General features: G+C 68.0%; 83 protein-coding genes and 3 pseudogenes (2 of these 86 running past the window's edge). 47 read left to right on the top strand and 39 right to left on the bottom strand.

The features are described from left to right. The 9 genes in view from QSK17_RS14630 to QSK17_RS14590 are tightly spaced (each overlapping or abutting the next) and all read left to right on the top strand, a layout consistent with a single transcriptional unit that may run on beyond the window. A protein-coding gene (locus QSK17_RS14630) for a thioesterase domain-containing protein (RefSeq protein WP_285705245.1) crosses the window boundary here: on the top strand, positions 1 to 127 show its 3' end. The gene continues 1,331 nt to the left of window position 1, outside the view; 127 of the gene's 1,458 nt are visible here — the last part of the coding sequence; its start codon lies off the left edge, out of view; the stop codon is at positions 125 to 127. Beyond that, positions 124 to 4,731, top strand: coding sequence for a non-ribosomal peptide synthetase (locus QSK17_RS14625; protein WP_285705244.1), 4,608 nt, complete (start codon positions 124 to 126; stop codon positions 4,729 to 4,731). The genes QSK17_RS14630 and QSK17_RS14625 overlap by 4 nt, the downstream gene beginning before the upstream one ends. After that, positions 4,728 to 10,094, top strand: coding sequence for a type I polyketide synthase (locus QSK17_RS14620; RefSeq protein WP_285705243.1), 5,367 nt, complete (start codon positions 4,728 to 4,730; stop codon positions 10,092 to 10,094). The genes QSK17_RS14625 and QSK17_RS14620 overlap by 4 nt, the downstream gene beginning before the upstream one ends. Further along, positions 10,091 to 10,276, top strand: coding sequence for an MbtH family protein (locus tag QSK17_RS14615; protein ID WP_285705242.1), 186 nt, complete (start codon positions 10,091 to 10,093; stop codon positions 10,274 to 10,276). The genes QSK17_RS14620 and QSK17_RS14615 overlap by 4 nt, the downstream gene beginning before the upstream one ends. Next, positions 10,269 to 13,397, top strand: a complete 3,129-nt coding sequence (locus QSK17_RS14610; protein WP_285705241.1) for a non-ribosomal peptide synthetase — start codon at positions 10,269 to 10,271, stop codon at positions 13,395 to 13,397. Before QSK17_RS14615 ends, QSK17_RS14610 begins: the two co-directional genes overlap by 8 nt. Continuing rightward, a complete protein-coding gene (locus QSK17_RS14605) occupies positions 13,394 to 16,495 on the top strand; it encodes a condensation domain-containing protein (protein WP_285705240.1) in 3,102 nt (1,033 codons plus the stop codon). Before QSK17_RS14610 ends, QSK17_RS14605 begins: the two co-directional genes overlap by 4 nt. After that, positions 16,488 to 19,460, top strand: coding sequence for a condensation domain-containing protein (locus QSK17_RS14600; RefSeq protein ID WP_285705239.1), 2,973 nt, complete (start codon positions 16,488 to 16,490; stop codon positions 19,458 to 19,460). The genes QSK17_RS14605 and QSK17_RS14600 overlap by 8 nt, the downstream gene beginning before the upstream one ends. Continuing rightward, positions 19,457 to 23,020 carry an AMP-binding protein gene (locus QSK17_RS14595; RefSeq protein WP_285705238.1) on the top strand — a complete coding sequence of 1,188 codons (3,564 nt, stop codon included), beginning with the start codon at positions 19,457 to 19,459 and terminating at the stop codon, positions 23,018 to 23,020. Before QSK17_RS14600 ends, QSK17_RS14595 begins: the two co-directional genes overlap by 4 nt. Further along, positions 23,001 to 24,272, top strand: a complete 1,272-nt coding sequence (locus QSK17_RS14590) for an MFS transporter (RefSeq protein ID WP_285705237.1) — start codon at positions 23,001 to 23,003, stop codon at positions 24,270 to 24,272. The genes QSK17_RS14595 and QSK17_RS14590 overlap by 20 nt, the downstream gene beginning before the upstream one ends. Here QSK17_RS14590 and QSK17_RS14585 read toward each other — a convergent pair. The 9 genes from QSK17_RS14585 to QSK17_RS14545 all read right to left on the bottom strand — a co-directional run bounded on the left by QSK17_RS14585 (position 24,241) and on the right by QSK17_RS14545 (position 38,046). After that, positions 24,241 to 25,260, bottom strand: coding sequence for an LLM class F420-dependent oxidoreductase (locus QSK17_RS14585; RefSeq protein WP_285705236.1), 1,020 nt, complete (start codon positions 25,258 to 25,260; stop codon positions 24,241 to 24,243). The two genes, QSK17_RS14590 and QSK17_RS14585, sit on opposite strands and share 32 nt — an antisense overlap. Further along, positions 25,239 to 25,970: a thioesterase II family protein gene (locus QSK17_RS14580; protein ID WP_285705235.1), complete on the bottom strand. Its 732-nt coding sequence runs from the start codon at positions 25,968 to 25,970 to the stop codon at positions 25,239 to 25,241. The genes QSK17_RS14585 and QSK17_RS14580 overlap by 22 nt, the downstream gene beginning before the upstream one ends. After that, the gene (locus tag QSK17_RS14575) at positions 25,967 to 29,914 is read right to left on the bottom strand and encodes a non-ribosomal peptide synthetase (RefSeq protein ID WP_285705234.1); all 3,948 of its coding nucleotides are present in this window, start codon (positions 29,912 to 29,914) and stop codon (positions 25,967 to 25,969) included. The genes QSK17_RS14580 and QSK17_RS14575 overlap by 4 nt, the downstream gene beginning before the upstream one ends. Continuing rightward, positions 29,911 to 30,216 (bottom strand): acyl carrier protein, encoded by a 306-nt coding sequence (locus QSK17_RS14570; protein ID WP_285705233.1) that lies wholly within the window; start codon positions 30,214 to 30,216, stop codon positions 29,911 to 29,913. Before QSK17_RS14570 ends, QSK17_RS14575 begins: the two co-directional genes overlap by 4 nt. Positions 30,217 to 30,695: 479 nt before the next feature. After that, entirely contained in the window at positions 30,696 to 33,263 is a 2,568-nt protein-coding gene (locus QSK17_RS14565) for an outer membrane protein assembly factor BamB family protein (protein ID WP_285705232.1), read from the bottom strand. A gap of 568 nt (positions 33,264 to 33,831) precedes the next feature. Beyond that, a complete protein-coding gene (locus QSK17_RS14560) occupies positions 33,832 to 34,416 on the bottom strand; it encodes a hypothetical protein (RefSeq protein WP_285705231.1) in 585 nt (194 codons plus the stop codon). Positions 34,417 to 34,984: 568 nt separating this feature from the next. After that, positions 34,985 to 35,923 carry a CPBP family intramembrane glutamic endopeptidase gene (locus QSK17_RS14555; RefSeq protein WP_285705230.1) on the bottom strand — a complete coding sequence of 313 codons (939 nt, stop codon included), beginning with the start codon at positions 35,921 to 35,923 and terminating at the stop codon, positions 34,985 to 34,987. A 204-nt stretch (positions 35,924 to 36,127) separates the two neighbouring features. After that, positions 36,128 to 36,787 (bottom strand): response regulator transcription factor, encoded by a 660-nt coding sequence (locus tag QSK17_RS14550; protein WP_285705229.1) that lies wholly within the window; start codon positions 36,785 to 36,787, stop codon positions 36,128 to 36,130. Further along, positions 36,775 to 38,046: a sensor histidine kinase gene (locus QSK17_RS14545; protein ID WP_285705228.1), complete on the bottom strand. Its 1,272-nt coding sequence runs from the start codon at positions 38,044 to 38,046 to the stop codon at positions 36,775 to 36,777. Before QSK17_RS14545 ends, QSK17_RS14550 begins: the two co-directional genes overlap by 13 nt. Before the next feature lie 118 nt (positions 38,047 to 38,164). Here QSK17_RS14545 and QSK17_RS14540 point away from each other — a divergent pair, with 118 nt between their 5' ends. Then, complete coding sequence (locus QSK17_RS14540; protein WP_285705227.1) at positions 38,165 to 38,314, top strand: hypothetical protein; 150 nt, start codon at positions 38,165 to 38,167, stop codon at positions 38,312 to 38,314. A gap of 201 nt (positions 38,315 to 38,515) precedes the next feature. Here the strand turns inward: QSK17_RS14540 and QSK17_RS14535 are convergent, their stop codons facing one another. After that, positions 38,516 to 39,133 (bottom strand): TetR/AcrR family transcriptional regulator, encoded by a 618-nt coding sequence (locus QSK17_RS14535; protein ID WP_285705226.1) that lies wholly within the window; start codon positions 39,131 to 39,133, stop codon positions 38,516 to 38,518. Positions 39,134 to 39,282: 149 nt separating this feature from the next. Between QSK17_RS14535 and QSK17_RS14530 the strand changes: the two genes are divergently transcribed. From QSK17_RS14530 to QSK17_RS14520, 3 genes are all read left to right on the top strand, one after another. Further along, positions 39,283 to 40,224, top strand: coding sequence for an alpha/beta hydrolase family protein (locus QSK17_RS14530; RefSeq protein ID WP_285705225.1), 942 nt, complete (start codon positions 39,283 to 39,285; stop codon positions 40,222 to 40,224). Between the two features lie 1,476 nt (positions 40,225 to 41,700). Beyond that, the gene (locus QSK17_RS14525) at positions 41,701 to 42,228 is read left to right on the top strand and encodes a GNAT family N-acetyltransferase (protein ID WP_285705224.1); all 528 of its coding nucleotides are present in this window, start codon (positions 41,701 to 41,703) and stop codon (positions 42,226 to 42,228) included. Between the two features lie 129 nt (positions 42,229 to 42,357). Next, positions 42,358 to 42,597 carry a site-specific integrase gene (locus QSK17_RS14520; protein ID WP_352231799.1) on the top strand — a complete coding sequence of 80 codons (240 nt, stop codon included), beginning with the start codon at positions 42,358 to 42,360 and terminating at the stop codon, positions 42,595 to 42,597. 191 nt (positions 42,598 to 42,788) lie between these two features. On the opposite strand, the gene ltrA is transcribed toward QSK17_RS14520, so the two are convergent. The 3 genes from ltrA to QSK17_RS14505 form a co-directional block, all read right to left on the bottom strand. Next, complete coding sequence (gene ltrA, locus QSK17_RS14515) at positions 42,789 to 44,030, bottom strand: group II intron reverse transcriptase/maturase (RefSeq protein WP_285705223.1); 1,242 nt, start codon at positions 44,028 to 44,030, stop codon at positions 42,789 to 42,791. Positions 44,031 to 44,808: 778 nt separating this feature from the next. After that, positions 44,809 to 46,353: an ISL3 family transposase gene (locus tag QSK17_RS14510; protein WP_285705222.1), complete on the bottom strand. Its 1,545-nt coding sequence runs from the start codon at positions 46,351 to 46,353 to the stop codon at positions 44,809 to 44,811. A gap of 797 nt (positions 46,354 to 47,150) precedes the next feature. Beyond that, positions 47,151 to 47,996 (bottom strand): helix-turn-helix domain-containing protein, encoded by an 846-nt coding sequence (locus tag QSK17_RS14505; protein ID WP_285705221.1) that lies wholly within the window; start codon positions 47,994 to 47,996, stop codon positions 47,151 to 47,153. Between the two features lie 118 nt (positions 47,997 to 48,114). Between QSK17_RS14505 and QSK17_RS14500 the strand changes: the two genes are divergently transcribed. The 3 genes from QSK17_RS14500 (at position 48,115) to QSK17_RS14490 (ending at position 50,714) form a co-directional block, all read left to right on the top strand. Continuing rightward, on the top strand, positions 48,115 to 48,528 hold the full coding sequence (locus QSK17_RS14500; RefSeq protein ID WP_285705220.1) for a hypothetical protein: 414 nt from the start codon (positions 48,115 to 48,117) through the stop codon (positions 48,526 to 48,528). Further along, positions 48,525 to 49,601 (top strand): zinc-dependent alcohol dehydrogenase family protein, encoded by a 1,077-nt coding sequence (locus tag QSK17_RS14495; RefSeq protein WP_285705219.1) that lies wholly within the window; start codon positions 48,525 to 48,527, stop codon positions 49,599 to 49,601. Before QSK17_RS14500 ends, QSK17_RS14495 begins: the two co-directional genes overlap by 4 nt. Before the next feature lie 237 nt (positions 49,602 to 49,838). Further along, entirely contained in the window at positions 49,839 to 50,714 is an 876-nt protein-coding gene (locus tag QSK17_RS14490) for a tyrosine-type recombinase/integrase (protein WP_285705218.1), read from the top strand. Positions 50,715 to 50,845: 131 nt separating this feature from the next. On the opposite strand, the gene QSK17_RS14485 is transcribed toward QSK17_RS14490, so the two are convergent. Together QSK17_RS14485 and QSK17_RS14480 are read right to left on the bottom strand one after the other, a co-directional pair. After that, positions 50,846 to 51,904 (bottom strand): hypothetical protein, encoded by a 1,059-nt coding sequence (locus QSK17_RS14485; protein ID WP_285705217.1) that lies wholly within the window; start codon positions 51,902 to 51,904, stop codon positions 50,846 to 50,848. A gap of 1,496 nt (positions 51,905 to 53,400) precedes the next feature. Further along, a complete protein-coding gene (locus tag QSK17_RS14480) occupies positions 53,401 to 53,712 on the bottom strand; it encodes a hypothetical protein (RefSeq protein WP_285705216.1) in 312 nt (103 codons plus the stop codon). A gap of 22 nt (positions 53,713 to 53,734) precedes the next feature. Between QSK17_RS14480 and QSK17_RS14475 the strand changes: the two genes are divergently transcribed. Further along, complete coding sequence (locus QSK17_RS14475; protein WP_285705215.1) at positions 53,735 to 54,058, top strand: DUF5994 family protein; 324 nt, start codon at positions 53,735 to 53,737, stop codon at positions 54,056 to 54,058. Between the two features lie 83 nt (positions 54,059 to 54,141). Continuing rightward, positions 54,142 to 54,549, top strand: coding sequence for an STAS domain-containing protein (locus QSK17_RS14470; RefSeq protein WP_285705214.1), 408 nt, complete (start codon positions 54,142 to 54,144; stop codon positions 54,547 to 54,549). Here QSK17_RS14470 and QSK17_RS14465 read toward each other — a convergent pair. The 3 genes from QSK17_RS14465 to QSK17_RS14455 all read right to left on the bottom strand — a co-directional run bounded on the left by QSK17_RS14465 (position 54,541) and on the right by QSK17_RS14455 (position 58,371). Further along, positions 54,541 to 55,710: a fatty acid desaturase family protein gene (locus QSK17_RS14465; protein WP_285705213.1), complete on the bottom strand. Its 1,170-nt coding sequence runs from the start codon at positions 55,708 to 55,710 to the stop codon at positions 54,541 to 54,543. The genes QSK17_RS14470 and QSK17_RS14465 overlap by 9 nt on opposite strands. Positions 55,711 to 55,716: 6 nt before the next feature. Continuing rightward, the gene (locus tag QSK17_RS14460; RefSeq protein WP_285705212.1) at positions 55,717 to 56,808 is read right to left on the bottom strand and encodes a ferredoxin reductase; all 1,092 of its coding nucleotides are present in this window, start codon (positions 56,806 to 56,808) and stop codon (positions 55,717 to 55,719) included. 852 nt (positions 56,809 to 57,660) lie between these two features. Next, entirely contained in the window at positions 57,661 to 58,371 is a 711-nt protein-coding gene (locus QSK17_RS14455; protein WP_285705211.1) for a GAF and ANTAR domain-containing protein, read from the bottom strand. Between the two features lie 392 nt (positions 58,372 to 58,763). Here QSK17_RS14455 and QSK17_RS14450 point away from each other — a divergent pair, with 392 nt between their 5' ends. The 6 genes and pseudogenes from QSK17_RS14450 (at position 58,764) to QSK17_RS14420 (ending at position 64,969) form a co-directional block, all read left to right on the top strand. Then, complete coding sequence (locus tag QSK17_RS14450; RefSeq protein WP_285705210.1) at positions 58,764 to 59,024, top strand: hypothetical protein; 261 nt, start codon at positions 58,764 to 58,766, stop codon at positions 59,022 to 59,024. Positions 59,025 to 59,229: 205 nt separating this feature from the next. Continuing rightward, positions 59,230 to 59,397, top strand: coding sequence for a hypothetical protein (locus QSK17_RS14445; RefSeq protein WP_285705209.1), 168 nt, complete (start codon positions 59,230 to 59,232; stop codon positions 59,395 to 59,397). Between the two features lie 309 nt (positions 59,398 to 59,706). After that, positions 59,707 to 60,264 carry a DUF5994 family protein gene (locus tag QSK17_RS14440; RefSeq protein ID WP_285705208.1) on the top strand — a complete coding sequence of 186 codons (558 nt, stop codon included), beginning with the start codon at positions 59,707 to 59,709 and terminating at the stop codon, positions 60,262 to 60,264. Between the two features lie 1,237 nt (positions 60,265 to 61,501). After that, positions 61,502 to 62,929 (top strand): hypothetical protein, encoded by a 1,428-nt coding sequence (locus QSK17_RS14435; RefSeq protein ID WP_285705207.1) that lies wholly within the window; start codon positions 61,502 to 61,504, stop codon positions 62,927 to 62,929. Positions 62,930 to 63,102: 173 nt separating this feature from the next. Continuing rightward, positions 63,103 to 64,587: pseudogene (locus QSK17_RS36150) on the top strand (CHAT domain-containing protein). A gap of 19 nt (positions 64,588 to 64,606) precedes the next feature. Further along, positions 64,607 to 64,969 carry a hypothetical protein gene (locus QSK17_RS14420; RefSeq protein ID WP_285705204.1) on the top strand — a complete coding sequence of 121 codons (363 nt, stop codon included), beginning with the start codon at positions 64,607 to 64,609 and terminating at the stop codon, positions 64,967 to 64,969. Positions 64,970 to 66,076: 1,107 nt separating this feature from the next. On the opposite strand, the gene QSK17_RS14415 is transcribed toward QSK17_RS14420, so the two are convergent. The 3 genes from QSK17_RS14415 to QSK17_RS14405 form a co-directional block, all read right to left on the bottom strand. Next, a complete protein-coding gene (locus QSK17_RS14415) occupies positions 66,077 to 67,603 on the bottom strand; it encodes a hypothetical protein (protein WP_285705203.1) in 1,527 nt (508 codons plus the stop codon). A 338-nt stretch (positions 67,604 to 67,941) separates the two neighbouring features. Next, positions 67,942 to 68,085, bottom strand: a complete 144-nt coding sequence (locus QSK17_RS14410; RefSeq protein ID WP_285705202.1) for a hypothetical protein — start codon at positions 68,083 to 68,085, stop codon at positions 67,942 to 67,944. 43 nt (positions 68,086 to 68,128) lie between these two features. Then, the gene (locus QSK17_RS14405; protein WP_285705201.1) at positions 68,129 to 68,422 is read right to left on the bottom strand and encodes an integrase core domain-containing protein; all 294 of its coding nucleotides are present in this window, start codon (positions 68,420 to 68,422) and stop codon (positions 68,129 to 68,131) included. 25 nt (positions 68,423 to 68,447) lie between these two features. Here QSK17_RS14405 and QSK17_RS14400 point away from each other — a divergent pair, with 25 nt between their 5' ends. Then, positions 68,448 to 69,884, top strand: coding sequence for an IS30 family transposase (locus tag QSK17_RS14400; RefSeq protein WP_502889209.1), 1,437 nt, complete (start codon positions 68,448 to 68,450; stop codon positions 69,882 to 69,884). Between the two features lie 7 nt (positions 69,885 to 69,891). On the opposite strand, the pseudogene QSK17_RS14395 reads toward QSK17_RS14400, so the two are convergent. Then, positions 69,892 to 70,314 (bottom strand): annotated as a pseudogene (locus tag QSK17_RS14395) (DDE-type integrase/transposase/recombinase); the annotation flags it as partial. A 135-nt stretch (positions 70,315 to 70,449) separates the two neighbouring features. Between QSK17_RS14395 and QSK17_RS14390 the strand changes: the two are divergent. The 3 genes from QSK17_RS14390 to QSK17_RS14380 all read left to right on the top strand — a co-directional run bounded on the left by QSK17_RS14390 (position 70,450) and on the right by QSK17_RS14380 (position 74,417). After that, positions 70,450 to 71,820: a hypothetical protein gene (locus QSK17_RS14390; RefSeq protein ID WP_285705200.1), complete on the top strand. Its 1,371-nt coding sequence runs from the start codon at positions 70,450 to 70,452 to the stop codon at positions 71,818 to 71,820. Positions 71,821 to 72,232: 412 nt separating this feature from the next. After that, entirely contained in the window at positions 72,233 to 73,120 is an 888-nt protein-coding gene (locus tag QSK17_RS14385; protein ID WP_285705199.1) for a phosphotransferase enzyme family protein, read from the top strand. Next, positions 73,101 to 74,417 carry a hypothetical protein gene (locus tag QSK17_RS14380; protein WP_285705198.1) on the top strand — a complete coding sequence of 439 codons (1,317 nt, stop codon included), beginning with the start codon at positions 73,101 to 73,103 and terminating at the stop codon, positions 74,415 to 74,417. Before QSK17_RS14385 ends, QSK17_RS14380 begins: the two co-directional genes overlap by 20 nt. A gap of 275 nt (positions 74,418 to 74,692) precedes the next feature. Here the strand turns inward: QSK17_RS14380 and QSK17_RS14375 are convergent, their stop codons facing one another. The 5 genes from QSK17_RS14375 to QSK17_RS14355 all read right to left on the bottom strand — a co-directional run bounded on the left by QSK17_RS14375 (position 74,693) and on the right by QSK17_RS14355 (position 79,612). Beyond that, the gene (locus QSK17_RS14375) at positions 74,693 to 75,889 is read right to left on the bottom strand and encodes a hypothetical protein (protein ID WP_285705197.1); all 1,197 of its coding nucleotides are present in this window, start codon (positions 75,887 to 75,889) and stop codon (positions 74,693 to 74,695) included. A 143-nt stretch (positions 75,890 to 76,032) separates the two neighbouring features. Next, a complete protein-coding gene (locus QSK17_RS14370) occupies positions 76,033 to 77,601 on the bottom strand; it encodes a tyrosine-type recombinase/integrase (RefSeq protein WP_285705196.1) in 1,569 nt (522 codons plus the stop codon). Continuing rightward, the gene (locus QSK17_RS14365; protein ID WP_285705195.1) at positions 77,594 to 77,824 is read right to left on the bottom strand and encodes a helix-turn-helix domain-containing protein; all 231 of its coding nucleotides are present in this window, start codon (positions 77,822 to 77,824) and stop codon (positions 77,594 to 77,596) included. The genes QSK17_RS14370 and QSK17_RS14365 overlap by 8 nt, the downstream gene beginning before the upstream one ends. A gap of 148 nt (positions 77,825 to 77,972) precedes the next feature. Then, entirely contained in the window at positions 77,973 to 78,818 is an 846-nt protein-coding gene (locus QSK17_RS14360; protein WP_285705194.1) for a TRM11 family SAM-dependent methyltransferase, read from the bottom strand. Further along, complete coding sequence (locus tag QSK17_RS14355) at positions 78,815 to 79,612, bottom strand: hypothetical protein (protein WP_285705193.1); 798 nt, start codon at positions 79,610 to 79,612, stop codon at positions 78,815 to 78,817. The genes QSK17_RS14360 and QSK17_RS14355 overlap by 4 nt, the downstream gene beginning before the upstream one ends. A 206-nt stretch (positions 79,613 to 79,818) precedes the next feature. On the opposite strand from QSK17_RS14355, the gene QSK17_RS14350 reads away from it, so the two are divergent. From QSK17_RS14350 to QSK17_RS14305, 10 genes are all read left to right on the top strand, one after another. Beyond that, positions 79,819 to 80,358, top strand: a complete 540-nt coding sequence (locus QSK17_RS14350) for a DUF4262 domain-containing protein (RefSeq protein WP_285705191.1) — start codon at positions 79,819 to 79,821, stop codon at positions 80,356 to 80,358. A 334-nt stretch (positions 80,359 to 80,692) separates the two neighbouring features. Further along, positions 80,693 to 81,496, top strand: coding sequence for a sigma-70 RNA polymerase sigma factor region 4 domain-containing protein (locus QSK17_RS14345; RefSeq protein ID WP_285705190.1), 804 nt, complete (start codon positions 80,693 to 80,695; stop codon positions 81,494 to 81,496). A gap of 172 nt (positions 81,497 to 81,668) precedes the next feature. Beyond that, positions 81,669 to 82,034, top strand: a complete 366-nt coding sequence (locus QSK17_RS14340; RefSeq protein ID WP_285705189.1) for a pilin — start codon at positions 81,669 to 81,671, stop codon at positions 82,032 to 82,034. Between the two features lie 212 nt (positions 82,035 to 82,246). Next, the gene (locus tag QSK17_RS14335; RefSeq protein ID WP_285705188.1) at positions 82,247 to 83,620 is read left to right on the top strand and encodes a TrbL/VirB6 family protein; all 1,374 of its coding nucleotides are present in this window, start codon (positions 82,247 to 82,249) and stop codon (positions 83,618 to 83,620) included. Beyond that, positions 83,617 to 84,558, top strand: coding sequence for a PrgI family protein (locus QSK17_RS14330; RefSeq protein ID WP_285705187.1), 942 nt, complete (start codon positions 83,617 to 83,619; stop codon positions 84,556 to 84,558). Before QSK17_RS14335 ends, QSK17_RS14330 begins: the two co-directional genes overlap by 4 nt. After that, positions 84,555 to 86,306 (top strand): VirB4 family type IV secretion system protein, encoded by a 1,752-nt coding sequence (locus QSK17_RS14325; RefSeq protein WP_285705186.1) that lies wholly within the window; start codon positions 84,555 to 84,557, stop codon positions 86,304 to 86,306. The genes QSK17_RS14330 and QSK17_RS14325 overlap by 4 nt, the downstream gene beginning before the upstream one ends. Next, positions 86,303 to 88,711 (top strand): type IV secretory system conjugative DNA transfer family protein, encoded by a 2,409-nt coding sequence (locus tag QSK17_RS14320; protein ID WP_285705185.1) that lies wholly within the window; start codon positions 86,303 to 86,305, stop codon positions 88,709 to 88,711. Before QSK17_RS14325 ends, QSK17_RS14320 begins: the two co-directional genes overlap by 4 nt. Beyond that, positions 88,708 to 89,571: a replication-relaxation family protein gene (locus QSK17_RS14315; protein WP_285705184.1), complete on the top strand. Its 864-nt coding sequence runs from the start codon at positions 88,708 to 88,710 to the stop codon at positions 89,569 to 89,571. The genes QSK17_RS14320 and QSK17_RS14315 overlap by 4 nt, the downstream gene beginning before the upstream one ends. After that, positions 89,568 to 90,497: a C40 family peptidase gene (locus QSK17_RS14310; protein ID WP_285705183.1), complete on the top strand. Its 930-nt coding sequence runs from the start codon at positions 89,568 to 89,570 to the stop codon at positions 90,495 to 90,497. The genes QSK17_RS14315 and QSK17_RS14310 overlap by 4 nt, the downstream gene beginning before the upstream one ends. 92 nt (positions 90,498 to 90,589) lie before the next feature. Next, positions 90,590 to 91,432 carry a restriction system modified-DNA reader domain-containing protein gene (locus tag QSK17_RS14305; protein WP_285705182.1) on the top strand — a complete coding sequence of 281 codons (843 nt, stop codon included), beginning with the start codon at positions 90,590 to 90,592 and terminating at the stop codon, positions 91,430 to 91,432. Between the two features lie 47 nt (positions 91,433 to 91,479). Here the strand turns inward: QSK17_RS14305 and QSK17_RS14300 are convergent, their stop codons facing one another. The 4 genes from QSK17_RS14300 to QSK17_RS14285 form a co-directional block, all read right to left on the bottom strand. After that, positions 91,480 to 91,833: a hypothetical protein gene (locus QSK17_RS14300; protein WP_285705181.1), complete on the bottom strand. Its 354-nt coding sequence runs from the start codon at positions 91,831 to 91,833 to the stop codon at positions 91,480 to 91,482. Then, entirely contained in the window at positions 91,830 to 92,210 is a 381-nt protein-coding gene (locus QSK17_RS14295) for a hypothetical protein (protein WP_285705180.1), read from the bottom strand. Before QSK17_RS14295 ends, QSK17_RS14300 begins: the two co-directional genes overlap by 4 nt. Before the next feature lie 73 nt (positions 92,211 to 92,283). Continuing rightward, positions 92,284 to 93,288 (bottom strand): DUF932 domain-containing protein, encoded by a 1,005-nt coding sequence (locus tag QSK17_RS14290; RefSeq protein WP_285705179.1) that lies wholly within the window; start codon positions 93,286 to 93,288, stop codon positions 92,284 to 92,286. A 104-nt stretch (positions 93,289 to 93,392) separates the two neighbouring features. Next, positions 93,393 to 94,451, bottom strand: coding sequence for a MarR family transcriptional regulator (locus QSK17_RS14285; protein ID WP_285705177.1), 1,059 nt, complete (start codon positions 94,449 to 94,451; stop codon positions 93,393 to 93,395). A gap of 370 nt (positions 94,452 to 94,821) precedes the next feature. Between QSK17_RS14285 and QSK17_RS14280 the strand changes: the two genes are divergently transcribed. The 5 genes from QSK17_RS14280 to QSK17_RS14260 all read left to right on the top strand — a co-directional run bounded on the left by QSK17_RS14280 (position 94,822) and on the right by QSK17_RS14260 (position 99,815). Continuing rightward, positions 94,822 to 95,010 carry a hypothetical protein gene (locus QSK17_RS14280; RefSeq protein WP_285705176.1) on the top strand — a complete coding sequence of 63 codons (189 nt, stop codon included), beginning with the start codon at positions 94,822 to 94,824 and terminating at the stop codon, positions 95,008 to 95,010. A gap of 21 nt (positions 95,011 to 95,031) precedes the next feature. Further along, positions 95,032 to 95,403, top strand: coding sequence for a hypothetical protein (locus QSK17_RS14275; protein WP_285705175.1), 372 nt, complete (start codon positions 95,032 to 95,034; stop codon positions 95,401 to 95,403). 1,025 nt (positions 95,404 to 96,428) lie between these two features. Then, positions 96,429 to 96,923: a hypothetical protein gene (locus QSK17_RS14270; RefSeq protein WP_285705173.1), complete on the top strand. Its 495-nt coding sequence runs from the start codon at positions 96,429 to 96,431 to the stop codon at positions 96,921 to 96,923. 157 nt (positions 96,924 to 97,080) lie between these two features. Continuing rightward, positions 97,081 to 98,130, top strand: coding sequence for a hypothetical protein (locus QSK17_RS14265; protein WP_285705172.1), 1,050 nt, complete (start codon positions 97,081 to 97,083; stop codon positions 98,128 to 98,130). 344 nt (positions 98,131 to 98,474) lie between these two features. Further along, positions 98,475 to 99,815, top strand: a complete 1,341-nt coding sequence (locus tag QSK17_RS14260; RefSeq protein ID WP_285705171.1) for an IS701 family transposase — start codon at positions 98,475 to 98,477, stop codon at positions 99,813 to 99,815. A gap of 3 nt (positions 99,816 to 99,818) precedes the next feature. Here the strand turns inward: QSK17_RS14260 and QSK17_RS14255 are convergent, their stop codons facing one another. Together QSK17_RS14255 and QSK17_RS14250 are read right to left on the bottom strand one after the other, a co-directional pair. Then, complete coding sequence (locus QSK17_RS14255; RefSeq protein WP_285705170.1) at positions 99,819 to 100,094, bottom strand: hypothetical protein; 276 nt, start codon at positions 100,092 to 100,094, stop codon at positions 99,819 to 99,821. Positions 100,095 to 100,377: 283 nt separating this feature from the next. Beyond that, a complete protein-coding gene (locus tag QSK17_RS14250; protein WP_285705169.1) occupies positions 100,378 to 100,872 on the bottom strand; it encodes an ATP-binding protein in 495 nt (164 codons plus the stop codon). Positions 100,873 to 101,123: 251 nt separating this feature from the next. Between QSK17_RS14250 and QSK17_RS14245 the strand changes: the two genes are divergently transcribed. Continuing rightward, the gene (locus QSK17_RS14245; RefSeq protein ID WP_285705168.1) at positions 101,124 to 101,459 is read left to right on the top strand and encodes a hypothetical protein; all 336 of its coding nucleotides are present in this window, start codon (positions 101,124 to 101,126) and stop codon (positions 101,457 to 101,459) included. Between the two features lie 4 nt (positions 101,460 to 101,463). On the opposite strand, the gene QSK17_RS14240 is transcribed toward QSK17_RS14245, so the two are convergent. From QSK17_RS14240 to QSK17_RS14215, 6 genes are all read right to left on the bottom strand, one after another. After that, positions 101,464 to 103,107, bottom strand: coding sequence for an AfsR/SARP family transcriptional regulator (locus QSK17_RS14240; RefSeq protein WP_285705167.1), 1,644 nt, complete (start codon positions 103,105 to 103,107; stop codon positions 101,464 to 101,466). Between the two features lie 158 nt (positions 103,108 to 103,265). Beyond that, a complete protein-coding gene (locus QSK17_RS14235) occupies positions 103,266 to 104,813 on the bottom strand; it encodes a serine/threonine-protein kinase (protein WP_285705166.1) in 1,548 nt (515 codons plus the stop codon). A gap of 65 nt (positions 104,814 to 104,878) precedes the next feature. Next, positions 104,879 to 107,989 carry a type I restriction endonuclease subunit R gene (locus QSK17_RS14230; RefSeq protein ID WP_285705165.1) on the bottom strand — a complete coding sequence of 1,037 codons (3,111 nt, stop codon included), beginning with the start codon at positions 107,987 to 107,989 and terminating at the stop codon, positions 104,879 to 104,881. 420 nt (positions 107,990 to 108,409) lie between these two features. Further along, on the bottom strand, positions 108,410 to 109,690 hold the full coding sequence (locus QSK17_RS14225; protein WP_285705164.1) for a restriction endonuclease subunit S: 1,281 nt from the start codon (positions 109,688 to 109,690) through the stop codon (positions 108,410 to 108,412). After that, entirely contained in the window at positions 109,687 to 111,705 is a 2,019-nt protein-coding gene (locus tag QSK17_RS14220) for a type I restriction-modification system subunit M (protein WP_285705163.1), read from the bottom strand. The genes QSK17_RS14225 and QSK17_RS14220 overlap by 4 nt, the downstream gene beginning before the upstream one ends. Continuing rightward, positions 111,702 to 113,696 (bottom strand): N-6 DNA methylase, encoded by a 1,995-nt coding sequence (locus tag QSK17_RS14215; RefSeq protein WP_285705162.1) that lies wholly within the window; start codon positions 113,694 to 113,696, stop codon positions 111,702 to 111,704. The genes QSK17_RS14220 and QSK17_RS14215 overlap by 4 nt, the downstream gene beginning before the upstream one ends. 197 nt (positions 113,697 to 113,893) lie before the next feature. Here QSK17_RS14215 and QSK17_RS14210 point away from each other — a divergent pair, with 197 nt between their 5' ends. The 3 genes and pseudogenes from QSK17_RS14210 to QSK17_RS14200 form a co-directional block, all read left to right on the top strand. After that, positions 113,894 to 114,379: an NYN domain-containing protein gene (locus QSK17_RS14210; protein WP_285705161.1), complete on the top strand. Its 486-nt coding sequence runs from the start codon at positions 113,894 to 113,896 to the stop codon at positions 114,377 to 114,379. A 133-nt stretch (positions 114,380 to 114,512) separates the two neighbouring features. Further along, positions 114,513 to 114,887 (top strand): annotated as a pseudogene (locus QSK17_RS36410) (hypothetical protein); the annotation flags it as partial. Between the two features lie 225 nt (positions 114,888 to 115,112). After that, positions 115,113 to 115,343, top strand: the start of a protein-coding gene (locus QSK17_RS14200; protein ID WP_285705159.1) for a HelD family protein. 1,764 nt of this gene lie beyond the right edge of the window; only the first 231 of its 1,995 coding nucleotides appear in the window; the start codon lies at positions 115,113 to 115,115; its stop codon lies beyond the right edge, outside the window.

Below are 115,343 nucleotides of genomic sequence, written 5' to 3'. Positions count from 1 at the left end.
GGTGACGCACCTGCCGCTGGGGCGCGCGATCGCCGCGATCGCCGTCCGCGAGCCGCGCTTCCTGCTGCGTTTCGAGACGGTACGGCAAGGCCGGCTGGTACGGCCCGGCGTGGAGGCCGCAGGATGACACTCCTCAGCACTCTGATCACGGCTCAGGCCGCGAGGACCCCGGATGCCCCGGCGGTCCGGCAATGGGAGAACGTGCTCACCTATGCCCAGCTGGTCGAGCGGGCCGAGGCGCTGGCGGCGCGGCTCCAGGAGCTCGGCGTCGGACCGGAAAGCCGGGTGGCCCTGTGCACCCGCCGTACCCCGCTGATGCCGGCGGCCGTGCTCGGCATCCACCTCGCGGGCGGGGCGTACCTGCCGCTGGATCCGGGGCATCCCCGCCTGCGGCTGGAAGAGGTGCTCGACGACGCCGGGGTCGAGGTGGTCGTCGTCGACGAGCGCGGCGCGGAGCTGCTGGAGGGCTGCGGGCGCGCGCTCGTGAACGCGGACCAGCCCCGTCGGGCCGCTCCGCCGAACCGCGCCGTTCCGGGAAACGCCGCGCACGTCATCTACACCTCCGGTTCCACCGGGAGGCCCAAGGGCGTGGTCGTGAGCCACGCCAACGTGGTCGCCTTCGTCACCTCCACGGTCGCGCACTTCGCGCTGGACGCGAGCTGCCGCTCGTTCGCCTTCTCCGCGCTGGGCTTCGACGCCTCGGTGTTCGACATGCTGACCCCGCTGACCGCCGGCGGCTGCGTGCAACTGGTGCCCGACGAGGACCGGGTGGATCCGGCCCGGTTGCAGCGCTTCCTGGAGGAGCACGACGTCACCTACGGGTTCCTCCCGCCCGCGGTGCTCCCGCTGATCGACCCCAGCCGCCTGCCGTACCTGCAGGACGTGATGACGGCGGGCGAGCCGCCCCCGCCCGAGCAGGTGGCGCGGTGGTCGGCGCACGGGAACTTCCACAACTGGTACGGCCCGACCGAGTCGACCGTCACGGTGGTGGGCGGCCGGTTCGAGGGCGTGTGGGAGCGGCCGCTGCCGATCGGGCGGCCGCTGCGCGGCTGCCGGGCGCACATCCTGGACGAGGACCTGAACGAGTGCCCGACCGGCGTACCGGGCGAGCTGTGCATCGGCGGCCCGCAGATCAGCCGCGGATACGTGGGCCGGCCCGGGCTGACGGCCGAGCGGTTCATCCCCGACCCGTTCTCGACCGAGCCGGGCGCGCGGCTGTACCGGACAGGCGATCGCGTGGCGTGGCAGGAGGACGGCCAGATCGCGTTCATGGGCCGGCTGGACCGCCAGGTGAAGGTCCAGGGGCAGCGCGTGGAGATCGGAGAGGTGGAGACGACACTGCGCGCCCACCCCAAGGTGCTGCAGGCGGTGGTGGACTTCACGGGCGAGCTGGTCGCCTACGTGACGCCCGAGGACGCGCCCGACCTGGCCGCGCTGCGCGAGGACCTGGCGGTACGGCTGCCGCCGTACATGCTGCCGACCAGGCTGGTACGGCTGGCCATCCTCCCGCTGAACGCCTCGGGCAAGGTCGACCTCGCCGCCCTCAGGGCGCAGTCCCAGCGGGAGCAGGGAACGGGGACCGGGTTGGCCGGGATCTGGGCGCGGGTGCTCGAGGCGCCCGCCCCGGACGACGAGGACGACTTCTTCCAGCGCGGCGGGCACTCGCTGCGGGCGATGCGGCTGGTGACCGCGGTACGCGCGGAGCTGGGCCGGGTGGTGTCGGTCCAGGACGTGTACGCGGGCAGGACCTACGGCGCGCTGCGCGCGCTGGTGGAGCGCGCGCAGCGGACGACCACCGCCGCCCCGCCCACGGGGAGCCCGGCCGCGTTAACCCCCGCCCAGCGCCGGATGTGGTTCGTCGAACAGCTGGCGCCCGAGTCGACCGCGCACAACATCGCGATGGCCGAGCGGATCCGCGGCCCGCTCGACGTCGCCGCGCTCCAGCGCGCGCTCACCACCGTGGTGGCGGTCCACGAGGCGTTGCGCTGGCGGGTGGGCTCGCGCGACGGGATCCCCGACGTGACGGTCGCGCCGCCGGGCGAGGTGCCGCTGCCGGTCGACGACCTCTCCCCCGCGGAGCTGGCCGGAGCCCTGCAGAAGGAGGCGCGGGAACGGTTCGACCTGACCGCCGGGCCGCTGTTCCGGGCACGGCTGATCCGGCTGGCCCCCGACGAGCACGTGCTCTGCCTGACCGCGCACCACCTGGTGTTCGACGGCTGGTCGCAGGATGTGCTCTACCGGGGCCTGTCCGCCGCCTACCGCGGCGAGCCGGTCGAGGTGACCGAGCACACGTTCGCCGACTACGTGCGCTGGCTGCGCGGGAACGGCGACGGCCGGGCGCTGGGCTGGTGGCGGGAGCACCTGCGCGACGCTCCGCTGGTGCTGGACCTGCCCAGGGACGCGGCCAGGCCGCCCGCGCAGACCTTCCACGGCGCTGCCTGCCGGGGCGAGCTGGACGCGGCACTGGCCGGGCGGGTGGCGGAGCTGGCGGCGCGGCTGGGGGCCACGCCGTACGCGGTGCTGCTGGCGGCCTTCGGACGGCAGCTGGCCGGGCTGTCGGGACGCGACGATCTGGTGGTGGGGGCGGCGTACGCGGACCGGCCGCACGTGGCGTTCGAGTCGCTGGTGGGGATGTGCGTGCAGGTCCTGCCGCTGCGGCTGCGGCCGCGGGGCGACTTCGCCGAGCAGGTGCGGGCGTGCGCGGCCGAGCTGGACGCGGCGATCAGGCACCGGGACGTGCCGCTGGGGCAGCTGCTGGAGTCGCTGCGGCTGCCGCGCGACCTGAGCCGCAACCCGATCACGCAGGTCATGTTCAACATGTACAACTTCGCGCAGGCGCGGCTGGACCTGGCCGGGTGCGCGAGCGAGCCGTTACGGCCCGGCCTGCCGGGGGCTCTGTTCGACCTGACGATGTACGTGAGCGAGCAGGCCGACGGGTACACGCTGGAGCTGATCTACAACCCCGACCTCTACACGGCCGAGCGCATGGCGGCGCTGGTCGAGGGCTACGTCGACCAGCTAGCGGAACTGCTGACCGGACGCGTGGACCAGGACCTCCCCGAGGCGGAGCTGCCGGGCTGGACGGGGCCGGGGCTGCTGGAGCTGGCGGGCGACGCCCACGAGCGGACGCGGCGGCGGACGGAGGCGGCGCTGCGTGACAAGGGCGTCGAGCCGGGCGACGTGGTGGCCGTGGTCGCCTCGCGGGTGCCCGAGCTGCCGGGGATCCTGCTCGGTGTGCTGGCGGCGGGTGCGCGGTGGGTGGTGATCGACTCGGCCTACCCGCCGGCCGTGCAGGACAGGCAGATCGCCGCCTCGGGAGCCCGGGCGGTCTTCAGGGACCACGAGGTCGTACGGCGCGACGGCAGCACGAACCTGCCGGGGTCCGGATACCTGTCGATGACCTCCGGCACCACCGGCGACCCCAAACCGGTCGTCACCGGCGAGAAGCCGTTGGCCCACTTCATCTCCTGGTACATCCGCACCTTCGACCTGAAGCCGCACGACCGGTTCGCGCTGCTGTCCGGGCTGGCCCACGATCCGGCCTTGCGCGACATGTTCGTCCCCGCCGCCCTGGGCGCCGAGCTGTTCGTGCCCGAGCAGGAACTGACCCGCGACCCCGCCAAGCTCGTCGCCTGGCTGCGCGAGCACGCGATCACCGTCCTGCACCTGACGCCGCAGCTCGCGGCCATGCTGGCGGGCACCGGCACGCCCCTGCCCGACGTACGGCTGGCCGCCATCGGCGGCGACCGCCTCACCGGCGCGGAAGCGGGAAGGTTACGGAAGCTCATGCCGCGGGCCAGGCTCGTGGCCTGCTACGGCACGACCGAGACCCCGCAGGTGCACGCCTGGCACGAGCTCGCCGAGCCGTACCCGGAGGTCGTGCCGATCGGGACGCCCGTCGAGGGCAGCGAGATCATCGTGGTGACCCCGGGCGGCAGGCGCGCCGGGGTCGGCGAACTCGGCGAGGTGGTTGTCCGCAGCCGCCACCTGGCCACCGGCTACCTGGATCCGGCGCTGACCGGCGAGCGGTTCGACGGCGACCGCTTCCGCACCGGCGACCTCGGGCGGCGCAACCCCGACGGCACGATCACCCCAGCGGGGCGGGCCGACGACCAGGTGAAGGTGCGCGGGTTCCGGGTCGAGCTCGGCGAGGTGGAGGCGGCTCTGGCCGGCTGCAGGGACGTGCGCGCCGCCGTCGCCAGGGTCGAGGGCGGCACGCTGACCGGCTATGTGGTGCCCGCGCGGCCCGGGCTGGCGGCGAACCGGGTCCTGGAGGAGCTGCGCCGCGTGCTGCCCGAGCATGCCGTACCGACCGAGGTGGTGTCGCTGCCCGCGCTGCCACTGACGCTCAACGGGAAGGTGGATCGGGCCGCGCTGCGCGGGCGGCCGGTCGACCAGCAGCAGGCCGAAGGCCGCCTCGACGGCCCCACGCAGCGGGCGGTCGCCCAGGTGTGGCACGCCGTGCTGGGCGTGCCACGGATCGGGCCCGACGACAACTTCTTCGAGATCGGCGGCCACTCGCTCGCCATGGCCGCCGTGCAGGCACGGCTGAAGGCGGCGATCGGCCGCGAGGTGCCGATCGTGGAGCTGTTCCGGCATCCCACGATCCGGGCGCTGGCCGCCCATCTGGACGGCGCGGGGGGCAGTCCCGGGCTGGACCGGGCCGCGCGCCGGCTGGCCGTACAGCGAGACAGGTTGAGGAAACGCAACGGGAAGGGGACTGCCCCATGACGGACGAGCCCACGGCTGAGCCCACGGCTGAGCCGATCGCGATCATCGGCTTGTCGTGCCGGGTCCCGGGAGCGGGTGACGCGCGGCAGTTCTGGCGCAACCTCGCCGACGGCGTCGAGTCGCTGACCACCTACACCCTGGAAGAGCAACGGGCGATGGGCACGGCCGAGAGCCTGCTGGCCGACCCGAACTTCGTGCCGGCCGCCATGGTGCTGGACGACTACGAGGGCTTCGACGCGGCGTTCTTCGGCATGTCGATCAGGGAGGCCGAGGTACGCGACCCGCAGCACCGGATGTTCCTGGAGCTGTCGCACACGGCGCTGGAGGACGCGGGCTACGACCCGTTCCGCTATCCGGGCGAGATCGGCGTCTACGCCGGGACCGGGTCTGACAACTACCAGTGGCGGAACATCCGCAGCAACGCCCAGGCGCACAAGAACGCCGGCTGGCTGGCGATCATGGTGGGCAATCACGTCGACTACTGCGCGACCCTCACCTCCTACAAGCTCGACCTGCGCGGCCCCAGCTACACCGTGCACACCGCGTGCTCGACCGCGCTGGTGGCGCTGCACATCGCGTGCGAGGCGCTGCGGACAGGCGAGTGCGACATGGCGCTGGCCGGCGCGGCCATGCTGGACCTGCCGCAGGGCGAGGGGTACGTCTACGACGAGGACGGCATCGTCTCGCCCGACGGTCGCACCCGCTCCTTCGACGCCAACGCGGGCGGCACGGTCTGGGGCAGCGGCGGCGGCGTGCTGGTGCTGAAGCGGCTGTCCGAGGCGATCGAGGACCGCGACAACATCCGCGCGGTCATCCTGGGCAACGCGATCAACAACGACGGCGCGGGCAAGGTGGGCTTCTCCGCGCCGAGCATGGACGGGCAGTCCGCGGTGATCGCGCAGGCGCTGGGCGTGGGCGGCGTGGATCCGCGCACGGTCACCTACGTCGAGGCGCACGGCACCGGTACGGCGCTCGGCGACCCGATCGAGGTGGCGGCGCTGTCCAGCGTGTTCTCGCAGTACACCGCCGACACGCAGTGGTGCGGCATCGGCTCGGTGAAGAGCAACATCGGCCACCTCGGCCAGTCGGCGGGCATCCCCAGCGTGATCAAGACGGTGCTGGCGCTGGAGAACGAGCTGATCCCGGCGACACTGCACTACACGAGCCCCAACCCGAAGATCGACTTTCCGGCGAGCCCGTTCTACGTCGTCTCCTCGCCGACCAAGTGGGAGCGCGACGGGTTCCCGCGGCGGGCGGGCGTGAGCTCGTTCGGGATCGGCGGGACGAACGCGCATGCCGTACTGGAGGAGGCGCCGCCGCGACCGCCGCTGCCCCGCGAGCGGCCCGCGCACCTGCTGAAGCTGTCGGCCAGGACGGAGTCCGCGCTGACCGCCGCGCGCGAACGGCTGGCGGCGCACCTGGCCGAGCACCCCGACACGGACCTGGCCGACGTGGCCTTCACGCTGCGCGTGGGCCGCCGCGAGCTCAAGCACCGGGCCGCGGTGGCGGCGACCTCGACCGCCGACGCGGTGGCGGCGCTGGCCGACCAGAAGCGCGTCGTCGCCGGGGCCAAGCCGAAGCGCGCGCCGCAGGTGGCCTTCCTGTTCTCCGGCCAGGGCGCGCAGTACGGCGGCATGGCGGCGCAGCTCTACGAGAGCGAGCCCGTCTTCCGCGAGGCAGTCGACGAGTGCGCCGAGATCCTCGACCTGCGCGAGCAGATCTTCGCCACCGGCGAGGAGGCCGACGAGGCGCTGCGGCAGACCTCGCTCACCCAGCCCGCGCTGTTCACCGTCGAGTACGCGCTGGCCAGGCTGTGGCTGTCGCTGGGCGTCGAGCCGGCGGCGATGATCGGCCACAGCATCGGCGAGTACGCCGCCGCGACCGTCGCCGGCGTGTTCGCGCTGCCCGACGCGTTGCGGCTGGTCGCGGCGCGCGGGCGGCTGATCCAGGCGCTGCCGCCGGGGTCGATGCTGGCCGTACAGCTGATGCCGGACGAGGTCGCGCCGATGCTGCCCGACGGCGTGTCCGTGGCCACGATCAACGGCCCGGGCACGTGCGTGGTGTCGGGCCCGTCGGACTCGGTCAGGGAGCTGGCGGAGATGCTGGAGGAGGAGGGCATCGGCTGCACCCCGCTGCGGACGTCGCACGCCTTCCACTCGGCGATGATGGAGCCGATGCTCGGCGAGTTCCGCGAGCTGGTCGCGGCCACCGAGCTGTCGGCGCCGAGCCTGCCGTTCCTGTCGAACGTGACCGGCACCTGGATCACCGCGGCCGAGGCCACCGACCCGTCCTACTGGGCCAGGCACGTGCGCGAACCCGTCCGCTTCGGCGACTGCGTCTCGACGCTGCTGGCCGACGGCGAGTGGGTCATGATCGAGTGCGGTCCTGGACGGCAGCTGGCCGGCCTGGCCGCCACGCAGCTGCCCGCCGCCGCGATCGCCCCGCTGCCGTCGCTGCCCGGACCGCGCGACCGGGCCGGTGACGTCACGGTCTTCTCGCAGGCCGCCGGCGCGCTCTGGGTCCATGGCATCGAGCTGAACGACTTCGGCGCCCCCGGCTACCGCGTCTCGCTGCCCAGCTACCCGTGGGAGCGGCAGCGCGCCTGGATCGACCCGGACCCGCAGGGCGCGTTCACCGGCGGCGTCGCCCGCCCGCAGCAGGCCGAGGGTCCGCTGCCGCCCGAGCGGTGGTACGGCGTGCCCGTCTGGCACCAGGCACCCGCCCGCCCGTCGACCCCGATCACGCGCTGCCTGGCCTTCGTGGACGAGGGCTCGGCCGCACTGGTGGGCCCCGAGGCCATCGCAGTACGGCCAGGCCCCGCGTTCGGCAGTTTTGACGGATATTTCACCGTACGGCCGGCCGAACGCGAGGACTACGACGCCCTCCTCCAAGCGCTCGGCGAGATCCCCGAGCGGATCGTCCACGCCTGGTCCCTCACCGGCGACGAGGACACCTGGTCGGCCCAGGACCGCGGCTTCTTCGGCGTCCTGTCCCTCGTCCAGGCCCTCTCGGCAGCGCAACCCCCGGGCGGCGTGCAGCTCGACCTGGTCACCGCGGGCACGATGGACGTCGTCGGCGACGACCTGACCAGCCCGGAGCACGCCACGCTGGCCGCCTTCGCCCGCGTCGTCCCGCTGGAGACGCCGTGGCTGCGCGTCCGCCACATCGACGCCCAGGACCGTGACGCGGTACGCGCGGTCGCCGCCGAGCTGGGCCGCGAGCCGGAACCCGGTCCGGCCGGGCTGCTGGCCCCTGTCGCGCTGCGCGGCGGCAAGCGGTGGCTGCTCGGGTACGAGCAGGTGGAGGTGACGGCCGAGCCGGCCGAGCCGCGCGACGGCCAGGTGTACGTGATCACCGGCGGGCTGGGCGGCATCGGCGTCTCGCTCGCCGAGGACCTGGCCGCGCGCGCCCGCGTCAACCTGGTGCTGCTGTCCAGGAGCGGGCTGCCCGACGGGCCGCCGCGCTCGGCCCGCGAGGCGCGCGCCACCGAGGCGATCGGCCGGATGGAGGCCGCCGGGGCGCGGGTGCTGACGCTCGCCGCCGACGTGACGGATCCGGTGGACATGCGCCGGGTCAGGGACGAGACGCTGGCCGCGTTCGGCCGGGTGGACGTGCTCGTGCACGCGGCCGGGCTGCCCGGCGGCGGCATGGCGCAGATCAAGGAGCGGGAGGCGGCCGAGGCCGTGCTCCGCCCCAAGGTGCTCGGCACGCTGGCCCTCCAGGAGGCGTTCGGCGACCTGGAGCTGGAGGCCGTGGTGCTCTGCTCGTCGATCACCGCGGTGGCCGGCGGGTTCGGGCAGATCGACTACTGTGCGGCCAACAACTTCCTCGACGCGTACGCCGGCGCCGGGCGGGGCTGGAACGCGGCTCAGCTCGTCAGCGTCAACTGGGGCAGGTGGCTGGAGGTCGGCATGGCCGCGGAGACCGCGGCGCCGGCCGGATTCGCCGCGCTGCGGCGCGGCGACCGGATCAAGGCAATCGACCATCCGGTCCTGACCGCCAGGCACGCCGGTGACGGACTCGACTGGTGCAGCGGCACGATCTCGCCCGGCACGCACTGGGTGCTGGACGAGCACCGCATCGCCGACGTCCCGGTGCTGCCCGGCACCGGGCACCTGGAGCTGGCCAGGACGGCCGCCGAGGCGGTGCTGCCCGGCGGCGGCCCCGGCGGCGACATCGTGGAGCTGCGTGACGTGGTGTTCGTCGAGCCGCTGTCGGTGGCCGACGGGGCGACCGCCGAGGTGCGGGTGGTGTTCAGACCGGAGGCCGACGGGGCCGAGTTCCAGGTGCAGAGCATCATCGGGGGGTCGCACCGTACGCACGCGACAGGGACGGCGGCCAAGGTGAGCCCGCCGCCCGCCGGCCGCGTGGACCTGCGCGCGATCATGGATCGCTGCGTGCCGACGGCGGACGGGCAGGGCAGCGTGCCGCTGTCCGGCCTGCTCACGCTGGGCGGGCACTGGAGCAGGACGCTGACCGCCACACACACCGGCCAGCAGGAGGCGCTGGGCCTGTTCGAGGCCAACGACGCGCTGCTGTCCGACCTCGACCAGTGGGGGCTGCACCCGGCGCTGCTCGACGCCGCCACCACCTTCAGCTGGATCCAGGTCGAGGGCCACTACCTGCCGCTCGGCTACGGCCGCATCTCCGTGTACGAGAGCCTGCCGGAGGCGTTCTGGAGCCACCTGCGCGTCACCAGCACCGACACCGACGAGGTGCTGGTCGTCGACGTCACGCTGATCGGGCCCGACGGCACGGTGCTGGTGCAGGTGTCGGACTACGTGATGCGGCGGATCGACGCCGACGCCGTGGTGACCGGAGTGGTCGCCAGCGCCGACGCCCAGCGTGCCGCCCCGGCCGCGACCGACGACGACACGGCCGGGATCAGGCCCGCCGACGGTGTGCTCTCCCTGCGCCGGCTGCTGGCCGCGCCGCTCGGCCCCCAGGTCGTGGTGGCGGCCAGTACGGTGGCCGACCTCGTGGCCGGAGTCGGTTCGCTGACCCAGGACACCGTCGAGACGGAACTCGATCCGGCGGCGGTCGCGGCCCGGCGGGACAAGGCGCCCGCCGAGGGCTATGTCGCGCCGCGCAACGACGCCGAGGCGATGGTCGCCCGGCTGTGGGGCGAGGTGCTCGGCGGCGACCACATCAGCGTCGATGACGACTTCTTCGAGCTGGGCGGCAACTCGCTCATCGCGGTCCAGCTCATCGCCCTCATCCGCAAGGAGCTGGGGGTGCGGCTGCCGATGCGCAGCCTGTTCGAGGAGCCGACCGTGGCCGGTGTCGCCGCCCTGGTCTCCGCCGCCACCACCGCAGAACCCGCCGCCCAGACCATCCCCCGCCTCCCCCGGAGTTCCGCATGAGCACCAAGGTCGTTCGCAACGACGAAGAGCAGTACTCCATCTGGCCCGCCGACCGGGAGAACCCGTCGGGCTGGTACGACGCCGGCTTCTCCGGCACCAAGGACAAGTGCCTGGAACACATCGAGCGGGTGTGGACCGACATGCGGCCCAAGAGCCTGCGAGAGGCGATGCACAGTGAGTGATGCCTTCCCCGCTTCCTCCGGCCAGGAGCGGATGTGGTTCCTTTCCCGCTTCGAGCCTGACCTGGCCGTCTACAACATCGGCATGCTCATGCCGATGGCGGCCAGGCAGCCGGTGGACCCGCGCCGGCTGGAGCGGGCGATCGACCTGGTGGTGCGGCGGCACGAGGCGCTGCGCAGCACGTTCGAGTTCAGGGACGGGCAGGTGGTGCAGCTCGTCAGCCCGGACGCGGAGCCCACGGCGCTGACGGAGACGGACCTGACCCACCTGCCGCGGGCGGCGGCGGAAGCGGAGCTGGCCCGGCTGGCCAGGGCGGACGCGGTCGCGCCGTTCGACATGGAGCGGGCGCCGCTGTACCGCGCCAGGCACGTCAAGCTGGCCGAGGACGACCTGCGGCTGATCATCGTCTTCGATCACACGGTCTTCGACGGCGTCTCCGGCATGATCTTCATGAACGAGGTGGAGGAGTGCTACGACGCGCTCGGCGAGGACCGCGTGCCGAAGCTGCCCGAGCTGCCGATCCAGTTCGCCGACTTCGCCGTGTGGCAGCGCGGCAGGCTGTCCGGCGAGTTCCTGGAGACCGAGCTGACCCACTGGCGTGAACGGCTGGCCGGGGTGCCCGCCGATCTCGCGCTGCCGGGCGACCGGCCGCGGCCTGCCCGCCGTACCTACCGGGGGGAGATGCGGCTGGGCGCCTACTCCCCCGAGCTGTCGGCGGGAGTGGAGCGGCTGGCCAGGGAGCTCAACACGACGCTGTTCACGGTGATGCTCACCGCGTACGCGGCCGTGCTGTCGCGCTGGTCCGGGATCGACGACATCGTGGTGGGCACGCCGATCGCGGGGCGGCTGCTGCCCGAGACCGAGCCGGTCATCGGCATGTTCGTCAACGCGGTGCCGCTGCGGGTGGACCTGTCGGGCACGCCCAGCTTCCGCGAGGCGGCGGCGCGGGTGCGGGCGACGGTGGCCGAGGCGCTGGACCACCAGGAGCTGCCGTTCGAGCGGCTCGTGGAGGACCTGCAGCCGGCCAGGGACCTGAGCGTGCCGCCCCTCTACCAGGTGATGTTCAACCTGGCCTCCGGCACCAACGAGGGGCAGATCGCCAACGGCACCGCGAAGGTGGACCTCCAGCTCGACCTCAACGTGCGCGAGGGGCGGCTGCACACGCGGCTCGAGTACGCCACCGACCTGTTCGACCCCGGGACGATCGAGCGCTTCGAGGCGAACCTGCGGACGCTGGTCGAGGCCGCCGTCGCCGACCCTGACCGGGCGGTTCCCGCGCTGCCGGTGCTCGCGGAGGAGGAGCGCGAGCGGGTGCTCGCCCTCGGGGCGGGCGGTCCCGAAGCCGCTCCCGGAACCCTGCACGCGCTGGTCGAGGCCCAGGCCGCCGCGACGCCCGGCGCCCCGGCGGTGGTGTCCGGCGACGTCACCCTGACGTACGGCGAGCTCAACGCCCGCGCCAACCGGCTGGCCCGGCGGCTGCGGCACACCGGCGTCGAGCGCGGCCAGCCGGTCGCGGTCTGCGCGGAACGCTCGGCCGAGCTGGTCGTCGGGCTGCTGGCCGTACTGAAGGCGGGCGGGGCTTACGTGCCGCTGGACCCCGAGTACCCGCGCGACCGGCTGGAGTTCATGCTGTCCGACTGCGGCGCGCGGGTGCTGCTCACCCAGCGCCACCTGGAGCCGGGCGGTCCGCTCCGGACGGTGCTGCTGGAGGACGACGACGAGCTGCCCTCCGACGATCTGGAGCCGGTGGCCGGACCGGACGACGCCGCGTACCTGATCTACACCTCGGGCTCGACCGGCCGGCCCAAGGCCGTGGTCAACACCCACCGCGCGATCGTCAACCGCCTGGCCTGGATGCAGGAGACGTTCGGCCTGACGGTCGACGACGTGGTGATGCAGAAGACGCCGACCAGCTTCGACGTGTCGGTGTGGGAGCTGTTCTGGCCGCTGCTGCACGGCGCCGCCCTGGTCCCCGTACGGCCCGGCGGCCACCGGGACCCCGCCCACCAGCGCGACCTGATCAAACGGCACGCGGTCACCACCATGCACTTCGTGCCGTCGATGCTCGCCCTCTTCCTGGAGGAGGCCAACATCGAGTCGTGCACGTCGCTGCGCCGCGTGGTGTGCAGCGGCGAGGAGCTGCCCCCCAGGATGGCGGCCCGCTTCTTCGACCGCCTGCCGCACGCCGAGCTGCACAACCTGTACGGCCCCACCGAGGCGGCCGTCGACGTCTCCTGGCACGCCTGCCGTCCTGGCGAGACGGTGATCCCCATCGGCCGCCCGATGCCGGGCTGCCGCCTGCACGTCCTGGACGAGCACCTGGAGCCGATGCCCGTCGGCGTGCCCGGTCACCTGCACATCGGCGGCGTCCAGGTGGCGCGCGGCTACGCGGGACGCCCCGGGCTGACGGCCGAGCGCTTCGTCCCCGACCCGTACGGCCCGCCCGGCGCCCGCCTGTACGCCACCGGCGACCTGGCCAGGCTGCGCGCGGACGGGGAGCTGGAGTTCCTCGGCCGGCTCGACGACCAGGTGAAGGTGCACGGCTGGCGGGTCGAACTGGGCGAGATCGAGGCGGCGCTGGCCGAGGACCCGCGGGTGCGCAGGGCGGTCGTGGCCCTGCGTGACGACGCGCCGGGCGGTCGCGGGCTGGTGGCGTACGTGGACGGGACGGGCGAGGCGCACGAGCTGCGGACCGGGCTGGCGCGCAGGCTGCCGCCGGCGCTGGTGCCGCAGGCGTTCGTGCACGTCACCGAGTTCCCGTTGAGCCCGAGCGGGAAGCTCGACCGCGCCGCGCTGCCGCCGCCGACCGGGCCCGGCCGCGGCGACCTGGGGACCGGCTATGTCGCGCCGGAGACGCCGCTGGAGGAGGAGCTGTGCGCGCTCTGGGGTGAGCTGCTCGGGCGTGACCGGGTGGGTGTCGAGGACGACTTCTTCGCGCTCGGCGGGCATTCGCTGTTGGCCGTACAGCTGATCACCAGGTATCGGGAGGCGTACGGGATCGAGCTGGATCTGCGGGTCTGCTTCGAGCTGACCACGGTGGGCGAGCATGCGCTGGCCGTACTGGAACTTCAGCTCGGGGACGTCGAGCTGGACGAGCTCCTGGCAGAGGGCGCGGACGGATGAGTGACCTGAGAGGGCGGCTGGCCAGGCTCAGCCCGGAGCAGCGGGCGGCGCTGGAGCGCAAGCTGCGGGGGCAGCCGAAGGCGCGGCCCGCCGGCATTCCCGCGCGCAGCGACCCGGACGCGCCCGCGCCGCTCTCCTACGGGCAGGAACGGCTGTGGTTCCTGCAGCAGCTCGACCCCGCGGACACCTCCTACAACATGTACCTGGTGCAGCGGCTGCGCGGCGAGCTGTCCGTCCAGGACCTGGCGGGGGCGCTGACCGCGGTGGCGGCGCGGCATCCGATGCTGCGGGCCCGCTTCCCCGCGGTGGAGGGCAGCCCGGTCCAGGTCGTCGAGCCGTCGCTGCGGCTCGAACCGGTCCTCGTGGACCTCGGGGACCTGCCCGCGTCCGAGCGGGAGGCGCGCGCGACGGAGCTGGTGGCGGAGCTGACCAACGCGCCGTTCGACCTGGCCACGGGGCCGCTGGTGCGGGTTCACCTGATCACGCTGTCGGCGACCGATCACGTGCTCTGCCTGGTGCTGCACCACCTCGTGGCCGACGGGTGGTCGCTGAAGCTCGTCTTCTCCGAGCTGGTCGCCTGCTACTCGGGGGACGCGGCCGGGCTGGGCGTTCCGTCGGTCGACTACCGGGACTTCGCGGCCTGGCAGCGGGGGCGCGAACCGTCTCAGGAGTCGCTGGACTACTGGCGGTCCCAGCTGGCCGGGGTGGAGCCGCTCGACCTGCCGGTGGATCGGCCACGGCCGGCCGTACGGAAACCCAGCGGCGACTACTGCGCGCGCAGGATCGGGCCGGAGCTGACGGCACGGCTGGAGCAGCTGGCCAGGGACGAGCGCGGGACGCTGTTCATGGTCCTGCTGGCCGCCTACCAGCTGCTGCTGGGCGCGCACTGCGGCACCGACGACCTCGCGGTCGGCTCGGTCATCGCCGGGCGCGACCGTCCGGAGCTGCAGGACGTCGTCGGGTTCTTCCCCGAGACGCTGGTGCTGCGCGGCGACCTGTCGGGCGATCCGTCGTTCCGCGCGCTGCTCGCGCGGACCAGGGCGACGGTCCTGGACGCCTTCGCGCACCAGGACATCCCGTTCGAGCGCCTGCTCAACGACCTCGGGATCCGCCGCGACCTGAGCACGACGCCGCTGTTCCAGGCGATGTTCGTGATCCAGGACAAGGAGGCGGCCGCGCTGCCGCTGCCCGGCATCGAGGCGGAGATGTTCGACCCGGGCGCGACGCAGGCGAAGTTCGACCTGATGCTGGACATCACCCAGTTCGACGGCTCCCTGTGGGCGATGCTCTCCTACGCCAGCGACCTGTTCGAGGAGGAGACCGCGACGCGGCTGCTGCGCCGGTGGGAGCGGATCCTGGAGGCGGTCGCCGCCGACCCGGGCGCGCCGCTGTCCGCGCTGCGCGCCGCGATGCTGCTGCCCGAGGACCGGCCACCGGCCGCCGACCCGGCTCCGGTGGTCGCGCGCGACGTGCTCGACCTCTTCCAGGACCGCGTACGACAGGCCCCCCACGCGATCGCGGTCAGCCACGGAGCCCGCCGGGTGACCTACGCCGAGCTGGACGCCATGGCATCCGCGCTGGCAGGACGTCTGCGAGGACTCGGCAGGGACGCGGTCGTGGGCCTGCGCGCCGAGCGCTCGGTGGAGCTGATCGCGGCGATGCTCGCCGTGGGGAAGGCGGGCTGCGCCTACCTGCCGCTCGACCCGGCCTACCCGCCGGAGCGGCTGCGCTGGATGGCGTCGGACGCGGCGCTGGTGCTGGACGATCTGCATGTTCCCGAAGAATCCACGTATGTCGCAGCCCGCGGATCCCTGGCGTACGTGATCTACACCTCGGGTTCGACCGGCCGTCCCAAGGGCGTGGAGGTGCCACGCGAGGCACTCGCGGCGCGGGTGAGCTGGATGCGGGAGCACTACGGGCTCGGGCCTGGCGACCGCGTGCTGCAGTTCGCCTCGCCGAGCTTCGACACGCACGCCGAGGAGATCTACCCGGCGCTGGCCGCCGGAGCCGAGCTCGTCCTGTGCCCGGACGAGCCGCTGCCCGACTTCCTGAAGACCCCGGAGGGTTCCGCGCTCACCGTGCTCGACCTGCCGACGTCGTACTGGCAGGAGCTGGTGGGCATGGGCGTCGCCTGGCCGCCCGGCCTGCGGCTGCTCATCCTGGGCGCGGACCCGCTGCCGGGTCCCGCGCTGGCCGCCTGGTACGAGTCAGGTCCCCCTGGCGTACGGCTGGTCAACAGCTACGGCCCCACCGAGACCACGATCATCGCCACCACCGCCGAGATGGACCCCACCGAGGCGTCACGCCGACCGGCCGTCGGGTTCCCGCTGCCGGGCACCACGGTCGAGGTGGTCGCTCCGGACGGGCTTCCGGTCCCGCCCGGCGTGGCGGGTGAGCTCCTCATCGGGGGCAGCGGCGTGGCGCGTGGCTACCGGGGTGCGCCCGCCCTCACGGCGGAGCGGTTCGTGCCCGGTCCCGGCGGTTCGCGCCGGTACCGTACCGGCGACCGGGCCCGCTTCCGCCTGGACGGGACGCTGGAGATCCTGGGCCGCCTCGACCGGCAGGTGAAGGTGCGCGGCTACCGCGTCGAGCCGGGCGAGGTGGAGTCGGTGCTGCTCACCCACCCGTCGGTACGGCAGGCCACCGTGACGGTCCGCGACGACCGGCTGGTCGCCTACGTCGTCCAGGACCCGGCTCCCCTGCACGATCACCTCGCCGCCGAGCTGCCCCCGCACCTGATGCCCAGCGCGATCGTCTCGCTGGACCGCATCCCGCTGACCCCGGGCGGCAAGGTCGACCTGGCCGCCCTGCCCGCCCCCGGCCAGCAGGTCGGCACGGCGTACGAGCCGCCGGAGAGCGCGGCGGAAGAACTGGTCTGCCTGGTCTGGTCCGAGGTGCTGGGCCTGGAACGGGTGGGCGTGCTGGACGACTTCTTCCAGCTCGGCGGCCACTCGCTGTTGGCCACCAGGACCACGGCCCGCATCGCCGCGGCCACCGACCTGGAGGTGCCGCTCAAGCTGGCCTTCACCCACCCGACGCCGCGCCTGCTGGCCGCGGCGCTGGAGCACCTGGCCGAGGAGGCCGACGAGCGTGGATGAACGGCGTGCGCGCGTCGAGGCCCGCTTCCGCAGGGCGGTGGCGGGCCTGGGCGCGGCGGAGGAGATCCCGCGGCGGGCCGAGGGCAGCCGACCGCCGCTGTCGTTCGCGCAGGAGCGGCTGTGGTTCATGGAGCAGTTCGCCCCCGGGACGAGCGCCTACGTGCTGCCCGCCTCGGCCCGGCTCCGCGGCCCGCTCTCCGTGGAGCGGCTGCGGCGGGCGCTCGACGCCGTGGTCGCCCGGCACGAGAGCCTGCGCATGACCTTCCCCGCCGGGACCTCCGGCCGGCCCGAGGTCTGCGTGGCCGACCACGTGGCGGTCCCGCTGCGCGTCGTGGACGCGGCGACCGAAGAGGCCGCCAGGCACGTGCTCAGCACCGACGCCGCGCTCCCCTTCGACCTGGCGGCGGGCCCGCTGCTCCGCGCCACCCTCGTACGGCTGGCTCCCGACGACCACGCCCTGCTCATCGCCGTCCACCACATCGTCGCCGACGGCTGGTCCGCCGAGCTCATCCTGCGCGAACTCCTGACCCCGCCCGAGCGCGAACCGCGGCTCGGCTTCGGCGACTACGCGCTGTGGCAGCGGGAACGGCTGAGCGGCGAGCGGCTGGCCGGCGACCTGGCGTTCTGGCGCGCGGAACTGGCCGGGCTGCAGGTACTCGACCTGCCGCTGGACCGGCCGCGCCCGCCCCGGCAGGGATTCCGCGGCGGCTGGCACGACCTCGAACTGGACGTCGCGGAGTTCCGCGCGCTGTGCGCGGCCGAGGGGGCGACGCTCTACATGGGGCTGCTCGCCGCCTTCCAGGTGCTGCTGTCGCGCTGGTCCGGCCTGACCGAGTTCGCGGTGGGGTCGCCGGTGGCCGGGCGGACCAGGCCGGAGTTCGAGGACATGGTGGGGCTGTTCGTCAACCTGCTGCCGATGCGGGCGCGGCTGGCGGGGGATCCCGGGTTCGCCGAGGTGCTGCGCCGTACGCGGGACGGGGCGCTGGAGGTCTACGGCCACCAGGAGCTGCCGTTCGAGAAGCTGGTCGCCGAGCTGGACCCCGAACGCGACGTCAGCCGGCCGCCGGTGGCGCAGGTGCTGTTCGCGCTGCAGAGCTACCGCGACGGCGGCGAAGGTTTCGAGCCGGACAGCACGACCACCCGGTTCGACCTGGAGCTGTACGCCGCCGAGCGGGGTGACCGGGTGGAGGGGCGTTTCGTCTACAACGCCGACCTCTTCCTGCCTTCGACGGTCGAACGGCTGGCGGGGCGGTTCGCCGCCCTCCTGCGCGCGGTGGTGGCGGAGCCCGACGTGCCGGTGGGACGCCTGGACCTGCTGCCCGCCGGGGAGCGGGACCAACTCGCGCGCTGGAACGCCACCACACGCGACCACCCCGGCGGGCTCCTGCACGAGCTGGTCTTCGAGCAAGCGGCCCGCACCCCGGACGCGACAGCCGTGATCTTCGAGGGCGAACGACTGACCTACCGCGAGCTGGCCTCCCGCGCCCGCCAGGTCGCGGCCGCACTGGACGTACAGGTCGACCAGCCCGTCGGCGTCTGCATGGAACGCGGCCTCGACCTACCCGTCCAACTCCTCGCAGTGCTGGCCGCCGGTGGCGCGTTCCTCCCCCTCGACCCCAACGACCCCGAGGAACGGCGCAACGGCATGCTCGCCGACGCCCACACCACCCCCGGCGGCCACCCCCACGCAGACAACCTCGCCTACGTCCTCTACACCTCAGGATCCACCGGACGCCCCAAAGGCGTCGGCATCTCCCACCGCGCGATCGTCAACCGACTCCGCTGGATGCAGCACACCTTCCAGCTCACTTCCCAAGACCGGGTCCTGCACAAAACCCCGATCACCTTCGACGTCTCAGTGTGGGAACTGTTCTGGCCACTCATCACCGGCGCGACCATGGTCATCGCCCGCCCCGGAGGCCACCGCGACACCGCCTACCTACGCGACCTCATCAAAACCGAGGCCATCACCACCGTCCACTTCGTCCCCTCGATGCTCCACGCCTTCCTGGAAGAAGAGGACATCCAACTGCCGGAGCGGATCATCTGCTCCGGCGAAGCCCTCCCACCCGGCCTGGACATCCCCGGCCTGCACAACCTCTACGGCCCCACCGAGGCAGCCGTCGACGTCTCCTGGCACCCCTGCCAGCCGGGCGAAACCGTCGTCCCGATCGGGCGGCCGGTGGACAACACCACCCTGCACGTCCTCGACTCGAACCTGCGCGACGTCCCCATCGGCACACCCGGCGAGCTCTACATCGGCGGCATCCAACTCGCCCGCGGCTACCTCGGCAAACCCGCACTCACCGCCGAACGCTTCCTCCCCGCACCGGGCGGCCAACGCCTCTACAAAACCGGCGACCTCGCCCGATGGCTCCCCACCGGCGAACTCGAATACCTCGGCCGCACCGACCACCAGATCAAAATCCGCGGCATGCGCGTCGAACTCGGCGAAATCGAAGCCGTCTCCGGCGCCGCCGTCAAACTCGTCGACGGCCACCTCGTCGGCTACCACGTCGGCGACATCCCCGACCTGACAGACCTGCTGCCGGACCACATGATCCCCCGCCGCTGGGTAAAGCTGGACGCCTTCCCCCTCACCCGCAGCGGCAAACTCGACCGCGCCGCCCTCCCCGCCCCCGACCGCCCGGCCGACCTGCCCTGGGAGCCCCCGCGAGACGCGGCGGAGCGAGCCGTCGCGCAGGTTTGGCAGGAGATTCTCGGCCTCGACCGGGTCGCCAGGAACGACACCTTCTTCGCCGTGGGCGGCGACTCGATCAGCAGCCTCAGGGTCGTGGCCCGGCTGCGGGGCCTGGACTACGACGTGGAACTGCAGCAGCTGTTCACCCACCAGGCGGTCTCCGAGCTGGCCACCGTACTGCGGCCGCGGCGGGCCGTACGTGAGTCCGCGGCGGCGGCCTTCGACCTGCTCAGCCCGGCGGACAGAGAGAGGCTCACGCGATGATCATCGACGCCTACCCGCTCAGCGCCCTCCAGGCCGGGATGCTGTACCACAGCGAGTTGGACGGGGTGACCTTCCACGACCACACCACGCTCATGGTGCGCGGGACGTTCGACGAGGCGGCGCTGGTCAGGGCGCTGGGAGAGCTGTCGGCGCGGCACGAGGTGCTGCGGACGTCGTTCGACCTGACCGGGTTCAGCGAGCCCGTCCAGCTGGTGCACGACAGCGCGGACATCCCGCTGACGGTGTCGGGCGACGCGCCGGAGTACGGGCCGTTCGACTGGACGCAGGCTCCGCTGCTCCGCGTGCACGTGCTGCCGCAGGCGGACCGGTTCGCGCTGACCGTGTACTTCCACCACGCGATCCTCGACGGGTGGAGCGTCGCGACTCTGGTCAGCGAGCTGCTGGCGCGCTACGCGACACCGGGACTGCCGCTGGATCCGCCCGGGGCGCGCTTCCGCGACCTGGTGGCGGCCGAGAAGGCGGTGCTCGCTCAGCCGGAGGCGGCGGAGTTCTGGCGGGAGGCGATCGCCGAGGCGCCCGAGGGACGGCTGCCCCGCAGGCCCGGCTACCCCACCGGCGGGCCGCGCCACGTCGAGGTCCTGGCCACGACGCTCCCCGGCGACCTGACGCGGGCGCTGGCCGAGGAGGCGGCAGACGCGCGGGTGCCGCTGCGCTCGGTGCTGCTCGCGGCGCACGTGCGCGTCATGGGACTGCTGACCGGCGAACCGGACGTCCTCACCGGGATGCTCACGCACAGCCGCCCGGAGAGCGAGGCGGGCGGCGAGGTGCTCGGCCTGTTCCTCAACACCATCCCGTTGCGCGTGCGGGCCGACGCTCCCGACCTGGTGCAGCGGGTGTTCCAGGCGGAGGTGGCGGCGCTGCCGTACCGGCATTTCCCGCTTTTCGAGATCCAGCGGGCCAGCGATCGCGCGCGCCTGCTGGACACGCACGTCGACTTCCGCGACTTCCAGGTGTACGGCGGCGCCGCCACCCCCATCGAGGGCCAGGACTTCTTCGAGCAGACCGACTTCGCGTTCAGCGCGGCCTTCGTCCGGACTCCGGGGCAGGGGCTGACGCTGACGATCTCCTACGACACCACGCAGTTCCCCGCCGACCAGATCGCGGCGATCCGGGACCACTACCTCCGCGCCTTGTCCGGAAATATCACCATCTCGCCGGAGGATACGGCGCTACTCGCGCGCTGGAACGCCACCACACGCGACCACCCCGGCGGACTCCTCCACGAGCTGGTCTTCGAGCAAGCGGCCCGCACCCCGGACGCGACAGCCGTGATCTTCGAAGGCCAGCGACTGACCTACCACGAACTGGCTGAACGTGCCCGCCAGATCGCGGCCGGGCTCGACGTGCAAGTCGACCAGCCCGTCGGCGTCTGCATGGAACGCGGCCTCGACCTGCCCATCCAACTCCTCGCAGTACTGGCCGCCGGCGGCGCATTCCTCCCCCTCGACCCCAACGACCCCGAAGAACGACGCAACGGCATGCTCGCCGACGCCCACACCACCCCCGGCGGCCACCCCCACGCAGACAACCTCGCCTACGTCCTCTACACCTCAGGATCCACCGGACGCCCCAAAGGCGTCGGCATCTCCCACCGCGCGATCGTCAACCGACTCCGCTGGATGCAAGACACCTTCCACCTCACTCCGCACGACCGGGTCCTGCACAAAACCCCGATCACCTTCGACGTCTCAGTGTGGGAACTGTTCTGGCCACTCATCACCGGCGCGACCATGGTCATCGCCCGCCCCGGAGGCCACCGCGACACCGCCTACCTACGCGACCTCATCAAAACCGAGGCCATCACCACCGTCCACTTCGTCCCCTCGATGCTCCACGCCTTCCTGGAAGAAGAGGACATCCAACTGCCGGAGCGGATCATCTGCTCCGGCGAAGCCCTCCCACCCGGCCTGAACATCCCCGGGCTGCACAACCTCTACGGCCCCACCGAGGCAGCCGTCGACGTCTCCTGGCACCCCTGCCAGCCGGGCGAAACCGTCGTCCCGATCGGGCGGCCGGTGGACAACACCACCCTGCACGTCCTCGACGCGAACCTGCGCGACGTCCCCATCGGCACACCCGGCGAGCTCTACATCGGCGGCATCCAACTCGCCCGCGGCTACCTCGGCAAACCCGCACTCACCGCCGAACGCTTCCTCCCCGCACCGGATGGCCAACGCCTCTACAAAACCGGCGACCTCGCCCGATGGCTCCCCACCGGCGAACTCGAATACCTCGGCCGCACCGACCACCAAATCAAAATCCGCGGCATGCGCGTCGAACTCGGCGAAATCGAAGCCGTCTCCGGCGCCGCCGTCAAACTCGTCGACGGCCACCTCATCGGCTACCACGTCGGCGACATCCCCGACCTGACAGACCTGCTCCCGGACCACATGATCCCGCGCCGCTGGGTCCGGCTGGACGCCTTCCCCCTCACCCGCAGCGGCAAGCTCGACCGCGCCGCCCTCCCCGCGCCGGAGACCACCGGCGGCAAGCCGTACGTGCCGCCGCGCGACGAGGTGGAGGCGCGGCTGGCCAGGCTGTACGAGGAGGTGCTGAAGGTGCCCGCGGCCGGGATCCTGGACGACTTCTTCGAGCTCGGCGGCCACTCCATCAGCGCGCTGCGGCTGGCCGCCCGCATCCGCCAGGAGCTGGGGCGGAACCTGCCGGTCGCCACCGTGCTCGCCGCGCCGACGATCAGCGCGCTCGGCCGGGTGCTGCGTCAGCCCGAGGACCTGGCGCCGCCGAGCCACGTCGTGCCGCTCAACCCGGACGGCGACCGTACGCCGATCTTCTTCATCCACGCGCTCGGCGGCCAGGTCTTCCGCTACCACCCGCTGGCCCGGCGGCTCGGACCCGACCAGCCGGTGTACGCCATCGCCGCGCGCGGGCTCGTGCCCGGCGAGGAGCCGCACGCCACGCTCGCCGAGATGGCCGACGCCTACGTGACCGACCTGCTGGCAGTACGGCCGGCCGGGCCGTACGTGCTGGGCGGGTTCTGCATCGGCGGGAACATCGCGCTGGAGGTGGCCAGGCGGCTGCGCGAGCGCGGCGAGCAGGTGCCGCTCGTCGTGCTGTTCTACGCCAACGCCGAGGAGCCGGTGGCGGACGCGTCGCTGAAGGACGACACGGTGCTGCTGTTCCACGCGCTGGCCGGCGGGCCCGAGGAGACCCTCGGGCTGGACGCGGCGGAGCTGGCCGCCCGGTCGCCGGAGGAGCGGCTGCTGGCGGTGATGGGCGCGGCCGAGGCAGCCGACCGGCTGGCCCCGGACACCGCCGAGGTCGAGCAGGCGCGCCGCTACCTGGCGGTGTTCCGGGCCAACGCGCACGCGGTCGGCGGCTACCGGCACGAGCCGTACGACGGCGACGTCGCGCTCTTCGCGCCCAGGCGCGAGGACGGCGGCTGGCCCTCCGTCGCCAAGGGACGGCTGGCGCACGTGGAGATCCCCGAGGAACGCGTGCCGATCCTTTACGAACCCCTGGTCGCCGGAGCGGCCACCGAAATCAGAAAGTGGATGGATCATGGCATCCCCGACCATTGAGCAGCGGTCGAGCCTGTGGAAGTACCCCGACTTCCTGCGGCTGTGGGCGGGCCAGAGCCTGTCGCAGTTCGGCTCGGCGATCAGCCTCTTCGCGTTCCCCGTCATCGCGGTCACCGTCCTGAACGCCTCCGAGGCGGAGATGGGCGTCGTCGGCTTCCTGCTGCGGCTCCCGATGGTGTTCTTCCTGGTCTTCGGCGTGCTGGCCGACCGGGTGCGCAAGCGGCCCATCCTGATCTGGACGGACGTGGCGCGCTTCGTGCTGCTGATGCTGATCCCCATCGCGTGGTTCGCCGACATGCTCACGCTGACCTGGATCTACGGCGTCATCTTCGCTCTCGGGCTGCTCAGCACGCTCTTCCAGACGGCCTACCGCAGCTACTTCCCGTTCCTGGTGCCGCGGGAGAACTTCCTGGAGGGCAACTCCAAGCTGCAACTGACCGAGTCGACCGCCCAGACGTTCGGACCCGGCCTCGCCGCGGCGCTGCTGAAGGTGCTCGCCGCGCCCGCGCTGCTGATCATCGACGCGGTGTCGTACCTGGCCTCCGCGATCGCGGTGTCGCTGATCAAGCGGCCGGAGGCGCGGCCCGAGCCGGACGACACCACCGCCGGGCAGGTGCACAAGGCGATCTGGCAGGGAGTGCTCTGGGTGATGCGGCACGAGCTGATCCGGCCGCTGGCCATCTCCTCGGCCGTGTACTCGCTGTTCATCCTGGGCTCGATGAACTCCATCTACGCCCTGTACGTGATCCGCGACCTGGGCGTGCCCGCGGCGTGGTTCGGCAGCATCCTGGCCGGCGGCGGCGTGGGCGCGATCATCGGCGCGCTGATCGCCGTCAAGGTGATGCGCCGCTACGCGATCGGCAAGGTGCTGGTGTGGTCGATGGTGTACGGCAACCTGGCGCTCTTCCTCATCCCGCTGGCCACCGGCGACGTCTGGGTGTCGGTGGCGATGCTCGTCCTCGCGCAGCTGGTCAGCGGCGTCAGCTCGCAGATCTTCTTCGTCACCAACACCTCGCTGGTGCAGACGATCACCCCGCCGCAGCTGCAGGGCCGCGTGGTGGCCTCGATCTACTCGCTGGGCCTGATCCCGGCCCCGCTGGGCGCGCTGGGCGCCGGCCTGCTGGCCGGCGCCGTGGGGACGCGCGTGGCGCTGTGGGTGGTCGTGGCCATCGGCGCTCTGGTGCCGATCGCGGCGATGGCCTGGTCTCCGCTGGCCAAGCTCAAGGAGATGCCGGCGCCAGGCTCGCAATGAGCCGTAGCTGGCGGCTGCGGAGCCGCCGGGTGGGCGTGACCAGGCCGACGATCAGCGTGGTCGCGCCCGCCTCCTGGTAGGCCGCCATCCGCTCGCGCACCTTGCCGGCCGGGCCGCACATGGTCATCGCGTCGACGAGTGCGTCGGGCAGCATCGCCATGGCCTCGCCCTGCCGCCCGTCCAGGAAGGCTTCCTGCATGCGGGCGGCCTCCTGCTCGAAGCCGAGCGTGGCGGCCAGCCGGTTGTAGAAATTCGTCCGGCGTGAGCCCATGCCGCCCAGGTAGAGGGCGAGCATGGGCCGCATCATGTCGTAGGCCAGCTCCTGGTCCTCCTCGACGAGCGTCAGCACCATGGGCGCCACGTCGAGGTCGCCGCGGTTCAGGTGCTTGGCCATCCTGGCCAGGTGGTCGGGCGGGAAGTGGATGGCCAGCCAGCCGTCGGCGAGCTCGCCGGCCAGCGCGACAGTCCCGGGCCCCATCGCGGCCAGGTAGACCGGCAGCCGTTCCTGCACCGGCGACACGGCCAGCGCCAGCTCCTTGCCCTCGCTGCCGGGCAGGGGCAGCGTCATCGTGGGCCCGTCGTGCCGCACCGGCTCCTGGTGGAGCGCCTTGCGCACCACCTGGAGGTAGTCCCGGGCGCGGGCCAGCGGCCGTTCGAAGCGCTCGCCGTGCCAGCCCTCGACCACCTGCGGTCCTGACAGCCCCACGCCGAGCCTGGCCCGCCCGCCGGAGACCTGGTCGAGGGTGGCCGCGGTCATGGCGGCGACGACGGGCTTGCGCCCGGTCATCTGCAGCACGCCGGTGCCCAGCGCGATGCGTTCTGTCTGCCCGGCGATCCAGGCCAGCAGGCTCGCCGGGTCGGTGCCGTAGGTCTCGGCCGCCCACACCGAGTCGTAGCCCAGCGCCTCGGCCTCTCGTACCAGCGCCAGGTGGTCGGCCGGGCCGAGGCCCGCGCCGCCCCAGTAGCTCATGCTGTAACCGAGGCGCATCCCATCTCCTCAGCGATCGCGGCTGCCAGGACGTCCGGGGTGTCCTCGGCCAGCCAGTGGGTGGAGTCGAGCTCCCTGAGCACGGGCCTGTGCACGCTCTGCCTGCGCCAGCCGAGCAGGCCGCCCCTGGTCAGCGAGGCGTCCCGGATGCCGTACAGGACAGAGATGGGCACCGGCAGCGGTGGCCCGGGCCGGTGGTGATAGCCGGCCAGCAGCCCGAAGTCGGCGCGGAGCGCCGGCTCCAGCACCGGCCAGAGCACCTCCCGATCGGCCAGTTCCGGCGGGACACCGCCGAGCGCGATCAGCTGCTCCCAGAACAGCCACGACGGCAGCGACGGCAGCCTGCGCAGGAGCAACGTCACGTCCGGCGCGGCGAACGACGCGACGATCAGCCGTTCCGGTCGTCCGCCCAGCTCGACCGCGCGGCGGCAGACGAGGAAGGCCAGCAGCGCGCCGCTGCAGTAGCCGAACAGCGTGTGCGGGCCCCTTTCCACGAGGTCGTGGGCGAGCTCGTCGACGAGCCCGTCGAGGTCGGTGCGCGGCTCCTCGGCGAGCCTGGCCTGCCGTCCCGGCAGGTTGACCGACCACAGCCCCACCTCGGGCGGCAGGTGGCCGGCGAGCTCGCCGAGCGACGCGGGGCCGCCGCCCGCGTGCGGGAACGCGACCAGCGCCCGCTCGCCCTCCTTGACCTGGACGAACCACGGCGTCATCGGGCTTCCCCCAGGTGTCGGGCCAGCTCGGCCGGGGTCGGATGGTCGAACACGGCCCGCATCGAGACCGGCCGTCCCGCCAGCTCCTCCAGCGGTCCGACCAGCCGTACGGCCAGCACCGAATGCCCGCCGTTGAGGAAGAAGTTGTCGTGCGCCCCCAGCCCAGGACGGTCCAGCGCGTCGCGCCACAGCGCCACCACCTGCTGGACCAGCCCGTCACCCGCTTCCTGCTGTTGTGTGCGGCCTTCCGCCGGAACGACGAGGTCGCGGTAGGCGATCTTCCCGTTGCCGGTGGTGGGGAGCCGGTCGACGACGACGTAACGGGTGGGGACGGCGTAGTCGGGCAGTCGCGACCTGGCGAACCGCCACAGCTCTCCCTCGTCGGCCGGGCCGGTGACCTCGAGGAAGGCGACGAGCCGCCCGTCGGCCTGCGGGTCGCCGTCCAGGATCACCGCGGCGGTCCTGATGGCGTCGTGCTCGTGCAGGGCGGCCTCGACTTCGCCGAGCTCGATGCGGTGGCCGCGGAGCTTGATCTGCCGGTCGTCGCGGCCGAGGAGTTCGAGGGTGCCGTCGTGGCGGATCCGGGCGCGGTCGCCGGTCCGGTAGAACCTGCCGTACCGGTCGTGGTGGCCGAAGCGTTCCGCGGTCAGCTCGGGGCGGTTGAGGTAGCCCGCGCTCACCCCGTCACCGGCCACGCACAGCTCGCCCGGCACGCCGGGCGGCACCTCGCGGCCTCCCCCGTCGGTGACGAAGATCCGCGTGTTGGCCAGGGGCGCGCCGGCGGTCACCGGATCGGCCTCGCGCAGCTCGGCGGCCGTGGACCAGATCGTCGTCTCCGTCGGGCCGTACACGTTGAACAGGCGGCACCCCAGCCCCAGCAGGTCCCTGGCCAGCGCCGCCGGCATCGGCTCGCCGCCGCACAGCACGGTCCGTCCGGCCAGCTCCCGTACGGCCTCCGGCGCGATCAGCCGCCAGGCGGTCGGCGTGGCCTGGACGACCTCGACGCCGGTCATCAGCTGGAGGAACCTGGCCGGGTTCAGCTGGTCCTCGTCCGAGGCCACCACCACGATGCCGCCGGAGGCCAGCGGCAGCAGCAGCTCCAGCCAGGAGATGTCGAAGGAGGTGGTGGTGGACCACAGCACGCTGGTCGGTGCGCCGAGCCGGTCGGCGAAGTCCAGCACCAGGTTCGTCAGGTTGCCGTGGGTGACCCGCACGCCCTTGGGGCGTCCGGTGGAGCCGGAGGTGTAGATGACGTAGGCGATGTCGCCCGGCTCGGGGGGTTCTGGTTCCTTCCGGGTGTCTGGCATCCTGACGACCGGGGTCGCGCCCGCCCAACCGGGGGTGCCCTCCGCGATCACCAGCCGGGCGCCCGAGTCGGACACCTGGTAGGCGAGGCGGGATTCCGGCTGCCGCGTGTCCAGCGGCAGGAACGCCGCGCCCGCCTGCCACACCCCCAGCACCGCCGCCACCAGTTCCGCCGAGCGGTCCAGCGCCAGCGCGACGAGGTCTCCGGGCCGTACGCCCTGCTCGCGCAGCAGGTGGCGGACCGCGGCCGCGCGGCCGAGCAACTCGTCGTAGCCGGTCTCGCGGGAGCCCTCGCGGACCGCCACCGCGCTGCCGGGGACGATGCGGTCGAGCAGCGTGTCCGGCCAGGTTCGGTGCGTGTCGTTGATCCGGTCGAGCAACGCCCGGTCCTGCGGTGAGAGCACGTCCTCGACGGGGCCGCGGGCGGCCTGCCGTACGACCGAGCACATCCTCGCGGCGAACGCGGCGATCTCGTCCTCGTCGTGCACCTCGGTGCTGTGCACCATCCGGATCGTGAGGCGGTCCGGCTCCTGGATGACGTTGCACTGCAGGTCCAGGCGGCTGCGGTCGATGAGGTTGTCCACGTAGCCGGGCACCTCGCCCTGGACGCTGACCTTCTCGTCGCTCCAGGGCCGGTAGTTGAACATGTGCCGGAACAGCGGGACGCGCCAGTCGTCCGTACCGTGCCCGCGGCGGGTCAGCACCGCCTCCACCGAGGCGCCGGCGTGCTCGATCCCCTCCGCGAAAGCCTCCTCCACGCGCCTGGCGACCTGCTCGAAGTCGTCGTCCAGCTCGACGTGGACGCGCAGCGGCAGCGTGCTCACGGCGTAGCCGACGTGCTTGCGCTCCTCGCCCGTCTTGGTGCTGACCGGCATGCCGATCACCAGGTCCGGGCCGGCACCGTGCCCGCGCAGCGTCAGCAGGAAGGCGGCGGCCAGCACGATGTTGCCGGTGGTGCGCAGCCGGGCCCGCACGCCGTCCAGGGCCGCCACGGTCTCGGCGTCGACCTGCCACGAGCAGGTGTGGCCGGCGAACGTCGGACGGCCCGGCGAGTGCCTACTCCCCGGCAGCACCATGGCGGCGGGGTCGACGCCGTCGAGCCGGTCCAGCCAGTAGCCGATCGACTCCTCTGACGGCTCCCCCGGCTCCAGCATCGGCGCGGGCCCCGCCAACTCGGGGGGCAGCGTGCCGTGCCCGGTCTGGCTGTCGTAGAAGCGGCCCAGTTCCTCCACCAGGAGCTGTAGGGAGGTGCCGTCGATAATGATGTGGTGGCCGACCAGGCACACCACGGTCCCGGCGCCGTCGGGCAGGGTGAAGTGTCCCACCCTGATGAGCAGGTCGCGGCCCAAGTCGAAGGGCTCGTCCAGGAAGGACTGCAGGTCCGCGACCAGCGTCTCCTCCGTCGTGGCCCGCGTCTCGACCTTCAGCTGGGCATCCTGGGGCGCCACCAGGTGCCTGACGGGCGCCCCGCCCACCACGGGGAACCGCAGGCGCAACGCCGGATGCCGCTTGACCAGCCGGTTCACCGCGATCTGCAGCGGCAGCCTGCGCAGCGGTGTCTCGAACCTGAGCGCCACCGCCAGGTTCGAGACACCGCTGTCCGGCGCGAGCTGCTCCAGAACCCAGAAGGAGTACGGCACCGCCGACAGCGGACGCGGCTCCTCCACGGAGGCGGGCAGCTCCGGCTGCGGCCGCGGGATGGGGATGCGTTGCAGCGGATGATCGGGATCGAGCGCGGCCCAGTCCACCCGGCCGCCGCCCGTCCAGAACCTGGCCACGGCGGCCAGCAACCCCGCGAGGTCACTACCCACCTGGACCTCGGCTCCGACCGTCTCTTGCGCGAGGCCGGCGAGCGCCTCCTCCAGCGGAAGGTCACTCGCGAGGAGTGCCGGGTCCGGGGCTTCCGCGCGGATGCCCCAGGCGGCGAGGGTGGCGGCCAGCCCGTAGGCGGTGGCGAAGGCGGGTGGCGCCTCGACGCCGCGTGCTTCGAAGGCCTCTTCGCACACGTCCACGGCCTCGGTGAACACGCGCTCCACGCCGTACAGACCGGCCGCCTCATCGGAGAGGGACAGGAAGACCGGCCCCTGCTCGTAGGTGTGCTCGCGGCCCAGCGCGAGAGCGGCTTCCGCGGCGCTCCGGCAGACCACCGCACCTCGCACGGGGTGGTGGACGCGTCCCTGCCGCAGGGTGCCCGCCGCGTCGGCGTAGCGATCCTCCGATAGTCCGGCGAAGAAGCCGGCCAGGCTCCGCCGTACTGACTCGGCCTCTTCGTGGGTGCGGCCGGACCACACCACCACCTGCGGGCGGCCGTCGCCCGGAGCGTGCACTGGCGGATAGCCCTCCTCGACCTCGAGGTCGTCGGGCCAGATCACCCGGTGCACCAGGTCGCCGTCGAGCAACGCCCGGTCGAGGAGCCGCAGGACCAGGGTGCCGCGCAGCGTACCCGGCGGCAGCTCGCCGGCGTCGGTCACGGCCAGCTCGCACTCCCCGGCCAGCAGCGCCACGCAGGCCTTGCCCACCCCGCCGTACAGCCGGACGACCTGCGCTCCAGGATCGTGTCCGGCCTCCTCGGCCGCCCCCACCTCCTGCAGGAAGCGCCCCATCGCGATCACGGCGATGGGCTGTTCGTGTGGGGTCACCGACCGTCCTCACGGATCCTGGCACGCACGTCGCGGCGGCTGCCGCCCAGCGGACGGCGACGGGCGCCGTCCTGCCTGGCGGGCGCCTGGCCCTGCGTGATCAGGTCCGAGAGGGCACGCAGGTTCGGGTGGGTGAACATCGCGGTAACCGGCAGGCTCAGGCCCAGTGTGCTGGTGATCTCCTCGTGCAGCTCGACCAGGGCGAGCGAATCGAGACCGGCTTCGAAGAAGTTGAGATCGGGATCGAGAACGCGGCCTAACCTTCGCTCCACGAGAGATGCAACCGCGTCGGCCTGGGTCATCCGGCGTCCTTTGTCTCGCCTGCGATTGGACGGGATCACCGTCCGCCTCCCAGCATCCTTGCCGAGCGCCATCATTCACCACAAGCCCGTATTTTTCGGGATTTCGGAGCCACACGCATGGCTCCGGAATCCCGGTGGGCTACCGCCCGGTGATCTTGACGTCGTTGTCGACGCCCGCCTCCACCAGGCTCGCTCCGGAGGCGTCGGCCCGCCCTGAGGGATTCGAACCCCGACCGTCGGATTAGAAGTGGATCGCCGTTCCTTGACCCGATGACGGGCTGACCTGCGGCTGATCTATCGTTCCCTCTCGGCTGAGGCCAAGCATGTTCCGGATCTTGCCGCAGGCCGGTCCTTGATACTGGGAGCCTCCGGACCGACCCGTGAACGGGCGGGTCCAGAGGCCAGATGTGAACCGTGCCTACGACAGCGCGGTGATCGTCAGCGTGGCGGTGCGACCGGAGGCACCTTCTCGTTGACGGTCATTCCGCCTCGCCCGGCTTCGCGGCGTCGTCGGCGGTGAAGGCGTAGACGTTGCCGTCCCAGGCGCCGACGACCAGCGTGTTGCCGGTGACCGCCGGGCTGGAGGCGACCCACGTGCCGATCTCGAACTTCCAGGTCGGGGCGCCGGTGGCACGGTCGAGACCGTAGACGAAGCCGTCGTTCGACCCGAAGTAAAGCGTGTCGCCGCTCACCACCGGAGCGGACGTGATGCCGCCACCGGTCCGCCGGGTCCACATGAACTCACCGGTCTTGGCGTCGAGCGCAGTCATGTTGCCATTGGAGAAGCCCTGGTAGGCCACCCCGTCGATGATCGCCGGCGACGAACCGGTCGGGGTGCCGCGCAGGAAGCTCGGGTCCGTGCTGGTGTAGCGCCAGACCTCCTTGCCCGTGGCGGCGTCGAGGACGATGAGCACGTCGCCCTGGCAACCCATGTAGAGAAGCTCGTCCGAGTACGTCGGCGTGGTGTTGGTGCACCGCATGCGCGACACGCGCCACTCCTCGGCACCGGTCTTCGCGTTCAGCGCGACCAGCCAGTCGTTGTCGCCGTCGACATAGAGCCGGCCGCCGCCGAGGGCAGGCGGCGTCTCGGAGATCCAGCCGCCGTTGAGCCGGGAGTCCCACAGCTGGGCGCCGGTCTTGGCGTCCAGGGCCATGAGGCGCCGCTCCCCGTTGCTGTAGACCTGGTAGATCACTCCATCGGCGTAGTTCGGCGGCTCGTACATCCAGCCACGGTGGACGCCGTCGCCGACTTGGTCACCCTTGGTGATCGACCAGATCTTCGTGCCGGTCTTGGCGTCGAGGGCGAAGAGCGTTCCGCGCACGGATGCGGCATACACGATGCCGTCGGCGACCACGGGCGTCGCCTCGGCCTGGCCATCGGTCGGGAAGCGCCACAGCTGCTTGCCCGTGGCCAGGTCGATGGCGTGGATAGCGTGGTTCACCTCGCCGTCCTCGTCGCGGGTGCCGGCATACACGACACCGTCCACGACCACAGGGGACGAGGTGAGGATGGTGCCGGGGGTGCGGTAGGTCCAGGCGAGCTCGAGGTTGTCGCCGAGGACGTCCTGGGCGACGCCGGTGTAGGCGGAGTTGCCCTTGAACATCGACCAGTCGCTACCCATACGCGGCGCGTTGAGCTCGTCGCCGGGCACGACCCGGAAGCTCGACGTCTCCTTCCACGTCCGGCCGGTGTCGTCGGTGGCCCGGACCTCGATCGTGTGCTCACCGATCGGGAGGCGGAACCCGCGGGTCTCCACGGCCCAGGTGAAGGCGCTGCTCTGCTTCAGGGCCTTCCACTTGCCACCGTCGATGCGGTAGTGGACGGCAGTCACGTTGGACGTCGTGTTGTAGGCGTTGACCTGGACGGTTCCGTCGTCCGCACCGATCCGGCTGCCCGGGGCAGGGTTGGTGACCGTGAGGGTGTGATCGACCCCGTACATCTTGAACGGGTACGTGATCTTGTCACCCTTGAAGGTGACGACGCGGAAGCCGTTGGGCGTCTGGTCGAGCGTGCTCGACGTCGCGTTGGTGACCACGTGTGCGGCACCCTCGATCGCGTGCAGGTCGACGTCGTTCTTGTGCGTGTGGCCGGTGAGCACCAGCTTGGTGTTGTACTGCTCCATCAGCTCGATGTACGGAGCGGGCGAGTCGCCGCCACCGCCGGTGGGGGGAGCCTGCATCGGCCGATGGGCGACGACCGTGACGACCTTGTCGTCCTTGGCGTTCATGGCCAGGTCGTTGCGCATCCACTCGAGTTGCGCAGGGTCCTTGAACCCGGACGTGTTCTCAAGGACGACGAAGTGCCGGTTGCCGTAGTCGAACGAGTACCACTCCGGGCCCAGGAACTTGCGGTAGTTGGTGTAGAGCGGCTGGTTGCTGAAATCGTGGTTGCCCACCGCCGGCCAGACCGGCACCCGAGAGGTGGCAGTGGTGGTGGTGTAACGCACGAACTCCTGCTCCGTGGAGTTCTGCGTGAGGTCGCCGGACACGATCATGAACTCGGGCTGGTCGCTGAGCTGGTTGAGCTCGGCGACAGCACCTTCAAAGATCTTGCGGACGTCCTCGCTTAACGTCAGCGTCTGCGTGTCCGTGAACGTGCCGAAGGTGAAGTTCGGGTTCCTGGTCTTCGGCGCGGGGATGAGGCCGAAGGAGGCGCTGGCTTCCTGACCGACGGTCAGCTCACCGAGGTGCTTGTAGAACTGCGGGGTCTGGAACTCGTCGACCGGCACGAGATAGCCGGTCGGCTGCGAGACGAACACGATCTCGTCGGTGCGGCGCGCCGGGTCGGTAAGGAGTTCGTAGTTGCCCTGGGCGTCAGTCTGGACGGTGGTCACGCCGTCCGAGACGCTGACATTCGCCAGGCCCCGCTCGCCGCGGTCCTGCGTACCGTTCCCGTTCGCGTCGGCGAACACGACGCCGTTGACGGTCGCGTACGATTCCGGCGCCGGGGTGGTGGCGGCCGACGCGCCGGGACTGACGGCGATCAGCGCAAGCAGTGCGCCGCTCACCGCCCCGATCGTCAGCCGAGCCTTGATTGTGGTGCTCATTCGGAGATCCTTCGTCATGCAGGTAGGTGACACGAGGTGGCCCACCGTGAGGTCGGGCCAGCCGCCGAAGCACCGTAGGAAGCGGAGGTGACCGTCTCGTGTCGCCGTAGAAGCGGCCGGAAAACTGAAGGTGGAACTTAAGATCCACAGGCCAGATCCACTAGTAATCTTCGGCCGATATGCGCCCGGCGATAAGGGAGTCGTGACCACTGGTTCATTGCGGTCGCCTGTCACCTACCACCGGAGACCGGCAATACGACAGCATCCCGTCGTCTGGGAGGACGCTGCGGCCGGCCTCGGCGGCACTCCGGTACTACATTCGTAGATCGATTGGTGGTGGGTCTCCGCGTCGGCGGTAGTGACTGAGAAGCGCCCGGGTCTGGTGGCGTCGTCGGAAGTCCGACCAGGCCAGGACATGGTCGACCATGCGGGCGGCGGGCAGGAACAGCCGGGCCAGCACACGGCGGATCTCGGCGAGGGATAGCTGGATCAGGCCGGGTGGGCTCAGTTCGGAGGCACCTGAGAAAGCTGCGCTTTTCTACCGAAGCCGGAGCGTTCAGCGCGCTGGTCATGGCGTGTTCCCTGGGACGATCAGGAGCCGTTTGGGTGCGTGGAACAGCCAGTCCTCGTCGATGTCGACGCCGGTGAGCAGAGTGCCGAGGGCCAGGCCTCGGGTCAACGTACTCGCGGAGCCTTCGGAGCGGTCGTAGAAGCGGCAGAGCCACTCTTCGGCCAGCGTGTCATTGTCGGGATCGGACACACTCTGGAAATCCCGGATGCAGGTTCCATCGCGCCACACCTCTACCGTGGTGGGAGCGACCATGTTGGTACTGATGCAGACGGCGCTGCCAGGTGAGCTGAGCGGGCACCACAGGTGGTCACTGCCCGGATAGAAGCTGATCATGGTGAACAGCGCGACTCCGGTACCACCCGGCGGCTGCCCCAGCCAGAGTGCGTCTCCGTCGGCCTCCGACCAGATCTCGTACTCGTCCTCGTCGAGGAGCGGGCAAGAGGCAGGATCAAGACCAAGGCGGCCGATGGCCTCGTCCTCGTCGACATCAGCGACGAACGCGAACCCCTCGCCCTCACCACAGTAGGTATCCCAGTTGTCATAGCGGGCGACGAGCGCGTCGACCTCCGCCTGCCGCCGCACACTGCCGGAATCGAGGACGGGAACTGCAGGCAGGCCGGTGAACAGGTCGGCGAGCGGGCCGGTCAGCGCGAGCGCTGCCTGCGCCGGATGGCGTCGGGGTCAAGGCCTCGCGCCGCCAGATATTCCGCGTCCCTGCTCACCTGGTCTCCCTGTGCGTCCAGCCCGAAACGAGTAAGAGGATCCAATCACCCCGCGATGACATTTCCAGGGGACGGCCGGGCGGGACAGGCGAACCGCACCTGTCCGGAGAACGCGGGGCACCTCAGATCCTCCTGACGGATCGTGACGGACGTTGACGGCCCCTTCCAGGGCGTGCGAGCACACGACGAGCACAGCTCGCCGATGCGAACACGCGGCCGGGAAGATACGCGGGCCAACTTGTACGGCCCAGGACGGTCTATGACCACCGGTGACCAGCCGCCACGGACGCAACCCGGTACGAAGGCAGGACGCCACTGGCCACCGTGCGCGGGTGAGGTAGACGACGTCAGGCAACCGGAGTTGGCCAGCAAGTCAACTCCGATTGCCTGTGCGCGGGCAGACGCCGCTCGGCGCGCGCCTTCGGGGGTCAGTCGCGGGGGCCGCGGTAGCCGAGGCGGCCACGGGTGACGCCGAGGAGCACGACCGAGACGAGTCCGTAGCCGAGAGCGCCCGCGGCGAGCATCGTCACGCCGTCGGCGTCAGGGAAGATCTCCGGCAGGACGATGCTGGCGACGGTGTTGTTGCTCGCGTGCAGCAGCAGGGCGACGGGCAGGCTCTCCTTGGTGTGGTTGAACACCCAGGTGATGGGGTAGCTGATCGCCACGCACATGATCGTGAAGACGCCGATCGTGATCCACCAGTGCGCCGTGTCGTACTCCTTGCCGCCGAGGGACCAGTCGGTGAAGAACAGCGGCAGGTGCCAGAAGGCCCAGACGACGCCGAGGACGGCGGTGCCGACGGCCGGGCCCATGCGGCGCTGCATCAGCGGGAGGGCGAAGTCGCGCCAGCCGGGCTCCTCGGCGAGGCCGGTGGTCACCACCTGGATGAGGAGAGCGGGCAGGTAGACGGCGAGGACCATGACGGGGGGCGACTTGATGCTCTCGGCGAGGCCGGGGATCCCGAAGGCGCCGCTCACCATCGTGATCGGGACGCCGATCAGCACGATCGCGTACCAGTGCCAGCCGACCCGCAGCCGGAACAGCCGGCGCCGCCAAGCGCGCAGCCCCTCCCGGCCGCCGGTGACCGCGGTGACCAGCAGCGCCGCGCCGAGCGGTCCGATGTACGCGCCGGGCAGGACGCCAAGGAGCTGGGACCCTTCCGGGCCCCCGGGGAAGTTGAAGTCCAGGATGCCCTGTCCCTGGGCGGATAGCACGTACGGCAGCCAGCCCAGCCAGCTCGCCGCGCACGCCACGACGTAGAACGAGATCAGGGGGAAGCGTTGGACGGCTCCGAGCGGGCCGCGTCGGCGCGGCACGGGAACCGACCGCGCCTCGATCGCGCTGTCGGGCCGCGTGGGCATGCTCATCGGGCGGATCCTCCGTGAGTGGGGGGTTGCGGAAACAAGATGAATTCCAGCAGCCCGCCCCCTCCCGGGTCCCTCCCGCCAACTGCTCGAAATCCCGTCCAGCGTCCTGCCGTCCCGAGGTACAGCAGGCTGGAACGCGAGAGGCCCATGCCCCTGTCGACGGCAGGGGAACGGGCCTCGGCGACGGCTCAAGGCGCGGCGAGCTCAGCCGTGGCGCCTGCTCTCCTCCAGGTAGCGCAGGACGGCGGTGACTCTCCGGTCCGCCCGGTCGGTGGGGGCCAGGCCGAGCTTGGCGAAGATGTTGCGGATGTGCTTGTGCACGGCGCCTTCGGTGACGAAGAGCCGTTCGGCGATGGCCGCGTTGCCCAGGCCCTCCGACATCAGGGCGAGTACGTCGCGTTCCCGGGCGGTGAGCTGTTGCAGCCCGCTGTCGGGACGGGTGCGCGTGAGCAGTTGCGTGACGACGTCCGGGTCGATGGCCGTGCCGCCCCCTGCGACGCGGTGCAGGGCGTCGAGGAACTGCTCGACGCGGCCGACCCGTTCCTTGAGCAGGTAGCCGAGCCCGTCGCCGCCGGCGGCGAGCAGTTCGGTGGCGAACGCCTGCTCGACATAGGCGGACAGGACGAGCACGGCCAGGCCGGGCAGGCGGCGCCGGGCCTCTACCGCCGCCTTGATGCCCTCGTCGGTGTGGGTCGGCGGCATCCGGACGTCGACGATCGCGACGTCGGGCCTGTGGTGGTCCACGGCCTCCAGGAAGGCATCCGGGGAATCGGTGGTGGCCACCACGTCCAGGGCCTCCGCGCGCAGCAGCAACGCGACTCCCTCGCGCAGCAGGGGGTCGTCCTCGGCGATCACGATCCGCACGGCAGCTCCACCTGGATGGTCGTCGGCCCGCCGGGCGGGCTGGTCACGGTGAGACGGCCGTCGTGGGCCGAGATCCGGCTCCGGATTCCGGTGAGCCCGGTGCCGTCGCGTACGTCCGCGCCACCGACGCCGTCGTCCTCGATCCGCAGTAGTAGCCGGTCGCCCTCGCGGCGGGCGACCACGGTGGCGTTCCGGGCCCGGCTGTGCTTGACGATGTTGGTGAGCGCCTCGGAGGTGACGAAATAGGCGGTGGCCTCGACGGAGACGGCGCACCGGCCAGGCACGTCGACGTCGACCTTGCAGGGTACGACGGAGGCCGCGGCCAGCCCGTCGAGCGCGCCGGCGAGCCCCCGGTCGGCCAGGACCGGCGGCAGGATGCCACGCACGACGGCGCGGAGCTCCGCGAGGGCCTGCTCGGCGGCGTACTGGGCGCGATCGAGGATGGCCTCGGCGCTGGACGGGTCGCGGGCGAGCGCGCGGCGGCTCGCGCCGAGCAGGACGGTGACGGCGACGAGCCGATTCTGCGCACCGTCATGCAGCGAGCGTTCGATGCGCCGCAGCTCGGTCGCGTGGGCGTCCAGTGCGGCGGCACGGGTGGCGGTCAGCTGGGCGATCCGCAGCGACAGGTCGATGTCGGCAGGGGGCACCAGGAGCCGCTGGCCCGGCAGCGCCTGCAGACGGGCCATTCCCGGTCCGAGGGTCAGGAAGATGACCGCCAGGAACACGCCGACGAGCGCGACCCCCCACGCGTCGGCGCTGTCCTGCACGGTCCAGAACACGAAGGTGGGTGCGGCGTCGTCCCTGGGCAGGATCCGCCACCACAGCGGGTACGTGAGGTCCTGCACGGAGTTCAGCGCCGCCGTCACTCCGGCCAGGCCGAGGAACAGGCCGAGCGTGCCGTGGATGAGAAGCCAGCGCAGCTCCCGCCGTACGACGGAGTCCGCGAGGGCGGCGCGGAGGCCGCCGGACGGTGCGGGCCCGAGCTTGATGATCTCGGGACCCGAGCGGGACAGCCGGGAGCGCTCCCGATCGGCGACGGACCGTACGACGCGGGGCAGGCCGGGCGCCAGCAGGAAGCCGATGCCGACGGCGCACGCGAGCCCGACCAGGACGATCCACAGCAGGGCGACGAAGGCGAGCAGGGCTGTGCCGAGTCCACCGACGAGATGTTCGAACGCGTCGAGGATGACACGAACGCGCAGCAGGACGCCCTCTCGCCTGGTCCGCCGGCCAGCGCCCGATCCGGCCCTTTTCTCCACCTCTGTACCTCCCGAGGCAGGAACTTAGGGCAGCGAAACGGCCACTGTCAGGGGGGTCGGCGGGGAAGTACAGCCTGCTGTACCGAATACGACGCGTTGGCTGGATCGTGCGCGGCCGGTGCTGTGGGGGCTGCTTGCGCTCGGCCTGGCCGGCAACATGGCGGCGTCGAGCAACGGCCTCCTCATCGGCAACGCCGTCTTCGGGCCGATCAGCCTCGCCTCCGCCATCGCGCTGATCGTCCACCACTACCGCAACCGACATCGGTGAGGCCCGCCTGTACCGCTTCAAAAGTCATCACAGGGCGCTTGACCTGTGTATCGATCTGAGACGGCGGCTCAGGCCAGTGCGCTCACCTGACCAGACCAGTCCTGGCGACTGTGCCGGATGAACCGGCATACGCCGTGCTTGTTGACCTTCTCTCAAAATCGACCGTTTACGAGAGGACTCTGTCGTTCGCGAGCACCACGGTCAGCACGGTTGGCGCAGTCCTGCGAGCAGGAGCGCGACCAGTCGGCGCGCGTCGTAGCCGGGGTCGCTGTCCGCGCCGATGCAGAGATTCCCGATGCCGCGCATGAGCTCGTAGGCCTCCAGGTCGGCGTGGATCTCGCCGGCGGCGGCTGCGGCCTGGATCAGTTGGGCGCATACGGGCACGAGGCGGTCCACGAAGTAGGTGTGCAGGGCGTCGAACTGGCCGTTGTCCGACCTCAGCACGGCGGCGAGCCCGTGCTTGGTGACCAGGAAGTCCACGAAGAGGCCGGTCCATCGCTCCAGTGCTGCGTGTGGGGTCGCGCTGGTCGCCAGCAGGGCCGGACCGGCCTCGACACAGGCTTCGACCTGGTGCCGGTACACGGCGATGATGAGATCCGCTCGCGTCGGAAAGTGACGATAGATCGTGGCGGTCCCCACGCCGGCCTTGGCCGCGATGTCGCGTATCGGTGCTTCCACGCCCGATGTGACGAAGATTGCGGCGGCCGCGTCGAGCAGGGTCTCCTCGTTGCGCCGGGCGTCGGCTCGCCTGGGCTTCCCCGCGCGCCCGGCGCCCGGTTCGCTGTCATTCACCGCGACGTTCACCTTCACCCTCGACATTGATAAACGGGACAGTGTCCCGTATCGTCAAACGGGACAGGGTCCCGCTTGTCCATGGTGTCAGATCAACTGCCCGACCACCAGGCCGCGCCCTGTCACCATGCCGTTCCACCACTCAGCGGCCCACGGAACCGAACGAAGGTGCATCCATGTCCCCCTCGAGCCTTGCCAGCACGCCGAAGTCCGCCGACTCGCCCGCGACGGTGATATCTGCGCAACCGGTCGTGCTGTCCGCCCCGGACCGCGGGCAGGATCTGCAGGTCCGTGTATCCGCGCCCGCGACCGGCGACAACCTGCCCATCATCGTCTTCTCGCACGGCTTCGGCTGGTCGATGAACGGCTACGCCCCGCTGGCCGACTACTGGGCCGCCCACGGCTTTGTGGTCCTGCAGCCCACCCACCTCGACTCACGCACGCTCGGCCTGCCTGCCGACGACCCCCGGACGCCGCGGATCTGGCGCATTCGTATCGAGGACCTCACGCGCGTGCTGGACGGACTCGACGTCCTGGAAGCCGCCGTGCGCGGCCTGGCCGGGCGCATCGACCGTGGCCGCATCGCGGTGGCAGGCCACTCCTGGGGAGCCCAGACGGCCAGCACCCTGCTGGGTGCGCGCGTCCTGGACTCCGACGGCCTTCCCGGCGAGGATCTGTCCGACCCCCGCGTCAAGGCGGGGGTGCTGCTTGCCCTGACCGGCCTGGGCGACGACCTGACCCCGTTCGCCGCCGAGCACTTCCCCTTCCTGAAGCCGTCCTTCGACACCATGACCCCCCCGGCCCTCATCGTCGCCGGGGACAACGACCAGTCCCACCTGTCCACCCGCGGACCGGACTGGTTCACCGACCCCTACACCCACAGCCCGGCAAACAAGAGCCTGCTCACGCTGTTCGGGGCCGAGCACTCGCTCGGCGGCATCCCCGGCTACGAGGTCGCGGAGACAACCGACGAGAATCCCGCACGCGTCACGCTGATCCAGCACCTCACCTTTGCCTTCCTGCGCAGCGCCCTCTACCCCGACGACACCAGTTGGAAGGCGGCGGTCACCGCGCTGGAGGAAGACCCCAACCCGCTGGGCAGCCTGCGCAGCAAGTAGGCGAGGCTTACCAGGACCCGCCGCGCGGTGCGGGCGGTGACGGTGCACGGCACAGCCAAGGGCACCCGGACCCTTGCAGTTCGACGGGGCCGGCTTGGAAGACGGGCAACAGGCTGGTGATGGCGTGGAGGTCCGCCAGCTACCGCCCGCGGTGATGCCTCGGACTTGCGCGAGTTTGTCCACCTTGCGGGTGATGGGCGCCTTGCCGATCGCCGGGCGCAGCCGTACGGGAGCTGCTCGACACGGCAACCTCGCTGCTCGACGGCAAGCGGGCCGCTACGAGCACAGCCCTGCGGAACAAGACCATCCTGCAAAACGCGCTACCAAGCTCCCAGCGGCTGCGAGGGCTCCTGCGGATCTACGCCAAGTGCATCGCGGGCCAGGACAAGGCCGTCAAGCGACGGATCTCGGAGGCTCGGAGGGGCGTCGAGTGATCCAAAGCAGCCGCGGAAACTTGCGCACGTATTTGGCACGATCATCCGCAACCGCTCGGGCATAGCCGTACGCCACCGGACACAACAAGAGGGCTCCTGACCGGCATCACCGCTGGCCAGGAGCTCTTCTTACTGCTCATAGGGAGCGCGCCCTGAGGGATTCGAACCCCCGACCGTCGGATTAGAAGTGGGTGATTCTTTCCCCCAGCCATATGCCGCTGACCTGCTCGGCAAGCTATCGATGTACGGGGGGCAGAGAAGATCATCCCGCAGATATCCCGCAGGCCCGATCCGCTACCGTGACGACGTGTCGAGCAGTGAGCGTCGTCTGTCAGTCGAGGAGCAAGCCGTCATCCTGGCACTCCTCGCGCAGGATTTCCCCGGCGCGGACGAACTTCGGGCTCAGGTTCCTTCGGCAGTTGTCAGCGGGCGTTGCGGATGCGGATGCGCGACAGTGGATCTTCGAGTGGGAACAGGACCTCGCGCACTCGCCTCGCCGGTGCAAGATGGCGTGCTGATCTCCGCTGACGTACGTGGGCGCAGTGATGGTGTCTTGCTCTTCGTCGAAGAAGGCCATCTTTCGTGTCTTGAGGTCTACTCCGTCGAAGATGAGCCGGCCACGCTCCCACGGCCTGAAGATCTCATCGTTGACGCGCCAGGCTCCTGGGAGTGATGTCCCGCAAGAGGAGCAGGTCCGAAGGTCAACTCACGAATCCGCGGATTAAAAGCTCGGCCGATCACCGTTCAGGACAGTTCAATGCAGGTCAGCGGGCCTGCGCGGTCCGTTCTGAACAGCCCCGGACGGTTCCGTACTGCAACTCGAAGTGCAACCAACGGCGCTTCGTTGGGCCGGGGCTGAGGAACGAGGCCTCGGACCGTCGATCGCCCCCAACCACGTACGGCGACTAGCCACAGCAAGGCGATCGTAAGGGCCGCAGGAACGAAGGTGGGCTGCGCGAGAGAAATAATCGCTTTGCGTCCGCCCCGGTCACGGCTAGCGTCTGCGAACACGCGGAGAGACGGCGCTATGGGAGAAGACCACGTGACACTTCGAATCAGACTCGCCACGCAGCAAGATGCCCCGGCCCTGGCCAGGGTCCAGAGGACATCATGGCGTGCGGCCTTCCGTGGGCTTCTGTCGGACGATTACCTGGATGGTCTCGACCATGAGACGCTGACGAAGACGTGGGAAGGCTTGCTGACCCGCGCCGGGGGCGCGGGGGCAGGCACGTTGCTCGTTGAGCAGACTGACCACGTTGTTGGATACTCGCGCTTCTATCCCACTGACGACGAGGATGACGACTCCGTGCAGGTGGGCATGATCGGCTCGATCTACACGCTCCCCGACGTCTGGGGCACTGGCGTGGGCAAAACACTGATCACCGCTGTCCTCGACGCCATGGCGTCGGCTGGATACGCCGAGGCAACCCTCTGGGTTCTGGAAGGGAACACGCGAGCACGCTCCTTCTATGAGCGAAATGGCTGGCACCACGATGGTGCGCTCGTCCTTGACCGCAGTGAGGTCCTGCCAATCAGGAAGTTGCGCTACCGCAAGGGGCTCAACCGCTGACCGACGAGGTCACACGGCACCTGCTCGTGCGGCGGGCGGCCCGGGCCGTCGGCGGCCGGGACCGGCCCCCAGGCCGCACGCCCGGCCGCCGAGCGGGCGAGGGCCGCGAGGCGGCGCGGAGCGCCGCCCTTGAAGGAAGCCCGAACCTACGCGCTCACACCCGACCAGGTCGCCTCTCCCTTGGCGGGTCGGCCGTACGACCTTCGGCACGCGGCGGTCTCGCTCTGGCTGAACGCCGGGGTCCACGCCCCGGAAGCCGCGGAACGGGCCGGTCACGGAGTCGACGTCATGCTCAGGGTCTACGCCAAGTGCATCGACGGGCAACGCGACGTGGCCAACCAGCGGATCACGGATGCTCTCGTCGCATGATCCAACATAAGCACGGGAAAGCGAAGGGTCTCGGATCACTCCGGGGCCCTTCGGCGTACCTTGGATTCATCCCGCAGACGTCCGGAAACCGACCCTCGGTGAGTAGCCGGGGGCATCTCAGCCCCCGGCCCTCGCAGAACCGTGCGTAAACCTCTCGATTTACACGGCTCCCGTCATCCAGTCGCTTCGGGTCACGGCTTGACGAAGTGCCAGTGGGCGAAGAGCCCAGGGTAAAGCGTTGCGGCTCTCCCCAGAGCGTCTCGCGCTCGCATCCATCGGCCGCGGTACCGCTTGTACTTCTGCACGATCCACCGGACCAGGTAGTCGTTGATCCGGTTGAGGCTGGGAACCAACGCGGACCGGTAGTAGCGCCCGTAGTAGTTGATCCACCCGCGCACGACGGCGTTGATCTCGCGTGCGAGGTCCTTCAGGCCTGCTCCACTGCGCAGGTGCAGCCGCCAGGCGCGGATCTGCGCCCGGATGCGCTTGGCCGCCTCATCACTGATGGCCGGGTTGAAGCTGAAGAAATACGCTCCCGTCTTCGCCCGGACCCTGCGGACTCGGAATCCGTACCCAAGGAAGGTGAATGAGGTGTGTTCGTACGAGCCACGCCTCTTGCCGTCCTTGCAGTACACGATGCGGGTCTTGCCGGGATGCAACCGCAACCCCCCGCATTCGGCCAGTCGCTCCGCGATCGCCTGTCGCACCTGGTGCGCTTCGGCCTCGCTGCGACAGTGAACCACCACATCATCGCAATACCGCTCGAAGGCGACCCCCGGAAACTCCCGAGCCATCCACACGTCGAACGCGTAATGCATGAACAAGTTGGCGAGCAAGGGTGAGATCGCTGAACCCTGCGGGCTACCGCGATCCCGTGCCACCAGCGTGCCATCCGGCTTTTGAAGCGGCGCTTTGAGCCACCGCTCCACATACAGCAGGATCCACTTGTGGCCGGTGTGGTGGGCGACGGCCTTGAGCACCAACTCGTGATCGAGATTGTCGAAGAACCCTTCAATATCAAGATCGATAACCCAGTCGGCTCTCCAGCAGCGTTCCCGGCACACCCCCACCGCATCCAGCGCGCTCTTGCGAGGCCGATACCCGTACGAATCGGGATGGAAGATCTTCTCCACTCCCGGCTCCAGGACCATGGCCGCCACGGTCTGCGCGACCCGGTCCGCGACCGAAGGTACGCCAAGAACCCGGACCCCATTGCCTCCCGGCTTGGGGATCTCCACCATCCGCACCGGCGGCGGGAAGTAACACCCCGACGACATCCGATTCCACAGCTTGTACAGGTTCCCCTTGAGGTCCTGCTCGAACTGCTCGATCGACTGACCGTCGACTCCCGCCGCCCCCTTGTTGGCCTTCACCCTCCGGTACGCCTCAAGGACCATGTGCTTGGAAATCTCAAACGACTTCGGTCCGCTCACCTGGCTCCTCCCGGCGATGCCGGTTGACCACCGAACAGACCCAGATGACCCGTCCCCTTCGCTCCACCCGCATTACCGGGCTTCGTCACTACTACGAGACGGTCCGCCCCCGTGCCCCGCGTCGGTACTCGGCCCCTTGCGGCGTGGACCGCTTGGGGATCTCCCTCTCGTCGCCGGCCCTCCGGGCCGGCGACAGTATCGGGGCGACAGGTTCTCACGTTCCGCACAAGAGCCCGGGCCAGGCTCGCGCCGCCTACATGCCGGACGCCGTCTGGGCAGTCGGCAGGCTCCCCCCAGACTTGTCCCGGAGCCCAGGTCTTGCCCCGGTTTCGACGCCACTGGAATTTCTTACGACACGTCATCAGCGGTTCGCTCTCGCTCGCCTTCCTGACCCACACCTGACGCGATCAGTCGCGCCTTTTCCCGCAGCGCTCACCACGACCGGCGCTTAACCGACGCAGCCTGCGGTGGTTTGGGACCTCCCCCTGCAGGGCGATCCCGGAGGACCTACCTCCATCTCTTGCACAGCACCGCATCCAGAGGCCTCTACATCAACGCCTCCTTCAGCGTTCGTGACACACGACCTGCGGAAACGTCAGCGATTCCATCCCGCGTATATCCCGCGATCAGCGACAAACGGCGGCTCTCGGTGGCCTACGGCTGCATGGGCGGCACATGCCGTACCAAAGCAAAAGACCAGGTCACAGGGGATGTGTGTCCGTGGCCGTGTAAAAGTGGCTCTGGCACAAAGATCGTGATGCGGTAACTCTGGGTGATGTCACGCGCCGAGCAGGATCCGCTTACGGAGCAAGTCGAGCTTGGCCCGTCCATACATCTGCCGCTTGAGCGCCTTGATCCGATTGACGTTGCCCTCGACCGCGCCCGAGCTGTGCTCCAGGGTGAGCCCGTGGAGGACTGCGGCCTGGTCACGGCGGAGGCCTCGGGCGAAGGAGTGCAGCTGCGGCAGGTCGTCCGCTTCAACGGCCGTCATCCACGCGGCCAGGTCCTGGCCGCGCCGTTCGAGAAGAAGCCGGGCGAAGGCGGCGACGTGTCCGGCAAGCGCGGTCAGACGCGGACTGCGGGTCAGGACGTCCTTGAGCTGGACCTGGTCGTCCTCGGTGAGCCGGTCCGGGCGGCGCGTAATCCACTGCGTCATCTGCCGGACTGTCGGCGGAGGCGGTGGAAGGGCGGACATGCCCAGGGCCGCACGGAGCGGTTGAACGTAGCGGCGCACGGAGCGAGCGCTGCCACGATAGCCGCGAGCGGTGATCTCGGTGAACAGCACGGCGGCGTCGGTGCAGCCCTCCTCCCAACGTTGTTGCAAGTAGGGGACGAAGTCATTGAAGGCCCGGGAGCGGAAGCGTGGGCCGTTGAGGAGTTCGTCAGCACTGGCGGCGTGGCGGTACTTGTTGACGGTCTTGCGATCCAGGCCCAGGATCCGGCAAATCTGCGTGATGTTGCGACCTTCGGTGAGCAAGGCGTGGATGGCGGCGTGACGTTCACGAGTGCGGACTGTCGTTCGTGACTCGATCGGCCCCGTCTCGGTTGCGGAAGGTGCATCTTGAGTCGCTGCTTCGACGGGCTCTTCGCCCTGGGGGGCGGGTTCGTCCAGGTCAGCTCGGTGAGCTCGGACCGTCTTCTCGACGGCGTCGCACAGGTTCTTCCACAGGTGCCACCGATCTGCTACCTGGATGGCCTCGGGTGCTCCGTCGCGGGCGCCCTCGGCATAGGCGCCGGCTCGGTCACGACAGATCACCTCGATGCCTGGGTGGTCGCGCAGCCAGTCGGCCAAGACATCACCGCGGCGCTCGTCCAGAACGTCGATGGGGCGGTGGGTGGCCATGTCCACCAGGACGGTGGCGTAGGCGTGGCCTTTTCGCTTGGCGAAGTCATCCACGCCCAGCACTGTGACCTGGCCGATCTCAGGGTCGGGCAGGGCGCGTATCAGTCGTATCAGCAGCGAGCGGGACACGTGGATGCCCAGCTTGCCGCTGAGTCTGGTCCCGGCCCGGCCGGCCAACGCCAGAGCGATGCTCGCCAGCAGGCGGCTGAGCGCGGGCGTGCGCCGCGCATACGCCGCGGTGAGGTCGGGAACCTGCTCGGCGAAGGTCACCGCAGCGCATACCGGATTGGCGCAGAAGAACCGACGTGCTTCCAGCTCGATCGTCACGGGTGTATCGCCGCAGGTCACATCGCTGAGACGACGACGGTAGCGGCTGTGCACCCGCCGCCCTGATGTGCCGCAGGACGGGCAGGACGGCTCGGCGTAGCGGGTCCGAGCGCAAATGAGTAATCCGTTCTCCGTGCACGTGACGGTCTCCACGTGCACGTTCTTCAGATGGGGAAGGAACAGGTGGAGAAGATCGAGGTAGCAGGTCCCCTCACCTGCCTGGGGGTGCAGCACAATAGCCCTCACGGCCGCTCGCTGGTGATCCGATTCTTGGTCGAACCTGATCTTGGCGGTGCGGCCGTCCTCATACCTGGCCAGTTACGGAATCGCGACCCTGATCACACGCAGTCACCGCATCACGATCTTTGTGCCAGAGCCACTTTAACCTGGCCACCAGCGGCGACACGCACTTGGCCGTTGACAATGTGGCCTGGTCTTGGGAGCGCGCCCTGAGGGATTCGAACCCCCGACCGTCGGATTAGAAGTGGATTTCCGCTCTTGCTTCGAGCGACATCCTGACCTGCGGGTGATCTGGGAGGTCTTGCCTCGTCCAGCAAGCTCGATCCGAGCATGTTCCGGATCATGTCGTAAGGAGCAGTCGCGGTGGACGGAGCGGAAACCAAACCGCATTAGCAGCTCGGGGCGTTACCGTTCACGACAGTCCCACCTGGATCAACATGGCTCGGCGGTCCACCTAGAACGGGCTGGTACGGCGGTGAACTGCAACCCAAACTGCAACCCTGGCCATAGCTCAACCGTCGCAGTCCTCGAACCCTGAACCTGCAGATCAAAAGATCGACCCGGTAGCTCTGGTCAGGGGCAGGGCGTGGCCTGCCTGAACGGCTCTGAACCCATATGAACTGCGATGCAACTCGTTCCCGAACCATCGGACACTGCTCGGGGGCGGGTCAACCGGTATTTCAGTCTCCCGCCACTCCCGCTGAATCCCCTTATGATTTATTTTGTGGATCTTGGTGTCTCTTGCGGGAGGCGCTGCCGGGTGCGGCCCGCCCGAGTTCGGCGAGGGCGGAAGCGGTCGCCGCGTCGGCTGGAAGGAAGGCCTCCATCCGCAGCTCGGCGACGGTGACGTCGACCGCGGTCCCGAAGTGGGTCAGCGTGGTCAGGAGCTGAAGCTCGCCGTCGCCGAAGCGGAGCCGCAGCGGGACCGCGAAGCCGAGGTGACCCGGTCCCGGTTGCCGGGGGCGATCGGGTACCAGTTTCGTGAGCTCAGTGACCAGCGCCTCAAGCCGGTCATCGGGATTGCGAGCCGCTTCCTGCCGGATATGGTCGATCACGTGCCAGGCCCATACGTCCAGGTTGATGATCCGCGGCGCCATTCCTTGAGGATCTAGCAACAAGCGGGGCACGTTGACAGGCGGCTTAAGGAGATGGGACGCCACGCTCTCGGTCAGCACCCAGAACGCGTTGTTGGCCGAGACGAGATCGCCGCGCCGATCGACGATCACCGCGGGATACGGGTGGTGCCCTCGCAAGACGCCTTCCAGTGCGGTGCGGACCGGTTCGAGCTCGGGGTCATCGAACTGAGTTTCCGGGTAGGCGGGGGCGTAGCCCGCGGCCAGCAGCAGCGCGTTCCGTTCCCGAAGCGGCATCTCCAGCGACTCGGCGAGCCTTACGACCATGGCCCTGCCGGGGGTCGACCGCCCGCTCTCGATGAAGCTGACGTGCCGCTGCGTGGTTCCGGCACGCAGAGCGAGGTCCAGTTGGCTGACGCCGCGGCGTCCGCGCCACTCGCGCAGGACACCGGCGAACCCGCCGCGTTCCGAAGTGATGGTCACCGGACCTTGTCTAACGCAGTGAACGGCGTATGGCCATTCCCTCCAGGGAATTGTCGGGCCACGGCGTCGCGGCCAGGATTGGCAGCATTCACGAACACGTCACGACGAAGGAAAAGCTGTGATCAATATCAAGGAGCTGGTCGGCCGCTACGTGGCGGTCTGGAACGAGCCGGATGCCGAGTTGCGCCGTAAGGCCATCGCCGAGCTGTGGACCGAGGACGGTGTCCAGATACTCCAGCCACCGCAGGAGATCCGGGAGACGGCCGCGGCGCTGGGCCTCACCCCCATCCTCGAAGCTCGCGGACATGAGGCACTCGACGTCAGAGTAACCCGCTCGTATGAGGAGTTCATCGCGCCCGGGGAGTTCTTCTTCAGGCCGCGGGACAACGCCGACCGTCTCGCCGACGTCGTCAAGTTCAACTGGGAAATGGTGCCCACGGGCGGTGGTGAACCGGCAGGCGTCGGACTTGAGATTCTCGTCCTCGGCGAGGACGGCCGGATCCGGACCGACTACCAGTTTATCGAGGGATGAACGTGCGGACGGTAGGCGAATCGAACAACCGTGGGGCGACCATGCGTTCTTACCGTTTGGAGAAGCTCGGCCACCTCGACGGGATCGTGCCGCGTGAAGAGCCGATGCCGACGCCGAAGCCGAAGCCGACCGACATCCTTGTCCGCGTCCACGCGGTTTCGCTCAACCGTCGCGACGCGCTCATCCTGCACGAGCGGTACCCCTTGCCGTCGGCACCCGGCGTTGTCCCGCTCAGCGATGGAGCCGGTGAGGTCGTCGCCGTCGGTGAGGAAGTGACTCGTTTCAAGGTGGGCGATCGGGTCGTCGGCGGCTACTGGCCCCGGTGGCACGACGGCAGGCTGAAGCCCGAGTTCCTCGACCAGTTCGGCTGCACCTTGGATGGCATGCTGACCGAGTACGTGCTCCTCGATCAGCAGTGGGCGGTCCACGTGCCGGACCATCTGAGCTGGGAGGAGGCGGCGACCCTGCCCTGCGCCGGCGTGACCGCGTGGAACTCGATCGTCGGTGGCGAACCCCTTCGCCCCGGACAGACCGTTCTCACCCTCGGCACCGGAAGCGTTTCTCTCTTCGCCCTCCAATTCGCGAAAATGCTGGGCTGCCGCGTCATCTCCACCACTTCCAGCGAGATCAAAGCCGGCAAGCTGAAAGAACTCGGCGCAGACCACGTCATCAATTACGTCGATACCCCTGAATGGGGGCAGGCGGTGCGCGAGCTCACCGAGGGGCGCGGGGCGGATCTCATCGTCGAGACCAACGGGCCCGCCACCATCGAGCAGTCGGTCAGAGCCGCAGCCCTCTACGGGCAGATCGTGCTGCTCGCGGTATCCGACCCGACCGGCAGACACAGGTCCCGCATCGAGATCTCCGGCGAAGCCTACGGATCCACCCTCGCGACCATCAGACGAATCTTCGTCGGCAACCGCGCTGATCACGAGGCCATGAACCAGGCGATCACCGCACACCACCTGCGACCGGTCATCGACCGCGTGTTCGGCTTCGCCGACACACACGACGCCTTCACCTATTACCTCGACAGCAAGCCCTTCGGAAAGGTGATCATCCGAATCGACTGACAAGCGACGCCCTGCTCTCGTGGTTCGCCCGACGATGCAGGAAAACCCAGGGGAAGCTGGCCCTGGTCTGCTCGTCCCGCGCGATAAACGGTGATCAGCCGCGTTCCGGTGAGCCAGGGTGAGGAACGAACCCTGGATCTTCGATCGCCCCGGCCACGATGGACCTCGGCCACAATATGGCGATCGTCGTGCTGCATCTGGGCGGCGGCGCGACCCAACGCCAGCGGAAGGCGTGGGTTGACTGCATTGGAAGACGCCAAGCACACGCGATCGGCTTTGGAAGCCCTCGCGCTCCTCCTCGACGGGAAGGCGGCTGCGGCCTCGACCTACCGGCGCAAGCGGGCTGTGTTCCATCACGCTTTGGACTACGCGGTAGAGCTGGAAGAGCTTTCGGCAAATCCGCTCGACCGGGTGAAGCTCCGCCGTGTCAAGACCACGGACGAAATCGACCGGCGTGCAGTCGTGAATCCCGACCAGGCGCGCGAGCTGCTGACGGCGGTCACCTACTGCGGCAGAACGCGCGGGCCGATGCTGGCGGCCATGTTCGCCTGCATGTACTTCGGCGGCCTTCGACCTGCTGAGGCGGCCGGACTCCGAGAGAAGGACTGCCACCTTCCCAACGACGGCTGGGGCCTGCTCACCCTGGAGAAGACCGCACCACAGAGCAACAAGCGATTCACCGATTCCGGCAAGGCCCATGACGAGCGAGGGCTCAAACACCGAGACCAGAAGGTCACACGGCCGGTTCCGATCCCGCCCGAACTGGTGGCCATCCTCCGCGATCATCTCGACCGGTACGGCGTCGGCAACGACGGACGCCTGTTCCGCACGAGGACGGGCGGCGTGATCTCCGGCTCGGCCTACGCAATGGTCTGGAAGGAAGCCCGCACATACGCGCTCACACCCGATCAGGCCGCTTCTCCCCTGGCGGCCCGGCCGTACGACCTGCGGCACGCGGCAGTCTCGCTCTGGCTGAACGCCGGGGTTCACGCCCCGGAAGCCGCGGAACGGGCCGGTCACGGAGTCGACGTCATGCTCAGGGTCTACGCCAAGTGCATCGACGGGCAACGCGATGTGGCCAACCAACGAATCATGGATGCCCTCGCCGGATGAGACAACGCATGAGCATTCACACGAAGGGTCTCGGTTCACGCCGGGGCCCTTTGCCGCATGTCTGGGTTCGCAAAAGCTCTGCTTCGGTCGACTGTAGAGAACGTCAGTGGAAGTATGACCCTGGCCGAATATCACGTCATGAGGGCGGACTGAAGCAGCGACATCACCGACCCGAGGTGTGGCTCATGGGTGATGTCCAGGGGCATGAGCTCCATCGCCTGCCCTCGCTGTTTGATCAATATCTCGGATGCAGCGTCATTGATCACCTGTGCCGCATCTGCTGTGTTCCAGCGAATCCCCGCCAAGGCCGCCTTGGTTATCCGGACGGCCAAAAGGCACTGCAACTGGGCTTCGCCGTATGCGTTCTCGCCGCTCATACGAATGGCGATCACTCTCGCGGAGGTGAGACCGGGTGCGGTCGCGAAGGCCTCTCGAATGGTCACCAGGACATATCCCGCCACCATCTGCTTGTAGTAGGTCGAGATGGTCTTCTTTGGGGTTTTGCGGAGACTGATGTTGCCCGCCTCGGTGCGGCTAGGCCACCGATCCGGTACTACATCAACCCCCGGCACGAGGACTACGATGCAGACTTCGCCGCCCTCGACACCGACAGCGACGGCAGGTGCTTCGTTGTCCTCGAAAGCTTCCTCCAAGGCGGAGAGCACGGTCTTGGGGTCGTTGCCGCGCAAGGCTGCCCATTCGGCGTCAAGGCTGTCCTGGATTGCACGGCGTTCTTTCTCCTGGCGGAGATGGATCTCGCGAATCTCCTTAGCCGCTGCCTCCTCCGCCCGCCTCTTCGCTTGTGCGCGGGCTTCACGCTGGAACAGGCCGAGACCTTTGAGTTCCTGCCGCTTATGGCGGTCCTGGATGGACAAGACCGGAATCTGCTCCGACTCGGGAGCGGCAAACGGTTGGGCTGGCGGAAACTCGACTCGATGCAGGTTCAGGATGGCGTCGAACGCGGCGGCCAACTGCTGTGCCTGTTCGGCCTTCTGAGCCGCCCGCAACTGCCGCTGATAGGCGGCGATGGACGTTCGCGACGGCCCGGAAGAACGGGAGCTGCCACCTCTTCGTCGGCGGCCTCCGCCACCGACAAAGACTCCGACTGGTCCGACACTGGCGCCAAGCCCGCGCGTTGAAGCGCGAACCTTAACACCCGGTAGCAGCTTGAAGGAGAACCCTAACGCCATGGGCGAGAGCGTAGCGATCATTCCCCGAAGCGCCCACTGTAGAAGCAGGAACAGGTCTGGCCGGCGCAGCTGGGGCAAGCGTGCCCTGGTGGCACATGAGATGCCTGCCGCAGGCTCGGGAGCGCTTCGCCAGAGGATAGAGAGGCTCCTGCGGGCACTAGGAAGGGCTCGGAATCGTTCCGGAAGTTGGCGGAATCCGCCTGGCAACCTGCGGAAACGTAGCCAAGATCATTCCGGATATGTTCCGGGAGTGGCCGCCTGGGGCTGCATCCGATGGCGTCCGGCTGCATCCTCGGCAAGGACACGATCAAGTAGAAGCCCAGGTCAGGCACCGGATGGCCTGATGAGTGGAGCGCGCCCTGAGGGATTCGAACCCCCGACCGTCGGATTAGAAGTGACCTGGACAAATGCCACCCCGTGTTTCGGCGTGCCGCTTTCTGTCGTTCCGTCCGGCATTGTTGCCACTTCCGTGTTGGTTGATGACAGCCCCTGTCATGTCGTACCGCTTACACACGAGCAACCACCGAGCGACCATGGGGACTTGACCATCAACATCGGCCAGCCACCTGAAGCCTCGAACGGTCACGTCCCTTGGAGTTACACCATCCGCGGGGACATCACCCAGACGGCCGCATGCGCCCTACCGGGGGCATCACCTACCCCACAGCGAGGACAGACGCACAGAACGATCTGACGGCCCCGGCCCGGCGAAACCGTGCGGTATGGCCACGCCCTCGCCGCCGATGGCGAGGCGGTGCTTGACACCTTCGCTGAAGAGCGGGCATGCATGAACGCACCATATCCGGGCGTGGTTCACCGGTGCCGGGATCGGCTAAAACGGCCTTTCACCCGAGGGCCGTGACGGGCTACGGGTGCGCTGGGCAGAGGTGGTGCGGCTCGCTCACGTGCACGAGACGGACCCCACCAGAGGAGTTCGTTGCCAGCTGTGCACGGGGGCGGGGGCACCAGCGGAGTTCGCTGCTCAGGCTTGTTGACCCCTGTAGCGTTCGCCGATGCGTCCGGTGTCGCCTCGGGTGGCGCGTTCGCTGTAGCGGCTTGGACCGCATCGACGCCGGGCCAGCGTTCTGGCAGGTGAGCCCGGTTCGGGACGATGCGTTACACAGCCAGACTCGCCCAACAAGCGACAGATGAATATGCGCGGCGCCACACAGATGCAGGCCCTCATGCTCCGCGATGGTTCCCGCCGCAGGCTGCTTCCCCTTCTCTGCCGGCTGGTCTTGGCCGGGCCGACGGCCGCGGGACGGCCCCGGCCGTGCGGGGCCGGCCGCTGCACCCCGCCCGGCGATGTGGCGCCAGCCGGTGGGGACAGGGACGCGGCGAGCAGCCGGGACAGGGTGCTGGTGGCACCCGGCGCGTGTGGACACGAGCGCCTTGATGTCCGCGGTAACCGCCCAACTGGCAGGAAGGCCACGAGCCCCCAGCGGGTGTTGAGGCACTGAGCCGGGAGGATGCGGTGTTCCTGGCCCCAGCGCGTCTCAGGCGAGACCGGCGAGAAACTTCGCGATCTTGGCCGGTCTCAGGACGAGCCCGGCACGGCGGGGGTGTTCCGAGTTCACCGGCGCTGTCGGCGAGTATGTGAAGATCTCCGTCGTGTTGCCCGCCTCGGGCCCATCTGTGACCACTTTGACGGATAGCTTGGAGATACCAAGGACTTTTCGTGCGTTGGCATCAGGGTCGGCGTCGCCCGAGGCGATAGTAAACGCGGTCCTGAAAACCGAGATAGACCGGCCGACCATGACGCCGAAACTCCTGTACCGCATCCGACCGTCCACGCCGTTTTCCGTCACCGTGATAACGGACCCCTGCGTCGTGCGACTGAATCTCGACTCCGTCCCCGACAGCCGCCGCACCGTGGATGGCATGTGGTGGCCGAGTTCGCGGGACGCCGCCGCGGAACTGCCCCGTCTCATCGCGGCCGTCGACCAGCGACTGGGCGGGGTGACCGTCCGGGTGGATCTCAACCCCGACGTCTGGGACGACATCCCGCGTGATTTTCCGGCCCGGGGCCGCCTTGTCGAGGTGAACAACTCGCGGGACATCGACTCCCACCTGGTCGGACTGACCACAACAAGCGCCAGCCACACCAGCCTGTTGCTGATGGCCCCTGGCGCCGTGAACGCGTCAGCCGCCTGAAGGCACGCTCGACCACAGCCGGCGGCCCCTTACACCAGGGGCACGGCATACCCAATCTTCAGCTTCTCGACATCGGAGATCTCATGACCACCACCGTCCACTCCAGGGCCCGTACGCACGCGCGCCTGCTGGCCGCGTGCCGGCCCGCCCATACCATCATCGGACTGCACGGCGAGATCGATATCGCTACGAGCCCGGCGCTACGCATGCGTCTACGCAACGCGCTCCAACGGGCCGAGAACGTACTCATCCTCGATCTGTCCGGGGTGTCCTTCTGCGACGCCTCCGGGCTGGCCGTACTGGTCGGCATCCAGCGCCGTACCAGGGAGTTCGGCATCACGCTCCGGCTCGCCGCACCGACCCCTCGGATGGTCGATCTGCTGCGCGTCACGGGACTGGACCACAGCTTCACCGTCCACCCCACGCTGTCCGGCGCGATCGCGTCCAGACATCGCGATCCCGTGCGCCTGCCTGAGGCACCGCTAGCCTGAGGCACCACGCAGAGCGGGCGCGCGTCCCAGAACGTCGATGCCCGTCGTGTAGCCGGCGGGCGCCGTCACCGCCTGCAGGCGAGCGGGCGCGGCCGTCCGCTCCGGGCCGCCGGGCGACGTGGGCAGTGACAGCCGGAAGACACGCTTCCAGACCCGGACGGTCTGGCGGAGCAGTGAACCGGTGTTGTAGGGCAGCCCGAACCGCTCGCACAGGGCGCGCACGCGGGGCGCTACCTCGGCATACCGATTGCTCGGGAGATCCGGGAAGAGGTGGTGCTCGATCTGGTAGCTGAGATTGCCGGCCATGATGTGGAAGAGCGAGCCACCGGTGAGATTGCAGGAGCCGAGCAGTTGGCGCAGGTACCATTCGCCGCGAGTCTCGCCCTCGACCTGTTCCTCGGTGAAGGTCGCGGCCTCGTCGGGGAAATGACCGCAGAAGATGACGGTGTGCGCCCACACGTTGCGCGTCATGTTGGCGGTGAAGTTGCCGATCAGAACGGGCAAGAACAACGGCCCGGCCAGCAAGGGAAACGCCACATAGTCCTTGACGACTTGGCGTCCGGCCTTGCGGAGGATCTCGCGAAGCTGGATGAACACCTCGTTCCAGCTCTTGTCTCCACCGCGCACGCGCTCCACCTCGAGATCGTGTAGCGCCACTCCCCATTCGAAAAAGGGCGCCAGGATCGCGTTGTAGAGAGGCTGCCCAAGGTAGTAGGGATGCCACGGCTGCTCGGGACTGAGACGCAGCAGGACGAAACCGATGTCCCGGTCCTTGCCGAGCACGTTCGTCCACTTGTGATGCAGGTAGTTGTGGGTGTACTTCCAGTGACGGGCCGGGGACACCAGATCCCACTCCCACGTGCTGGAGTGGATCGCGGGGTCGCGCATCCAGTCCCACTGCCCGTGCAGGACGTTGTGGCCGATCTCCATGTTCTCCAGGATCTTGGCGGTGGCCAACGCGGCGGTCCCGGCGAGCCAGGCCGGAGGCAGGACGGAGGCGAAGAGCAGCGTACGGCCGCTCACCTCCAGGGCACGCTGTACGGCGATGACGCGCCGTATGTACCTCGCGTCGTCCTCGCCCCGGTTCGCGATCACATCGTCGCGGATCTTGTCCAGCTCGCGGCCGAACTCCTCGGTATCCGCCTCACTGATGGTCTTCATGAGTCCTCACAGCTCGATTTCAACGTTGCCGTCGGCGGCCGAAACGCAGGTCTGGATGAGTTCTCCCTCTTCGCCGTATTCGCGTCCGGTCCGCAGGTCACGGACGCGGCCCGACCGCAGCCGTCCCGTGCACCGGTAACAGATGCCCATGCGGCAGCCGCTCGGCATGAGGACCCCCGCGTTCTCGCCTACCACCAGCAGCGGGGTTGCGCCGTCCGCGTCCGCCTCCCGCCCGCTCACAAGAAAACGGACATGTCCGCCGCCGCCTGCGGCCGATGTCGTCACGGCAGGACGGAAGTGCTCCACACGTAGCCGATCGGCGATGCCGGCCTCGCGCCAGTACGTCTCAGCTTCGCGCAGCATCCCGGTCGGCCCGCACGCCCAGACATGACGTTCGGGCCAGTCCGGGCACAGGTCGGGTAACTGCGACAGGTTCAGCCGACCGCTCGACCTGGTGTACTGCAGGTGCAGGTGCAGGTTGGGGAACCGGCCCGCCAGCGTGCGGAGTTCGGGCCCGAAGATGACCTCCTCACGGGTGGGCGCCGAGTGCAGGACGATCACGTCCGGCATGTTCCCGGGCCGTGCCAGGCTGCGCAGCATCGCCATCACGGGCGTGATTCCGCTTCCCGCGGTCACGAACAGCAGGCGGGACGGAACCGGCTCCGGCAGCACGAAGCCGCCCTCCGGCCGGGTCAGGGCGACGATGGTCCCCGGCGTGGTCCGGTGAACGAGCTGAGTGGAGACGACACCGCCGGGGACCGATTTCACCGTGATCGTGACGCGACCGTCGCCGCGCTCCGGCGCCGAGGACAACGAGTAGGTGCGCCAGTGCCGTACGCCATCGATGTCGACGCCCACTCTGATGAACTGGCCGGCTCGATGTGTGCTCCAGCTACGGCCGGGACGGATGACGAGGCTCGCCACGTCCTTGGTCTCAGGGTGGACCGCCTCGACGCGGCCGCGGAGCTCTCGTGAGGACCATAAAGGGTTGATCAGAGTGAGGTAGTCCTCGGGCATGAGCGGCGTCGTCAGCCAGGCGGCCGTGTCCGCCAGGCGCAGCGTGACATCGTCGATCGGGGTTCTGGCCAGGCCAGTCATAAAGGGCCCTCCTTCCAGACGGGAACTACCCGTGCCCGCCCTTGGCCACGGGCGGGGTTCCTCAAGGAGGGCTTAGATCATCAACGTTCAGACGGGCGATGGTTCTCGGGGACGACCAATAGTGCTGAGCCGAGGACCGTGAAACATCCACCTTCCCGAGGGCCAACCCAGACGCACAGAACTGCCTCGTTGCCCGAGTTGATCCCGCACGGCGTTGAGGGCCCGGGCGTCACCCAGGGGTGTCGCGGTCGAGGTGGGTGTACGTGGGGCTCCTCCAGACGCTCTCGCTGGGCCGGATTTCGGCAATGCGGCGGAGCTGCTCAATGTCACGGATGAGCTTGCCGGATCAGGCCTGTGACGTGCCATGGCCCTCCGCTAGCCAGGACGAGACTGCTGGTGTGGCCATACAGCACGCGGGGGACGGCAGGAGTGCGTCTGCTGGCACAGGGAACTCGGAAAGCTGTGCCCCGGCCAGGTAGAGCACCTGTCCTAGCCATGTGCTGATGATGTGGCTGGCCGGGTCGTGGGGAGTCGGTACCTCGTGCATGGGGTATCCCTCGTCATGATCGATCGATGTCCATCGGTTTCCCCGCCCGCCACGCCGGGGCAGCCCACAGCGGATTCAGTCACGTACAGCAAGATATGACTACTAAACGTAACATGGTCGGACTGGTCGCCTACCGCCGACCCAAGCCGCAGACCGACGCCAACGCCTCCTGTGGGTGGGAAACTGTGTGATCGGGGGCGCGACCTCGCGAGGATCCCCGTCGACGTGTTCGTCCTCGCCTTCGGCCGATCACGGCGAAGGTGAAGAAAGAAATGGAGTGAGCCCGACAGGGACACACGGTGGGCTCAGTCGGCGATGTCAAGCTTGCCGTGGACGACGGCATCGGCTACCGCGTACAGACGCAGGTCGCGGCTGCGCGCGTAGATACACAAGGAGTCGAAGGCCCGGTCCGTGTCGATGTGGCGCCGTTCGGCCAGCACTCCTTTGGCTTGTTCGATGAGCACGCGACTGCTCAGTGCGGCCTGCAGCTGCTCGGCGGTCGCCTCGGGCTGCTCCAGCGCACGCTGGTGCAGGATGCTGATGGTGGCCACGTTGGCCAGCGCCTGCGCAATGTGCAGATTGTCTGCGGTCAACTGGCCGGTCGCCGTGCGCAGAAGACTCAACGCGCCGATGACCTTTTCACCGCAATGCATCGGCAGTGCCTGGACCGCGATGAAGCCGGCATGCTGCGCCGCAGCGGCGAAGCGAGGCCACCGCCCTCCCCCAGCTGCGAGATCGATACAGGTCACCGGCTCGCCGGTGCGGTAGCAGTCCAGACCGGGACCTTCCGAGTTCTGCAGCTGGAGCAGCTTCAGCATGCGGGCCTGCTCAGTAGAGGCCGCCATCGGACGCAGCCGCCCTTGTTGATCGGTCAGCAGCAGCCCGGCCGCATCGACATCCAGCAGTTGCACGCAGCGCAGGGTGAGCTGGTGCAACAAGTCGACGACGTCGAAGTCCCGGACGAGTGTGTCCGTCAGTTCGGCAAACGCGTCGGTCAGCTGGCGTTCCCGGGTCACGACCGCCTCCCTGGAGGGGTACATCGGAAATACCGGATCTTGCTTGGTCCGGGGTGAAGACGCGGCCCCCACCAGTGCACGCTACTTCGGCCGGCAGCAAGCCGTGGACACTGCGGCGTAGGCGCATAGCCGGATGTGGTCTCCCTCCTCGCCATACCCGCGAGCCCCGGGCTGAGGTGATGCGGTGGCCCGCAAGGCTGTGGAGCGCGCGTGCCCTGTGGGCGCGCGGTTGGCCGCCGCGTTAGATCAAGCCGAGTGAGAGGGCACCGCCGACCATTTCTTCAGAACGTCCAGATCCACATTGTGGGCAGATCGACGCAGAGGGCACCCGCTTAGAGCGTTGCACGCTGGGCAGGTGCCCTTGGGGAATTCTGGCGGAAAGGGGGCCGCCCGTGCCTGGCGACATCATGCTGATCATGCGGTTTCATCTGGTGAGCGGCGAAGACGTCTCCGTGATGAGTGAAGACTTCAGTGGGGAGCCCGAGGCGCTGGAGGCGATCGCACGCGCTCTGGACGAGAGGCGCAGTCTGGTGCTGACCCAGGCGAGGTACGGCGGCGAAAGCGACCTCAACGGCGTGGTCATCAACCTGGCCAACGTGGTGTCGGTGCGGGTGTTGAAGACATCCAGCGCCGAGGCGGGCCAATACCTCTAACCGCAGGGAGCTCAGCGGCCGTCACTCAGCTGGGCATAGCGACGCGGCCGCCGATCACCTCGCAATATGCCCCACAGCACCCAGGCGCGGCGCAGTGGCCAGGTGGCAGGAGGACGGAAGAGGACAAAAGGGGAGGCCAGCGGGTGCGGGCGGCGAACGGCGCCTCGCCCGCCGCTGACACCACAGGACCAGAAGGAGGTTGGCGATGGCACTGTTCCTGATACTGCTCCTCGTGGCGATTGTCCTGGGAATCATCGGCGTCGTCGTCAAGGGCCTGTTCTACCTGCTGACCATCGGTGTGGTCATCTTGGTGGCCGACCTCATCTTCGCGCTTGTGCGGTTCCGGCAAGGAGGCACCCGGCCCGGCCGCTGAATCTTGGGTTTCGAGCCGCTGCGGCGGGAGCCATCGCGGTCGCGCGGTGAGGCATCCCTTGGCGAGCCGCACGCCTCGGACCCATGCCAACGGGCCAACTGACTGGCGAGGAGGTAGCTTGCAGGGGCTGATCGGCTCGCCTGACGATAACGACCAACACCCCGGTCCGACACGAGCAGCAACGATCGGGTCGCGGGCGAGTACGGTGAAAGTACTGGGGACCTTCCGCACGTTGACGATCAAATCAGCGCCGCCCTCAGCGTTTCACCGTGACGGCCCCGTTCGCGGGTCGAGAGGGGAACGGCGACCATGACGCCGAACCAATTCCACACTTCCCAACCGGCCACCGCCGTCCCGCCTCCCGCTCCGCCGCCGGACCGCTCGGCAACGGTGCGACTTCGACTTGATCCCACGCCGCGTCACCTGGGCGCCGTGGACGGCGCGTGGTGGCCCTACTCCACCAACGCCGGTGACGAACTGCCCGGCCTCATCGCCGAGGTGGATCGCCGGCTGAAGGTGAAAGTGCTGCGCGTCGGCCTGCATCCCGACGCTTGGACCAATATCCCGCACCGGATACCGGCCAGCGGCCGCGTCATCAGGGTCGGCTGGTTCCGCTCCATCGACCTGCACCTGCTCAGCCTGCACACGGCCACCGGTGATAACTGGGAACTCCTGGTGATCCCACCCGAAACCGGCACGGCTGCGGCGGCGAACGCATTCAGGCTCGCCACCCAGGGCCGCGGCAGCGCCCGGCCCGCCGACATCCTCGTTCTAAGCGGCAGCGCCACCGACACATCAATGACCGCGCAAGCCGAATACCGGTGGGAGAACGAAGGCGGACACCTCGCCAGCGAATCGCCGTCATGACATGGGTCAGGGCTGCAACAGGTGATCGCCGGTCGAGCCCTCCCACGCTCCGATGTTCGCCCAGCAGTGAGCCTGTGCAGGGACGTGCAGTTCCCCAATAGGCAGTGCGCTACCTAATAGGAGGGCTTGGCGGCCCTGACATCCGAAGAGCAGATTCGTGGCCCCCGCTGCACGGGCGTCCGTCTCTGGACCAAGCTCACCGGCTCGCCGCGTTGCAAGAGAAGAGTCCGCTTGGCCCGCGCTTGGCCGTCAGTATGCCGCCACCGGGCGCAGCAGCCTGCGGGGGCCGTTCTGTCTTGGTCTTCAGATGATCGTCCTTAAGGGCCGACCTGACACTGCCCATCTAAACGATCTACCGTGTGCCCGATCCGTACACGCGAGCAAACAACGAGCAACCATCCGGGACCTGCTGGTCGCACCGAAGCCCCTCGCGGACGAGAAACCGCAGGTCAGGGCCATGATGATGAGCGCGCCCTGAGGGATTCGAACCCCCGACCGTCGGATTAGAAGCAAGATCTTTTAGTGCCGCGCGGTGCCGTTTGATGGTAATTGGTGCCGTCTCCGCGTCGATTGCGTGTCAGGCGATGCCGGGCACTGACAACACGTGATGGGGCGTGCGAGCACGCACCGAGCACGGCGACAGCCGCCACCGCACGTAGGCGAGCGCGGACGACAGGACACGTACGAAGCCAACCGCTGAAAACTACAGCACGCATTGTCGGTGGGCCGGTTTATGGTGATGCAGAGCACCGGGAGCGACCATGGATCATCTTCCCGTAGCCTGTCGTGCCCAACGCACCATGGCACTACGTCGGCTGGAACGTCTACCGACGCCAACGATGCCACCACACCTGGCAAGCAGGCCACCGCCCCAGCTAAAGAACGGAGCCAGTTCTGACTTGCGTAGGCGTGCCTGAGCATTCGAATGACGTTCCTAACGGAGTTAACACTGCAAGAATCGATCGCTGGCAAGATTCGTTAAGTCTGAGCAGCACGCACATACATGCAACCCGAAGCGGCAATGTTTGGAGGCGATGTGGCCAGAGGACCGGAGGCCAATGAGAGCGCTCGCAAGGAGCTCTGGAGGCTGGCGAACGGCATGTGCCAGATGTGCCGGCAGGAATTGGACCCTGGAACCACGGGACGCACACCAACGGCCCAGACGGCTCACATCGTGGCGCTTAGCGATCGCGGGCCGCGGGCGGATCCCGCCCTGTCAATCGACGCCAGAAATGCTGTGCCGAATCTCATGTTGCTCTGCCCGAACTGCCACGGCATTGTCGACAAGAACAACGGGGAGGCATACTCCGTTGAGGAACTCTCCAGGCTCAAGGCGGAGCACGAAATCTGGACGGCTGGGCTGAGGAAAGCTGGCCAGACGTGGAAGATGAGCTACAGCAGCATCGACTATCTCAACGTGCCGAGGGTCGCGATGCTTCCTGGTGGAGATGTCGTCCAACAGGCGGCTCAACGTGCAGGCCTTGACCCGACTCGGCCGTTTTCTGGGCAGGGGTTCGCTCCTGGAATATTCGTCGGAACGGTGCGCCCCGTCTTCGAGTCATGGCGTGAGCGCGCCGTTCCTCTGGACGAAGCGCGTCTCCCTGCGGTCGAGCAGGGAATGTACGTGGCTTTCAGCGCCTCGATGCGCAGCCGCAACACGTCCAGCCAGTCCCCTCACTTGTCCTTTCGGTTGGGTGGACGCACAGTCATAGTCCGTTATGACCCGAAGTGGCTCACCACCTCCACCGCTGGTTCGGACTTGGTCAGCGCAGAAACAGAGCAGGTCACCTATGCAGGAATCGGCCTTGTCGTGGGCACATCGGTTGACATGGTTCGGGTCTCCGCGCTCTTTTTCGGGAAGCCGCAAACTCCAGAAGGGGGGTTGATGAAGCATCTCCTGCAAGGCGGGAGGGAGACCGCGAGAACGCTCGCTGTCAGCGACTTCGAGACAGGCTTGCCGTCGCGCGGGTCGGAATTCCGGCCCCCAGGTACACCTCGCGACCCGAACAATGACGACGTCGCTGTGGCGCTGCACTTCAACGAACTTGAGGTCTACCCAGGGCAAATAGAGCGTGAGACATTCCGCCAGCTGATGCGTGTAGTACCGGAGTTCCGACGCAACCTCACCGTCGCCATTGGCACTCTCTTCATCCTCCCGACACCAACCGGCCCACCAAAGCCGTTCCACATTGCCGCAGCTCTCTTAGGAGGTGCGCCCAAGGTGTGGTCGACCCACTCCATCGACGGACTGGGCACGCTGCTAGCAAATGCAGAAGTGGCCTTCGCCCTCGTACACGGGGTTCGTAGAGGCGAACTCGACGATATCCACCAGGCGCTTCTGGACGGATCGGAGAGCTACCTTGGAGCAGTCGAAGTGAACCTCCGACGCCCCGCGCATCAGCATTTTTATGAAGTGAACCCCCGCTACCGACTCGTCGAGGCGGATCTCCGGCTGCTGTATAGCGCCATGGAGTACTACGGGGAGCTCAGCGATTGGGATCACAGACCTCATGATCTACTCACTGAGTGGGAAGGGGAGGAGGTCTTCAAGAGCGTGAGCTGGGAGGAGGACAAAGAACAGAGCGCTGCCGACATACGCCGGGCTGAGACGGAGGTGTCCGAGTGGATAGCCATGATGGACCGGGGGGATGCAGCAGCGGAGTAAGGGCCTGGGCTACATACGCACTTCAAGACGTTCTTGCCGATAGGGCCCGCTCGTCGCCCCAGCGCCGCGAGCAGCGCTGGAGGAGGCCTGCCGCCTGACTGATCCAGCGAGCCCCCAGGATCCGAGCATGGTCCGCGGGTAACTGGGCACGGCTGGCCGCGGAGAAGGGCGACATGGCCGAGGCCGTCGAGGGGTTCGACCTGGCGGTACGGCTGGTGCCCGCGGTGGCCTGGCACGGCCTGAGTCTGCCCGTCCGCCGGGAGAACCTGACCGAGTGGCCGGGCCTGGCAGCGGATGCGGCGGCCTGCGCGATCCTGGCCGGGCAGCCGGCCACCGCGGTCGAGCTCCTGGAACAGGGCAGATCGGTGCTCTGGCAGCAGATGCTCCACCTGCGCGGCGATCTGACCGAGCTGGCGCGGACACATCCTGACCTGGCGGCCAAGGTCTCCTCGCTCCGTACGGCGTTGAACTCGGGTCTCGACGCTCAAAACGACAACCTCGGTGAGGAGCGCAGGGCGCTGGCCCGGGAATGGGACCGGGTCGTGGGTGAGGTGCGCAAGCTGGACGGCTTCCGCCACTTCCTCGCCCCCACCCCCTACGACGAGCTGCTCCAGGCCGCTGGTGCAGGCCCCGTCATCATCGTCAACGCCAGCCAGTACGGCTGCCATGCCCTCATCGTGCGCCCGGGCCGTCCCGCCCCCGAGGTGCTCAGCCTGCCGAAGCTGACGCTGGCCGACGCCCATGCCCATGCCCATGCCGGAAGGCTGATGTCGTCGATCATGGCGCGCCCGCGCACCTTCCTGGAGCGTGAGAGGCGCCGCCACGCCATCCACGACACCCTCGACTGGCTCTGGGACACTGTAACGGGCCCCATCTTGGACGCCCTCGCCCCAGAGCCGGGGCAGCGCGTGTGGTGGTGCCCGGTTGACGTCCTCAGCTTCCTGCCCCTGCACGCCGCGAGCCACCACCCGCGGCACCACACCGTCGCCGACACGGACGGATGGGCGCTGGACCGGGTCGTCTCCTCCTCCATGCCCACCCTCGGCGCGCTGCTGCGCAGTCGTGAGCGGGCCGCACGGCCGGCGCCGTTCCACCAGCTAGCCGTCGGGCTCCCGCGGACGCCGGGCTGGGCCTAATTGCCAGGTGTGGAGTCCGAACTGGCGGCGATGAGCTGTGTCCAGCCACCCGACCGACTGCTCATCGGGGACGGTGCCACCCGCCATGCGGTGCTTGCCGCTCTCCCGGAGCACGGCCAGGTGCATTTCGCCGGTCACGCCTTCCAGGACTTCCGCGAGCCGGACCGCAGCGCGCTCATCCTGCACGATGGGCCGCTCACCGTGGCTGAACTGGCCACGCTTGACCTGCCCGGCGCCGAGTTGGCCTACCTGTCGGCCTGCGAGAGCGCGGCGGGCGCACCCGTCCTGGCCGATGAGTCGATCCACCTGGCGTCGGCCCTGCAGCGCATCGGCTACCGCCATATCCTGGCCGCGATATGGCCGTTGCCCGATCGGGCCGCGGCGGCCATCGCCGGAGCTTTCTATGAGACCGCCAGCGCGACCTCACCGGCCGTGGCTCTGCACCGCGCGGTCGGCGAGCTGCGCGCCGCTGACCCCACCGATCCCAGCCGGTGGGCCTCCTACCTCCACCTCGGCCCCTGACCCGCGAGAGCGGACATCCATGGACGATCCCGAAGTCCCCTACCTGAAGACCTCGGCCTACGAGTGGACGGCCCGGGCCTTCGAGATGCTGGAGGCCGGCACACTGATCGCCGCGGTGTTAGCCACCGACGCCATCATCTCCACCCGGGTCGAGGGCCCCTGCCCCCGCTGCACCCACCACCTGAGCGACCGGCAGACGGCCAGCGCGGTCTCCAGCACGCTGCCCGGAGAGCGCGGAGTGGCCGACGCCGACGTCATGGGCGACGTGGTGCAGATCGACGTCACCTGCGCGTGCGGGCACCCCCACGCGGGCGCTCCCGAAGCCGCACAGAGCTGCGGCGCGAGCTTCCGGATCAAGTTCGAAGTGGACGAGACGGCGTGAGCAGCGGCCCCAAAGCGGTCCGGCCGCGCAAGCCACAACATCCACCCTCCGCGACAGACCTGGCCGAGCGTGACCGCTTCGCGGCATTGGCACAGTCCTCCCTTACCACCGTCAAGTCTGGCGCAACGGGCTGGCCGCGTTCATCACGCTGGTGACCACCGGCGTGGTGATCAAGGGGCGCGATACGACCGCGAACCTCGACCCGGAATGGAGGGTGGCCGTCACCCTGTTCATCGGCCTCGGGCTGGCGCTGTCGCTACCACGTCGCTCTCGCCAAGACCGCGGCCCGCCGGTTGGCCCGTGCCCGAATCCTGGTCGGCATCGCGTTGGTGTCGCTCCTGCTGGGAATCGTCGCGACCTGGTGGGCGCCCGACGGCACAGCGCGCCCGCCGGCGTTCCTCAAGGTCACCCATGTCGGCGGACGGCGGCACGGTCCGGCTGAAGGTCGCAGGAGCCCATGACGCCGCGGCGATAGGGGTTGGCACGATCAGCAACATGGCCGTCGTGACGGTATGCCACTGATATCGGGCACGCAGTAGGACTCTTGGAATCGCCTCGCCCCTCCCCGGCATCACGGACCTGCTAGTGGTCCGTCACCGAGCTCGGACGAGTAATTGATCTCCGGCGGGTCCCTATTTCACGACGCCACGCCTCTACCAGCGGAAACTCTTACACCACTTCCGTGGACGCAACCTTCTCCGGCGCGCAAATACCAGAATCTCTGCGTCTTTGGACGCCTGCGACCGGGCGAGCAGCGCGATCCAACCGAATACCCGTAAAACGATCAAATACAACAGCCGCAGAGCCATCCTGCGATCCTGCCGGAGCCGAGCCATCGAGCACAGCAAAACCCCAGATCAAACCCCGTGACCCAGTATTTGGCACCTACACGCTCGCCGAGCGCTGGCCTCGGCTGGGTGATCAGAAGCACATCGCAGACGCGTACCCGCGCGCCTCCCCGCCGGAGCACTCGCCCCGCACGCCAACGGCCCCCTGGTGCGCCCGGTCGGGACTCATCGCGGCAGCTCCGACCGCCTCACCCCGGAGCTTCCCGTACTCCGGACACTTGACCTGAGGTCGCCCCTGATCGAATGCGAGCCCTAATAGCTAGGCGCGTGCTGGGGGCAGGCCGTAGCGGCTGACGGCCAGGTACGTCTCCGGCGTCGCCGCTTCGAGGAGCCCCTCGTCGCCTTCCAGGTCGAGTTCTGGCTCCTGGGGACGGCGCAGCAGATCGCTCCAGTCGCTTGTCGCTCCCCGCTCGTAGGCGTCGCGGAGCAGGGGGCGCAGCCGGGGGCGGGCTTCCTCCTGCTGCTCGCGGAAGATCCGCCGCTGGGTGAGTCGCTGTTCTTCCTGAGCGTCATTGCTGAGTTCCTGGACATCGGCCGGCTGATCCTCGGCGCGCAGCCCCGGGGTGCGCTGGGCGATGGCCAGGTCTTCCTCGTGGAGACGCTCGCAGGCAGCGAACAGCTTCCGGGACATGCCGAGGTGAACCTCGGTTCCGGGGATGCGGCAGGTGAGGAAGTCATCGAGACCCGTGGAACGGATCCTGGCGCGCAGGATGTGCCGCTCGGTGTGGCGCATTGCTCCGCGGGCTTCGGCCCGCATGACGCGGGTGAGGTCGTCGCCTTCCAGGGGCGTGGTCAGCCCGGAGCGCCGATGACGGGACGCGCGGTCGGCGAGGACGGGCACGGTGCGCAGTTGCGATGCGGGAGCGGAGCGCAACGCCAGGTAGGCGAGCATTTGGGCGCGGGCCGCGCCGATGAGCGCGTCGTCGCTGTCGCCGAGACGGTCTTCGAGATTGCCTGGGCCGACCCCTGACTCATCGTCGATATCGAATCCGGCTGGGGTGAGCGGCGGCTGTCCGAAGTGCAAGTCGTGGTCAATGGTGAGGAAGAGGTCGTCTCCGGGTCGCACACAAGCTGCGACCAGGACGGTGCGGTGGGCATACGAGCCGAGGATCTTGCTGCCGGCGGCCAGTTGCGCCCATCCCTTGCGGAGCGTGCTGAGGCCCACGTCGCCACCCTTGGCCTCGATCAGCCAGTACAAATCCTCTTCCTGGTGCTGCCCCCATAGGTCGGGCAGCTTCTCCTTCGGATCCTTGAACGTGTTGATCAGGGCGGGGATCGGGCCACCAAGTTCGAGGTGCTCGGTCTGACCGAGGCCCAGCAGTGAACGGCAGGCCCACTCGGTCATCGTCATACCCAACCGGTAGGCGGCTGCGTTCTTCGCGCTGCGCTCGGTACCGTACGCATACACCGGGTTCAGGGTCAGGCGCCGACCCTTGGTGCCTCGTACGGGGAACTGAGGCATGACGGGGTGCATGCCCAGATAGGCGTACAGCGGGGCAACCCGGGCGACGAGTTCCCCGTGTGCATACCGCGGCTGATTCTGCAAGTGCGGGGTGACGTCGCGTCCGACCTCAATGGCGGCCTTGATGATCTCCCGCCATGTGGTGGTTGAGACATACCAGCCGTCGGTCGCCGGGAACCCGCCCGACCCCGCCCACGGCTCTTGCTTAGCCGTCCGCCACTGCCTCCTGGGCTTCTTCGCAGGCTCGTTACGGAAAAGGACCGGTACGTCGAAACTGTCGTCGTAGGTGAGCGGTGGCTCGTCGGGGACGTGTGCGGGGATCATGTGGATCACTCTGGCATGGTCGGATCGCTTCCGGCGCCGGGTGTGGGGATGCCGGCGGGTTCCCAGTGGGAGCCATTCGGTTGGCCTCGGGAGCGAGTGTGGGGCTCAAGAACTCGAGTACTTCAGGCGCAGAGAGGCGCCGAATGGCTGGTCCGGGTCACTCGGGATCATATTTCGTGATCTTGTCGGTGGTGTACGCCGTCACTCGGCGTCTGTTGTCTGCAGCGTGTCCAGTCTTTTGTGTAAGCAGGTGACGGTCGATACGTTGTGCGATCCCAAGCGGGTAACTGCTGGATCTTGGGTTGAGGGTTTTGCTGCCGGTCTCTCGCCTGATGGGGTCACAGGGGCAGGCGGCCGGGGAAGGTGATGGCGAGGGCGTTGAGGGCGCGTTTCCAGCCGTAGGTGCCGGTGCCGCGCTCGCCGCGAGTGCAGGCAAGGCCCTCGCCGTCGATGTGGCGTCCGCTGATACGGCGCAGTCCCAAGATGGGGTCACTTCGGTTCGACGGACACCGCTGATGTGGTGGATCAGGCCGCGAGGGCCTCGTAGGCGGCGAGACTACGGTAGCCAAGGCTGCTGTGGAGCCGGTGCAGGTTGTACCAGCTCTCGATGAACTCGAAGATCGCGCTGTGGGCGGCAGCCCGGCTCGGCCAGACCTGCCCATCCAGCAGTTCCCCTTTCAAGGTGCCGAAGAACGACTCGGCCAGCGCGTTGTCCCAGCACTGCCCCATGCGCCCGACCGAGAGCCGCACCCCCGACTCTTGGGCGAGCTGGGCGTAAGAGCCGCTGGTGTACTGGGCGGATTCAACTGGTCGTCGCAACACCTCGATCGTCGAGGAGGATGTTGTGGCGCAGGGAAGGGCGCGTGCGGCGATTCAGGCCGGTCGCCCGCCACTTCGGTCACCAGGGCGGCCCCCGGTCAATCGGCGCGAGGAGCGGCAGCGTTTCTGGCTGCTGATCGCCCAGGGGCTATCAAGCGAAGAGGCCGCTATCGCATGCGGCGTGTCGGCCCCGCTGGGGCCGCGCTGGTTCCGCGAAGGTGGCGGGATGCCGCCGATCAGCCTGGACCCACCCTCAGGCCGCTACCTATCATTCGCCGAACGCGAGGAGATCGCCGTGCTGCGCGCCAAGGAGTGCGGAGTGCGGGAGATCGCCCGCCGTCTGGGACGAGCCCCGTCGACGATCTCGCGGGAGCTGCGGCGCAACGCGGCGACCCGTGGCGGCCGTCTGGACTACCGGGCCTCGGTCGCACAATGGCACGCCGACCGCCAAGCCCGCCGACCCAAGGTGTGCAAGCTCGCCGCCAACGACCAGCTGCGGCAGTATGTGCAGGATCGGCTGGCCGGCATGGTCTGCGCCCCGGACGGCGGTGAGGTTGAAGGACCACAGGTCCGCTGGATCGGGCGACGCCACGGGCGCCGCCAGGACCGGCGCTGGGCGACGTCATGGAGTCCGCAGCAGATCGCGGGCCGGCTCCCGGTCGATTTTCCTGAGGATGAGACGATGCGGATCTCGCACGAGGCCATCTACCAGGCCTTGTATATCCAAGGCCGCGGCGCGCTGCGCCGCGAGCTGACGGCCTGCCTGCGCACCGGCCGTGCGCTGCGGGTGGTCCGGGCCCGGGGCACCCGCACCGGCCGTGCGCTGCGGGTGCCCCGGGCCCGGACCCGCCAGCGCGGAAAGAAGTTCGTCAGCGAGGAAGTGCTGATCAGTCAACGGCCCGCCGAGGCCGCCGACCGCGCCGTGCCCGGGCACTGGGAAGGCGACCTCATCATCGGCTTGGACAGTTCCGCGATCGGCACGCTGGTCGAGCGCACCACCCGCTACACGATGCTGCTGCATCTGCCCCGGATGGACGGCTACGGCGAGGGCCAGCGGGTCAAGAACGGCCCGGCGCTTGCCGGGCACGGCGCCGAAGCCGTCCGCGACGCCATCGCCGCCACGATCGCTACGCTGCCCGAGCACCTGCGTAGGTCACTGACCTGGGGCCAGGGCGCGGAGATGGCTCAGCATGCTCAGCTGCGCATCGACACCGGGCTGGAGGTCTACTTCGCCGACCCGCACAGTCCTTGGCAGCGCGGCACCAACGAGAACACCAACGGCCTGCTCCGGCAGTACTTCCCCAAGGGAACAGACCTGAGCAGGCATACCCGAAACGATCTGGACGCAGTCGCCGCCGCGCTCAACAGCCGCCCCCGCAAGACACTCGGCTGGCGTACTCCCGCTGAGACGTTCAATGAGCATCTATGCTCGCTGACAGGCAGTGTTGCAACGACTCCTTGAACCCGAGCTGGCAGCCGCGGTCCGAGTGGAAGATCACCTCTCCTTGCGGACGTCGCTGCCGGCACGCGGCCTGCAGGGCGTCGGCGACCAACTCGGTGCGTAGGTGGTCGGCGGTGGCCCAGCCGACCACGCGGCGTGAGGCGATGTCGATGACCGTGGCCAGATACAGCCAGCCTTCGCCGGTGGGGATGTAGGTGATGTCGCCGCACCAGCGGGTGTCGAGTGCGGCCGGATCGGGCTGGAAGTCCCGACCGATGAGGTCAGGCCGCCCATCGGCGGCTGGGTCGGGGATGGTGGTCAGTGGGCGGCGGCGCCGGTGACGGCCCGCGAGTCCGGCCTGGCGCATCAGCCGGGCCACACGCCGACGGCCGCACCGCTGGCCTTCGCCATGCAGGACAGCGTGGACGCGAGGCGCGCCGTAGGTGCCGCGGGAGTGGACTGGCCCCGTCACGACTCCCGAGCAGAAACGATTTCCATCTGACAGCCTCGACCGACGCTCATATGCTGCCGATCAATGGAGGCGGCGTGGCGTGCCGCTGAACCAGGCGACAGGAGGACGGTGGGCGTGACGGACGTGGAAACCTACATCGGGCAGGTGTGGAGCCCCGACGTTCGGCTACTGGTCGAGGAGGCGTGGCGCTGCTACAACGCGGGCGCGACACGTGCCTGCATTGCCGCAACCTGGACCGCGGTCACCGCAGACGTCATCACTAAGCTCATCCGGCTGGCCGACGACGGCGACACCTCAGCGATCCCGTTCCGCACCACCATTACCCAAGCACAGGCCAAGGGATTGAACAAGGATGGCGTGCGCGCCATGCAGCTTATCGAATCGACACTTCTGGACAATGCCGCCGAGTTCGAGCTGATCGACTCGATCGGAGTGCGCGAGTTGGAGCGCATCCGCGAGGACCGCAACCTGTGCGTACACCCCTCGCTGCGCAATCTCGGCGACGTCTACGAGCCGCGACCCGAAGTGGCTCGCAGCCACCTGGCCGTCGCGTTGACCACGTTGCTGATCCACCCGCCTACGCAGGGCCGAAAGGTCGTCGCCGAATTCGCCGACTACATCTGCGATCCATACTTCGTGCCGACGGCCCCGCACATCCAAGCCATCTTCTTCGACCGAGTCCGCTCCGCCGCTCGCAGGAGCATCGTCGCATTCGCCGCCAAGCACGCATTACTTGAACTCGATCCGGACGGACGGCTGCCGGCTGCGGAGCACGCAGACCGGATGGCTGTCGCCCTGACCTCCTTCGCCAATCGCGACCGCGAAATGGTCCGCACGGCCGTGGCACAGCAAAGCGAGCGATTCCAACTGCTAGACGGCGCCACGCAACTGCGGGTTCTCGTGCGACTGGGCTACGAGGACTACTTCTGGAGCATCGTGGACCAGGCCCTGGCTACCCGACTCCATGCCATGTTGAACGCCTCGGTCACTGTCAATGATTGGGAACCGCTCCCAGCAGGCATAGCGGCGAGTCTCGCGCTGGTCCGCAGCCCGTATGCTCGCGAACGGCTGTCGTTCCTCGAAACACACTTCACCTCGTTGCCCTGGGCCCATCGGCTGATAGTGGCGTCGTCGCGTCCCGATCCGTACTTCGTGCCCGCGGTCCAGCAGGTCATCCGGGAAGCGGGGAGCTATCGCTCGGGCGAACAGGCTGGCCGACTACTCGTACAGCACGCCCCCTTCCTGACCGTCGAGACGCTGCGCTCCGCGTTGGGCGACTGGTGCGCGAACGATCAGTGCCGTCGAGCAGCAGAAATGCCGGAATTGGTGGTGTCGCTGTTCCGCGGAACGGCACACCTTGGCTCGGTTCGGTCGGTGGTGTTCACCGAGTTCCTGACCAACGTGCGGGCGCTGGAAGGGCAAGACGATTACTACAGCTACCCCGAATTGGAAGCGGCGATGTGCAACACCGGGTACATCCAATAGCTGTTGCGCGACAAAGATTGATTCCGGGGAGTCGTCGATCAATGGACCGCACGCTTCAAGAACAAATCTCAGCATCCATCAAATCAGCTGACGCGCGAACGAGTGCTCGACATACTCGGCGAGGATCTTTCCTCTCGCACAAAGAATATAGTCTCTGCGGAACGGCAGGCGCTTGTCGATACATACCGTTCGTGGGGTGACCGATATGCAACGTCGCTAATTGCCCTAGAAGATCAACGCGAAGCTGCAGCTGTCCGACTGGAGTCGCGCCTGCGAGGGCTTGGTTATACCGCCGGTATGTGAAGAGAGCATTGGTGGAACCCGCCCCGTTCCATGGCGCCATCATCGAGAATCACTGGACATATGATGATTCGGTTTGACGGGTGATGCCGGGACGGGTGAGGATGATCTCATGGCGGCTGACTTCAGCTTGGGCGTGCTCACCGATGTCATGAAATCCGCGTGCCGTACGGCTGGGCTGAATTCGCAGGGTGCAGAGCTACTGCGGCTGGGGGAAAACGCCATCTACAGGCTCGCGTCCGAGCCTGTCGTCGTGCGGATCGCTCGCGGCCAGGAACGGTTACCCGTCGTGGAGAAAGAGCTCTGCGTCGCCTCCTGGCTCCAGACCGCCGGCGTTCCCGCCGTCCAGGCGTACTCCGAGGTTGCGCAGCCGATCGTCGTCGACGGCTATCCCGTCTCCTTCTGGAAAGCCGTCACGCCGGACGAGCCGTCACCTGGGCCTGCCGACCTCGCCGAGTTGCTCCGTGTGTTCCACGATGCCGGCGATCCGCCGTGTGAGCTGCCGGATTTCGACCCGCTCTACCAGGTGGAGCCTCGGCTGGACGCGGCACGAGCCGTACGGGATGAGGACCTGGACTTCCTACGTGCACGGTGCCGAGAGCTGGTCAAGCGCTATGCCGAACTGGAATTCGCCCTGCCGCACGGGCCGATCCACGGGGACGCGCACACGGCGAACCTGCTTCGGGCCGACGGGCAGGCAGTGTTGCTGGACTTCGAGGTCGTGGCGCGCGGGCCGCGGGAGTGGGACCTCATGCCCACGTCGATCTCCGGACAGCGTTTCGGTCTGCCGGAGGAGCAGTATCGGGCGTTCTGCAATGCCTACGGGTTTGACGTGCGGAGCTGGCAGGGCTACACGGTTCTACGGGACGTTCGTGAACTGACCATGACGACCTGGCTCATGCAGAACGTCGGCGAGGATCCCCGCATCGCCGAGGAGTTCGCGCATCGGGTCAGGTCCCTCCGCGAGGGAGACCGCGACGTTGTCTGGCATCCGTTCTAAGCGGCAAGCCAACAGCAAACGACTCTTCGACCCGCCCGCGCAGCGCGACTGCGTACGGCTGACCAACATCTACGCCACGCCCTGGCACCTCCCCGAGGACGCCGATCACGCGCTGCCAGTGGAGTACCTGCGGCTCGGCCGGCTGGAGGAGTACTTCACCGGATCAGCCGCACAGTTGCCGAAGGTGATCCAGCGGATCGATCTCGATCACGACCAGATCGCTTTCCGACGCTGGGATCGTCTCCGCGTACTGACCGGCGCCCGGTTATGGCTGCTGGTGGTCCCGTCCAGGCAGATCGTCGCCGTACTCAGCCTCGATGTGAGCTGCGAGCTGGCACACACGATCGACTTGCTGGAGGACTGCTACTACCTCGATGTGAAAGTCGGAGACCAGACCGTCACGACGCTGGCCGCCGAAGCACTCGGCATGGAGGGTGTGTTCCTGCCCGAGCGGCACCAGATTGCCTTCGGGCCGAAGATGTCCGCGGCCAAATGCGATGACATCGTGCAGCGGGTCATCTACCGCAGCGACCTGCCGTACCGGAAGGAGTTCAGCGCGATCACCTACCCGGTGGAGCTGAACCGGAGACCTGACGCGGTGGCCGCGGTCGGGCCGTACGTCAGCGTTCTGTGCGGTCAGCAGGACTACGTGGAGAACACCGTCTTCCTGTCCGCGGTCCAGGGCGTGGCCAGCGCGGCGCGATTACGCGAGATCCGGTCGGCGGCCTACTGCGCGGTGTCCACGTTCCGGGCCGGCGACCGTACGCACCAGGGTACACAGATGCGGCGCAAGACCCTGGAGAGCCTGAGCGGCAAGCTCGGAGACATGGAGCTGGACCTGAGCTACAGCGTCGAAGCGACGGCGGACCTCGGCCTGCTCGTCCCCTCGCTGCGCGTGGTCGGCTACCACGACGCCTTGTATGAGGCGATGGGATTGGTGGCCAAGGCCGAGACCGTCGCCCGCATGCTCCGCCGCCTTGAGCGGGCCACTGCCGCCGAGCTGACCGCGATCGAAAGCCAGGAACGCCGTGCGGACGAAGACCGGCGGCTGCGCTGGACCGTGGCTATCGGGTTCGTGTCCACGGTCGCCGTTCCTGTCGGACTGATCCTCGCGTTCCTCGGCATCAACGCCAGCGAGGTCGACGACAATACGTCGATGTTCGACACCCGCTACCTGCCCGTATACGCGCTCGCCATTGTCCTCTTGCTCGTCGGCGCACTGGTATCGGCCGCGCTGTACGCCCAGCAACGCCGCGCCATGCGCCGCAACGGCCGATCGCATGACCCGGCAGAATAGGGCTCTTCGCAGTTGAGGGTGTAGTCGGGGTGCGAGCGGCGATCGCCAGGTAGGGGTCGAGGTTTTCAGGATGGAAGCTCCTACGCTCACCGTCCGCCGGCCCGCAGACTGACAGTCGCGGTCCTACTGGGCGCTCGGCCTTGAAGTCCTGCAGATCGAGAGCACCGGAAGGACCGCAGACGATGCCGCGACCTGGCGGAACGGCTCGAGTGAGGCCTACACAGGCTCACTGGGGCGGTTCAACCGAGAGCCCACGCGGCTGACGACTGGAGCCCTCACTCAGCCTTCCTCTCTCGATCCTGCAAGACCTTGAGGGCGATCGCGACGCTCCCGACGGCGATGCCAGCCGCCACGGGCCCCGCCTTCTCGAGTGCCTTGTCCCTCGCCTCCGTGGCCGCGTCCATCCATCGTCTCGCCTCCCATGACTGGCGGCCGGACTCGATCCCGAGCAGCCCGTGGAAGTCAAGGACGCCGGTCGCGACATGGTTGCTCGAATCCACCACAGCCCGGGACGCAGTCGGGTGCAGCAGCACCTTGGCATTGGCCGTGCCGACAGCCACATTCATGCGGGCCAAGAGAGACTCGGTGCTCCGTGAGATGAGTTCCAACCGGTCATGCCGGGCAGCCTTCAGTCCGCGACGATACGCGTCCAGTTCCTCCGGAGACGCGTCCAGCACCCGGTCGAGTTCAAGCACGTCGATCGCGTCCTGCAGTTGGAAGCAGCGAGCCAGAACCGCGAGCCACTCCTGAACCTCCCGCTTTGCTTCCTTGGCCGTCTTGGCGAGGCCACGGATCTTGGTCTCCCGCTCCATCTTCTCCGCGATTGCTTTGAGTTGAAGCAACGCGTACGCCTGGGTTGACGCGATTGTCTCCGGCGTGTTCTGCACCGTCGACCATAGGGTCTCCGACACCCGGCCCACCTGATCTCGGATGGTCATGGCCCGCCCGATCACGTCGCCCGCTCCGATCATGTCCGCCAACTCAGCGTCCTTCTGGTTGCGGAGCACGTCGTCGACCTTCTCGTCGATCCTGGCGAGATAGGCGGTGATCTCGGCCATGGACTGTTGCATCGCAGCCTGCGCCATGATGCCCGCGACACCAGAAAGCATCGCCGGGTTCAGAAGCGAGCGGGGCCTCTTCACGAATTCGACGAATGCCCCGATCTGGCCGCCCTTCTTCCCCAGGACCACACCTGTGGGGAGCCCCGTCTTCGTGGCTTTCCTCAGCCCGTACTTGTTGACTAGGTGTGCTGACTCTTCAGTCAGCTTCAGCCAGCGGCCTGAGTTGGCGCCAATCTCGGAACCTGCCTGCGCTACTACGGCCCCTGTACCGAGGACGGACTTGAGCCGCTGTCCGAGGTCCTTCGACGACGACCACAGGCCCTCCGAGACGAGGAATTCTTCGACAGCCGTCGGATCCCCGGTGATCGCCAGGCCGTCGCCGTCGCTGATCAACTGAATCTCGCTATCCATCGTCGGCTCCTACAGTGGCTCCTCGCAGGTGAGGGTAGTCGGGGTGGTCGAGGCCTCCCGCCCGGGCCAACGACGCGCTGACCTTCATCGCACCCCCAACTGTGAAGAGCCCAGAATAGACGGTTCCCCTCACTCTGAGCTGGTCACTGGCGTAGGGCGATGATGTCGCCAGACACAGGCTGCTCCTTCTCGTTCATCGAGAGCAGCGCGGCGGTCTTCTCGGCGGCGGCTTTGGCGACTTCGGGAAAGACGCTCGTGTAGGTGTCGGCGGTGAAGGCGCTGGAGGTGTGGCCAAGGGTCTCCTGCACGACCTTCATCTCTACTCCCGCAGCGAGCATGAGCGAGGCCGCGCCGTGTCTGAGGTCATGCAGCCGGATCGGTGGCAGACCGGCCATGTAGGCGAGCCACAGGAACTGGTCGGAGACGTACTGCGGGTGGAGCCGGTCCCCGTCCTCCTGGGTGAAGACGAACCCGGTGTCCTTCCACGCCTCCCCGAGCGCCATCCGTTCCTGCAGCTGCCTCGTCCGGTGCGCGCGCAGGATCGCGATTGTGTCGGAATCGAGAGCAAGGGTCCGTTCTGAGGCATCGGTCTTGGGCTTACCTTCGTGGACACCCCAGGCAAGCTGGACGAGCTGCCAATTGATCGTGAGCATCCCCGCCTCCAGGTTGACGTCCTTCCAGCGCAACCCGCAGGCCTCCCCACGCCGAAGCCCTCTCACGGTGATCAGCCGGTACATCGCGAACAGGCGATGCTGTGCGGCCTCCTCCAGGAACAGCCGGGTCTGAGCAGGAGTCCACACCATGACCGACGAGGGCCGTGGCGAGCTGACATAGGCGTCGATCGGGTCCACTCGGCGCCCGCCACGGCGCTGCTTCTCTGCGGTGAAGTAGTCGCGGAAGTCGGTCCGCCACTGCTTCACACGCTCGTCGGTCCACACCAGCGCCTTGGGCCGCGCCCTTGGGGGCATCTCCAGCACGGCGGCGGGGTTGAAGTCGATCAGCCGATCCTGGCGGATCGCCATGTTGAGCGCGTGCCGCAAGGTGGCGCGGATGCTGTGCATGGTCGAGACGCCGATCGGCCGCCGGTACTTCACGCTCGCCCGGATCTGCGGATCACCACTTCTACGCTGATCGGTGATGGTGGTGTTGAACTCCTCGATCTCGTCGAACATGTCGGCGATGTGGCTCACCTTCAGTCGATCCAATCGCAGATGCCCGAGGTATGGGATCAGGTAGAGCCGGATATGACCCTCATACGAGCGGCGGGTGGTCTCCTCGATCGTGCGCTTGCGCTTGAGGAACTCCTCCAGCCACGCCCCCACCGTGATCTCGACGCCCAGATCATGACCCCTGCGGACCTTACGGCGGACCGTCTCGGCACCGGGCAAATTTCCTGTCTCCGCAAGCGTCTTCTTGATCAGGTCGGCGATCTGCACCCGGGTCTTCGGCTCCAGGGGGTCGGCCAGCGCCAGTAGTTCCCGCACCTGGGCGAGTTCGGTCTCGGCCACATCCTGCGACTCGAACCCGCCACGGCGTAGCGGACCGCGCCGCTTGCCCTCAGCAGTGGGCGGCAGTTCGAGTTGGTAGTTCCAGCTCCCATGGCGGTGACTCCATGCCCCGCCTGGGCGGCGGAGCTTCGGACACTTTTGCCCGTACGGCTTGCCGTTCCCGTCCTTGCAGGAGCAGCGTTTGAACGTCGTTCCTTCAGCCATGCGCGTCCTCCTCGGTGTCACAGTGGTCGCTGAGCAGGGCGAGCAGCGCGCTGGTGGGCACCAGGTAGCTCTTGCCGATCCGGATGATCCGGCAAGGGAACTCTCCGGTTCGCGCGAGCTGGTACGACTTGGTACGGCCCAGCCCCAGTGCTCGCCCCGCTGTGACCAGGTCGACCACGGCGGGTAGTTGCTGGATCTGCGCCAGCGTCAGCCCCGGCTTCATCGCATTCCCCGCGGAACGCGCTGCCGTACGACTGACGCCAGCTCACCCCAGGCGGCCACCATCTGGCGGAATCCGCCGACGTCCCTGACGGCCGCACAGAGCGGACGCCATCGACGCTCGTCTCGATCCCTCTGGTCAAGCCCGTCCCTCATGCCGCACCCCTGGGTGTACGGAAGATCAGAAGGTCTTCGTGGGCGATGGCGTGGACCGGCAGGCCGCGGGCCTGCGCACGGCGGGCCTCATGCATCTGGAAGAACGACGCCCGGGACACGATCCCGTCATCGCGCAGACCGCACAGGAGCGCCGCGATCCGGTCGACGAGAATCAGCCCGACCTGCTGGCCGGCCTCCATGACCTGCCCGGGCAGGTCGACAAGCTCACCCCTCACTCGTATAGGCCGAATGGTGATGGCCACAACGCCGCCGGGCCGTAGCAACCGGCGGCAGCCGTACAGGATCTCGGTGAACCCGCCGATCAGCGTGGTCAGGTCGCGGTGGGCAAGATTCCCGGGATCCGCCGAATACCGATGGTTCAGCTTGCTGACGCCTGGTTCTCCGCTGTCGCGACTGGACCGCACATGGCCATGGGTGTAGGAGCCGTACGGTGGCGAGGTCAGCACCAGCGCCACACGACCCGCGCGGTCTCCGAGAAGGACGCGGATGCGGCGAGAGTCTCCGACGATCACGCGGCTGGTGCCGGTCGCACCCTGGCGGTGGGCGTGCAGCAGGTTCGCGACGGCGAGGTTGGCCCAGCGGGCCTCGTACTCCACGCCGACCGCCTCGCGTCCGAGGTGGACAGCTTCCACCAGTGTGGTTCCGATGCCGCACATGGGGTCGAGGACCAGGTCGCCGGGCTTGGTGTAGGTGGCGATGACCTGGGCGGCAATCGCGGGCAGCATCTTCGCGGGGTGGTTCATCGACGCGGACAGGTAGCGACCCGTCCGCTGGGTGCGGGAGGTCAGGTTGCCCGTCGCCCAGACCGAGGGCATCGTCATCGCGTACCTCCGTCGCTGGTGATCTTCGTGAACAGCAGGACGTCGGCGTGTACGCCGACCGTCACGGGCGGCGCAGGCCGCCGGACGTCGTAGAGATGGCCGAGGCCTTCGGGAGCGGCCTGGACGACCAACTCGCCTTCGCGTACGGGAACCCGCAGCGCGATGACGTGCTGGGTGTAGGCGAACCCGGCGGCGCGGGCGGCTCGGATCAGGGCAGGCGCCTGGTCGCGTAGCCGTTCGCCTTCGCGGTGGGGTGCGGTGACGACGGCGAGGTGTCCGCCGTCGCCGAGGACCTGCCACGCGCCGCGCATCACGGCGGGCCGCTCGCCCTCGTGATCGTCGTTGTCGGGACAGGCGGGGCACTGCTGTCCGGAAGGGCACGGCGGCGCGTAGATCACCAGATGAGCGGTTCCGGCCTGCTTGGCCAGCGCCGCGTCCATCTGCCGAGGCGACGACGGGCGCAGGTATATGCCGGTCAGATCCTTGGCAGGGAAGATCTCCTGGAGCTGGGCGCGGATGGCCTGGGCGTACGCGACCTTGGGCACGAGAGCGACCGCCTTCCGCCCTTGTAGTACGGCGCACGCGAGCGTGGCGGCGTTGACCGGGTGCGTCTCGACGATCAACTCGCCGGGCTTGGTGCACGCGGAGATGAGATGGCGGGCGAGCTCGATGCCGACCAGGGTGTTGCGGCGAGGACACCCTGTGGCGGCTCGGTCGTGTTCGGGCTGCTCGTCGGCGCAGAGCCAGACCGACAGCGGCAGCAACTGCCGGCCAGAGGTGGACGGTTTCGTCATTGCGCGGTGACCCGAGACGGTCACCGATCCCCAGCTACACCTGGAAATACCTCATGTCGCCCGCCAGATCGGACATGTGATCAGTGAGGTAATCGCTCGGACCTGGGCCTTGGGCGTGCGTCGACTGCGATCCCGGCAGTCGGCTGTAGGCGGTGCCTTTTGAACGCCTCCTGATCTCGTCAGTGGCTTCGTCTACGCTCCTGATCGTGATTGATCCGGTTTCTTGTTCGTGCGTCATCTGCGCGGACTCAAGCGTCGGACTCGACGCCTTCGACCAGCAGACCGTCACGCACGTCGAGCGATTCGGCCGGAGTGTCGTGATGGTTCCGGAAGACGAGACCGGTCCGGGATGGGCCTTCACGATCGGACTTCATCACAGCTTCGGCTCGCCTGAAGTGGCCATGTTCGGCCTGGACCTCGATCTCATGCGCGCATGCCTGAACACTCTGGCTGATGCCATCGCGGCAGGCCATCCCATGCTCCCTGGGCAGGAGCGTGACGACGTGCTGGAAGGTTTTCCCGTCGTCATCAAGCCCGTTCACGAGAGTTGGTACAAGCCCTTGTTCGGGGCGGCGCTGTGGTTCTACCGGCGGCAGCCGCTGGCGTTCATGGAGATGGTCTGGCCGGATAGAGATGGGCTGTTCCCCTGGGATGAGAACTGCCCCTCGGGAGTTCGGGAGTTGCAGCCGTCGCTGTGGGTTTCCAAATCCGAGCATGCGCCCGGTCCGTGGGCGCAACTGCCTTGATCTCCACGTCCGCCTCCCCGGTCTCCAGCCAGAGTCGGTCAGACCAGCCCGTACGCGACAAAGCTGACCGACAGATCTTTACCTGCTTATTGATCGCCCGTCTTGCGGAGGATATTCCCGCAGGTCGAAGGGTGTTTTGGGGTCGGGTTCAATTTATCCCGATTTGAGCATCCGGGAGTTGTCCTTGCAGGTCAGCGCGATTCGGTACACATCCGGGACAGCTTTCGGATACCGGCCGCGTGCGCGTGATCCCAAACTGGCTCCGAATTCTCCCTAAACCAGATGAGTGGCTGGACGTGTCCTGATCCATTCGGGCACATCAACGGGGGTTCACATGCCACGAATCTCGTACGACCGGCCAGAAGCGCACCCGACCACTGCGCGAACGATCATCTGGGACCCGAGCCTGCTCGACACCGTTGAGCGGACTCTCAGGCAGCTCTGCGAGGGCCCCGCTCCGCTCGCCATCGACGGCAAGGCGATCGGGAATGGGCTGCCCGCCCGGCTGATTCCGCTCACCGAACTCCGGGCGATCCTGCTGCACCCCTCGGCCGACCGCACCACCCGCGACGCGGCCTGGCGTGAGCTCATCACCCAGGCGAGGACGTACGGCGACGCCTGGACGATCGGCTGCGTAGGGGTGGCCCTGCCCGGCCTGCGGCACGTGATCTCCACCCTCTCGCGCGCAACCTCGGCAACCGACAGGGCGGATATCACCGCCGAGGTGGTCATCGGCTTCGTCCATGCCCTCGACGACATCGACCTGGACCGGCCCCGCATCATGCTCCGGCTGTGCCGCATTGCACGCAAGGCGGGCCAGCGAGCGCGCTGGACCGACGTCGTTCCGGTTTCGCCGGACACGATCCTGCGACCGATGTCGGCACCGCCCGCCGGCCACCCGGATCTGCTGCTCGCCGACGCCGTCGAGCAGGGGATCATCACGAGGTTCGAGGCCCAGGTGATCGGGACCACCCGCCTCGAAGACGTGAACCTGACCGACGTCGCGGAGGCGCTCGGCCTCGGCTATGACGCGCTGCGCAAGCGCAGGAGCCGTGCCGAAGCCCGCCTGCGGGACGCGATCCTCGACGGTCGAGTCAGCACCAAGATTCACGACTCGATGTCCGATCCGGCCTTCTGACCGGCGTATTTCCCGAGTGTCAGAGGTCCGCACCGGCTGGCGAAGGCCAGGGCGGTCCACCGGTCCCCAGCCGCACCGCCACCCGCATCCCGCGAAGGAGGAAACCCGGCGGCCCCGCCGGTCGAGTGCGGACCTCTGGCACCAGCACCCCGCTGTCATCGAGGAGGCTTTCATGCCCACGCCATCGCGCTCGGGACACCGCCGGATGGGCACCACCTGGACCCGCTGCTGGACCCTCGCCCTGATCGCCGCCGTCATCGTGCTCTGCACGTCGCCGGCCTGGGCCGCGGACCTGCTCGCCGCCCCGTCCTCCCTGAACCAGGTGATCGACAACCTGCGCAACGTCATCATCGGCCTGCTCGTCGGGCTGGCCACGCTGTTCCTGACCATCGGAGGCGTCCGCTACATCCTGGCCGGAGGCGACCCCGGTGAGGTCGAGGCCGCCAAGAAGACGCTCCGTTATGCCGCGTTCGGGTACGGCATCGCCGTCCTGGCGCCGCTGCTGGTCAACGTCCTCAAAGGGATCGTGGGGGCGTAGCGATGCCCCGTCGTCGTCCTTCTCCCGCCGCCCGAGACGGAGATCCGCGGCTCGCGGTCAGCATCTGCGTCCTCCTGACGGTGCTCACGGCTGGCCTGCTGGTTCTTGCGGCTTCGCCGGTTGCCGCCGCATCGCCTCACCCCACGCCGTCCGTAACGCCGTCGCCCCAGGTCGGCTCAGCGACACCGTCCACAGGCTGTGGGTGGCTGGACATGGGCTGCAAGGTGAACGAGGCGGTCAACGGCTGGTTCACCAACCTCGTAAGAGACGCGATCAACCCCGCGTTCCGGCTCGTCGGGCAGAGCCTGCTGTCATCCCCTCCGCCGTCGATGCTCGCCCGCGTCCAGGAGCTGGCCGGCCACGTCGCCCTGGTCGCGAATGCGCTGCTTGTGTTGTTCGTGCTCGCAGGCGGACTGATCGTCATGTCGTACGGCAGCGTGCAGACCTCCACCACGGTCAAGGAGGTCGCTCCTCGCCTGGTGGTCGCGGCCATCCTCGTCAACGGCTCGCTACTCGTCTGCGAGCAGGCGATCGAGCTGGCCAACGCGCTGGTAGAGGGCCTGCTCGGTGACGGCGTGAACCCGCAGCGCGCCGGCGATCTGCTGGCGGGCAAGGTCCTCGCCCTGGTCACCAACCCGACGGGCGCGGTGATCTATCTCGTGCTCATGGCCGGTACGGCGGTGCTGATGGGCACGATCCTCGCGTTCATCGCCGTCATCCGGATCACCCTGCTGCTGTTCCTGATGATCGCCGCGCCGCTCGCGTTGCTGTTCCACGCGCTGCCGCAGACCGAAGGCATCGCCCGGCTGTGGTGGCGCTGCTTCTTCGGAGTACTGGCGATCCAGGTCCTCCAGGCGCTGGTGCTCATCCTCGCGTTCAAGGTGCAGCTCACCCAGCCCGAGGCCCACTCCCACGAGGCCGTTCTCACCAGCGGCGACTCGCCGGTCGCGCAGGCAGCCGACGTGTTGATCCTGATCGGCCTGCTGTACGTGCTGATCCGGATCCCCGGCTGGGTGGCCCGCACCATCTGGCAGCAGGCCCAGCCCCGCCTGGTGATGCGCCTGGCCCGCACGTTCCTGCTGTACAAGACGCTCGGCGTCGTCGGTGGCCTGTTCCGCGGCTCCCAGAGTGCAGGGGCCGCCGCACGGCTGGGACCGGCGCAGAAGGCCACTACGAGCGTGAGCCACATGGGCGGGCGAACCAAGCCGGGCCTTGCGCTGGCCGCCAGTCCAGGTCCCAGCGGTGCAGGAGGAACGACCCAACCCACCTCCGCCTCCGGCGCGGCTCCGGCCAACCGCAGTCCGGCCTCAACCTCTTCGTCCTCGGGTCAGCAGCTCGCGTTGCCGATCCCGCTCCCGTCGAACCGGGGCAAACAGGGGACACAGCTCGCTCTTCCGTTCCCGGCCCAACGCGTCCCCCGGCCGCAGGCCCCGCCCATACCGCGCCCACGGCCCACGACGTGGGTCCGGCCCAAGCCGCCATGGGTGCAGGACCGGCTGCCCGGTATGCCCACCCGCCGCCCACGCCCGGTCCAGCTCCGGCTTCGTCTGGACCCTCCATCCGACCGCAAGGGAGGTAGGCGATGACCGACAGCGAACCCCTGATCGCGCGGATACCCGCCGACGTGGACCGGCCCGACAAGGTCGTTTCCGGGCTCACCGCACGGCAACTCCTGATCCTGACCCTCACCGGTGGGGTTGCCGCCGGCATCTACTGGCTGGCAGGTCGCCTCCTGCCGATCGTCGTGATCGCCGCGGTCGCGCTGCCGCTCGTTGCAGTCGGCATCGCGGTCGCGCTCGGCCGCCGCGACGGTCTCACCCTGGACCGGTACGGCCTTGCCGCGCTCCTCCACTGGCGTTCGGCCAAGGAACTGGTCGCCGCCCCCGAAGGGGTTGCCAAGCCACCGCGCTGGTGCCGCGTGCGCGGACGCCTGCCCGAGCCGTTGAAGCTTCCCGTCCGTGCTGTCCGCACCGACGGAGTGCTGGAGCTGTCCGACGGCGACGTCGCCGTACTGGTCGAGGCGTCCACGCTCTCCTTCCACCTGCGTACGACGGACGAGCAGGCGGCGCTGGTCGGAGCGTTCGGGCGATGGCTCAACAGCCTCGACGCCCCGGTGCAGATCCTCGTCCGCGCCCGCCGCATCGACCTCAGCGGCCAGATCGACGCCATCGAACGGCACGCCGCGACGTTGCCGCACCCGGCATTGGAGGAGGCCGCGCGCGAACACGCCGCCTTCCTGGCCCAGCTCAACGCCTCACGCGACCTGCAGACCCGGCAGGTGCTCATCGTCATCCGCGACAACACGCCCACGACAGGGCGACGCAGAGCCGTACGGGACGCGGGGGCGGCCGTGGTGCTCCGCCGGGCCGCCGAGACCGGACGATCGCTGGCCGCGCTCGGCCTCACCGCGCACGTGCTCGACGCCGAAGCCGCACACCAAGCGCTGGCCGAATGCCTCGACCCCGGCGGCGACATCATCAGCGAAACCTTCGCGGAGCCCATCACCGCCAGGGAGGAACGATGACACTTCGGCACGGCACATTCGCCCACCCGGGCGCGCTGCGGATCGGTGCCCGCAGCCTCGCCCTGCCTCACGGGGTTACCGCGTCGTTCGCCGTGACCGGGTACCCGCGCGAGGTCGGGGCAGGATGGCTGGAGCCGCTGGTGACCTACCCCGGACGGCTGGACGTCTCGCTGCACATCGAGCCGATCCCCAAGGCGGTGGCCGCGATGCGGCTGCGCCGCCAACTCGCCCGCCTGGAATCCACCAGCCGCGCCGACGCCGAACACGGCCGTCTGCAGGACTTCGAAGCCGAAGCCGCCGCCGACGACGCCACCGACCTGGCCGCCAGCCTCGCACGCGGACACGGCCGCCTCTTCCGGCTCGGCCTCTACCTCACCGTCCACGCGGTCGACGAGGACGAGCTGGAGATCGAAGTTGAACGCGTTCGCACGCTCGCCGCGTCCCTCCTACTGGAGGCGCAGCCGACGACCTTCCGCGCCCTGCAAGGGTGGGTGACGACCCTGCCGCTGGCCACCGACGCGATCCGGCTGCGCCGCAGCTTCGACACCACCGCGCTCGCCACCGCCTTCCCGTTCACCTCACCCGACCTGGCAGGCACTGCCAGCGACACAGCCGTGCTGTACGGGGTGAACGCGAGCAGCTCCGGGGCGGTGCTGTGGGACCGCTTCGCGCAGGACAACCACAACTCGGTCGTCCTCGCCCGCAGCGGAGCAGGCAAGAGCTTCTTCACCAAGTTGGAGATCCTCCGGCTGCTCTACCACGGAGTCGAAGTCGCGGTCGTCGACCCCGAGGACGAGTACGCGCGCCTCGCCTACGCGGTCGGCGGGACCCACCTTCGCCTCGGCGCGAGCGGTGTGCGCTGGAATCCTCTCGATCTTCCGGCGAGTCATGGACCGGAGGATGACGTCCTCGCCCGGCGGGCGCTGTTCCTGCAGACGCTGATCGCGACGATGCTCGGTGAACCCCTCGATGCGCAGGCCCGCGCGGTGCTCGACTCGGCGATCCTGAGCACCTACGCCAAGGCGGGCATCTCTCGCGACAGTCGTACCTGGCACCGGCCCGCGCCGCTTCTCACCGACCTCGTCGCGAACCTGCAGGGCGAGGAGCTCGCGAGCAGACTCGCGCCGTACGTGACCGGCTCCTACCGGGGACTGTTCGACGGGCCGACCACCACCCATCCCTCCGGTCACCTGATCGTGTTCTCGCTACGCGACCTGCCCGAGGAGCTGAAAGCTGTCGGCACTCTCCTCGCGTTGGACGCCATCTGGCGCAGGGTCGCCAACCCCCGCGATCGGCGCAGACGCCTCGTTGTCGTGGACGAGGCATGGCTGCTCATGCGTGAAGCCGAAGGCGCCCGATTCCTGTTCCGGATGGCCAAGGCTGCCCGCAAGCACTGGACGGGACTCGCTGTCATCACCCAGGACGCCGCCGACCTGCTCGGCTCCGATCTCGGCCAGGCCATCGTCGCCAACGCCGCCAGCCAGATCCTGCTCCGCCAGGCTCCACAGGCCATCGAGGCCGTCGGTGACGCCTTCGACCTGTCCGACGGCGAACGTCAGTTCCTGCTCACCGCGGAGCGGGGCGAGGCGCTCATGGTCGCCGGCCCCGCCAACCGGGTCGCCTTCCAGGTTGTCGCCTCACCCGCCGAGGCGATGCTGGCGACCAGCGATCCGGCGCAACTCGCCGCTCTCGACACCGTGGAGCCACCTCCGCTCCGGAGCTTGGACGAGGAGGGCGACCCGTTGTGAACGACCTGCCCAGGATCCTCGACGAGCTGCCGCAGCGGTTGCCCGAGCTGATGTGGACGTACGGCTGGCGCTTCGCCGTCGCGGTCTTCGCATTCACGGGCCTGCTGACGGTTGTACGCCGGTTGCTTTGGCGTCTTCGCCACGTACGGCTGGCGCGGGATGCCTGGCTCGTTGAGATCTCCTGCCCGCCGCAGGTCGACCTCGCCGGTGCTGTCGCGCTGTGGTCGCATCTGGTCGGGCTGCTGCGGCCCGCCTGGAAGCGGTTCCTGCTCGGCCAGCCGCACATCGTGTTCGAGTACGTCGGCGACGCCGCCGGAGTGCGGATCCAGGTGTGGGTGCCCGGATGCGTCCCGAACGGGATCATCGAGAAGGCCGTGCAGTCCGCCTGGCCAGGGGCCACGACCACGACCAAGTCCGCCACACCGCCGTTGCCACGTGACGCCGATGCGACGGGCGGTTGTCTGGTTCTTGGGCAGGCCGAGCATCTACCGCTCAAGCACGACCATGATGCCGATCCGCTTCGGGCATTGCTCGGCGCGATGTCCGGACTGGCTCATAGTCAGCACGTGGCGGTGCAGGTCCTGGCCCGCCCGATTACTGGAGCGCGGCTTGGCCGCGCGCACCGCGCAGCGGCCTTCCTCCGTGGCGCACGATCGGCACACCCGCTGGGAGAGCTGTTCGACCTCATCACTCCCGGGCACGGGACGATGTCCGGCGACGGGCACCCCGCCGAGCTGGCCCGCATGTTTCCGGAACGGGCCGAGCAGGTCAGAGCGATCCTCGCCAAGGCGAGCCAGCCCCGCTACGAAGTCGCCATCCGGTACGGCGTGGCCACCACCGCATCCGGTGCCGACGGCTGGCTGCGAGGCCGCGCCCACAGCGTGGCATCGGTCTTCGCGCTGTTCACCTCCGGCCACCAGTACCTGCGCCGACACCGCCTCTGCAGACCGGCCCACGCGCTGGCCTCGCGACAACTCGACCGGGGCTACCTGCTGTCGGTCGCCGAGCTGGCCGCCCTCGCCCATCTGCCCCTGGACGCCGACGCCCCCGGCATCAGCCGGGCCGGAGCGCGTCCCGTCGCCCCGTCCCCGGCGGTGCCATACGAGGGGCCTGTGCGGATCCTGGGGGACGCCGACAGCGGCCCACAGCGGCCCGTGGCCCTGTCGATCGCCGACGCCCGGCACCACGTCCACGTGCTCGGCGGAACCGGCGTCGGCAAATCCACTCTGCTCGCCAACATGATCCTCGCTGACGCGGAGGCCGGCCGAGGGGCTCTGGTAATCGATCCGAAAGGTGACCTGATCACCGACGTACTGGAGCGTCTTCCCGCTGCGGCGATCGGCCGTACCGTGCTGTTCGACCCGCAGGATGCCGCCGTACCACCGGCGATCAACGTGCTGTCCGGCCCCGACCCCGCCTTCGCGGTCGACTCGATCGTCACCATCTTCCACCGATGCTTCGCTTCCGCTTGGGGACCGCGCGTCGACGACCTGCTGCGCTCGGCCTGCCTGACGCTGACCCGCGTCCTCGGACCGCGCGCCACTCTGGCGGATGTTCCTCGGCTACTCACCGACTCGGCCTTCCGGGCGCGCATCACCAGGTCACTGAACGACGAACTGCTGCGCGGTTTTTGGGACTCTTACCAGGCGCTCACCCCCGCTGGGCAGGCGAGCGTTATCGGTCCGGTGATGAACAAGCTGCGCGCTGTCCTACTCCGCCCGTTCGTCCGCGATGCCCTGACCAGCCCGAGGACCACGGTCTCTGTCGGTGACCTGCTTGATGAGGGCGGACTGATCCTGGCCCGGCTGCCGAAGGGGATCCTCGGCGATGACGCCGCCCGCCTGTTCGGCTCGGTCCTGCTCGCCCACACCTGGCAGGCCGTCACCCGCCGATCCCGCCAGGCGCAGGCCGTACGGCGCGACGCGGCCGTCTACATCGACGAGTGCCACAACTTCCTCAATCTGCCGGGCCACATCGGAGACGTGCTGGCCGAGGCACGTGGCTACCGGCTATCGCTCGTCCTCGCTCATCAGCACCTCGACCAGCTCCCCGCGGATTTGCGTGAGGCGATCTCGGCGGACGCCCGCAACAAGATCTATCTCGCGGTGTCACCAAAAGACTCAGGGGAGTTGAAAGCGCACGTCGCTCCGCTGATCAGCCCTCATGACCTTACGCACCTGGGTGGTTTCCAAGCCGCCGCCCGGCTGGTCGTCGACGGCCGGAACACTCCGGCCTTCACCTTCCGCACCCGGCCGCTTCCCCTCGCGACCGAGGAGCGAGCGGCGGAGGTGCGCGCTGCCTCCCGAGAGCGGTTCACGCCGCAGCTCGCGCAGCCCCGGACCGTCCGAAGGCCATGGCGTCATACCGACCCACGAGGACACATTAAGGAGGCCGAGAAGTCGTGAACCGCAACCGTACGCAGATGGCTCAGCCCCGCCTCGACGCAGACGCTCTCGCCCGGCTCGCCGCCCGTCTCACCCTTCGCGACCACGCACTGCTGGACCACATTCACGAGCACCGGGTGCTCACCACCCACCAGATCCAGAAGATCTTCTTCACTCAGCCGCAGACCGCCCGGCGACGCCTGCACATCCTGCGCCAGCTCGGTGCGCTGACGCGGTTCCGCCCCTGGACCGCCCAGGGCTCCTCGCCAGGACACTGGGTGCTCGGCCGCGCCGGAGCGGCCGTACTCGCATCGCGGCGCGGTATAACGGTGGCCGAGCTCGGCTACCGGCCTGACATGGCGATCAGCATCTGTTTCTCACCCCGGCTCGGCCATCTCGTCGGGGTGAATGAGTTCTTCGCCGACGTTCATGCCTGTGCCCGTCGCTCCAGCGGCTCTGCCGTACGCGAATGGTGGTCAGAACGGCGCTGTGCTCAGATGTGGGGCGACCTGGCCCACCCCGACGCGTACGGACGCTGGCTGGAAGACGGCCGGGAAGTCGACTTCTTCCTTGAGCACGACACCGGCAGCGAGCAGCTGGGGAAGGTCGCCGCCAAGCTCATCGACTACGCCAACCTGGCCGAGGCCACAAACATCACCACACCGGTCCTGCTGTGGCTGCCTGGCAATCGTCGTGAGGTCCACCTCCGCGAGCTGCTCACCACCCCCGAAGTTCCAGTCGCGACAGCCGTACAGACGAGCATCGGTGACGGCCCGGCCGGACCTGTCTGGCTCCCTGTGGGCTCCACCGGACCTCGGCTGCGATTGAGTCAGCTCCCGGGAGCCTGGCTGGACCGTGCAGGCGCGATCGAGGAGTCGTGAGGCTCGCCGCGGCCGGCGCCGCTGCGCTCCTCCTGCTCCTCGTCGTGCTCAGCACCGTGGTGGCCGATGTCTTCACCCGTTCAGGTGGGCCTGGCGTGTGCGCCGTTCCAGTGCGCGAGACCGGGCGGATGAGGGAGCTGAACGATGAACAGGTAGGCAACGCCGCTACCATCATCGACGTGGCCGTCGATCTTGAGCTACCCGCCCGCGCGGCCGTCATCGCTGTTGCCACTGGCATGCAGGAGTCCAGGCTCCGGAACCTCACGTACGGCCACCGGGACTCCGTCGGGTTGTTCCAGCAACGCCCCTCTCAAGGGTGGGGCAGTCGCGAGGAGATCCTTGATCCCCGGCACGCCACACGCAGCTTCTACCGAAGGCTCACGGCTGTTTCCGGATGGGAACGCATTCCGCTGGCTCGCGCCGCGCAAGCTGTACAGCACTCGGCGTACCCCGAGGAATACGCGAGATGGGAACCGCTCGCCCAGCGCGTCGTCGACGCCTTCATCGGCGCGTGTGCAGCCGTCATCCCCGGGGAACGGGCCGCCTCCGTGATCGCCTATGCCCAGGCGCAGCTCGGCAAGCCGTACGTGTGGGGAGCCGAAGGGCCTCGGGCGTTCGACTGTTCCGGGCTGGCCATGCGCGCCTACCAGGCCGCCGGAATCACCATTCCGCGCGTCACCTACGACCAGTGGCGTCATGGTGCGCGCATCCCACGGGGAGAGGAGCAGCCGGGCGACCTCGCCTTCTTCCGGATGGAATCCGACGGCCCGGGACACGTTGGCATCGTGCTCGGCAACGGCCAGATGATCCACGCACCTCAGACCGGCGATATCGTCAAGATCGCTCCGTACGCTCGTGCGGACCTGGTCGGCTTCACCCGCCCATCGGGGATGTCACGTCCAACGGATCTGGCACTCCGATCGTGAGGAACTGCTCGTCTTGTGACGACGGATCGACATGAAGCGACTACCCTCCGAAAGGATCTATGTGTGATTCTTGGCCGGAGGAGGGCAATGAGGTGAAGAACGACGGGGCGATCCTGCCGCTCAAGGTCCTGGTTCCGCTTCCCGCTCACGGGCCCGTTGAGGTGGTCATCGAGCACACCGCGTTGCGGCTGGCTGTCGCCGACCGGCCTCTCGTCCGGTCCCTGGGTGACGGGTGGGAGGTGCCGGGGGCATACGTGCTGCTCGATCGGCCGGACGCTGAGGGGCATTGGGGCGCGTACGTCGGCAAGGCCTCGCCCGGCAAGCTCCGTTCCCGAGTGCTGGAACATCTGCGAGGCAAGCAGCACTGGTATCGGGCCGTGCTGATCCGGCGCGACACGGAGTACGGCTTCCACTCGGCCCAGGCCGGTTGGCTCGAAGGCCGGCTGTACGACCTTCTCCATGACTCCGCGCGCATACGGCTGCACAACGGCAATCGACCGAGCGACGAGACGCTTCCGCACCACGAGCAGGTCATTCTGGAAACCTGCATCGAGCCGATCGTCAGCCTGCTCCACGTGCTCGGCCATGAGGTCGCAGCCGTTCCACAGAAGAAGAAGGTCGTGTTGCCGAGCAAGCCCACCCTCGGCGGCAAGGTAAGGATCGTCGACCTCATCACCGAGGGCCTGATCATCGCAGGAGGGAGGATCGTCTCCAAGAGCCCGATCTATCCCGGATATGCGGAGATCGACGCTAACGGTGCCATCTGGCTCCAGGGCGCCGAGGCAACGTCGCTTTCCGACGCTGCAGGAAAGCTGTGCCAGGCGGGCTCGTGGAACGGATGGGAGTTCTGGCACGTGGAGACGGACGATGGGCTGGTGCCCCTATCCACGCTGCGCGACGAGGTGAGGAAGCGCCGGGCCAACGGGCACGGATGACCTATCGCGCAACGCCCGCCCAGCGAGGCGGGCGGACGAGCTCGATGTCAGCGCACTCTGCAGTATCCCTTCTCGCCGCCATGGATGCGGCAGGCGTACTCCTCCTCCCTGGTCAACATGATCACCGGGAGTCGCTCGACGCCAATGGCGAGAGCTTTGTGGATCCGGTGCCAGCCGTCGATCACCAATGGACCGCCGCCAAGGGAGGCGGGGACGGCGATGAGCGGCTCGGCCAGATCGACGGTCTCGGCGTGCGCCTCGTCGATGACGACCAGCGCGAGCAGGGCGGTCCAGTTGCGGGGCTGGAGCTGCGCGTTGGGGGTGCGTCCCGCCGCGTACTTCTTGGCAGTGGAGACGTCCCACGTCCACGCGAGCAGCCGGAAGGTCTCTACGTCGATCATCGCTGGGTCGCTGCCCCGTCGTGTTTGTCACCCGTGGCAGCCAGGAAACGACGTGCCGCCGCTCGGCCGGTGTGGGCGAGGGCATGGTCGAACAGTGTGCCCGGCTTGGTCGGCCCCGGCACGCAGGTCAGGTAGCGCGTGGCCCAGGCACGCACCTGCCGTACGGCCTGCCCGATGTCGAGGTCGTACTTGTCGACCTGCATCAGCACCATGTCCCACCACACATGGAGGGCCTGGAAGTACGCGGCGTCGTGCAAGCGGTCTGAGGTGGGCCGGTGAAGCTGGTCGAGCTGGCGGATCAGTTCGGTTGCAGCGGTGTCGTATTGCCCTCGGGTGGTGTGGGCGTTCCGGCGGACGAAGGACTCCAACGTTTCCACAGGTGATCACTCCTGGAGATGCATGGGAATGGGGCCCACCCGCCGAGGGGCAGGCCGTAGAGGTCGGGCAGGCTCAGCCGGTGGTGAGCAGTTCGAACGCGCGCGTCTTGATCTTGCTGTGCGGGTGGTCGTCGAGCAGGGCGCGCTCGGCCCGGACGACGCCCGCCTCCCGGCGTCCGATCACCGGGCTGCGGTGGTCGAGCCGTTCGGTGACCGCGTTGTACGCCGCCCAGCGAGTGCCCCGGATGTTCTCGTTGGTCGGGCCAGAGGTGAACAGCCACTCCAGTTCGCGGATCGCCGCCTCATGGTTGCGCCGGGCCAGTTCCTTGGCGTCGCCGGCAAGCGGGAGCAGCGTGCCGGTGAACTGGCGGAACTCCTTGACGTCCATTGGGACCCGGAGCAACTGCTCGGCCTGCTCCGCGAACGCCTGGCCATGCCGCCAAGTCAGCTTGAGTGCCTCACGGGCCTCCGCGATCCGTCCGGCGATATAGCCGGTGTGACGGACCTTGAACATGGAGGCGTGGTTGCGCAGTGCGGCGCGTTCGGTGTTGGCGCACACCACGCGGACGGGGGTCGCGACGGTGGTGAAGGACCCCCAGCCGTCGTGCCGGGAGAACGCGGCGAGATAGAGGTCGACCCGGTCGATGCCGCCCACCATCAGCGGCTCGGGGAGCTTCATGGTGACGAACACTCGGCGTCCGCCGTTCAGCGAACCACCGGTGTCGAAGATCGCGCCGGACTCGTCGACCAGTGTCTGCAGAAAGTCGGCGACCTCCTCGTTTTGCACGATCTTGTAGTCCTTGCCGACCATGCCCAGCCGCTCCGGTTCACCGGTGACCGGGTTGGTACGGACAACCAGGAAGTCCTCATCGGCGGCTACAGGCTGGCCGGTGTCCGGATCGGTGACCTGCCCGACGGGCACCTTGCGGACGTTCCAGCTCGCCAGGTTGGCACGGGTGAGCAGCTCTTCGGCAGTCATCTGGCCGGGAGCGACATAGCCGAGCCGGTGCCAGGCGGGCCGTCCGGCGACGGCAATTCCAGCGGAGCCGTCCGTGAAGATCTCGATTTCATGGGCCATGGTGGGTCCCTCCTTCAGGGTTGAGGCATGTGGCCTTGCGGCGCTGACGTCTGTGGTGGCTTTGCAGGATGCGGGCCGTACGGAACGACCTGCCCGAGAGTGGGTCAGGCGGTGGCGAACCGGCGGGGCCGCTCGCAGGTCAGCTCGGCCTGACCGAGGGAGACCAGCCGGTCGAGGGCGTTGGCGACGGCGCCGGAAGAGCTCCCGAGCACTCGCCCGATCTCGTACGGAGTGAAGTCCTTGCCTGGGTGCTCCTTCAGGTGGGAAAGCACCCGGTCGCGGAGCTGGCCGGGCCGTGCGGGCACGGCGTCTGAGCTGGCGACGGCACGCTTGGGGCCGGTCAGGACGGCTCGGGCGACGCGGCGCACACGGGACACGTCTGCCTGCAGGAGTTCCAGACGGCCCAGCGCTCCGGCGATGTCGCCGCCGTCCATCGCCTCCACGGTGCCGAGCAGCATCTCCGCGAGGTTCATCAGCTCGCGCCGCGCCTGCTCCCAGGCGGGGTCGGCGGTCGCGGAGGCGATTTCCGGGGTATCGGTCTCCGGACCGTGATCGCGTGCGGAGCCGCCGATCTCCGGCTCCTGATCACCCCATGCGTCCGTGACCGCCCCGTCGTCCACCGGCAGGGCCGCACCCTCGGAGTCACTCGAAGTGAGAGCCTCCGGCCCGGTGACCTCGTGAAGGTCCGCTGATGCGTCTTGATCGGCCTCATCGCCGGTGTGCAGGTCCTCAGAAACGATCTCCACAGGGCCAGGCGTGGCGGCGTCTGCGTCGTCGAGGTTCATGTTCTGATCGCCGACAGATTCCGGGGCTGGAGCGGTCTCCTCCATATCCGGAATGACGGGGTGCCAGATGTCAGGCGTGCGCTTGCGCCCGTCGTGACTGCCCGGCGTGCGCACAGCGCGCCCCTCGGCCTCCAAGCCGGAGAGGATCTTCCCGGCGGCCGTCCGGCTCATGTCCACCGCAGCCCCGAGCAGGGTCGCGGATGTGCCCGGGTTGGCGATCAGCGCGCCCCATACGGCCTCGACGCGGCCGTCGGAGGACCGGCCCATGTCTTCGGCCGCGTCGGCGATGTAGGGGAATTCAGCGGCGTTCGACGCCCCGTCCGTCAGCGTGTCGGGGGTGGTTTCTCCAGCCATCAAAACGGCATCCCTGTCAGCCACGGTAAGGCTCCTTTCCGGCTTGAATTCACCGGCGTATAGGCCGGTTGAATTTCGGCGGAGCTCGACTATTGCTCTGGTTCGCGCGGCTCGCAAGCGGCACCACGAAATTTCTTGTCACTATCGCGACTGGAGAGGCTTGCCTAACTGAAAGCGTCTCTGACTAGGAGATATTCAACTCGGAGGCACGCCGCGCTCCGACTTGACTTCAATGGGATCGGCGTCCTAGCGAAGCGGATTCGGGAAACAACAAGCGTCATGAAACGCGTTGGCCCGTCAGCTTGACTTCGCTATTCCGTCGGAGCGTGAATAGGGCGTGGCGGGAATCTCCGACGCCGTTTCAGGGGAAACGTGGAAGCGGAAGGTGAAGTCAATGCGCATTGAGGTGACCGAGGCCCATTTGCGGGGACTTAATGATCACGGACCCGGCTGGACGCTGATGTGGGACGGCACCGACATCCTGATCGGACCCACGTCGGCCGCCGATGACGGGACGCTCCTGAAGATCGTCTCGTACGGCATGCTCGCCGAGCTCGGGGACATCCAACGTCGATCCGGCTGACCGGTTAGTGATCAGGACCTCGTGCACGTCGTCAGCGACATCGCCCACGACCGCCTTCTCGAATGGCCGTCCTACCGCGACCTCATGCCGCTGACTGCCGCTTACACGCGCGCCCTGCGCGCCCTGCGCGCCTACGGGTTCGAACGCACGAACCACGGCCACGTCCGTACCGATGACATCCACGGCCGTCACATCGATCAGGGCTACGACGTCAAGGCCACCGGGGACCACGTCCGCATCACGGTCAGCACGACGCCGAAGCGCCCGATCACAATCAGGACGGGCACCGCCGATGGACTGCACACCAAAGCACTGCCCCGTGACACCCCGGCTGAGGCGGTGGCCGCCCGGATCGTCGAACTCATGGGGGTTGGCCCCGTCCTGATCGTCTGACGGCCGTGTGCCGGGCCCGCCTACCTGTGGCGGGCCCGGAAAAACCGGGCACTGCCTTACGACCGTCACCATGACTCAGGCCCGCCGGCGCACCGCGCCGGCGGGCCTGACCACTGGGTACGGCGGAGCAGGTTGCGTACGGTGGGCACCACAGCGAATAGCAGGACGCCCATGTGTACGGCGCAGCACATATGAACTACGTCGCCTTACGGCGAGTCGGGCTCGCCACCGCATCACCCAAAAGCCGTCCGAGCTGCGTCGATCCTCGACCACGACCGATGCGATCTCAGCCGCGACACCCATCGCATCGTGGATCGCCACACCAATCGCTGCACCGGTCACCGCGCGTGCAGTCGGCCTCATCAATGGACCATTCCAAAAGGCGTGGGGCTGCGAAGACTCGCAATCTAGAACGTACCGGTCATAGCCGTTATCCCTATCGATCCCCGAGCTGGAGCCCCCATTGGTACCCGGGTCAGCCGTCATCGATTGCACATTCAAGAGGGCTGTGCGCAATCCAATCGCCATCGTGAGTGGCCAGGGTGCCTTGTCGCGCCCCCGCCAGCTTTCGGTGGGTCGCCGGATTCGCGTCGGCGTAGACCATGACCCGACTCTGCGCCACCGTCAAGCATCCGTCCGCGGCAATGCGGACCCGGCTGGCATTCAGAGGAGAGCGTTGTGACGAGAAATCCCCTCCACCCTGGCGCGGAGCGGGCTCCCTACGTGGGATGCGGCACTGGCAAGGGCCAACGATCGAGCGAGCTGTATTCCTCTGTGGTCGTCCGATGGCAGTCACTAGTCGTGGTGGCTAGTTGCCCGTCACCATATGTCGGACGGGTAACCGCCAGGGTGGACCACGCGTCCATCCGCCACTTCGCAGGCTGCTTGAACGACATTGTCACGACGCGATAATCGGGTGGAGTCCGGCTTAGGACAGCGAGTACCGTTCAAGGATGCGGCGGTGCGGCAAATGCCACCACTGGGAACCCGCCGGAGCGCCTGAGTGCGAGCGATGCGCCGGAATCGTGGACGAGATCGTCGAATCCGGATGGCGGGAGTTCGTCACGCAGGAGTTCGGCACGCTGACGGCCCTGGATGAGCGCGACGTCGCTGAGATGGTGATCGACGAGCCCAACAGGCACCTGTGGCGGGTGGTGGACGCCGCCTACGACCGGCTCACCTGCACCGAGTGCGGCAACAGGCTGAGCCGGGGTCCGGCTGGCTGCACTGGCTGCGACCTGGCCAACGGATTCCGGTACGTCGCCATCGAGATCGACCGGCCCGGCGTCCCACCAGGCAACGAGCACGCGTTGAGGGTCAACATATCCGTGGTACGCAGGCCATCAGGAATCTCGTGGCGTGAGGTACTGGGGCGGCGACTCTTGCTCCCCTACCTCCTCGACGGGTATCTGCCTACGACCAGGCAGGCCCAGGCCGCCCGCGCCCTCCTCAACGTGGGGGGCACGACTGAGGACCTAGCGGAGTGCCTCAACCTTGCCTGGGGCGACGACCGCACCTAGCCGGAGCGGTGGAGAAGGTGGATGCTCTTCCAGGCCCACAGTCTCAGGCGCTCCGGCGCTACTGTTGTGGCGACTAATTGGTCCCCAGCGCTTCCCCCAAGATTAAATCTGAGTCAAGATCATGCGGATCATGCGAGACCGTGGCGCTGAGGGACACATGGCTGTGTTCGCGTGCGCGGACTGTGGTGCCGCGCTGACCTTGCCTGTGTCGCAGGTTGCGCTCCCCGTCCACGCCCATCAGAGGTACGGCCATGAGCTGCTTCCCGCGCTCCTGGAGTCCGGGACGTACGCAGTCGATCCGGAGCCCTTCGGTCCACCGTGGCGGCCGTGGGAGGAGATCGGCGCGAAGGAAGCCGAGGCTCGTGGTGTGTACGCGCCGGTGCACGCCCTCTCGTACGGACCGCAGGGAGCAATTGCGGTCGCGCCGGGCGACGTACGCGGAACCGTTCTGATTCCAGAGCGATGTGATGGCTACTGCATGGGCCTGGACGGCAGGGACGGCCCGAACCTGGCGTGCGCGCAGTGCGGGCGCGAAGTGGCCACCCGCATCGACGACTGCACCTATTGGCAGGTGGTGTGGCTGGACCCACGCGCTGTGCGTCTTATCAGCGCCGATGGACTTGCTCCTCGAGTGCTCAGTTGGGAGGCGCTGTGGGAGGAGCAGCCGGAAACACCGCCGATTGAGCCGATCGGCGGGTGGAGCCCGCTGTGGACGGCTGCGGTCGCGGTAGCGTTGGCCCACCTGCTGGCGGCGTCGGACGGTGCGCGGGTTGTCCTCCCTGATGGCCCCGTTGCCGACACGTTCCGTCCAGCGCTCGATGCTCTGCTCCCAACGGAGCCGTCAGCAAAGAGCCTGGCTCTAGCCGGGCCGGGCCTGTCCGCCACGGTCGCGGATATCTTCGTGGTCCCACGGCATCCGCAGACTGGGGAGGTATGGCCATGCGCTGCTGGGGCAGCGGTACCGCTGCCTGCCGATGTGTGGATGTATCTGGCCTTCAACCACAATCAGCGGCACCTTCCCGTTTCGGGTGGGCTGCCCGATGGCGTCTACCGCGATGACCCCCCACCGCAGCTGCCGTTCGGTCCGTTCCGGCCGGACTGGGACGTGTTCCTCTGGACGCTGGCACGGCTGCCAGAGGTTCGTCAGCCATGGTTGCGTGCAATTTACGATCACGTGAAGGACCGCCGATACAGTCACCCGTTCTAGCGGTGTATCACTGGCAGGCCAATGATCTTCATTTCATCAGCTTCGCCGTCTTCTTCCAGTGCAGCGCTACAAGGGTTCGGGTGGGCGCCGGAACCGTGCGTGACTTCCGTACGCACTGGCAGGCCGGAGCGACAAGGGTCTCCTCATCACGACCGGGACTTTCACCGCCGAGACGTTGCGGGAATCCACCAGGGACAGTCACGGCAGCTGTAGATCGTAACCTTTGACGTGTTACCCCAGGTCAGCGCATATCGGCTCGGGTCCTCGATGCGAGCCGGGTGCGGACATGGGTACGGCCACCGGCATCATGATCAATTGTGTCGAAAGATCCAGATACGGTGGCCGTGGCCGCCACCGTAGCGCATGAACGCTGGCCCGTCGTCGTCAATGACCTGATGGACCGGATCGCGGGCGGCTTCCGCCGCCGCGAGACCCGGCTGACCTGCCGCGACATGATCGAAGCGATGGTGACGATCGAGGAGAGCGCCAACTGCTGGTCGCTGGCCGAGCAGATCGGCCACCGCGGCCCGCACGTGCTGCAGCACTTCCTGTCCCGGGCACGCTTCGACCACGACCACGTCGCCGAACACGCCGCCGTCTGGGCGATCGACCAGCTCGGCAACCACGAAACCGTGCTGGTCATCGACGAGACCGGCGACGAGAAGTCCTCACCCGACGCGGTTGGCGCCGCCCACCAGTACAGCGGAGCCCTCGGTGGAGTCGGGTTATGCCAGATCGCGGTCCACCTGTCCTACGCCACCACGGCCGGGCACACGCTGATCGACCGCCGCCTGTACCTGCCCGAGGCATGGGCCGCCGACGACGAACGCCGTGACATGGCCGGGGTCCCCGACGAGATCACCTTCGCCACCAAGCCTCAGCTGGCTGCACAGATGCTCGCCGCCTGGCAGGCACGCGGGATCACCGACGCCTGGGTGGCCGGTGACGAGGTCTACGGTGGCCGCAAGTTCCGCACCACACTGCGCTCGCTGAACTTCCGGTACGTGCTCGCGGTCAAGACCGACCACCGGGTGACCACCCCCGCCGGAACCAGCACCGTCGCCGACCTGGCCCACGCGCTGCCCACCGCGTCCTGGCAACGACTGCGGACCGGGACCGGAACCAAGGGCGACCGCCACTACGACTGGGCCGCTATCGACATCCGCCCCGACGACGCCCCACAGGATCGCGACGGGCACGGTGAGACAGGCCAAGGCGCCTCGACCCTGCTCATCCGCCGCCACCGCTACACCTGTGAGCTGTCGTTTTACCGCTGCTGGTCACCCTCTCCCCGACTGCTGCGCGAACTGGTGGCGGTGGTGTGCCGCCGTTGGAAGATCGAGGAAGACTTCCAGGCTGCCAAAGGCCTGACCGGCCTCGACCAAGGACAGGTCACCACCTGGACTTCTTGGCACCGGTGGAGCCTGATCAGCCTGCTCGCCCACATGCTGCTGGCCGTGACCGTCAGCCTCGACCGCGCCTCCACTGCCGCCACTGCCGCCGCTTCCATCGGCCTGGTCCCGCTCAGCTGCCGGGAGCTGACCCGCCTCCTCCGTCGCTTCCACGCCCGGGCCCATGACATCGTCCACGCGCTGCGCTGGTCACTATGGCGACGCCGTCACCAGCATCGCGCCGCGCGATGTCACCGCCGTTGGAATGAAGTGACCGCAGCGTCGATCACTTGACCATCAAGACCGAACATCACGATCTACAGCTGCCGTGACAGTGCGCCACCGCTCGATCTTGTTGATGGCGACCGCCTGTGTGAGCTTCTCAAGCACTACGAACTCGGCGTGAATCGCAAGCTCGTGCAGCTCGAGCAGGTGGGTGTGGATCCGCACTTCTTCCAAGCCGTGTGAGGCACTCGGCGAGAGCCATCGGAGGTTCGATGGACTTCCGCCGAACGCCATCACGAGGGCAGTTACCGGAACATCGCCCCTGTTCAACGCCACAGAATCGTCCACGTGCCGGTTTCGGTCGGCATGGCGGCCAGCACCCCGGGCTGGATCTGATCACCCGCCAGCGCGTACGACGGGCGGCTGCCGCACCCCGTGTCGGCGTCGCGTGAAACTGGACCGGTCGAAAGCGTGAGTGCCGCGCGTAGCTCATCAGCCGTCGATGCTTCAATCAGGGTGTTCCGGCCATGGACCGCAAACCAACAGCCCTCCACGAGAAGGAACCCCCAGCGAGGGTACTCGCGCCGGATCTGCTGAAGCTCGGCCCGCTCCGCAGACTCGAAGCTCCTGATCAAGATGCAGCCCGTGCGGTGTCCGGAACGGTCAGGACGAGTTGGGCCCACACGACGTGACCTGTGACGGGATCGCCTTCCAGCCCGACGCGGTTGGCGAGCGCTGCGACGCCGCGAAGGCCGTGCCCGTGCTCGCTCGGCGTGAATCCTTGGCCGAAGACGGGCACGCCTCCGCCGCCGAGGTCGTACACCAGGACCTTCGCGACGCAGATGTTGCGCGCGACCTCGACTACGAAGTAGCCGCCCTGCGCTCCCGAGCGGGTGTGCAGGAGGGCGTTGCTGATCAGCTCGGCCGCCACCCACTCCGCATCGTCGGCGCGCTGGGTGTCCTCCAGCAGAGCTCGTACCATCTTGCGGGCGGGCGCGACCTGATCACCGCGGCCGGGGAAAACCCGCCACCACAGCATCTCGCCCGCTCCGCGCCGCAGCCGGACGGTCGTCCAGATCACGCCGGGCTGAGGCTCGTCGAACTGCCGAAGCTCCTGATCGTTCACGCTGGTCACCTCCGTGACGTCCCGGTAAATCCGGGAGGGACCAGCACGATGGATCGACTCAATGTCCGAATCGAATCCCCGGGATCACGTCAGCCAGTAACCGCGGAGAAGCGCATGTGACCTGCGGAAATGCCGTCGTGCACCTCGCGATCATTCGACGCCCCGCTGACGGACCACCCCAACCAGACTCGATCATCCTCTAGAAGCCGGCCTACGATCCGCCCGCCACTGACCAGCGCGAATGGATGATGATGTCAGGTACGGGATACCAGACCCTGCTCGAATGCCGACGGCGCAGCCGTGCTCTGCGGGCGCACCGCTTCACGATCGACCAGATCGCCGTAGTGCTGGCCCTCGACCACGACGTGAGCCCGTTGAAGCTCTATCGCTACGCCAGCGGCCTCACCGCGACTCAGGTCGTGACCGCCTTCAACGACCTCGACCCGTCGGGCGCCGCAACGCTGCGGGAGAGCAGGCTGTACGACTACGAAGCCTGGCCCGCCGGGGGCAGGCGGCCCTCCACCTGGGCGCTCACCCTCCTAGCGCAGATCTATGGGACACACCCGACTCGGTTGGAACCGTGGTGACGGGCTACGAGGCGTGGCCAGTGAGCTTGCCGTACAGCTCGCGAGTCTTGGCCGACGGCGAGAGCCCGTCCAGCTCCGCGAGGACCTGGCAGAGATCACGGTAAGTCACATAGACCGCGTCGTTCCGGCCGAGGGCGCTGAAGTGACTCATCATCCGGCATGACACCTGTTCGTTGACAGGGTCCAACCTGTGGGCCCGTTCCAGCACGGCAGTTACGCGATCGACGTCAGGATCGAGTTCGCTGAGCCGCAGTAGCGCCTGGATGACGTCGTGGCGCAAGTCCTCGGCGGTCTCGCCGACCCACGGATGGGTACCGGCCGGGAGAAAAGGCCCTGGGTAGAGGTCGACGGCCCTGTGCAGAGACGCGATGACCTGCTCGGGGTTGTTGGCCTGCTTCGCCTCGGCCAGCGCGTCGAGGAGCTGCCATAGGTCGGCGGTGACCAGTGCCGGGTTGAGCCGGTAACGACCCCCGACGTACTGGAGCAGGTTCTTCCCCTGGTTCGGGCGGCCCAGGACCCGCACCAGCCTGTCGCGCAGCTCGCTCTTCGGCCCGTGGAAGCAGTCGTAGTGGTCCAATGTGATGTCGGGCCACAGCACCTGGTAAGCCCGCTCCCGGGTCAGGCCGTCCCGGTGAACAACCAGCAGACCGAGGAGGTCAGCGACATCCTTTCCTCGGCTGCAGTCGGCGTTCCCGGCAGGTCCATACACCGTTACTTGGTCCAGGACCCGCACCGTGACGAGCGTCAGGCTGCCATCCACCTGGTTGCACTCCGGCCTCGGAGTGCTCTCGGGCACAGGAGCGCTCGTTGTGGCTGGGACGGCGAGGCCCACGGTGCTCGGCTTCGTCTTGTCCTGTCGCTCTCCAGGGTCGATCTCCGTGCCCTGGATCATCTCTGCGCGGGCCGGTGTCGGGCGGAGCCGGTGCAGGAGCAGCGCTGCCGCGCCCGCGACCGCCATGCCGTACAGCAGGGCCTTTCCGATAGGGACTATCAGCGGATCGCTGGCGGTCGTCGTCACATTGGAGGCTCGGGGACTCGGGACGACGTGCCCGGCAGATTCGCCTGGCGTTATAGCGGGCCGCGGAGACACAATCCCGGGGACCACTGGCGACGGCGTCGCGGTGGGAGTAGAGCGAGGCTCGTCCTGCTTGGCTCGGATTGCCTTGCCGTGTGACGGTTTCTCCGTCACGTGGTCGACAGGCTTCCGGTGCCGCTCGCTGCTCTGCGCCTTCTCCACACGGGACGGTGGAGTGGCGGGCCGCTCGCCGGGAGTCGTCTGCACATTGCGGCTGGGCGTGGTGCGATCGTTCTTGGGAGAAGCCACGTCCGGCGGTTTCTTCTGCTGCCGCGGCTTCGCGGACACCGTCGGCCTGGAGACCGTTGGCGGCGGTTGCGGGACGCGGCGCGATTCCTCCAACCGTGCCAGGAGGTCAGGCATCCGGCCCTCGGCGAGATCCTTGTTGACCAGGTCGCAGAACTTCTCGACGTCGTAGACCTGCCAAGCCTGCTGGGACACGTGGCAGTAAGGGTCTCGGATGGTCACCGCGTAGCCGGCCGTTGGACTGAGGCCGACCATCGCGACGCTGAGGAGGGCACCTCGGACGAGGTAGCGAGTCCCCTGCCTGCGGGACGGGAACGTCTTGATCACACCGCATCACCCCCGGACAGTCCTCGGAAAGGGCTGGATGGCGCATGATTCGTGACAACCGAAGATCTACCCGGTGCGCGATCAAGATCTAAGATCAAACGATCAAGTCTTGGTAATAGATCACCAGCATGCCTGGCCGGTTCACGGGCGTGAGGCGGTTAGCCGGCCAGACGATCGAGGTTCTCCAAGAGGGCTCGAGCACGCTGTGCCTCCGGATGGTCGGCACCATGGACCGCCACCATGTCGGCGAGAAGAGGCCGCAGCACCTCGCGCGCCCGCTCGTGGTCACCAAGCTTGGCGAGAAGTTCGCCAAGCTCCCGCCGCAGCTCCAGCGTCAGCGGGTCAGAGTCGCCCAGGGCGGATCGCATGTCCGCGAGCAGCACCCTCATCTGCGACAGGGCGATCTCGTTTCGCCCAAGGGCCGCGGAGCAGAGCGCCTGATTGAGGCGGCAGCCCAGCACTGCCTGGTGGTCGGACCCCAGCATTCCGGCCAGTTCAGGCAGGAGCTCCTCGTACTCCCTGGCTGCTTGCTGGTAATCCCGAGCGGCGAACCGCGAGTCGGTCAGGCGCATCCGGAGCGCGAAGACCACCGGGTGGGCCTTCGGCAGGACGTCATCGGCACCACGTAGCGCGCTTTCCAGCAGCTCGATGGCCTGGCTGAACCTCCCGTCGACGGCCAGCTCCTCAGCGCGTTCGTTCGCGGCGAGGAGCTCAGCCTCGGAGAACCTGGACACACCGGCCGGTCGGGGAGCCGGTACGCGCGGGCCTGTGAGCGCGGTCGCCGCGATGCGTTCGACGACGGTGGCGTACATACGCATGGGATCGGGTGACGGTGCCGCGGTGGTCGCCCCCGGCAGTGGTGGCAGGGCGACCACGAAGGGCAGCAACCGCTCGTACACCTCCCAGGCCCCGGTCGGCCGGGAGGCGGCCTTCTTCGCCAGGAGTTCCAGGACCAGCTTTTCGAGCTCGACGGGCACATCCGGTCGTAGTGACCGCAGTGGAGGTGGCGTCTCGGAATAGTGGCGGCTCATCTCCGCCACCGTGTGCGCGGACTCGAAAACCCGTGTGCCGGCGAGCAGTTCGTGGAGCACGCATCCAAGGGCGTAAAGGTCGCTCTGGGCGCTCGCCTTTCCGGTGATGGCGAGCTCCGGGGACATGTAGTACGCCGTCCCGACTCCTTCCCCAACCCTGGTGATCTGGGTGATGTCGGCCGAGCCCAGCACGGCCACGATGCCGAAGTCCAGCACCTTCACCGTGCCGTCGGGGCACATGATGAGGTTCCTTGGCTTGAGATCCCGGTGGATCAACGACTCCGCATGGGCGACCGTCAGCACCGAGCAGATCTGAGCCGTGATCGCGGCCGCCCAGGCGACTGGAAGGGGGCGGTGTTCATGGAGCAGGTCATGAACACCGATGCCGTCGATGAACTGCATCATCAGGTAGAGCGACTCCCCGTGAGCGCCCACGTCGTACACGACCGGCACACCTGGGTGCTGGATCCTCGCCGTGACTCGGGCCTCCCGCCGAAACCGCTGTTCAGCCTCCCGGCGTCGATCCAGGGTGGGAAACGCGTCCGCACGGATGAACTTGGCGGCGACATGCCGGTCAAGGGACTTATCGAAGCCCTTCCAGACCTCGCCGTATCCGCCCCTGCCCAGGAACTCGACCAACTCGTACCGCTCGGCGATGACATCGTCCTGCTTCACCGTGACCCCACCTCAAAGGATCGTGATGGCCGGAGACACCGTTACGGCACGGCAGCCATTCGCGGTCATTCCACCCCTTCGCTGTTCCGGATCATCTTGTAGACCTGCCTGCGGCCAAGCTCAGTGATCCGTGAGCGGAACAGCGAGTCGTCATAGAACCGCTGTACCAGGCCGGTGTTCCCGGTGTGCCGCTCAACGACGACCTTCTCCAGATGGTCGGCGAACACCTCACCGAAGTTGGCCTCGTCGTTGACCAGGGCCGCGGCCTTGAGTGAATCGTTGCTCACCGCTTCCTCGAACTGCTGCTCCACCCAGATCTGGTCGGCTTCGGACAGGCCAAGGCCGTACTTGTCATTCATGGCGGCGATCAACCTGCGCAACGACGTCAACTCCGGATCTGGTGCCGCGCCACCGGCCCCCGAAGGCGCGGGCAGCGTGACCTCTTCTTCCTTCGACAGGCTGATGTCGTGTTCACCGGTCTGGGTGATCTTCAGATGGGTGAGGTCGATCTCACCCACGTCCACGGCCGGATCCTCGCGACGTGGCAGCCGGTTGAGCAGGAACCGACCGAACAGGTACAGCCGTTCCAACTCGGGATCGACATAAGGGACGATCTGCGCGAGGAACCCGTACAGGCGCACGTACACACGCAGATCGCCACGGAACTCCTCTGCCGAGTCGCTGTCACTTTCCGCGTCTTCCTTCTGCCGCTCGACAAATCGCTGTACGGCGGGTTCGGTGAACCGGTAGAGCGCGGCATGCGCCTTCTCCCACTCCCGCTGCGTCGCCGACGTGCGTTCCGCCTGCAGATACGACTCAGCGAGGGCCTGCATCTCCGACTCGACGAGCAGGGCGTGCCCGAGTACGGCCGACTCCCGCACGTAGAGCAGGTTTGGGTCGATCTGCTCGCTGGCCGTGCCCTCGTAGTACGGCTGGAACGCCTCTTGGATCTCCGCCGCCTCGTTGGCGAAGTCCAGCACGAAGATGTCGCCCTGCGACTTGAGCCGGTGCGTGCGATTCAGCCGTGACAGCGTCTGCACCGCGGCCACGCCCGCCAGCTTCTTGTCCACGTACATGGTGGTGAGCAGCGGCTGGTCGAAGCCGGTCTGATACTTGTCGGCCACCACCAGGATCCGGAACTCCGGCTTCTCCTCCGCGTTCGGCGAGCTGTCGTCCGCTCGGCAGTAGGCGAACCGCTCCGGGAGCTCCTTCTCGCTGAAGCCGTTGAGCTTGGCCTCGGTGTACTCAATCTTGTCGACTTCGAGAGCCTGAGAGAACGCGATCAGCGTCCCGCAGTCCGGGTAGCCATGGGTCTCCACGTGGCTGCGGATCGCCTGGCCGAGCCGTACGGCATGCTCACGTGAACGAGTGACCACCATTGCCTTGGCCCGGCCGCCCATGCGGTGCGCGGTGTGCCTGCGGAAGTGCTCCACAATGATCTGCGCACGCTGCTGCATGCTCGTCGGATGTAGGTCGGCGAACTGCGCCAGCAGCGCCTGGCCCTTGCGCTTGTCGACGTCACGGTCGTCGGGCTCGGTGCTGACCAGCCGCCAGAACGTCTTGTACGTAACGTAGTTCTTCAGCACATCGAGGATGAAGCCCTCCTCAATGGCCTGCCGCATCGAGTAGATGTGGAACGCACGCGGCTTGCCGTCTTCACCGTCCACGCCGAACAGGTGCAGTGTCTTGTTCTTCGGCGTGGCCGTGAACGCGAAATAGGAGAGGTCGTCGTGCCTGCCACGGGCCAGCGCGCTCGCGGTGAGCGGGTCTCCATCAGGGTCGATGTCGTCGCTGCCGAGCTTCAACAGCACCTTCTTGAGGTCTGCCGCCCCTTCGCCGGACTGTGACGAGTGTGCCTCATCCACGATCACGGCGAATCGCTTACCTCTCAGCCCCGTGACCTTCTGGAGGATGTAGGGGAATTTCTGCAGCGTGGTGATGATGACCTTCGCGGTCTCGCCCTGCAACGCTTCGGCGAGTTGGTCGGAGTGCTGGTCGATGCGTTTGACCACGCCGGGAGTGTGCTCGAACTGGTAGATCGTCTCCTGGAGTTGGCGATCGAGCACCACCCGGTCCGTGATGACGATGACCTTGTCGAAGATGCGCTGGTTCGGGCCGTATCCCTTGGCCACCGCCGACTCGTCCAGTTCCGCGAGAGCCGCCGGCGTGTGCAGATTGGACAGCGCGTGCGCCAGCCAGGCGATCGTGTTCGACTTGCCGGAACCTGCCGAGTGCTGCACCAGGTAGTTGTGGCCCGCGCCGTACTGCCTGGCATGCGCGGTCATCTTCCGCACCGCGTCCCACTGGTGGTAGCGCGGGAAGATCAGGGGCAGCTTATGTGCCTTCCCGGGATACGGCTTGCGCCCCTTGCCCTTCTTCACATCCTCATCGTCGACGTGCAGGAACCGCCTGAGCAGGTCGAGCCAGGTGTCTGGATGCCAGATCTGCTTCCACAGATACTCAGTGGCGTAGCCACTGCCGGACGTGGGATTGCCCGCGCCTCCCGGATTACCCGCGCGTCCTGTACCCATATTGAACGGCAGGAAGCGGGTCTTGTCCCTGGCCAGCCTGGTCGCAACGAAGACCAGGTCCGGGTCGACGGCGAAATGCACCAGCGTCCGCCGGGCGAACAGTGCCTCCTTGGGGTCGCGGTGCTTGCGATATTGCAGCTTGGCGTCCTCGACGGTCTGACCGGTCAATGGGTTCTTCAGCTCGGCGGTGGCCGCCGGGATACCGTTCACGAACAGTGTCAGGTCCAGCTCGTCGTTGCTCTTGGCCGAGTAGCGGAGCTGTCGGACGACGCTGAGGATGTTCTTGCGGTACGGCTCGAGCGCGTCGGCGGCAATCGTGTGCGCGGGCCGGAAGTAGGCGAGCTTGAAGCTGATGCCCCGGTCCTTCACCCCGTGCCGGAACACGTCAAGGGCGCCCTCACTGTCGATCGCCTTCGCCACGACCTCCGCGAGACGGCGTTTGGCTCCCTCGTCGTCCCCGGCCTGCATGGTGACCAGGCGGGCCCACTCCTTGGGCTGGGTCGCCTGCACGAAATGCATCAGCTCGGTTGGATTCAGGGCCAAGCCATGGTCGTACAGGCTGCTCGCGCCCCTCACCCAGCCCGAATCGAGCAGCACGCGCTCGATGGCGTCCTCGAAGACCTTCTCGTGATGCACGGGGGACATGATCACGTTCCTTTCGACAGATGCGACCGGAACCATTCTGTCCGAATCGGGCAGCGGCCAAGTGGTCATCGGGGAAGCTCGACGGCCGGTCACCTCCCTCAGGCGACGGACCAAACAGGCTGCGCCCTATCACGAAATCCGGAATAATACTCTATCCGCATGCGGAAGAATATGTGATTCTATTCGTCGCTTATCAGTCGTGGTAGTTCTCGTTAATGCCGAGTGATATATCGGAGCCCTTGCGTGACACCCTCGAGCGGCTGTCGGATCGGAATTGCTCAAGAAGCGAGGCGACGATCCAGGCGGACATCCGGCAGCTTCCGCTCATCGGCGGTCTCGGCCTGGCCAAGGAAGACCTGGAAGTCAAGCTCGAAACCCAGGTCGGGGGACGCAGGTGGATGTCCTCACCGCGCGCCCTGGTTACCCGGCGACCCCCCGTGCAGTCGTGACATCAATCTGCCCAGTAACCACCGCCGTGATCAGCGCCTGCCGTCGTTCTGCAAGAAGCTCAAGCTGACGATTAATGCTGGCTCGCAGAGCACCGGTAACCGCTTGCTGCTCCGTCACCCTCTTGATACCGAGGCGCTGCTCAGTGAGATCAACATTGGGAATCGGCCACTCCTTGATTTCCTCAGTCTTGAGGTTGGCCATGGACAGGGACGTTCCATGCGAAGCCGCTGCGCAAAGATCTCTGATCTTTGTCCCCCGAGAGGCCAGTGCGACAAAGTGTGGATCCAGACCAGATATCAGCTCAATTCGGAAGATCTTGTCACAAAGCAAAAGCTTTTCGCGCACCTCTGGGACGACAGCCGCCGCTCCGACTAATAGCGGCGTGTTGGCGCGAGTTATCAACAAGTCTCCTGGGCGAACCTCGTATCGCCGCTCGGGAGCCACCGCGTTAGGCAGTCGCTTGTTCTCCTCCGGCCAGAATCGACCGTGTTTGACGCTGCTGACTTTGAGGACTCCCCACTCATGCATCTCGGCGGGGGTGTTGTCGCATTGAGGGCTAGATCCCTGCTCGATCCGGCGGATCGATCGCCGGAGAGGCTTCACACCAGAGCATCCCCCCAGGCGATCGAGCTCAAGATCCAATATTGCTCGATCACGCTCGTTCAGTTTATCGAGCACATGACGCTGGAGCATTTCCATTCGAGCGATCCGAGTGGTCTCAACGTCAAGGAAGTCGGCGATGCGCCGCTGCTCTTCAACCGGTGGGAGTGGAATTCTGAGCTGCTCAATATCTGGCATATAGATCGTCTTATGTGTGGATCCCGCCGCGACCCTGCGGAGGTCAGGCGCCATCGCGCGCAATGCGTGAAGCAGATATCGAGCTTCAAGCTCCGGACCGCATGTCCAGGTCGCGAAGTCTTGGCTAGTCGCCATATTGCGACCCATGATCGCCGAGAAACCGACCGACGCGGTTCGGGAGAGGATCACCGTCCCGGCCGGATGCAGGACCGCGGCGGAATTCGCGAGTCCGAGACGGCTGATCTTCTCCTTGGTCTCCGCTATGGTGTCTCGGGTCCCATCCCGAAACTGCCATACGTCAGCGAGCGTGATCCAGGGAAGTGTGCAGTCTTCCCAGTACTCCGGATGCTGACGGCTGGGCGTGTGACCAGTTCCCAACTTGGCGACATATCTGATCGGCACCGTTGGCCACCGAGACTGCTCAAGCCATGGCGCGAGTTCAGCGACACTCACTTCGTCACCTCGCCCAAAAGCTTCTGAATTTCGGCTTCCAGGGATTTGAGTTCGGCGTCGATTTCTTCGAGGGGGCGCGGAGGCGTGTAGACGTAGAAGTGGCGGGTGAAGGGGATCTCGAAGCCAATCTTGGTCTTGGAGTGGTCCACCCATGCCTCAGGGACGTGTGGGAGGACTTCTCGCTTCAGGTACTCCTCAATCTCGGCCTCCAACTGCGCCGGAGTGGCATTCATCGAGGTCAGCGACACGTTCTCGTTGTCCCGCAGATCGGAGTCCGGCAGCGAAGCGCCCCTCCGGTCGGTCTGCAGTTCACCCTCGGGGTCGCTGACCGACACCTCGGCCCAGATCGCCTTCTCCGCTGGCGCGGGCAGCTTGCCCAGGCCGTTCTCCCGCAATGCCTTGTCCAACAGCCCGACGAACTCCAGCTTGGTGCCGCTTGCCGTACCGGCCATGGACCTGAGCGCGGTCAGCAGGGCGTCACAGTGCTCAAACTTGAGGACCGCCTTGGTCTCGGCCACCGCGTCGGCGGTCTCGGCATTCACCTCGAACCGCTGCCGGAGCGGGCGCTCGACGGCAACGCGCTGGTAACCGAAAGCGTGGCGCGGGAACACCTTCACCTTCGCGTGGTGCTCGTGCTCCGGCTCGGCTGCAATCTTCAGCGCGTCCTTGTAGATCGCGGTCAGCTCGGCGATCTGGTCGTCGGTGACGAGCTTGCGCTTGTCACCGAGAGACTTGCGCATCTTGGCCCAGTGTTCGCGACCGTCGAGCAGGATCACCTTGTCCTTCAACGCGGGGGCCTTGCGGTTTGACAGGATCCAGAAGTACGTCGAGATGCCGGTGTTGTAAAAGAGCTGGTCGGGCAGCGCGACAATCGCCTCCAGCCAGTCGTTCTCCAGGATCCAGCGGCGGATCTCCGACTCCCCCGATCCGGCCGCACCAGTGAATAGCGGCGAGCCGTTGAAAACGATCGCGATGCGGGAACCGCCCTGCTCGACCGGCTTCATGTGGGAAATCATGTGCTGGAGGAAGAGGAACGAGCCGTCATTGATCCGGGGCGTCCCCGCGCCGAACCGGCCAGTCCAGCCCTGGTTGTCACGCTCATCCTCGACCTGCTTCTGCACCTTCTTCCACTCCACACCGAACGGCGGGTTGGCCAGCAGGTAGTCGAACCTCTTGTTCTCGTGACCGCGAAGGGTGAACGAGTTGCCGAAGACGATCTCTGACGGATCCTGGCCCTTGAGCATCATGTCCGAACGACAGATCGCCCACGACTCGGGGTTGAGCTCCTGGCCGTAGACCTTGACCGTGGCCTTCTTGTTGTAACGCTTGATGTGCTCCTCTGCGGCAGACAACATGCCGCCTGTGCCGCAAGCCGGGTCGTAGACCGTACGGATGATGCCGGGCGTCATGACGTCCTCATCGTCCGGGGCCATCAGCAGGTTGACCATCAACCGGATGACCTCGCGCGGAGTGAAGTGCTCACCCGCGGTCTCGTTGGAGATTTCGGAGAACTTCCGGATCAGCTCCTCGAAGACGTAGCCCATCTGGTGGTTGTCTACCACGTTCGGGTGGAGGTCGATCTCGGCGAACTTCGCGACCACCAGCCAGAGCAGCCCGGCCTCATCGAGCCGAGCAATCTGCTCGTCGAAGCGGTACTTCTCCAGCACCTCGCCCGCGCCCGGTGAGAAGGCGCCGATGTAGGCGCTCAGGTTCCTGGCGACGTTGTCGGAGTCGCCGGTCAGCCTGCCAAAGTCGAGCTCACTGGTGTTGTAGAAGCTCTCGCCCGAGGCGTTCTTCAACATGCGGTCCTTGGCCCCGTCCGGCAGGCTGCTGCCCGCGAGCTCCCTGGCCTTGGCCAGTACGGCGGCCTTCGTGGGTTCCAGCACGCAGTCGAGCCGGCGCAGCACGGTGAAGGGGAGGATGACCTTGCCGTATTCCGACTGACGGTAGTCCCCACGCAGCAGGTCGGCCACCGACCAGATGAAGTCCGCGTACTTCTGGTGGTTGCTGCTCACCGTGTTCCCTTCAAGTTTTCTGTTGTGGACGGCTGGACGGTTCCGTGCGTCAGGCCGTCGGCCATCAACTGGACCAGGTCTTCGCCCAGCGCCGCCGCCTGGTGCAGGGATGACTCGAACACGGCCAGGCGCCGGAAGGCCTCGCCGTACCTCCGTTGCTCCTCGATCGGCAGGAGAGGCACCTCCGCACGTCGTACATCTACTCGATAGCGCGACGACATGGAGCTGCAATGGCGCAAATTGATGGAACTGCAAATAAAGCCCGCCAGGAAATCGGGGTCGAGCAGCTCCGGATCGGGCCGCAGCAGATGCAGGTGGGACCCCAGTACAGCGCCCCCCTCGTGGATAACCCGGGCGACGAGCTGCTGCGTGACCTGGGGCACCACCACATCACCCGGGTGGGTGAGGATCGTCTTGCGCACCGCGCGCTCAGGGGTCGTCCCCGAAGCGGGTTGCCCTGCAGCGACGTCACCGGCGGTGAGTACGGCCGAGCCGTCCGGCACCTCCGACTCCTCGCCAGGCCGGAGCGGATGCTGATAGTGGACGGTGAGCATGCCGCGCCGTACGAGCTCGGACAGCGGGATCAGCGGTAGGTCCCGCGGCTTAGTGACGGTCTCGGCCACGGGCACCAACTTGGCGAGAGCGTGCAGCAAGTCCACCATCCGGTTTCCCGCGCCGGTGACCCGCTCGGGAGATGTCGCTCCCTCGACGGCCGGGGACAAATATCTGGCCGGGATCAGGTCGACGTCATCGTCAAGCACATCGATGAGCGGGACGGAACGGCTCAGTCCCGGCTCGTCCAGCTCATGCCCTTCAACGAACGCTCGCCATGCCTGCACGGCGGACTGGGCGTAGTCCTCCGGCCTGGCCGAGGTGTCGACCATCAGGACATGACTCGGAGACCGGCCCTCGCTCGGCCGCTGAAGGACCCACAGGGTCAGCGCGACCGCCATGTTGGGCATACTGCCCATCGGGAGGGCGATGACCGCGCGCAGCGCTCCGCGCCGCAGGAGCTGGGCCCGGATACGCCGCCCGGACCTTCGGTTCGCGACGGCTGGCGGCATCAGCAGCACAGCGACGCCTCCAACCTGGAGATGAGCGAGCGCGTGCTGCGCCCAGGCGAGTTCGGACTCCACCCGAGGCGGCAGGCCGTACTCCCATCGCGGGTCGGCGGTCAGCTCCTCGTGTCCCCAGTTGCGGTCGTTGAATGGAGGATTGCACACCACCGCGTCGACGAGCTCACCGGGAAAGGCATCGGCCCGGAGCGAGTCTCCGGCGCGGATCTCCACGTTGTCGCTGCATAGCGCGAGCCGTACGGCGGTTAGGTGCGCCGTCACCCGGTCGGCGTCCTGTCCCATGAGCCGTGTTCCGGGTCGGTGCTCCAACGCTCCAAAGAGGAAGCCGCCAGCCCCGCAGGCTGGGTCGAAAACGGACCCGACATCCTGACCGGCGAGATCCAGCGCCAAAGAAACGATCTCCGGGGGCGTGAAGTAGACGCGCCGGGTGTGCACCTCGAAATACCGCTCACGCAGGAACTCGAAGGTGTCCCGCGTGCCACGTTCCTCCGCGAGCCGTGCGATCGATCGGATCAATGACATGCGGTTCCGGGGCAGCCGCTCGGGAAACGCATCGCCGCCAATGATCCCGGCGCAGGCCGTACGAATCCGGCCCGGGAGAGCCGCCACCACGCTGGCGTCATCGTCACTGCTGGAGAGCTTTCCCCAGTCGTCCGCCTCACGGTGGATGTACACGAGGAAGGCCCCCATGTCCGCGATAAGATCGGCGAGATCGTCGTCGTTGACCGCCGCCCGGAGCTCCTGCCAGAGCCACTCGTCAGCAGGGAGCCGTCTGCCGTCTGAGTGACCGCGCAGCCACCCCTGGATCTCTACGAGTGAAAAGGCCGGGCTCGTGGATGTCCCTCCGACCGGCTGCGGGAAATCGTCGTGACGGCGGCGCCAATTGCTCACCGCCGCGCGCCCCACCCCAGCCATCCGGGCAATGTCCGCCGCTGTCACCTGGACGTCTTGCCGCACGTGTGGACTGCCTTCCGTAAACCTTCCCCGATGCAGATCGGACCATAGCTCAATCGCTGTTCTCGAGCAACGTCCCATGATGTGTTGGTTGATAGTGTCAACACATGCTCTAATGGTCGACACCTGACTCTCCAACACCGTCACGGAAGGGATCGATGGCCGTGATCTCCCCCACCACGCGCCTCAAGTCACTGCGTCGCGGACGCGCGATCCATCTCCTGGACATCGAGAACCTGACCGGGTCCCCCCGCCCAAGCACGGACGAGGTAAAGCAGGTGATGGCCGCCTATCAGCGCCTCGTACGGATCGGCCCCATGGACCAGTTCGTCGTTGCGGTCAATCACAACGCGCTGGTCGCGGTGGGAGTCGCACTGCGCGGCGTGCAGTTGCTGGCCCGGTCCGGACCCGACGGTGCCGACCGGGCACTCGCCGAGGCGGCCCGGACCGACCGGATCGACCTGCGGTTCGAGCGTGCGGTGATCGGATCAGGAGACGGTTACTTCGCCGATCTCGCTATCTGGCTGACGGGCAACGGCCTGCACGTCACCGTCGTGTCCCAGCCTGGGCACCTCAGCTGGCGCCTCTATGCAGCCGTCCCCGACGTCGTGCGGCTCGAACTGCCCGTACGGCAGGCGGCCTAAGGCCATCCCGCCGCATGAAGGTCAGAAAAGCCTGACACACAGCGGAATTTCCTGATAGATCGTTACAACTCGTGCATGACGAGCGTCATCCCTGTACTGCCCACTCACACAGTGCACCCCCACCGGAGGAAGTATGGGCGAGGCCGAACGGTCAGCTGTGATCGCAGAGGAGCAGCGTGCCGTAGATCACGCGTATGACTGTGTCGACCTGGACAGACACAAGATCAGCCGTTTCCTGGAACGATCCCGCTCAGATTGTCCTGACGCCGGACTCTCCTCCCACACGGACGTCCCGCGGGAGTACGGCAGGCGCGAAGACCTTGGTGGCCTCCCCCTAGTCACCATGCGGGTCGATCTCACCGAGGATCCGGATGACAAGCTGACCTGGTATCTCGGCCGTGACACCGTACGGGACGGCGAGGGTGAACTCGCCGTCGTGAAGTGGACCGCTCCGCAGGCGATCAAGTGGCGGCTGGCCACCCCCGACAAACCTGCCGACGTCCGGCGTCGACGCAGACTGCGGTGCGACGAGCGCAAGGTACTGGACTACATCGATGACGAGATCCAAGCCGCCGCCTCGGAGAGGGCACGGGCGCTCAGTCCGATGGACGAACCTGCCGATCCGTTCCTCCTCGCCGACCTCGATCTGGCGCGCGACGGCATCATGCGCGACATCGTGGAGACGATACAGCGGGACCAGCTCCGGCTGGTGTCCGATGACCACCCGGGCCTGATGGTCGTCCAGGGCGGTCCGGGCACCGGCAAGACCGCCGTCGGCCTACACCGCGTCACCTGGCTGCTGGACAACGAACACTTCACCGCGAGAGAAGTGCTCGTCGTCGGGCCGCATGGCGGGTTCCTGCGATATGTCGGTCAGGTCCTGCCCCGCCTCGGCAGTCGGGGCGTGAGCACGGTGGACGTCACCCGACTGTGGGATGGCGAGGTCCGCGGGACGGACGAGCCG

Origin of the sequence: Microtetraspora sp. NBRC 16547 (genome assembly GCF_030268965.1) — a bacterium.
Classification (GTDB): Bacteria; Actinomycetota; Actinomycetes; order Streptosporangiales; family Streptosporangiaceae; genus Microtetraspora.
The sequence above is the reverse complement of the archived record's forward strand: the minus strand, read 5'-3'. Positions and strand labels throughout refer to the sequence as shown.

Excerpts from the sequence above, each read along its gene's own strand:
- QSK17_RS14625 (WP_285705244.1), top strand. The coding sequence starts at position 124 with ATGACACTCCTCAGCACTCTGATCACGGCTCAGGCCGCGAGGACCCCG.
- QSK17_RS14620 (WP_285705243.1), top strand. The coding sequence starts at position 4,728 with ATGACGGACGAGCCCACGGCTGAGCCCACGGCTGAGCCGATCGCGATC.
- QSK17_RS14615 (WP_285705242.1), top strand. The coding sequence starts at position 10,091 with ATGAGCACCAAGGTCGTTCGCAACGACGAAGAGCAGTACTCCATCTGG.
- QSK17_RS14605 (WP_285705240.1), top strand. The coding sequence starts at position 13,394 with ATGAGTGACCTGAGAGGGCGGCTGGCCAGGCTCAGCCCGGAGCAGCGG.
- QSK17_RS14595 (WP_285705238.1), top strand. The coding sequence starts at position 19,457 with ATGATCATCGACGCCTACCCGCTCAGCGCCCTCCAGGCCGGGATGCTG.
- QSK17_RS14590 (WP_285705237.1), top strand. The coding sequence starts at position 23,001 with ATGGCATCCCCGACCATTGAGCAGCGGTCGAGCCTGTGGAAGTACCCC.
- QSK17_RS14585 (WP_285705236.1), bottom strand. The coding sequence starts at position 25,260 with ATGCGCCTCGGTTACAGCATGAGCTACTGGGGCGGCGCGGGCCTCGGC.
- QSK17_RS14580 (WP_285705235.1), bottom strand. The coding sequence starts at position 25,970 with ATGACGCCGTGGTTCGTCCAGGTCAAGGAGGGCGAGCGGGCGCTGGTC.
- QSK17_RS14570 (WP_285705233.1), bottom strand. The coding sequence starts at position 30,216 with ATGACCCAGGCCGACGCGGTTGCATCTCTCGTGGAGCGAAGGTTAGGC.
- QSK17_RS14565 (WP_285705232.1), bottom strand. The coding sequence starts at position 33,263 with ATGAGCACCACAATCAAGGCTCGGCTGACGATCGGGGCGGTGAGCGGC.
- QSK17_RS14555 (WP_285705230.1), bottom strand. The coding sequence starts at position 35,923 with ATGAGCATGCCCACGCGGCCCGACAGCGCGATCGAGGCGCGGTCGGTT.
- QSK17_RS14535 (WP_285705226.1), bottom strand. The coding sequence starts at position 39,133 with ATGTCGAGGGTGAAGGTGAACGTCGCGGTGAATGACAGCGAACCGGGC.
- QSK17_RS14530 (WP_285705225.1), top strand. The coding sequence starts at position 39,283 with ATGTCCCCCTCGAGCCTTGCCAGCACGCCGAAGTCCGCCGACTCGCCC.
- QSK17_RS14495 (WP_285705219.1), top strand. The coding sequence starts at position 48,525 with ATGAACGTGCGGACGGTAGGCGAATCGAACAACCGTGGGGCGACCATG.
- QSK17_RS14485 (WP_285705217.1), bottom strand. The coding sequence starts at position 51,904 with ATGGCGTTAGGGTTCTCCTTCAAGCTGCTACCGGGTGTTAAGGTTCGC.
- QSK17_RS14470 (WP_285705214.1), top strand. The coding sequence starts at position 54,142 with ATGACCACCACCGTCCACTCCAGGGCCCGTACGCACGCGCGCCTGCTG.
- QSK17_RS14465 (WP_285705213.1), bottom strand. The coding sequence starts at position 55,710 with ATGAAGACCATCAGTGAGGCGGATACCGAGGAGTTCGGCCGCGAGCTG.
- QSK17_RS14460 (WP_285705212.1), bottom strand. The coding sequence starts at position 56,808 with ATGACTGGCCTGGCCAGAACCCCGATCGACGATGTCACGCTGCGCCTG.
- QSK17_RS14445 (WP_285705209.1), top strand. The coding sequence starts at position 59,230 with ATGGCACTGTTCCTGATACTGCTCCTCGTGGCGATTGTCCTGGGAATC.
- QSK17_RS14440 (WP_285705208.1), top strand. The coding sequence starts at position 59,707 with ATGACGCCGAACCAATTCCACACTTCCCAACCGGCCACCGCCGTCCCG.
- QSK17_RS14420 (WP_285705204.1), top strand. The coding sequence starts at position 64,607 with ATGGACGATCCCGAAGTCCCCTACCTGAAGACCTCGGCCTACGAGTGG.
- QSK17_RS14415 (WP_285705203.1), bottom strand. The coding sequence starts at position 67,603 with ATGATCCCCGCACACGTCCCCGACGAGCCACCGCTCACCTACGACGAC.
- QSK17_RS14385 (WP_285705199.1), top strand. The coding sequence starts at position 72,233 with ATGGCGGCTGACTTCAGCTTGGGCGTGCTCACCGATGTCATGAAATCC.
- QSK17_RS14375 (WP_285705197.1), bottom strand. The coding sequence starts at position 75,889 with ATGGATAGCGAGATTCAGTTGATCAGCGACGGCGACGGCCTGGCGATC.
- QSK17_RS14370 (WP_285705196.1), bottom strand. The coding sequence starts at position 77,601 with ATGGCTGAAGGAACGACGTTCAAACGCTGCTCCTGCAAGGACGGGAAC.
- QSK17_RS14365 (WP_285705195.1), bottom strand. The coding sequence starts at position 77,824 with ATGAAGCCGGGGCTGACGCTGGCGCAGATCCAGCAACTACCCGCCGTG.
- QSK17_RS14360 (WP_285705194.1), bottom strand. The coding sequence starts at position 78,818 with ATGACGATGCCCTCGGTCTGGGCGACGGGCAACCTGACCTCCCGCACC.
- QSK17_RS14355 (WP_285705193.1), bottom strand. The coding sequence starts at position 79,612 with ATGACGAAACCGTCCACCTCTGGCCGGCAGTTGCTGCCGCTGTCGGTC.
- QSK17_RS14345 (WP_285705190.1), top strand. The coding sequence starts at position 80,693 with ATGCCACGAATCTCGTACGACCGGCCAGAAGCGCACCCGACCACTGCG.
- QSK17_RS14340 (WP_285705189.1), top strand. The coding sequence starts at position 81,669 with ATGCCCACGCCATCGCGCTCGGGACACCGCCGGATGGGCACCACCTGG.
- QSK17_RS14335 (WP_285705188.1), top strand. The coding sequence starts at position 82,247 with ATGGGCTGCAAGGTGAACGAGGCGGTCAACGGCTGGTTCACCAACCTC.
- QSK17_RS14330 (WP_285705187.1), top strand. The coding sequence starts at position 83,617 with ATGACCGACAGCGAACCCCTGATCGCGCGGATACCCGCCGACGTGGAC.
- QSK17_RS14325 (WP_285705186.1), top strand. The coding sequence starts at position 84,555 with ATGACACTTCGGCACGGCACATTCGCCCACCCGGGCGCGCTGCGGATC.
- QSK17_RS14300 (WP_285705181.1), bottom strand. The coding sequence starts at position 91,833 with ATGATCGACGTAGAGACCTTCCGGCTGCTCGCGTGGACGTGGGACGTC.
- QSK17_RS14290 (WP_285705179.1), bottom strand. The coding sequence starts at position 93,288 with ATGGCCCATGAAATCGAGATCTTCACGGACGGCTCCGCTGGAATTGCC.
- QSK17_RS14280 (WP_285705176.1), top strand. The coding sequence starts at position 94,822 with ATGCGCATTGAGGTGACCGAGGCCCATTTGCGGGGACTTAATGATCAC.
- QSK17_RS14265 (WP_285705172.1), top strand. The coding sequence starts at position 97,081 with ATGGCTGTGTTCGCGTGCGCGGACTGTGGTGCCGCGCTGACCTTGCCT.
- QSK17_RS14245 (WP_285705168.1), top strand. The coding sequence starts at position 101,124 with ATGTCAGGTACGGGATACCAGACCCTGCTCGAATGCCGACGGCGCAGC.
- QSK17_RS14230 (WP_285705165.1), bottom strand. The coding sequence starts at position 107,989 with ATGTCCCCCGTGCATCACGAGAAGGTCTTCGAGGACGCCATCGAGCGC.
- QSK17_RS14215 (WP_285705162.1), bottom strand. The coding sequence starts at position 113,696 with ATGGCTGGGGTGGGGCGCGCGGCGGTGAGCAATTGGCGCCGCCGTCAC.
- QSK17_RS14210 (WP_285705161.1), top strand. The coding sequence starts at position 113,894 with ATGGCCGTGATCTCCCCCACCACGCGCCTCAAGTCACTGCGTCGCGGA.